At 74.5% G+C, this 115,343-nt stretch carries 110 protein-coding genes and 1 tRNA gene (1 of these 111 running past the window's edge); 29 read left to right on the forward strand and 82 right to left on the reverse strand.

Annotated features, from left to right (window positions below):
* Positions 1–591: 591 nt before the first annotated feature.
* Genes Q0840_RS10305 through Q0840_RS10315 form a run of 3 tightly spaced genes read right to left on the reverse strand, consistent with a single transcriptional unit; the run spans position 592 to position 3,984 of the window.
* Positions 592–1,539, reverse strand: coding sequence for a tetratricopeptide repeat protein (locus Q0840_RS10305; RefSeq protein ID WP_298459367.1), 948 nt, complete (start codon positions 1,537–1,539; stop codon positions 592–594).
* Positions 1,540–1,564: 25 nt separating this feature from the next.
* Entirely contained in the window at positions 1,565–2,581 is a 1,017-nt protein-coding gene (locus Q0840_RS10310) for a hypothetical protein (RefSeq protein WP_298459369.1), read from the reverse strand.
* Positions 2,581–3,984, reverse strand: coding sequence for a hypothetical protein (locus tag Q0840_RS10315; RefSeq protein WP_298459371.1), 1,404 nt, complete (start codon positions 3,982–3,984; stop codon positions 2,581–2,583). Before Q0840_RS10315 ends, Q0840_RS10310 begins: the two co-directional genes overlap by 1 nt.
* Before the next feature lie 231 nt (positions 3,985–4,215).
* Here Q0840_RS10315 and Q0840_RS10320 point away from each other — a divergent pair, with 231 nt between their 5' ends.
* Entirely contained in the window at positions 4,216–6,240 is a 2,025-nt protein-coding gene (locus tag Q0840_RS10320; RefSeq protein ID WP_298459372.1) for a hypothetical protein, read from the forward strand.
* Positions 6,237–6,689, forward strand: a complete 453-nt coding sequence (locus tag Q0840_RS10325; protein ID WP_298459373.1) for a hypothetical protein — start codon at positions 6,237–6,239, stop codon at positions 6,687–6,689. Before Q0840_RS10320 ends, Q0840_RS10325 begins: the two co-directional genes overlap by 4 nt.
* Before the next feature lie 10 nt (positions 6,690–6,699).
* Here the strand turns inward: Q0840_RS10325 and Q0840_RS10330 are convergent, their stop codons facing one another.
* The 30 genes from Q0840_RS10330 to Q0840_RS10475 form a co-directional block, all read right to left on the reverse strand.
* Positions 6,700–7,530, reverse strand: a complete 831-nt coding sequence (locus Q0840_RS10330; RefSeq protein ID WP_298459375.1) for an alpha/beta fold hydrolase — start codon at positions 7,528–7,530, stop codon at positions 6,700–6,702.
* Positions 7,531–7,579: 49 nt separating this feature from the next.
* On the reverse strand, positions 7,580–8,365 hold the full coding sequence (locus tag Q0840_RS10335; RefSeq protein WP_298459376.1) for an alpha/beta hydrolase: 786 nt from the start codon (positions 8,363–8,365) through the stop codon (positions 7,580–7,582).
* 28 nt (positions 8,366–8,393) lie between these two features.
* Positions 8,394–8,699, reverse strand: coding sequence for a hypothetical protein (locus tag Q0840_RS10340; RefSeq protein WP_298459378.1), 306 nt, complete (start codon positions 8,697–8,699; stop codon positions 8,394–8,396).
* A 94-nt stretch (positions 8,700–8,793) separates the two neighbouring features.
* Positions 8,794–10,227 carry a GH1 family beta-glucosidase gene (locus Q0840_RS10345; RefSeq protein ID WP_298459379.1) on the reverse strand — a complete coding sequence of 478 codons (1,434 nt, stop codon included), beginning with the start codon at positions 10,225–10,227 and terminating at the stop codon, positions 8,794–8,796.
* A gap of 154 nt (positions 10,228–10,381) precedes the next feature.
* Complete coding sequence (locus tag Q0840_RS10350; protein ID WP_298459381.1) at positions 10,382–11,632, reverse strand: N-acetylglucosamine-6-phosphate deacetylase; 1,251 nt, start codon at positions 11,630–11,632, stop codon at positions 10,382–10,384.
* A gap of 55 nt (positions 11,633–11,687) precedes the next feature.
* Entirely contained in the window at positions 11,688–12,383 is a 696-nt protein-coding gene (gene nucS, locus Q0840_RS10355) for an endonuclease NucS (RefSeq protein WP_298459383.1), read from the reverse strand.
* Between the two features lie 12 nt (positions 12,384–12,395).
* A complete protein-coding gene (locus Q0840_RS10360) occupies positions 12,396–12,809 on the reverse strand; it encodes a DUF2550 domain-containing protein (RefSeq protein WP_298459385.1) in 414 nt (137 codons plus the stop codon).
* A gap of 17 nt (positions 12,810–12,826) precedes the next feature.
* Entirely contained in the window at positions 12,827–13,126 is a 300-nt protein-coding gene (locus Q0840_RS10365) for a F0F1 ATP synthase subunit epsilon (RefSeq protein WP_298459387.1), read from the reverse strand.
* Positions 13,127–13,179: 53 nt separating this feature from the next.
* The gene (atpD, locus tag Q0840_RS10370; RefSeq protein ID WP_298459388.1) at positions 13,180–14,661 is read right to left on the reverse strand and encodes a F0F1 ATP synthase subunit beta; all 1,482 of its coding nucleotides are present in this window, start codon (positions 14,659–14,661) and stop codon (positions 13,180–13,182) included.
* 85 nt (positions 14,662–14,746) lie between these two features.
* Positions 14,747–15,637: a F0F1 ATP synthase subunit gamma gene (locus Q0840_RS10375; RefSeq protein WP_298459390.1), complete on the reverse strand. Its 891-nt coding sequence runs from the start codon at positions 15,635–15,637 to the stop codon at positions 14,747–14,749.
* Positions 15,638–15,640: 3 nt separating this feature from the next.
* Positions 15,641–17,269 carry a F0F1 ATP synthase subunit alpha gene (gene atpA / locus Q0840_RS10380; protein WP_298459391.1) on the reverse strand — a complete coding sequence of 543 codons (1,629 nt, stop codon included), beginning with the start codon at positions 17,267–17,269 and terminating at the stop codon, positions 15,641–15,643.
* A 78-nt stretch (positions 17,270–17,347) separates the two neighbouring features.
* Positions 17,348–18,160 (reverse strand): F0F1 ATP synthase subunit delta, encoded by an 813-nt coding sequence (locus Q0840_RS10385; RefSeq protein ID WP_298459393.1) that lies wholly within the window; start codon positions 18,158–18,160, stop codon positions 17,348–17,350.
* Positions 18,160–18,741, reverse strand: coding sequence for a F0F1 ATP synthase subunit B (locus tag Q0840_RS10390; RefSeq protein ID WP_298459560.1), 582 nt, complete (start codon positions 18,739–18,741; stop codon positions 18,160–18,162). The genes Q0840_RS10385 and Q0840_RS10390 overlap by 1 nt, the downstream gene beginning before the upstream one ends.
* Positions 18,741–18,971 carry an ATP synthase F0 subunit C gene (gene atpE, locus Q0840_RS10395; RefSeq protein ID WP_146905009.1) on the reverse strand — a complete coding sequence of 77 codons (231 nt, stop codon included), beginning with the start codon at positions 18,969–18,971 and terminating at the stop codon, positions 18,741–18,743. The genes Q0840_RS10390 and atpE overlap by 1 nt, the downstream gene beginning before the upstream one ends.
* A gap of 92 nt (positions 18,972–19,063) precedes the next feature.
* On the reverse strand, positions 19,064–19,876 hold the full coding sequence (gene atpB / locus Q0840_RS10400) for a F0F1 ATP synthase subunit A (protein ID WP_367183111.1): 813 nt from the start codon (positions 19,874–19,876) through the stop codon (positions 19,064–19,066).
* 127 nt (positions 19,877–20,003) lie between these two features.
* The gene (locus Q0840_RS10405; RefSeq protein ID WP_298459396.1) at positions 20,004–20,459 is read right to left on the reverse strand and encodes a hypothetical protein; all 456 of its coding nucleotides are present in this window, start codon (positions 20,457–20,459) and stop codon (positions 20,004–20,006) included.
* A complete protein-coding gene (locus Q0840_RS10410) occupies positions 20,456–21,700 on the reverse strand; it encodes an MraY family glycosyltransferase (RefSeq protein WP_298459398.1) in 1,245 nt (414 codons plus the stop codon). The genes Q0840_RS10405 and Q0840_RS10410 overlap by 4 nt, the downstream gene beginning before the upstream one ends.
* Positions 21,697–22,500: an L-threonylcarbamoyladenylate synthase gene (locus Q0840_RS10415; RefSeq protein ID WP_298459562.1), complete on the reverse strand. Its 804-nt coding sequence runs from the start codon at positions 22,498–22,500 to the stop codon at positions 21,697–21,699. Before Q0840_RS10415 ends, Q0840_RS10410 begins: the two co-directional genes overlap by 4 nt.
* Positions 22,501–22,514: 14 nt before the next feature.
* Positions 22,515–23,396: a peptide chain release factor N(5)-glutamine methyltransferase gene (prmC, locus tag Q0840_RS10420; protein ID WP_298459563.1), complete on the reverse strand. Its 882-nt coding sequence runs from the start codon at positions 23,394–23,396 to the stop codon at positions 22,515–22,517.
* Positions 23,397–23,458: 62 nt separating this feature from the next.
* On the reverse strand, positions 23,459–24,547 hold the full coding sequence (gene prfA / locus Q0840_RS10425; protein ID WP_298459399.1) for a peptide chain release factor 1: 1,089 nt from the start codon (positions 24,545–24,547) through the stop codon (positions 23,459–23,461).
* 123 nt (positions 24,548–24,670) lie between these two features.
* Positions 24,671–24,892, reverse strand: coding sequence for a 50S ribosomal protein L31 (rpmE, locus tag Q0840_RS10430; protein WP_298459401.1), 222 nt, complete (start codon positions 24,890–24,892; stop codon positions 24,671–24,673).
* A 149-nt stretch (positions 24,893–25,041) separates the two neighbouring features.
* Positions 25,042–27,126: a transcription termination factor Rho gene (rho, locus tag Q0840_RS10435; protein WP_298459564.1), complete on the reverse strand. Its 2,085-nt coding sequence runs from the start codon at positions 27,124–27,126 to the stop codon at positions 25,042–25,044.
* Between the two features lie 405 nt (positions 27,127–27,531).
* Positions 27,532–28,476: a homoserine kinase gene (gene thrB / locus Q0840_RS10440; protein WP_298459403.1), complete on the reverse strand. Its 945-nt coding sequence runs from the start codon at positions 28,474–28,476 to the stop codon at positions 27,532–27,534.
* Between the two features lie 20 nt (positions 28,477–28,496).
* Positions 28,497–29,567 (reverse strand): threonine synthase, encoded by a 1,071-nt coding sequence (thrC, locus tag Q0840_RS10445; protein WP_298459405.1) that lies wholly within the window; start codon positions 29,565–29,567, stop codon positions 28,497–28,499.
* On the reverse strand, positions 29,567–30,862 hold the full coding sequence (locus Q0840_RS10450) for a homoserine dehydrogenase (protein ID WP_298459407.1): 1,296 nt from the start codon (positions 30,860–30,862) through the stop codon (positions 29,567–29,569). The genes thrC and Q0840_RS10450 overlap by 1 nt, the downstream gene beginning before the upstream one ends.
* Before the next feature lie 270 nt (positions 30,863–31,132).
* Positions 31,133–31,690, reverse strand: coding sequence for an HNH endonuclease signature motif containing protein (locus Q0840_RS10455; RefSeq protein ID WP_298459409.1), 558 nt, complete (start codon positions 31,688–31,690; stop codon positions 31,133–31,135).
* A gap of 34 nt (positions 31,691–31,724) precedes the next feature.
* Entirely contained in the window at positions 31,725–32,036 is a 312-nt protein-coding gene (locus Q0840_RS10460) for a hypothetical protein (protein ID WP_298459411.1), read from the reverse strand.
* Positions 32,037–32,131: 95 nt separating this feature from the next.
* Positions 32,132–33,475, reverse strand: coding sequence for a diaminopimelate decarboxylase (lysA, locus tag Q0840_RS10465; RefSeq protein WP_298459565.1), 1,344 nt, complete (start codon positions 33,473–33,475; stop codon positions 32,132–32,134).
* 89 nt (positions 33,476–33,564) lie between these two features.
* A complete protein-coding gene (gene argS, locus Q0840_RS10470) occupies positions 33,565–35,244 on the reverse strand; it encodes an arginine--tRNA ligase (RefSeq protein WP_298459413.1) in 1,680 nt (559 codons plus the stop codon).
* A 10-nt stretch (positions 35,245–35,254) separates the two neighbouring features.
* Positions 35,255–36,529, reverse strand: coding sequence for a CynX/NimT family MFS transporter (locus Q0840_RS10475; protein WP_298459415.1), 1,275 nt, complete (start codon positions 36,527–36,529; stop codon positions 35,255–35,257).
* A gap of 143 nt (positions 36,530–36,672) precedes the next feature.
* Here Q0840_RS10475 and Q0840_RS10480 point away from each other — a divergent pair.
* Positions 36,673–36,745 (forward strand) — tRNA-Arg (locus tag Q0840_RS10480).
* A 44-nt stretch (positions 36,746–36,789) separates the two neighbouring features.
* On the opposite strand, the gene Q0840_RS10485 is transcribed toward Q0840_RS10480, so the two are convergent.
* Entirely contained in the window at positions 36,790–37,329 is a 540-nt protein-coding gene (locus tag Q0840_RS10485) for a hypothetical protein (RefSeq protein WP_298459416.1), read from the reverse strand.
* A 106-nt stretch (positions 37,330–37,435) separates the two neighbouring features.
* A complete protein-coding gene (locus Q0840_RS10490; RefSeq protein WP_298459417.1) occupies positions 37,436–38,056 on the reverse strand; it encodes a hypothetical protein in 621 nt (206 codons plus the stop codon).
* 446 nt (positions 38,057–38,502) lie between these two features.
* Here Q0840_RS10490 and Q0840_RS10495 point away from each other — a divergent pair, with 446 nt between their 5' ends.
* The 5 genes from Q0840_RS10495 to Q0840_RS10515 all read left to right on the forward strand — a co-directional run bounded on the left by Q0840_RS10495 (position 38,503) and on the right by Q0840_RS10515 (position 42,842).
* Positions 38,503–39,168: a TetR/AcrR family transcriptional regulator gene (locus Q0840_RS10495; protein ID WP_298459419.1), complete on the forward strand. Its 666-nt coding sequence runs from the start codon at positions 38,503–38,505 to the stop codon at positions 39,166–39,168.
* 60 nt (positions 39,169–39,228) lie between these two features.
* Entirely contained in the window at positions 39,229–41,751 is a 2,523-nt protein-coding gene (locus Q0840_RS10500) for an MMPL family transporter (protein ID WP_298459421.1), read from the forward strand.
* 159 nt (positions 41,752–41,910) lie between these two features.
* On the forward strand, positions 41,911–42,075 hold the full coding sequence (locus Q0840_RS10505) for a hypothetical protein (RefSeq protein WP_298459422.1): 165 nt from the start codon (positions 41,911–41,913) through the stop codon (positions 42,073–42,075).
* A 60-nt stretch (positions 42,076–42,135) separates the two neighbouring features.
* Positions 42,136–42,636: a hypothetical protein gene (locus Q0840_RS10510; protein WP_298459423.1), complete on the forward strand. Its 501-nt coding sequence runs from the start codon at positions 42,136–42,138 to the stop codon at positions 42,634–42,636.
* An 80-nt stretch (positions 42,637–42,716) separates the two neighbouring features.
* Entirely contained in the window at positions 42,717–42,842 is a 126-nt protein-coding gene (locus Q0840_RS10515) for a molybdopterin oxidoreductase (RefSeq protein ID WP_298459424.1), read from the forward strand.
* Positions 42,843–42,852: 10 nt separating this feature from the next.
* Here Q0840_RS10515 and Q0840_RS10520 read toward each other — a convergent pair whose 3' ends face one another.
* The gene (locus Q0840_RS10520) at positions 42,853–44,115 is read right to left on the reverse strand and encodes a multidrug effflux MFS transporter (RefSeq protein WP_298459425.1); all 1,263 of its coding nucleotides are present in this window, start codon (positions 44,113–44,115) and stop codon (positions 42,853–42,855) included.
* A gap of 102 nt (positions 44,116–44,217) precedes the next feature.
* On the opposite strand from Q0840_RS10520, the gene Q0840_RS10525 reads away from it, so the two are divergent.
* Positions 44,218–44,958: an SOS response-associated peptidase gene (locus tag Q0840_RS10525; RefSeq protein WP_298459426.1), complete on the forward strand. Its 741-nt coding sequence runs from the start codon at positions 44,218–44,220 to the stop codon at positions 44,956–44,958.
* Between the two features lie 27 nt (positions 44,959–44,985).
* Here Q0840_RS10525 and Q0840_RS10530 read toward each other — a convergent pair whose 3' ends face one another.
* Positions 44,986–46,077 carry an adenylate/guanylate cyclase domain-containing protein gene (locus Q0840_RS10530; RefSeq protein WP_298459427.1) on the reverse strand — a complete coding sequence of 364 codons (1,092 nt, stop codon included), beginning with the start codon at positions 46,075–46,077 and terminating at the stop codon, positions 44,986–44,988.
* A gap of 111 nt (positions 46,078–46,188) precedes the next feature.
* Positions 46,189–47,082 carry a biotin--[acetyl-CoA-carboxylase] ligase gene (locus Q0840_RS10535; RefSeq protein ID WP_298459428.1) on the reverse strand — a complete coding sequence of 298 codons (894 nt, stop codon included), beginning with the start codon at positions 47,080–47,082 and terminating at the stop codon, positions 46,189–46,191.
* 276 nt (positions 47,083–47,358) lie between these two features.
* Here Q0840_RS10535 and Q0840_RS10540 point away from each other — a divergent pair, with 276 nt between their 5' ends.
* From Q0840_RS10540 to Q0840_RS10555, 4 genes are all read left to right on the forward strand, one after another.
* The gene (locus Q0840_RS10540) at positions 47,359–48,906 is read left to right on the forward strand and encodes an acyl-CoA carboxylase subunit beta (RefSeq protein WP_298459566.1); all 1,548 of its coding nucleotides are present in this window, start codon (positions 47,359–47,361) and stop codon (positions 48,904–48,906) included.
* Positions 48,903–49,451, forward strand: a complete 549-nt coding sequence (locus tag Q0840_RS10545) for a hypothetical protein (protein WP_298459429.1) — start codon at positions 48,903–48,905, stop codon at positions 49,449–49,451. Before Q0840_RS10540 ends, Q0840_RS10545 begins: the two co-directional genes overlap by 4 nt.
* The gene (locus tag Q0840_RS10550) at positions 49,448–49,678 is read left to right on the forward strand and encodes an acyl-CoA carboxylase epsilon subunit (protein ID WP_298459430.1); all 231 of its coding nucleotides are present in this window, start codon (positions 49,448–49,450) and stop codon (positions 49,676–49,678) included. The genes Q0840_RS10545 and Q0840_RS10550 overlap by 4 nt, the downstream gene beginning before the upstream one ends.
* A gap of 173 nt (positions 49,679–49,851) precedes the next feature.
* On the forward strand, positions 49,852–49,983 hold the full coding sequence (locus Q0840_RS10555; RefSeq protein WP_298459431.1) for a hypothetical protein: 132 nt from the start codon (positions 49,852–49,854) through the stop codon (positions 49,981–49,983).
* Positions 49,984–50,087: 104 nt separating this feature from the next.
* Here the strand turns inward: Q0840_RS10555 and Q0840_RS10560 are convergent, their stop codons facing one another.
* Positions 50,088–50,789, reverse strand: coding sequence for a VOC family protein (locus Q0840_RS10560; RefSeq protein ID WP_298459432.1), 702 nt, complete (start codon positions 50,787–50,789; stop codon positions 50,088–50,090).
* Positions 50,790–50,948: 159 nt separating this feature from the next.
* Between Q0840_RS10560 and Q0840_RS10565 the strand changes: the two genes are divergently transcribed.
* The 5 genes from Q0840_RS10565 (at position 50,949) to Q0840_RS10585 (ending at position 56,402) form a co-directional block, all read left to right on the forward strand.
* Positions 50,949–52,691, forward strand: coding sequence for a DUF885 domain-containing protein (locus Q0840_RS10565; protein ID WP_298459433.1), 1,743 nt, complete (start codon positions 50,949–50,951; stop codon positions 52,689–52,691).
* Entirely contained in the window at positions 52,688–53,362 is a 675-nt protein-coding gene (locus Q0840_RS10570) for a nucleoside triphosphate pyrophosphatase (RefSeq protein ID WP_298459434.1), read from the forward strand. The genes Q0840_RS10565 and Q0840_RS10570 overlap by 4 nt, the downstream gene beginning before the upstream one ends.
* 162 nt (positions 53,363–53,524) lie before the next feature.
* A complete protein-coding gene (locus Q0840_RS10575) occupies positions 53,525–55,309 on the forward strand; it encodes a biotin carboxylase N-terminal domain-containing protein (protein ID WP_298459435.1) in 1,785 nt (594 codons plus the stop codon).
* Positions 55,306–55,908, forward strand: coding sequence for an NUDIX domain-containing protein (locus Q0840_RS10580; protein WP_298459436.1), 603 nt, complete (start codon positions 55,306–55,308; stop codon positions 55,906–55,908). The genes Q0840_RS10575 and Q0840_RS10580 overlap by 4 nt, the downstream gene beginning before the upstream one ends.
* Positions 55,899–56,402 carry a hypothetical protein gene (locus Q0840_RS10585; protein ID WP_298459437.1) on the forward strand — a complete coding sequence of 168 codons (504 nt, stop codon included), beginning with the start codon at positions 55,899–55,901 and terminating at the stop codon, positions 56,400–56,402. Before Q0840_RS10580 ends, Q0840_RS10585 begins: the two co-directional genes overlap by 10 nt.
* A 147-nt stretch (positions 56,403–56,549) precedes the next feature.
* Here the strand turns inward: Q0840_RS10585 and Q0840_RS10590 are convergent, their stop codons facing one another.
* The 3 genes from Q0840_RS10590 to Q0840_RS10600 all read right to left on the reverse strand — a co-directional run bounded on the left by Q0840_RS10590 (position 56,550) and on the right by Q0840_RS10600 (position 59,219).
* Positions 56,550–56,789, reverse strand: a complete 240-nt coding sequence (locus tag Q0840_RS10590; RefSeq protein WP_298459438.1) for a hypothetical protein — start codon at positions 56,787–56,789, stop codon at positions 56,550–56,552.
* Between the two features lie 254 nt (positions 56,790–57,043).
* Complete coding sequence (locus Q0840_RS10595) at positions 57,044–57,382, reverse strand: hypothetical protein (RefSeq protein WP_298459439.1); 339 nt, start codon at positions 57,380–57,382, stop codon at positions 57,044–57,046.
* 100 nt (positions 57,383–57,482) lie between these two features.
* The gene (locus Q0840_RS10600; RefSeq protein WP_367183104.1) at positions 57,483–59,219 is read right to left on the reverse strand and encodes an NAD(P)H-quinone dehydrogenase; all 1,737 of its coding nucleotides are present in this window, start codon (positions 59,217–59,219) and stop codon (positions 57,483–57,485) included.
* On the opposite strand from Q0840_RS10600, the gene Q0840_RS10605 reads away from it, so the two are divergent.
* Positions 59,103–59,948: a purine-nucleoside phosphorylase gene (locus Q0840_RS10605; RefSeq protein ID WP_298459441.1), complete on the forward strand. Its 846-nt coding sequence runs from the start codon at positions 59,103–59,105 to the stop codon at positions 59,946–59,948. The genes Q0840_RS10600 and Q0840_RS10605 overlap by 117 nt on opposite strands.
* Positions 59,949–59,950: 2 nt before the next feature.
* Positions 59,951–61,816 carry a phospho-sugar mutase gene (locus Q0840_RS10610; RefSeq protein ID WP_298459442.1) on the forward strand — a complete coding sequence of 622 codons (1,866 nt, stop codon included), beginning with the start codon at positions 59,951–59,953 and terminating at the stop codon, positions 61,814–61,816.
* 170 nt (positions 61,817–61,986) lie between these two features.
* Here Q0840_RS10610 and deoC read toward each other — a convergent pair whose 3' ends face one another.
* The 12 genes from deoC to Q0840_RS10670 form a co-directional block, all read right to left on the reverse strand.
* Positions 61,987–62,694 (reverse strand): deoxyribose-phosphate aldolase, encoded by a 708-nt coding sequence (deoC, locus tag Q0840_RS10615; RefSeq protein WP_298459443.1) that lies wholly within the window; start codon positions 62,692–62,694, stop codon positions 61,987–61,989.
* Positions 62,691–63,797, reverse strand: a complete 1,107-nt coding sequence (locus tag Q0840_RS10620) for an adenosine deaminase (protein ID WP_298459444.1) — start codon at positions 63,795–63,797, stop codon at positions 62,691–62,693. Before Q0840_RS10620 ends, deoC begins: the two co-directional genes overlap by 4 nt.
* 51 nt (positions 63,798–63,848) lie before the next feature.
* Positions 63,849–64,076: a hypothetical protein gene (locus Q0840_RS10625; protein ID WP_298459445.1), complete on the reverse strand. Its 228-nt coding sequence runs from the start codon at positions 64,074–64,076 to the stop codon at positions 63,849–63,851.
* Between the two features lie 167 nt (positions 64,077–64,243).
* Positions 64,244–65,143, reverse strand: a complete 900-nt coding sequence (locus Q0840_RS10630; RefSeq protein WP_298459446.1) for a hypothetical protein — start codon at positions 65,141–65,143, stop codon at positions 64,244–64,246.
* Positions 65,144–65,290: 147 nt separating this feature from the next.
* The gene (locus Q0840_RS10635; protein WP_298459447.1) at positions 65,291–66,601 is read right to left on the reverse strand and encodes a thymidine phosphorylase; all 1,311 of its coding nucleotides are present in this window, start codon (positions 66,599–66,601) and stop codon (positions 65,291–65,293) included.
* 2 nt (positions 66,602–66,603) lie between these two features.
* Positions 66,604–67,005 (reverse strand): cytidine deaminase, encoded by a 402-nt coding sequence (locus Q0840_RS10640; protein WP_298459567.1) that lies wholly within the window; start codon positions 67,003–67,005, stop codon positions 66,604–66,606.
* Positions 67,006–67,061: 56 nt separating this feature from the next.
* Positions 67,062–68,354 (reverse strand): ABC transporter permease, encoded by a 1,293-nt coding sequence (locus Q0840_RS10645; RefSeq protein WP_298459448.1) that lies wholly within the window; start codon positions 68,352–68,354, stop codon positions 67,062–67,064.
* Complete coding sequence (locus Q0840_RS10650; protein ID WP_298459449.1) at positions 68,351–69,724, reverse strand: ABC transporter permease; 1,374 nt, start codon at positions 69,722–69,724, stop codon at positions 68,351–68,353. The genes Q0840_RS10645 and Q0840_RS10650 overlap by 4 nt, the downstream gene beginning before the upstream one ends.
* Entirely contained in the window at positions 69,721–71,238 is a 1,518-nt protein-coding gene (locus Q0840_RS10655) for an ABC transporter ATP-binding protein (protein ID WP_298459450.1), read from the reverse strand. Before Q0840_RS10655 ends, Q0840_RS10650 begins: the two co-directional genes overlap by 4 nt.
* A gap of 144 nt (positions 71,239–71,382) precedes the next feature.
* Positions 71,383–72,480 carry a BMP family protein gene (locus Q0840_RS10660; protein ID WP_298459451.1) on the reverse strand — a complete coding sequence of 366 codons (1,098 nt, stop codon included), beginning with the start codon at positions 72,478–72,480 and terminating at the stop codon, positions 71,383–71,385.
* 160 nt (positions 72,481–72,640) lie between these two features.
* The gene (locus Q0840_RS10665; protein WP_298459452.1) at positions 72,641–73,882 is read right to left on the reverse strand and encodes an amidohydrolase; all 1,242 of its coding nucleotides are present in this window, start codon (positions 73,880–73,882) and stop codon (positions 72,641–72,643) included.
* A gap of 115 nt (positions 73,883–73,997) precedes the next feature.
* The gene (locus Q0840_RS10670) at positions 73,998–75,131 is read right to left on the reverse strand and encodes a mannose-1-phosphate guanylyltransferase (RefSeq protein ID WP_298459453.1); all 1,134 of its coding nucleotides are present in this window, start codon (positions 75,129–75,131) and stop codon (positions 73,998–74,000) included.
* A gap of 193 nt (positions 75,132–75,324) precedes the next feature.
* Here Q0840_RS10670 and sdhC point away from each other — a divergent pair, with 193 nt between their 5' ends.
* The 4 genes from sdhC to Q0840_RS10690 all read left to right on the forward strand — a co-directional run bounded on the left by sdhC (position 75,325) and on the right by Q0840_RS10690 (position 78,862).
* The gene (sdhC, locus tag Q0840_RS10675) at positions 75,325–75,705 is read left to right on the forward strand and encodes a succinate dehydrogenase, cytochrome b556 subunit (RefSeq protein WP_298459454.1); all 381 of its coding nucleotides are present in this window, start codon (positions 75,325–75,327) and stop codon (positions 75,703–75,705) included.
* Entirely contained in the window at positions 75,705–76,175 is a 471-nt protein-coding gene (locus Q0840_RS10680; RefSeq protein ID WP_298459455.1) for a succinate dehydrogenase hydrophobic membrane anchor subunit, read from the forward strand. The genes sdhC and Q0840_RS10680 overlap by 1 nt, the downstream gene beginning before the upstream one ends.
* A gap of 69 nt (positions 76,176–76,244) precedes the next feature.
* Complete coding sequence (gene sdhA / locus Q0840_RS10685) at positions 76,245–78,074, forward strand: succinate dehydrogenase flavoprotein subunit (protein WP_298459456.1); 1,830 nt, start codon at positions 76,245–76,247, stop codon at positions 78,072–78,074.
* Between the two features lie 11 nt (positions 78,075–78,085).
* Positions 78,086–78,862 carry a succinate dehydrogenase iron-sulfur subunit gene (locus Q0840_RS10690; RefSeq protein ID WP_298459568.1) on the forward strand — a complete coding sequence of 259 codons (777 nt, stop codon included), beginning with the start codon at positions 78,086–78,088 and terminating at the stop codon, positions 78,860–78,862.
* Between the two features lie 69 nt (positions 78,863–78,931).
* Here the strand turns inward: Q0840_RS10690 and Q0840_RS10695 are convergent, their stop codons facing one another.
* From Q0840_RS10695 to sigE, 7 genes are read right to left on the reverse strand one after another with little or no spacing between them, the layout of a single operon-like run.
* On the reverse strand, positions 78,932–79,981 hold the full coding sequence (locus tag Q0840_RS10695) for a YihY/virulence factor BrkB family protein (RefSeq protein WP_298459457.1): 1,050 nt from the start codon (positions 79,979–79,981) through the stop codon (positions 78,932–78,934).
* 9 nt (positions 79,982–79,990) lie between these two features.
* A complete protein-coding gene (locus tag Q0840_RS10700; protein WP_298459458.1) occupies positions 79,991–80,554 on the reverse strand; it encodes a 2'-5' RNA ligase family protein in 564 nt (187 codons plus the stop codon).
* Entirely contained in the window at positions 80,551–81,615 is a 1,065-nt protein-coding gene (gene trpS / locus Q0840_RS10705; protein ID WP_298459459.1) for a tryptophan--tRNA ligase, read from the reverse strand. The genes Q0840_RS10700 and trpS overlap by 4 nt, the downstream gene beginning before the upstream one ends.
* Before the next feature lie 46 nt (positions 81,616–81,661).
* Entirely contained in the window at positions 81,662–82,123 is a 462-nt protein-coding gene (locus Q0840_RS10710; RefSeq protein ID WP_298459460.1) for a Sec-independent protein translocase TatB, read from the reverse strand.
* Positions 82,124–82,144: 21 nt separating this feature from the next.
* Positions 82,145–83,590 (reverse strand): S1C family serine protease, encoded by a 1,446-nt coding sequence (locus tag Q0840_RS10715; RefSeq protein ID WP_298459461.1) that lies wholly within the window; start codon positions 83,588–83,590, stop codon positions 82,145–82,147.
* Positions 83,587–84,579, reverse strand: a complete 993-nt coding sequence (locus Q0840_RS10720; protein WP_298459462.1) for an anti-sigma factor — start codon at positions 84,577–84,579, stop codon at positions 83,587–83,589. Before Q0840_RS10720 ends, Q0840_RS10715 begins: the two co-directional genes overlap by 4 nt.
* Entirely contained in the window at positions 84,576–85,214 is a 639-nt protein-coding gene (gene sigE, locus Q0840_RS10725) for an RNA polymerase sigma factor SigE (protein WP_298459569.1), read from the reverse strand. Before sigE ends, Q0840_RS10720 begins: the two co-directional genes overlap by 4 nt.
* A gap of 297 nt (positions 85,215–85,511) precedes the next feature.
* Here sigE and Q0840_RS10730 point away from each other — a divergent pair, with 297 nt between their 5' ends.
* Positions 85,512–86,144 carry an O-methyltransferase gene (locus Q0840_RS10730; protein ID WP_298459570.1) on the forward strand — a complete coding sequence of 211 codons (633 nt, stop codon included), beginning with the start codon at positions 85,512–85,514 and terminating at the stop codon, positions 86,142–86,144.
* Between the two features lie 12 nt (positions 86,145–86,156).
* Here Q0840_RS10730 and Q0840_RS10735 read toward each other — a convergent pair whose 3' ends face one another.
* From Q0840_RS10735 to dapE, 6 genes are all read right to left on the reverse strand, one after another.
* A complete protein-coding gene (locus Q0840_RS10735) occupies positions 86,157–87,719 on the reverse strand; it encodes a M17 family metallopeptidase (protein ID WP_298459463.1) in 1,563 nt (520 codons plus the stop codon).
* Between the two features lie 36 nt (positions 87,720–87,755).
* Entirely contained in the window at positions 87,756–87,923 is a 168-nt protein-coding gene (locus Q0840_RS10740; protein WP_182113330.1) for a DUF3117 domain-containing protein, read from the reverse strand.
* 131 nt (positions 87,924–88,054) lie between these two features.
* A complete protein-coding gene (locus Q0840_RS10745) occupies positions 88,055–89,263 on the reverse strand; it encodes a hypothetical protein (RefSeq protein WP_298459464.1) in 1,209 nt (402 codons plus the stop codon).
* A gap of 17 nt (positions 89,264–89,280) precedes the next feature.
* Complete coding sequence (locus Q0840_RS10750; RefSeq protein WP_298459465.1) at positions 89,281–90,288, reverse strand: dihydropteroate synthase; 1,008 nt, start codon at positions 90,286–90,288, stop codon at positions 89,281–89,283.
* The gene (locus Q0840_RS10755; RefSeq protein ID WP_298459466.1) at positions 90,285–91,142 is read right to left on the reverse strand and encodes a TIGR00730 family Rossman fold protein; all 858 of its coding nucleotides are present in this window, start codon (positions 91,140–91,142) and stop codon (positions 90,285–90,287) included. Before Q0840_RS10755 ends, Q0840_RS10750 begins: the two co-directional genes overlap by 4 nt.
* A 9-nt stretch (positions 91,143–91,151) precedes the next feature.
* A complete protein-coding gene (gene dapE, locus Q0840_RS10760) occupies positions 91,152–92,249 on the reverse strand; it encodes a succinyl-diaminopimelate desuccinylase (protein WP_298459467.1) in 1,098 nt (365 codons plus the stop codon).
* Positions 92,250–92,409: 160 nt separating this feature from the next.
* Here dapE and dapD point away from each other — a divergent pair, with 160 nt between their 5' ends.
* A complete protein-coding gene (gene dapD / locus Q0840_RS10765) occupies positions 92,410–93,393 on the forward strand; it encodes a 2,3,4,5-tetrahydropyridine-2,6-dicarboxylate N-succinyltransferase (RefSeq protein WP_298459468.1) in 984 nt (327 codons plus the stop codon).
* A 10-nt stretch (positions 93,394–93,403) separates the two neighbouring features.
* The gene (locus Q0840_RS10770) at positions 93,404–94,273 is read left to right on the forward strand and encodes a hypothetical protein (RefSeq protein ID WP_298459469.1); all 870 of its coding nucleotides are present in this window, start codon (positions 93,404–93,406) and stop codon (positions 94,271–94,273) included.
* A gap of 95 nt (positions 94,274–94,368) precedes the next feature.
* On the opposite strand, the gene Q0840_RS10775 is transcribed toward Q0840_RS10770, so the two are convergent.
* The 3 genes from Q0840_RS10775 to fdxA all read right to left on the reverse strand — a co-directional run bounded on the left by Q0840_RS10775 (position 94,369) and on the right by fdxA (position 97,355).
* On the reverse strand, positions 94,369–95,655 hold the full coding sequence (locus tag Q0840_RS10775; protein ID WP_298459470.1) for a citrate synthase: 1,287 nt from the start codon (positions 95,653–95,655) through the stop codon (positions 94,369–94,371).
* Positions 95,656–95,830: 175 nt separating this feature from the next.
* Positions 95,831–96,985, reverse strand: coding sequence for a succinyldiaminopimelate transaminase (gene dapC, locus Q0840_RS10780; RefSeq protein ID WP_298459471.1), 1,155 nt, complete (start codon positions 96,983–96,985; stop codon positions 95,831–95,833).
* A gap of 43 nt (positions 96,986–97,028) precedes the next feature.
* The gene (fdxA, locus tag Q0840_RS10785; protein WP_298459472.1) at positions 97,029–97,355 is read right to left on the reverse strand and encodes a ferredoxin; all 327 of its coding nucleotides are present in this window, start codon (positions 97,353–97,355) and stop codon (positions 97,029–97,031) included.
* 96 nt (positions 97,356–97,451) lie between these two features.
* On the opposite strand from fdxA, the gene Q0840_RS10790 reads away from it, so the two are divergent.
* A complete protein-coding gene (locus Q0840_RS10790) occupies positions 97,452–97,730 on the forward strand; it encodes a hypothetical protein (protein ID WP_298459473.1) in 279 nt (92 codons plus the stop codon).
* 35 nt (positions 97,731–97,765) lie between these two features.
* On the opposite strand, the gene Q0840_RS10795 is transcribed toward Q0840_RS10790, so the two are convergent.
* The 6 genes from Q0840_RS10795 to Q0840_RS10820 all read right to left on the reverse strand — a co-directional run bounded on the left by Q0840_RS10795 (position 97,766) and on the right by Q0840_RS10820 (position 106,442).
* Entirely contained in the window at positions 97,766–99,589 is a 1,824-nt protein-coding gene (locus Q0840_RS10795; RefSeq protein WP_298459474.1) for a VanW family protein, read from the reverse strand.
* A gap of 99 nt (positions 99,590–99,688) precedes the next feature.
* Positions 99,689–100,201: a flavin reductase family protein gene (locus Q0840_RS10800; protein ID WP_298459475.1), complete on the reverse strand. Its 513-nt coding sequence runs from the start codon at positions 100,199–100,201 to the stop codon at positions 99,689–99,691.
* Positions 100,198–100,572 carry a hypothetical protein gene (locus Q0840_RS10805; RefSeq protein WP_298459476.1) on the reverse strand — a complete coding sequence of 125 codons (375 nt, stop codon included), beginning with the start codon at positions 100,570–100,572 and terminating at the stop codon, positions 100,198–100,200. Before Q0840_RS10805 ends, Q0840_RS10800 begins: the two co-directional genes overlap by 4 nt.
* A gap of 100 nt (positions 100,573–100,672) precedes the next feature.
* A complete protein-coding gene (locus Q0840_RS10810) occupies positions 100,673–102,445 on the reverse strand; it encodes a BCCT family transporter (RefSeq protein ID WP_298459477.1) in 1,773 nt (590 codons plus the stop codon).
* A 116-nt stretch (positions 102,446–102,561) separates the two neighbouring features.
* A complete protein-coding gene (gene typA / locus Q0840_RS10815) occupies positions 102,562–104,472 on the reverse strand; it encodes a translational GTPase TypA (RefSeq protein ID WP_298459478.1) in 1,911 nt (636 codons plus the stop codon).
* A gap of 182 nt (positions 104,473–104,654) precedes the next feature.
* Complete coding sequence (locus tag Q0840_RS10820; RefSeq protein WP_298459479.1) at positions 104,655–106,442, reverse strand: ABC transporter ATP-binding protein; 1,788 nt, start codon at positions 106,440–106,442, stop codon at positions 104,655–104,657.
* A gap of 83 nt (positions 106,443–106,525) precedes the next feature.
* Here Q0840_RS10820 and Q0840_RS10825 point away from each other — a divergent pair, with 83 nt between their 5' ends.
* A complete protein-coding gene (locus Q0840_RS10825; protein ID WP_298459480.1) occupies positions 106,526–107,119 on the forward strand; it encodes a hypothetical protein in 594 nt (197 codons plus the stop codon).
* A gap of 11 nt (positions 107,120–107,130) precedes the next feature.
* Here Q0840_RS10825 and Q0840_RS10830 read toward each other — a convergent pair whose 3' ends face one another.
* From Q0840_RS10830 to Q0840_RS10855, 6 genes are all read right to left on the reverse strand, one after another.
* Positions 107,131–108,255, reverse strand: coding sequence for an ABC transporter permease (locus Q0840_RS10830; protein ID WP_298459481.1), 1,125 nt, complete (start codon positions 108,253–108,255; stop codon positions 107,131–107,133).
* Entirely contained in the window at positions 108,252–109,772 is a 1,521-nt protein-coding gene (locus tag Q0840_RS10835) for an ABC transporter permease (protein ID WP_298459482.1), read from the reverse strand. Before Q0840_RS10835 ends, Q0840_RS10830 begins: the two co-directional genes overlap by 4 nt.
* A gap of 343 nt (positions 109,773–110,115) precedes the next feature.
* Positions 110,116–111,966, reverse strand: a complete 1,851-nt coding sequence (locus tag Q0840_RS10840; protein WP_298459483.1) for an ABC transporter family substrate-binding protein — start codon at positions 111,964–111,966, stop codon at positions 110,116–110,118.
* Between the two features lie 318 nt (positions 111,967–112,284).
* Positions 112,285–113,370 (reverse strand): redox-regulated ATPase YchF, encoded by a 1,086-nt coding sequence (gene ychF / locus Q0840_RS10845; protein ID WP_298459484.1) that lies wholly within the window; start codon positions 113,368–113,370, stop codon positions 112,285–112,287.
* Positions 113,371–113,392: 22 nt separating this feature from the next.
* On the reverse strand, positions 113,393–114,958 hold the full coding sequence (locus Q0840_RS10850; RefSeq protein ID WP_298459485.1) for a hypothetical protein: 1,566 nt from the start codon (positions 114,956–114,958) through the stop codon (positions 113,393–113,395).
* Positions 114,943–115,343, reverse strand: partial view of an ABC transporter ATP-binding protein gene (locus tag Q0840_RS10855; protein ID WP_298459486.1) — the 3' end only. 454 nt of this gene lie beyond the right edge of the window; only the last 401 of its 855 coding nucleotides appear in the window; its start codon lies beyond the right edge, outside the window; it ends in the stop codon at positions 114,943–114,945. Before Q0840_RS10855 ends, Q0840_RS10850 begins: the two co-directional genes overlap by 16 nt.

A 115,343-nucleotide genomic window follows, 5' to 3' on the forward strand; every position in this document is an offset into this window, starting at 1 on the left:
CAAGAGGCAACCGCTCAAACTTACCCGAACCAGCACCCCACCGTCAACCACCCAGCCAAGCCACCGATTCCACCCCCCGACACCGCGATCCACCCACAACCATCAGCTGCGAGAGACCACCACCAGGGGAGCCACCCCGGGACCAGCCACCCGCTCACGAAGAGCCTCGGTGTCCGTTCCTCCCTGCCGGGCGACGAGGCGAAACATTACGCACACCCCCCGCCACCGTCAAAACCACCGCCCCGTGACCGCCATCACCCCCGCTGACCAGCACTGATGCACGCCCGGGCGTGTCTGCGCCGCAGACACGCCCTCGATCCGCGTCGACGCCCGCGGCGGGCGCCTGCAGCGCCGGTCGTGCGCCCTCGGCGCCCGGCGTGCCGGGCGGCGCGCGGGTGGCGGCGAGCTGGGCGCGTGCTCACCCTCCGTCATGCCGTTCTCCGTGCAGCGGGGCGTCACAGCGCCCCAAGCCGTTGCCGGCGTCCCCGTCGCTGCCCGTGGCGTCACCACCCCTGGGCGCGTCTCCGCCCGAGTGCAGGCGGGGGCCGCCGTGCGTGACCGGTTGCCGGTCCCCGACGGGCCGGCCGCCGGTCAGTACAGCGCGCTCGCCAGCGCGCGCCGGGCGGGGCCGACACGGGGATCGTCGGAGCCCACCACCTCGAAGAGGTCGACCAGGCGCACCCGCGCCCGCTCGCGCTCCTCGCCGGACGTCCGCCGGACCACGTCGATGATGCGCGCGAACGCGTCCTCCACCTTGCCGCCCAGCACGTCCAGGTCGGCCACGAGGAGCTGGGCCTCGACGTCGGCCGGGTCCTGGGCGGCGGCGTCCCGGGCCGCCTGGAGGTCGGCGTCCTGCGTGCGACGGAGCAGCTCGACCTGCGCGAGCCCGGCCCGGGCCATCGCGTCGCGCGGGTTCTCCCGCAGGGCCTGGGTGTACGCCTCCACTGCTGCGTCCAGGTCACCACGCTCGATGGCGTCGTAGGCGTCCTGGTGCAGCGGCGCGAGCGGCGGCTCCTCCGGCTCGGGCACCTCGGCCGGCTCCTCACCGGCACCGTCGCCCCGCGGAGCCGCCCCGGTGACTCCGTTCGCCGCCGCCGCAGCGAGCAGCTGGTCGAGCACCGCGGCGATCTGCTCCGGCGGGTACACGCCCTCGAACAGCGGGACCGGCTGGCCGGCCAGGACCGCCACGACGGACGGCAGGGACTGGACCTGGAAGGCGGCGGCCACCTGGCGGTTGCTGTCCACGTCGACCCGCGCGAGCGCGAAGGCGCCCGCCGCACGTTCGGCCAGCGTGCCGAGGTCACGCGCCAGGTCGATGCTGGCCGGGCTGCGGGTGGACCACAGGAGCACCACGACCGGGTACTGCGTCGAGCTCTGGACGACGTCGCCGAACGTCGCCTCGGTGACATCGACGGTGTAGGGCCCCGGTGCCGGGGCGCCCTCGGCGGTGCCTGCGGGCGGCGCGGCGGGCCGTGCCAGGGCGGAGAGGTCGACGGCGCCGCGGACGTCGAGGCGCGGCTGCTGGCTGGGCTGGCTCATGGTGGCGATCTCCTCGGTGGACGGCTCAGGAGCCGGAGGCGGACGTGTAGGTGTGCTCGGCACCGAGCACCTCGATCGGGGCGTTCGCGCCGGCCGGCGGGACGTAGAAGACGACGACGTCGGTGTAGCCGAGCACCAGCGTGTTGCGCAGCACCGCCCCGGCCGGGATGGCGCCACCGGAGACGGCGGCGATCTCGGGTGTGGCCGTGAGCGACGCGTCACTCAGCGTGAAGGTCGACGTCGTCGTCATCCCGCCCACGACGATGGCCCCGCCGTCGGCGGTGCGCAGCGCGACCAGCTGGTCGGGCACGGCCGCGTAGGTCTCGGTGAAGGTCCCGGTGCCCTGGGCGATGCCCTCCGACGTGGTACGGCCGGTCGCGATCCGCTCCCGGTAGGGGTCGGGGTTCGCGAAGGACGCCGCGAACGCCGAGCCGTCGCCGCTCAGGAGCACGTCGGCGTACTGGGCGACGACGTCGGCCGGCGTCGCGACGAGCCCGGCGGCGTCGGGGGCGAGCACCTCCGCACCGGCGGTCGGTGCCGCGATGGCCGGCATCTCGGCGCCCGGCAGCAGGCGCGCCCAGCCCCACAGCGTGTACGGCTCGCGGGGCGACTGCTGCTGGAGCACGAGCAGACGCGGGCTGGTGAGGTCCTCGGGCTGCTCGGTGACCACGAGCTGGGTGCGCGGCCAGGGCGTCGCGTTCGGGACGACCAGCGTCTGGGGCTGCACGGGCAGGGGCGTGACCGGCTGCGCCCCTGCCGTCGCCGCGGCGACCGCGTACTCCGCGGCGCGCGACGTCAGGGCGGGCCCGCTGACCCGCGCGGACAGCTCCACGGTCGACAGCGCCGCGTCCCCGCTGGCGAGCACGTCACCGATGGCGGTGAGGATGCGGTCGGACTGCTCGAGCGTCGTGGCCGGTGGCGGCACGGCGAGGGGCGCCTGTGCCTGCGGCTGCGGCAGCTCGGCTGCGCACCCGGTGAGTGCGAGGCCGGCGGTGAGCGCGAGCGCGACCCGGCCGAGCCGCGTCCGCTGGGCGGTGCGCATCAGTGGTCCTCTCCGTCGGTGCGGCCGTCGGCACGGGGCTCGGGCTCGCGGGGTGGTGAGCCGGCGCCGGGGAAGCCCCACGCGCGTCGCCAGGCGTCGGCACGGGAGCCACCGGCGGCCGGCGCCGGCGTCAGCCCGGTGTCCCCGGTCTCCCCGGTCTCCCCGTCGAGGCCGGTCACCGTCCCGGCGCCCGGGTCGCCGTCGAACGCATCAGCGCCGCTGTCGGGATCGTGGGCTCCGTCACCGGTGGACGCCGCCGCGTCCGGATCGGTCGCCGGCACGTCGGCAGGCGATGCCGGCCCGGGCGCCGGGGCGGCGCCGTCACGGCGGTCCGCAGCGGTGCCGGACGCCGACGCGTCCGTCGCCGCCACCGGTCGGGCCGCGGCAGGTGTGGTGCCGGCGACCTCGGCCGTCGGGCCGGTGGGCGCGTCGGCGTCCGACCCTGCAGGGGGCACGTCCGGCGTCACGCCCGCGTGCGGGTCCATGGCTGTGGCCCCGCCGGCGTGCGGCCGAGGGTCCACGACCGCGGTCTCGCCCGTGCGCGGCGTCCACGGGCGCGGCGTCCGGGCGGCCTGACGCGCCGCGGCGGCGGCCGCTGCGGCAGCCGCTGCGGCTTCCCGTCGCTCGCGGCGGGTGCGCGACGCGCCGGGGTCCGCAGCGTCCCCTGCGCCGTCGGCGGCGACGACCGGGGTCGCTCCCGTGGTCACGGCCTGCCACTGCTCGGCGCGCGGCCCGCGGCTCGCGCGCACCGCGAGCAGCAGGGCGAGCAGCAGCAGCACGACGCCCCCCACGACGCCGGGGACCAGCCAGGGCGTCGTGACCGTCCGGGGCCAGGACAGCTCGACGGTCGGCGGGCCGGCGCCCTCCCCCGCCGTGGCGACGAGCAGCGTCCAGCGGCCCTGCTGCGGCTCCCACACCAGCTCCGCCGATCCCTCGCCGCTGGCCTGCTCGACCCACAGGTCGCTGCCGTCCGGGTCCGGCGCGGGGGTGGCGGGCGCCGCCTCACCGTCGGGTGCCGCCTCCTCGGCTGGAGCGGCCTCACCCTCGGCGACCTCGGGGGCCGGCGCGGTCGAGGCGACGTCGTCGGTGGTGAAGGTGTGCCAGTCCTGCAGCCCGGTCACGACGGTGTGCGCGTCCGTGCCCACCCACCCGTCGACGTCGGTGTCCCGACCGACCGCCAGGACGACCTTGGTGCCGTCGTCGGCGGTCGCCCGGACGCTGACCGGCGGGTCGCCCATCTCGAGCACGCCGGGCGCCGTCGTGAGCAGCGTGGTGCCGGCGGCGGCGGTGGCGGTCGCCGTGAGCGTGTCGTCGGCCCGCCAGGCGGTCGCAGAGGCGATGCCCAGGACGATCGCGGCCAGGCCGAGCACGCCCAGCACGGCGGCGATGAGTCGTTGCAGCACGAACGAGCCCTTCCGGAAGGTGACGCCCCAGGATAGGTGCGCAGCGACTCGGCGGCCGAACCGGGCGGGCCCCGGCGGCCCGCCCGTCGGCGGTCCGAGGGCGACCCTGCCGGCCGACGGACCGCCGGATACGCTGAGGACAGACGACCGGCCCGTCGGCCACGGCGCGCGCGGTGACCCCCGCCCGCGGTCCCTGGCGGGTCCGCAGCCGCACCGCCACCTGGAGGACCCGTGCCCGACGACCGACCGACCTTCCCCGTGGTGAGCTTCCGCGGTTACGACCGGGGGCCGGTCGACGCGCGGCTGGCTGAGCTCGAGCAGGCGCTCGCCGACGCCCGGGGCCAGGTCGAGGCGTTGGACGCCAAGGTCATGCAGGCCAGCGGCGAGCTCTCGGACGCCCAGCTGCGGCTGCGGGAGGCGGAGCGGCCGACGTACTCGGGCCTGGGGGCGCGGGTCGAGCAGCTCCTGCGGACCGCCGAGGAGCAGTCCGCCGACGTCGTCGCACGCGCCAACGAGCAGGCGCGCGACGCGGTGTCCCGGGCCGACGTCGCCGCAGCCCAGCTCCGTGAGCGCGCCGAGCGGGAGGCGGCCGAGACCATCGCCGCGGCCCGCCGCGAGGTCGAGGAGATCCGGTCGGCGGGGCACGCCGACGCCGAGGGTGCGCTGGGCGACGCCGCCCGCCGTGCGGAGGAGCTGGTCGGCTCCGCCGAGCGCGAGGCCGCGCGCATCCACAGCGCCACCACCACCGAGGACGCGGAGCGCCGGGCCGGCCTCGAGCGCGAGATCGGCAGCACCCGGGCGACCGTGCAGCGTGAGCTCACCGAGCTGCGGGTGGCGACCGAGCAGGCGGCGGCCGAGGTGCGCGCGGCGGCCCAGGAGGACGCGGCCCAGTGGCGGTCGGCCGCTGAGCAGGAGGCGGCGGAGCTGCGCCGGACCGTCGACGCGGACACCTCGGAGCTGCGCACCCGGACCGAGCGCGAGCTCGCCGCCCTGCGCCAGGAGACGGAGCGGTACGTCGCCGGCCTCCGGTCCACGACGGAGGCGGAGGTCGCCGAGCTGCGCCAGCGGGTCGAGACGGAGGTCGAGACGGCCCGGTCCCAGGGTCTCGCGCACGTCGAGGCGGTGCGGACCGCCGCCGAGCGGGAGGCGACCACCCTGCGGCAGCGTGCCGCGGCGGAGTCGGCGGCGGTGCGCACGGAGGCCGAGCAGTACGCCGCCGGGCTGCGCGCGGCGGCCGACCGGGACACCGCCGAGCAGCGGTCCGGCGTCGACCGCGAGCTGGCCCACGCGCGCGAGACGGCCGAGCGTGAGACCGCAGACCTGCGGGCCGTGGCCGCCCTGGAGACGGGCGAGCAGCGCGCGGCCGCCGAGCGGGAGACCGCGGAGCAGCGCGAGGCGACCCGGCTGGACGTCGAGCGGATCAGGGCAGAGGCACAGCGTGCGGCGGCCGACCTCGTGCAGGCCGCCCAGGTGGAGGCGGACGCCCTGCTCGACGGCGCCCGCCGCGCCGTCGCGCAGGCCGAGGTCGACATCGCCGGGCTGCGGGAGGCGGCCGAGCGGGCCGACGCCGAGCGGCACGACGCCGCCCGCGAGCAGACGGCGCGGCTGGTCGCGGAGGCGGAGGCGCACGCGGCCGAGGCCGAGCAGCGGGTGGTCCGGGCCCTGGAGCAGGCCGAGCGGGTCCGTCGTGACTCCGACGCCCAGGCCCGCGACGTCCTCGCCGCCGCGCGGCACGACGCCGACCGCATCGTCACCGAGGCGCGCCAGGCGGCCGACCGCACGATCGGCGAGGCGACCACGACCGCGCACACGGCACGGACCACGGCGCAGCGTCAGGTCGACGACCTCCACCGCCAGCGGGAGGCGATCGCCGCGTACCTCGACGAGCTGCGTTCGCTGCTCGGCGACGACCCGACGCCGAGCCGTGCGGTGCTGGACCGCGCGAGCCAGGCGCAGGAGCGCTTCGCCACGGCCACCGGTGACGACGTCTCGGTGCCCATGGACGCCGACGAGGTCGATCGCCCGGGCACCGGCGCGGAAGGGGCGCAGGTCGCCGGCGACGGCGACGCGGCCGGCGCGCGCGTGTCGTCGTCCGACGAGCACTCCGCCGAGGGCGCCGACGCGACCGAGGGCGCCGACTCGGCCGACTCGGCCGACACCGCCGAGGTGCCGGTCACCGACGACGAGCCGTCCCGGGCCGAGCCGTCCGGCGACGCCCGTGACGCCGGACCCGAGGACGCGGCGACCCCGCGATGAGCGACGCCGGTGCCGCCACGCCCGCACCCGGGGACGACCCGGCATCCTGGCGCGCGCAGCGTCACGAGGCCGCGGACGTGCACGCCGAGGCGCTCGAGCGACGCCGGCAGTCCGAGACGGCCCAGGCGCGCACCCTGCTGGACGAGTTCGTCGAGCAGGCCGCCGCCCGGGGCCTGAGGCCCACCGCGCTGGCCGCCCGCAGCTACGACGGGCGCTCGCGGTACCGCACGCCGCTGCGGGGCTGGTACCTGCGGCGCAACGAGAGCGTGGCCGTCGCGACCGACGGGCAGTTCTACGTGCTGACCGTCCCGGCAAGCCTGCGGGCGCGCTTCGCGGGCGTGTCCCCCGCGGCCAGCGACCCGCCTCTCGTCCTGGGCAAGGGCGCCCGCGACGGCGAGTCCATCGACCTCGCCGACGCGCTCGCGCGGGTCCTGTCGGGCGGCGCCTGACCGCCCGGGGTCAGGCCCGGTCGGCGTCCGCCACGCGCGCCAGCAGCCGGCCGAGCGCCGAGGCCACGGACGCCGGGTCCTCGAGGCTCGTCATGTGCCCGACGCCGGGCACGACGACGAGCTCGGCGTCGATCAGGGCGCCGGCCATGTGCCGGGCCGCGGGCACCGGCGTGACCTCGTCCTGGTCGCCGACGACGACCACGGCCGGGCCCGCGAACCCCGTCAGCACGGCGGTCCGGTCGGGCCGGGCGGCCATCGCCCGCTGGGCCCACGCGACGCCGTGGGGGTTCGCGTCGCCGATCCACCGGGCCATCCGCTCCAGCAGGTCCGGCCGCCCCACCCGGCTGTCGGCCCCGAGGAGCGCGCGCGGGGTCCCGGCGAGCTCGTCGAGCGTGCCGGCGGCCACGACGGCGTCGGCCACCCGGTGCCGGTTCGCCCGTGCGGCGTCGTCGTCAGGGGTCGACCGGGTGCTCAGCAGCCCGAGCCCGGCGACGAGGCCGGGGTGGCGCTCGAGCAGCGCCATCGCGACGTAGCCGCCCATCGACAGGCCCGCGACGACGGCCCGGTCGACGCCGGTGGCGCGCAGCGTCGCGGCGACCGCGTCGGCGACCGTCTCCAGCGACGGCTGCGGATCGGCGCCCAGGGCATCCGCCATCCTCTCGGGCGGGGGGGAGGCACCGAAGCCCGGCGGGTCGACGGCGAGCACGGTGCGCCCGCGCGGCAGCAGCGCGGCGACGTCGTCCCACATCCGCCGGTTCAGCGGGAAGCTGGGCAGCAGCACGAGCGGTGCGCCGCTGCCGTCCGCGTAGGTGTGGCGGGCGAGGGGCTCGCGGGTGGTCATGGCCGTCGGTCCTCCCGGGTCGGGGTGCGCGTCGGCGTCGGGCGGCGCGTCAGCGGGTCTGGTCGTCGTCGGTGGCCTGCTCGACCGGACCGTCCCAGGTCGTCGGCAGCGGCGTGGGATGCCCGGGCAGCACGTGGGCGACGACCTCGTCGAGCACCCGCCGCACCGAGGACTCCCCCACCCACAGGTGCTTGGCGCCGTCGACGCCGATCACCTCGGCCTGCCGCACCCGGGCGAAGCGCTCCCGCGCCGCCTCGGGCCGCAGGTAGTCGTCCAGCTCGGGGACGAGCACGACGAGCGGCTTGCCGAACGCATCCCACGCGTCGAGGTCCGCGTCGGTCGCGCGGTGCAGCGGCGGGGAGAGCAGGATCGCGCCGTCGACGGCGGGGTCGTGCCCGTGCATGAGTGCGAGCTCGGTGCCGAAGGACCACCCGACCAGCCAGCGCCGCGGCAGGTCACGGAACTCGGCCAGCTCGATGGCGGCCGCGACGTCGAACCGCTCGGCCCCGCCGCCGTCGAAGGCGCCCTCGCTCGTGCCGCGCGGCGAGCTCGTGCCGCGGGTGTTGAACCGCAGCACCGCCAGGTCGGCGAGCGCCGGCAGCCGCCAGGCCGCCTTGCGCAGCACGTGGGAGTCCATGTACCCGCCGTGGGTCGGCAGCGGGTGCAGCGTGATGAGGGTCGCGGCCGGTGGCCGGTCCGCCGGCAGCGCGAGCTCGCCGACCAGGGTGAGCCCGTCGGCGGTGTGCAGCTCGACGTCCTGGCGACGAGCGGGCAGCACCGTCAGGGACCGGATCTCCGACGTGGCCGGGGCTGTGCCGGCGTCGTGGGTGCTCATCGCACGGAGCCTACCGACGGGCCGTGATTCAGCGCGGGCGGCGTCGGGCACGCAGCTGCCAGCACGCGGTGTGCCAGTGCCGTCGGTCCGCGACCGCCTGGTCCTGCCCGAACAGCCCGTCCTGCGCCCAGGCCACGACGTGCGCCGTCCCCGGCGCGACCATCTGCTGGCAGCCCGGGCACCGGTAGGACTTGGTCGACCCGCGCACGTGCTGGACGGTCCAGGAGCCGTCGGGCGCGTCCTCGCTGCGGCGGCCCCCGGTCGCACGCTGGACGTCGAGCTCGGGGTGCGGCTCGGTCCACGGGCGTCGCTTGGACCTGCGGCTGCTGGGCATGGTGCCATCCTCCCCGGTCGGGCACGACGACGCCCGCGGCGCTCACCGTGCGCCGCGGGCGTCGTCGGCCGACCCGCTCGGCGGCGGCCGAGGGTCAGCCGAGCTGGGCGGCGGACTCCACCGACGGCAGCGTGCGGGTGCGCACCAGCTCGCGGTACCAGTGGGCCGAGTCCTTGGGGATCCGCTCGAGGGTGTCGTAGTCGATCCGGACGATCCCGAACCGCCGGTCGTACCCGTAGCCCCACTCGAAGTTGTCCATGAGCGACCACACGAAGTAGCCGCGCACGTCCGCGCCGGCGTCCATCGCCGCGCCCACCGCGTCGATGTGGTCGTGCAGGTAGGACACCCGACGCTCGTCGTGCACGCGTCCGTCGGCGCCGACCTCGTCCTCGAACGCCGCACCGTTCTCGGTGATCATCAGCGGCTGGTCGGGGTACGTCGCGTGCACCGACATGAGCAGCTCCGTCATACCGGACGGCTCGATGTTCCAGCCCATCGCCGTGTACGGACCGGGCTGCTGGACGAACGCGACGTCGGTCGCACCGATCCACGGGCTCGCGGCCGACGCGCCGTGCCCGTCGTTCTCCGGCCGCTCGCCGGTGCCGTCGAAGTGGCGCACGCGCACCGTGGAGTAGTAGTTGACGCCCAGCACGTCCAGCGGCGTGCGGATGATCTCCAGGTCGCCGTCCTGCACGAACGCCCAGTCGGTGACCGACGCGGTGTCGGAGACGAGGTCGCCCGGGTAGGCGCCGTCCAGGATGGGGCCGAGGAAGGCCCGATTGGCCAGCGCCTCGATCCGGCGCACCGCGTCGAGGTCGTCGGCCGACGACGGGTCGTCGGGGCGCACGACGTGCAGGTTGAGGGTGATCGACAGCTTGGCCCCGTCACCCAGCACGCCGCGGATCGCGCGGCCGGCCAGCCCGTGGGCGAGGTTGAGGTGGTGCACCGCGGCCAGCGCCGCCGCGCCGTCGGTGCGGCCCGGTGCGTGCACCCCCGATCCGTAGCCCAGGTACGCCGAGCACCAGGGCTCGTTGAGCGTCGTCCAGACGGTGATGCGGTCGCCGAGCTCGCGCGCCATCCGCTCGGCGTACTCGGCGAAGCGGTACGCCGTCTCGCGGTTGGCCCAGCCGCCCGCGTCCTCCAGGGGCTGGGGAAGGTCCCAGTGGTACAGCGTCACGACCGGCGCGACGCCGGCCTCGATCAGCGCGTCGACCAGGTCGGAGTAGAACGCGATGCCCTCGGGGTTGAAGTCCCCCGAGCCGCCCGGCTGCACCCGCGGCCACGAGATGGAGAACCGGTAGGCCTGCAGGCCGAGGTCCTTCATGAGGGCGACGTCCTCGCGGAACCGGTGGACGTGGTCGGCCGCGACGTCCCCGGTGTCGCCGTTCAGGGTCTTGCCCGGTGTGTGGCTGAACGTGTCCCAGATGGACGGACCCCGGCCACCCTCCGTGGCCGCGCCCTCGATCTGGTAGGCGGCCGTGGCCGAGCCCCACAGGAACTCGGGCGGGAACGTGCGTGCGCTGCTCATGCGGGCGTGACCCTTCGGTGCGATGTCGGTGGGGCGGGCCGGTACGTCGTGTGCACGCGCCGGTGCCAGCCTCACCGTAGAGGGTGCGGCACCGCTTCCACACGTCGGGGCGGGACCGCGACCAGCGGGCGCACGGCCGGGCACCGGCCCACGCTCAGCGGGAGTCTGCCCGGTCGCCGACGGGCACGACCCACCGCCCGGCCCGCAGCACGCCGAGCGGCATGAGCCCGCCGTCGACCACGACGACGTCCGCGCGTCGCCCGGGTGCGAGCGCACCGAGGTCCGCGCGGCCGAGCACCCCCGCCGGGGTGAGGCTGGCGGCGCGGACCGCGTGCTCGAGGCGGACGCCGGCCGCCACCGTGGCGCGGACCACGTCGAGCAGATGGGCGGTGCCGCCGGCGATCGCGCCGCCGTCCACGAGGCGTGCGACGCCGTCCACGACGCGCACATGCACCGGTCCGAGCCGGTAGCTGCCGTCGGCCATGCCGGCCGCCGCCATCGCGTCGGTGACCAGGGCGATCGCGTCCGGCCCGACGAGGTCGAACACCGCCCGGACGGTGCCGGGGGCCAGGTGGGTGCCGTCCGCGACGAGCTCGACGACGAGGTCGCCGCGGGACGCGGCGGCCAGGCACGCGGCCACCGGGCCGGGGTCGCGGTGGTGCAGCGGCCGCATGCCGTTGAACAGGTGGGTCGCGGTCGGCCGCGGCGAGCGCGTCCCCGGGCGGCCGAGCGCGGACCGCGCCTGGGCGACGGCGTCGTCGACGACCTCCGCGGAGGCGTCGGTGTGGCCGATCGACGGCACCGCCCCCACCTGGGCGAGCGTCGCGAGGACGCCCGCGCCCCCGCGCACGCCCTCGACCTCCGGAGCCACGGTCATCGTCACGAGGTGCCCGCGCGCCGCGGCGGCGAGCTCGCGCACCAGCCCCGGGTCGCCGTCGAGCATGTCGGCCGGGTTCTGCGCTCCGCACCGTGCCGGCGACAGGAACGGTCCCTCGGCGTGGATGCCGACCAGGTCACCGGAGTCGGCGAGGTCCGCGAGCAGCGCGGCGCGGGTGAGCAGCGTGCCGCGGTCGGCGGTGACCAGGGACGCGACGAGCGACGTCGTGCCGTGCGCCAGGTGCTCGCCCACCGCGCGCAGCGCCTCGTCGGCGGTGGTCGCGTCGGGGAACGAGACACCCCCTCCGCCGTGGTCGTGCAGGTCGACCAGACCGGGCAGCAGGGTGGTGCCGGCGCCGGGCGCGGGGGCGGCGCGCACCGCGGCGGCGAGGGCCGGCGGCACGGCCGGCACGGCCCCGACCCAGGCGATCTGCTCCCCGTCGACGACGACGGCGCCGTCGTCGAGCACGGCGTCGGGGGTCACGACACGGCCACGCAGGACGAGGGGCTGGGGGGCGGCACCGGTCACCGGCCCATCATCGCCCAGCGGCGCCACCGTCCGTGGTCGCCGGACCGCCGCACGCTCAGAACAGCCGCGAGCCGACGTCGTCGTGGCCGCGCATGGCGTCCAGATCCAGCACGAGGCAGCCGATCCCCCGGTCCACCGCGAGCACCCGGGCCTGCGGCTTGATCTCCTGGGCGGCGAACACACCCCGGACCGGGGCCAGGTGCGGGTCGCGGTTGAGCAGCTCCAGGTAGCGGGTGAGCTGCTCGACGCCGTCGATGTCGCCCCGCCGCTTGATCTCCACCGCCACGGTGGCCCCGGAGGGATCGCGGGCCAGGATGTCCACGGGCCCGATGGCGGTGGGGTACTCGCGCCGCACCAGGGTGTGGCCGGCGCCGAGCAGCTCGATCTGCGCGGCCAGCAGGACCTGCAGGTGCGCCTCGACGCCGTCCTTCACCAGCCCGGGGTCCACGCCGAGGTCGTGCGCGGAGTCGTGCAGCACCTCGTGCAGCTCGATCACGAGGCGGTCGTCGCTCTTGCGGTGCTGGACCGACCACACCTGCTCGACCCCGCGGGTGCGCGCCTCGTCGTCGGGTTCGGCGACGGCGAGCGCGCAGGGCGGGCTCATCCAGTTCAGCGGCTTGTACGAGCCGCCGTCGGAGTGCAGCAGCACGCTGCCGTCCGCCTTGACCAGGACGAGCCGGGTCGCGAGCGGCAGGTGGGCGTTGAGCCGGCCGGAGTAGTCGGCCGAGCAGCGGGCGATGACCAGACGCACGGACCCTCCAGATCAGATGACGCGGCGGGCGTCGGTGGGGGGCGCGGCCTCGAGCCACGCCGTCAGCCCGGCGAGGGCGTCGGCGGACATGCTGAGCTCGAGGTCGTCCCCGTGGTACCGGCAGAGCACCACGAGCGTGCCCGGGTCGGCCGGGTCGAGCGGGGCCCGTCCCAGCAGCTCCAGGTCGGCCCGCCACCAGGTCAGGGCCGGTCGCGGCGCGAGCGACCACGACCGCCACCACTCGATGCGGCCGGCCCCGTAGTGCGCGATGCCGGCGGTCCAGGCGGACCCGGCCGGACGGGTCCCGCACTCGAACGCGCCGATCCGCCCCGACAGCACGCGCAGGCGCGACGCGCCCAGCGCGGCCGTCACGACCAGGACGAGCAGCAGCACGCCGAGGACGGCGGCGATCAGCGTCCCGGTCACCGGCAGGCCTTCGCCGGTCAGCGTCCGGCGGAGCCGGTCGTGGACTCGGCCGTGCCGGAGGCGTCGTCGGCGAAGTCCACGACGACGGTCACCTTGTCGAAGTCCACCGAGATGAACCCTGCGTCGACCGGCGTGCGGATCACCTCACCCGAGAGCGGGGTGATCCGCACCGTCCCGGCCCGGAGCACCGCCAGCAGCGGCGTGTGCCCGGCCAGGATGCCGACCTCGCCGTCGGCGGCAGGTGCACTGACCATGCTCGCCTCCCCCGACCAGATCGTGCGGTCGGCGGCGACGAGGTCGACCTCCAGGTGTGCCACAGGTACTCCCCTTGCTCAGGTGCGGATGACGAGGACGGATGTCGGACCGTGGGTCAGAGCCCGTAGTCCTTCTGGATCCGCGCCCAGTTGCGCTCGAGGTCCTCGAGGCCACCGATGTTGAAGAACGCCTGCTCGGAGATGTGGTCGAACTCGCCGTCCGCGATCTTCGAGAACGCCTCGACCGTCTCCGACATGGGGACCGTCGACCCGGGGACCGACGTGAACTGCTCGGCCATGTAGGTGTTCTGGGACAGGAACTGCTGGATGCGCCGCGCACGGCCGACGACGGTCTTGTCCTCCTCGGACAGCTCGTCGACACCGAGGATCGCGATGATGTCCTGCAGCTCCTTGTTGCGCTGGAGGATCGACTTCACGCGAGTCGCCGTGTCGTAGTGCTCCTGCCCGACGTAGCGCGGGTCGAGGATGCGCGACGTGGACGCCAGCGGGTCGACGGCCGGGTACAGACCGCGCGAGGCGATCTCGCGGGACAGCTCCGTCGTCGCATCCAGGTGCGCGAACGTCGTGGCCGGCGCCGGGTCGGTGTAGTCGTCCGCGGGCACGTAGATGGCCTGCAGCGACGTGATCGAGTGGCCGCGCGTCGAGGTGATGCGCTCCTGCAGCTGGCCCATCTCGTCCGCGAGGTTCGGCTGGTAGCCGACCGCGGACGGCATGCGACCGAGCAGCGTGGAGACCTCGGACCCCGCCTGGGTGAAGCGGAAGATGTTGTCGATGAACAGCAGCACGTCCTGCTTCTGGACGTCGCGGAAGTACTCCGCCATCGTCAGCGCGGACAGCGCCACCCGCAGGCGCGTGCCCGGCGGCTCGTCCATCTGGCCGAACACCAGCGCGGTCTGCTTGATGACGCCCGAGTCGGTCATCTCCTCGATGAGGTCGTTGCCCTCACGGGTCCGCTCGCCGACACCCGCGAACACCGACACACCGTTGTGGTTGTTGGCGACGCGGTAGATCATCTCCTGGATCAGGACCGTCTTGCCGACGCCGGCGCCGCCGAACAGGCCGATCTTCCCGCCCTGGACGTAGGGCGTGAGCAGGTCGATGACCTTGATGCCGGTCTCGAACATCTGGGTCTTGGACTCGAGCTGGTCGAAGTTCGGGGCCTTGCGGTGGATCGGCCAGCGCTCGGTGACCTCGATGCGCTCGCCCTCCTTGGCGTTGAGCACCTCACCGGTCACGTCGAAGACGTGCCCCTTGGTGACGTCCCCGACCGGCACGCTGATCGGCTGGCCGGTGTCGGTCACGATCGCGCCGCGGACGAGGCCGTCGGTCGGCTTGAGCGCGATGGCGCGCACCAGCGCGTCACCCAGGTGCAGGGCGACCTCGAGCGTCATGGTCAGCGTGCCCTCGCCCTCGCCACGGGAGGCGAGGTCGATGTCGACCGTGAGGGCGTTGTAGATCTCCGGGATCGCGTCGGCCGGGAACTCGATGTCCACGACGGGACCGATCACCCGGGCGACCCGGCCGATGGTCGGCTGACCGGATCGCGAGGAGCCGGTCTCGGTAACGGTGGCAGTCATTGATCTCTCGCTTCGCTGGGCCGAGGACGGCCCCGGTCGGTCTGTACCTGCATGCTCGGTCGGTGCTGCGCCGGTGCGCAGCGGTCTAGGAGGCCAGCGCGTCGGCGCCGGAGACGATCTCGCTGATCTCCTGGGTGATCTCGGACTGGCGGGCCTGGTTCGCCAGCCGGGTGTACATCCGGATGAGGTCCTCGGCGTTGTCCGTCGCCGTGTGCATCGCGCGCTGGCGGGCGGCCAGCTCGGACGCGGCCGCCTGGAGCAGGCAGCTGTAGATCCGGCTCCGGACGTACCGGGGCAGCAGCGCGTCGAGGACGGCCTCGGGCGACGGCTCGAAGTCGTACAGCGGCAGGGTGCGGTGCTCCTCGACCGACGCGACGCCCTCGACCACCTCGAGCGGCAGCATCCGGATGACCCGGGGGGTCTGGGTCACCATGCTGACGAACTGCGTGAACACGACGTGGAGCTCGCCGACGCCCTCGTCGCCCGGGGTGAGGAACGCCTCGAGCAGGGTGTCGGCGATCTCGGTCGCCACCTCGTACGTCGGCGCGTCCGACCCGCCGGTCCAGCTGCGGGCGATGTCCCGCTCGCGGAACGTGTAGTACGACACGGCCCGGCGGCCGACGACGTACAGCACGACCTCCTTGCCGTCTGCCTGCAGGTCCGCGACCAGCCGCTCGGCCTCGCGGATGACGCTGGCCGAGTAGGCCCCCGCCATGCCGCGGTCGGACGTCGCGACGAGCACCGCGACCCGGTTCGTGTCGGTCCGCTCGGTGGTGAGCGGGTGCGACACGTCCGAGTGGGTCGCGACCGCGGACACCGCGCGGGTGAGCGCGCGGGCGTACGGCGTGGAGGCGGTGACCCGACCGCGCGCCTTGGCGATGCGCGAGGCGGCGATGAGCTCCATCGCACGGAAGATCTTCTTCAAGGACTGGGTCGACCGGATCCGCTGCCGGTAGACGCGCTGCTGACCTGCCACGCGTCAGCCCCGCTTCTGCCGGACGATCTGCTCCTGCTCGACCTCGACGCCCTCGTCGTCCTCGTCGCCGCCCATGAGCGGCGACCCGTCGCCCTTGAGGAAGCCGCGACGGAACTCGTCGACGCCGGACTCGAGAGCCTGCTCGGTCTCGTCCTCGAGCTTGCCCGTGGTCGCGATCGTCGTCAGCACCTCGGTGTGGCGGCGCAGGTGGTCGATGAGCTCGGTCTCGAAGCGGCCGACGTCCTCGACCGGGACGTCGTCGAGCTTGCCCTTGGTGCCGGCCCAGATCGAGGCGACCTGGTCCTCCACCGGGTACGGGGAGTACTGGGGCTGCTTGAGCAGCTCCATGAGGCGCGCACCCCGGGTGAGCTGCGCCCGCGAGGCGGCGTCCAGGTCGGAGGCGAACATCGCGAAGGCCTCGAGCGACCGGTACTGCGCCAGGTCGAGCTTGAGCGTGCCGGACACCTTCTTCATGGCCTTGACCTGGGCCGAGCCACCCACGCGGGACACCGAGATGCCGACGTCGACCGCGGGGCGCTGGTTGGCGTTGAACAGGTCCGACTGCAGGAAGATCTGGCCGTCGGTGATGGAGATGACATTGGTCGGGATGTAGGCCGAGACGTCGTTCGCCTTGGTCTCGATCATCGGCAGACCGGTCATCGAGCCGCCGCCGAGCTCGTCGGAGAGCTTCGCGCAGCGCTCGAGCAGACGGGAGTGCAGGTAGAACACGTCACCCGGGTAGGCCTCGCGGCCCGGCGGGCGGCGCAGCAGCAGGGAGACGGCACGGTAGGCCTCGGCCTGCTTGGACAGGTCGTCGAAGATGATGAGGACGTGCTTGCCCTCGTACATCCACTGCTGGCCGATGGCCGAGCCGGTGTAGGGCGCGAGGTACTTGAAGCCGGCCGGGTCGGACGCGGGGGCGGCCACGATGGTCGTGTACTCCAGCGCCCCGGCGGACTCCAGCGCCCCGCGCACGGAGGCGATGGTCGAGCCCTTCTGGCCGATGGCGACGTAGATGCAGCGGACCTGCTTCTTGGGGTCGCCCGACTCCCAGTTGGCCTTCTGGTTGATGATCGTGTCGATCGCGATCGCGGTCTTGCCGGTCTGGCGGTCGCCGATGAGCAGCTGGCGCTGGCCACGCCCGATCGGGATCATCGCGTCGATGGCCTTCAGGCCGGTCTGTAGCGGCTCGTGGACGCTCTTGCGCATCATGACGCCGGGCGCCTGCAGCTCCAGCGCACGGCGGCCGGTGGTGGCCACCTCACCGAGGCCGTCGATGGGCTCGCCCAGCGGGTCGACCACGCGGCCGAGGTAGCCGTCGCCGACCGGCACGGACAGCACCTCGCCGGTCCGGCGGACCTCCTGGCCCTCCTCGATGCCGGTGAACTCGCCCAGCACCACGACACCGATGGTGCGCACGTCCAGGTTCAGCGCGAGGCCCAGCGTGCCGTCCTCGAACCGCAGGAGCTCGTTGGCCATGGCCCCCGGCAGACCCTCGACCTGGGCGATGCCGTCGCCCGCGAGGACCACCCGGCCGACCTCCTCGGCCACCGCGCCCTTGGGCTCGTAGGACTTCACGAAGCTGTCGAGGGCAGCCCTGATGTCCTCGGAGCGGATCGTCAGCTCAGCCATTGCTCTTCTCCTGTCGTGACTGCACGTGTGGGGTGCTGTCGTTCACGTCGATGATGCGGTATCGGGTACCGGGACCCGTCAGCCGGCAAGTTGCCGTCGTGCCTCGTCGAGCCGGGACAGCACGGTGGCGTCCACGACCTCAGCGCCGACCTGGACACGCAGCCCGCCCAGCACCGCGGGGTCCACGGTGACGTTCACCTGGATGTCGGAGCCGTAGGCGCCGCTCAGGATCGAGACCAGCCGGTCCCGCTGGGCCGGGGTCAGGTCCGTGCGGGACGTGACCGCGGCGACGACCCGGCGGCGGCGCGCGGCTGCGAGGTCGCCGACGTGGCCCAGGGTCGCCACGAACTGCCGTCCGCGCGGGGACACCGCGGCCCGCCGCGCGATCCGTCGGGTCGCGTCGGCGGCCCCCCGCGCCAGGATCGCGTCGACCAGGGCGGCCCGCCGCTCGGCGGGCACCGTGGTGTCCGCCAGCGCCTGGCGCGCGGCACGCTGGCCGACGAGGGCCCGGGTCAGCTGGAACAGCTCGTCCTCGACGCGCGCCAGCTCGCCGGCGGCGTCGGCCGACGCGAGCAGGGCCCAGAAGCCGAGCTCCTCGACGGCCTCGCTGAGGTCGTCCTCGGCTGACCAGCGCTGGGCGGCCAGGTCCGCGACGACGTCGGCGGCACCCGGTCGGGCGTCCGCCATCAGCCGACGCGCCAGCGCGCTCTTCGCCTCACCGTCGATCGACGGGTCGGTGAGCGTGCGGCGCAACGAGCCGGAGCTGTCGAGCGCGTCGACCAGGGCGAACATCTGCTCGCCCACCTCGGCCGCCTCGACGCCGGCAGCGACCAGCACCGGCTCGAACCGGTCCGCGACCCCCTGCAGGGAGCCCCGGCTCGTCCCGCGCATCACGTGCCGGCGTCCGCGGTGGAGGCCGCGAGCTCGTCGAGGAAGCGGTCGACGACGCGCGACTGACGCGCCTCGTCCTCCAGCGCCTCACCGACGATCCGCGACGCGAGCTGGGTGGCCAGCGTGCCGACCTCGGCGCGCAGCGAGACCTCGGCCTGCTGGCGCTCGGCCTCGATCTGACGCTGCGCCGTGGCCAGGATGCGCTCGGCCTCGGCCGAAGCACGCTCGCGGTGCTCCGCGACGATCGCGGCGCCCTCGGTGCGGGCCTCCTCGCGGATGTGCGCCGCCTCGGCCCGCGCGGCGGCGAGCTCGGCGTTGTTGCGCTCCAGCGCAGCCTGGGCCTCCGCCTGCGCCGACTCGGCCTTGGCGATGCCGCCCTGGATCTTGTCCGCGCGCTCGTCCAGCACCGCACGGAACTTCGGCAGCACGAACTTGTAGAACGCGAACGCGATGATCGCGAGCACGATCGCCGACCACACGATGTCGTAGATCGCGGGGATCAGCAGGGAGATGCCCTCCACCGGCTCGCTGTGGTCCTCCTCGACAGCCGCTCGCACGACGGCCGGGACTGCCGCGGTGATCACGAGAAGAGGAAGCCGGTGATCAGGCCGAGAAGACCGAGGACCTCGACGAACCCGATGCCGATGAACATGGTGGTGCGGAGCTGGCCCGCCACCTCGGGCTGGCGCGCGATGCCCTCGATCGTCTTGCCGATGAGGATGCCCAGGCCGATACCGGGGCCGATCACGGCGAGGCCGTACCCGATGGTCGCGACGTTGCCGTTGACCTCGGCCAGAATGGTGGTGTCCACGATCTCTCGTTCCTTCCGTAGGGCGCCCCACCGGATCGGCGGGGCGTCTCGTGCCGCGGGGCCGGCGACGGCGCCCGCTGCGATGTGCTGGGTCAGTGCTCCGCTTCGACGGAGAGGTTCAGGTACACCGCGGTCAGGACCACGAAGATGTACGCCTGCAGCGCCGCCACGAAGACCTCGAACAGGGTGAGCGCGATGGCGCTGACGAACGTCAGCGCGCCGAACGCCTTCATGGCGGGCGCCGCCTCGAGCACGAAGTAGTGGGTGGCCGAGAAGGTCAGCACGAGCATCAGGTGCCCGGCGACCATGTTGGCCATGAGTCGGATGGCGAGGGTCGCGGGCCGCAGCACGAACACCGTGAGGAACTCGATGGGCGTCAGCAGCACATACATGAACGCCGGCACCCCGGGGGGGAACAGGTTGTTCTTGAGGAAGCCGCCGACGCCGTGCGCGCGGACCCCCGCCCCGAGGTACATGACGTAGACCCACAGCGCCAGCATGATCGGCAGGCCGATCAGCGACGTCCCGGCGATGTTGAGGAACGGGATGATGCCGGTGAGGTTGAACGCCAGGATCGCGAAGAACAGGGTCGTGAGCAGCGGCACGTACTTGCGCGCGCGCTCGGCCCCGAGGATCTCCTGGGCGACGTTGATCCGCACGAAGTCGAGCAGGAGCTCCACGACGCTCTGGCTGCGGCCCGGCACCAGGCGGGCCCGGCGCGCCAGGAGGACCATGACGATCACCAGCGTCAGCGCGGCGATCAGCCGGACGAGCTGGAGTCGGTTGACCTCGAGGAAGGACCCCTCGAAGAGGATGGGAGCCGGGAAGAAGTCGGCGATCGTGGGGGTGTGGAAACCCTCGCCCTCACCCGCGGCGGCGGGCAGGATCGTCGCAAGGCTGGACAGGGGTGCTCCCGGGGTTCATGGCTCCGTCGGACGGTCGCATGCACGCGCGCCGTCGGGCCTTGCCGTCATGGATCGGGGACAGCGTAACGCATGCGATACGCCTCTCCGCGCCGCTCCGACGGCCTGGTCAGGCGGGCCCGGAACCGTCCGACGCCGGGGTCACGTAGGGCACGCGTCCGACCCGGACGGCGCGCAGATCCAGCAGCGCCGAGCCGATGACACCCGCGAACAGCACCGCCGCCAGCACGCCCCGGTGGTAGAAGTCCTCACCCCGGATGAGCGCCAGCACCGCGATCAGCACGACCACCTTGGCGAGCCAGCTGCCCATCACCACGGCCGCCATCGTGGTGGCCGGGGCGCGGGACGTCACGAGCATCGACACCACCGTGGTCCCCGAGAACAGCAGGGCCAGGCCGACGCCGATCAGGGCACCCCAGACACCAGCGGTGCCGGCGATCGCGTAGCCGATGCCGACCCCGAGGACGGTGAGCAGCGCGAGCAGCACCAGCATGTCGCGCAGGGCGGTCCGGAAGACCGCGTGCACCGGGTCGGGCGCCGGGGCGGTGGCGTCGGGCGGGGTCATGGGTGGATCCCTTCGTGGTGGTCGGCGCGCGCCCCGGTGTCACGGCGGGCGCGGTCGACGGGGGCAGCGGGGGTGTCCCCCGTCCCCGCGTCGGTCGGGACGGGCAGCCCGGCGTCCGAGTCGGCGGCGGGGTCCGCGGCGCGGACCCGGCCGCGCAACGGTCCCAGCGTGAGCAGGGCCGCCACGAGCGCGGCGGCCCCGAGCACGACGAGGACCGTCGTCGTGGACAGCAGGACGAGGGCGGCCGCACCGAACGCGAACACCGCCGTCCACAGGTACATGATGACGACCGCTCGGCGGTGGGAGTGCCCCAGCTCGAGCAGCCGGTGGTGCAGGTGCAGGCGGTCGGGGTGGAACGGGGACCGTCCCGCGCCCACCCGGCGGATCACCGCCAGGCCCATGTCCAGCAGCGGCAGCATCAGGACCGCGATCGGCAGCAGGATCGGCAGGAAGGCCGGCACCGTCTGCCGGGGCGTGACGAGCTCGAGGTTCTGCAGGTCGATCTGGCCCGTGACGACGATCGCGGCGGACGCGATCACGAGCCCGATGAGCATCGAGCCGGAGTCCCCCATGAAGATGCGTGCGGGGAAGAAGTTGTGCGGCAGGAACCCCAGGCACGCGCCGACGAGCGCCGCGATCACGACGGTCGCGAGGTTGGAGACGTCGGTCGGGGTGGACTCGCGCGACAGCAGGTAGGTGTAGACGAAGAAGCCGGTGCCGCCGATCGCGATCACGCCGGCCGCCAGGCCGTCCAGGCCGTCGACGAAGTTGACCGCGTTCATCGCGACCACGACGGACACCACCGTGACGAACAGCGACAGCCGTGGCGACCCGATGAACAGGCCGTCCCCGACCGGCAGCTGGTACAGCTGCACGCCCTGCAGCGCGAGGAAGCCGCCCGCGAGCGACTGGCCCGCGAGCTTCGTCATCCAGTCCAGGTCCCAGATGTCGTCGGCCACGCCGAGCAGGCACACCATCGCCGCCGCGCCGACGATGCCCCAGGCACGCCCGGTGTCCTCGAACACCCCGCGCAGGAAGGGGATCTGGCTGGCCACCGCCATCGCGATCGCCAGGCCGCCGAGCATCGCCAGGCCACCGAGCCGGGGGGTCGGCACGGCGTGCACGTCGCGGTCGCGCAGCGCGGTGATGGCGCCGGTGCGCAGCGCGACCCATCGGGCCACCGGCGTCAGCAGGTAGGTGACCGCCGCGGCCACGAGCAGGACGAACAGGTAGACCCTCACCCGGCGTCGTCCCGGGTGCCGGGCGGCGCCGCACGCGTGGGGTCCACGTCGTCCGGGCGGGTCGGGTCGATCGCGTCGGCCTCGGTGGCGGTGGCGGCGTCGGTGGCGGTGGCCTCCGTGGCGGCGGCGGCGGGCGCGTGGGCGTCGGCTGCCGGCGGGGCGTCCTCGCCGGGGTCCACCACAGGCGCGACGGCGCGCAGCGCGGTCAGCGGGACCGCGCCGACGCGGACCAGGCGCAGGAGGTCTCCTGTCGCGTCGACGATGGTCGAGGCGATCCCGCCCGGCACCTGCCCGGCGTCGAGGTACACCTGGACGCTGGCGCCCAGGTCCTCCCACGCGGCGGCCGCCGTGAGCGCCGCGGGCCGGCCGGTGAGGTTGGCGCTGGAGACCGCGAGGGGGCCGGTGCGCCGCAGCACCGCGAGCGCGGCGGGGTGGTCCGGCATCCGCAGGGCGACGGTGCCGTGCGTCTCGCCCAGGTCCCACGCGAGCGACGGCTGTGCGCGCAGGATGACGGTCAGCCCGCCCGGCCAGAACGCCTCCACCAGCGACCGGACGGCGTCGGGCACGTCCGTGGCCAGCCCGTCCAGGGTCCGCAGGTCGGGCACCAGCACCGGTGGGGGTGCCTGCCGGCCGCGGCCCTTGGCGGCGAGCAGCGCGGTCACGGCGGGTGGGGTGAACGCGTCGGCGCCGATCCCGTAGACGGTGTCGGTCGGCAGCACCACGAGGCCGCCGCGCGCGACGACGTGCACGGCCTCGTCGATGGCGGGGCCCCAGGCGGCGGGGTCACGGACGTCGCGCAGACGGTCGGGCACGGTCACGACGGCGAGTGTTTCATGTCGTCGTGCGCAGCAGGGGACGCCGCGTGCGGCGCGCGCCGGGCCACCACCATCCGGGGGCGCCCGGTCAGGTCGTCCTCGGTCCGGGCCGGTCCGAACGCCCCCGTGGCGTCGACGATCGCCCGGGCACCGGCGGCCTGCACCTCGGCGTGCTCCATGACCAGCAGACCACCCGGACGCAGCAGGCGGGCCGCGGCGCCCACGATGCCACGCGGGACCTCCAGGCCGTCCGGCCCGAGCCCGTACAGCGCGACGGCCGGGTCGTGCCGGGCGACCTCGGGGTCCACCGGGACCGCACCCGGGGGAACGTAGGGCGGGTTGGACACGACGACGTCCACGGTGCCGTCGAGCGCGGTGAGCGCGGTTCGGGCGTCCCCCCGGTGCAGGGTGACCCGGTGCCCGTCGAGGTTGCGGGCGGCCCACCCGTGCGCGGCGGCGTCCAGCTCGACGGCGTGCACCCGTGCGCCGGGGACCTCGGTGGCGACGGCGAGCGCGATCGCCCCGGACCCCGTGCACAGGTCCACCACGAGCGCGCCACCGGTGCGGGCGGACGCCTCGGCGGCCGCCGCGATCGCGATGCCGGCGACGGCCTCGGTCTCCGGGCGGGGGACGAAGACGCCGGGGCCGACCGCGACCTCGATCCCGCGGAACGGCGCGCTGCCGACCAGGTGCTGCAGCGGCACCCGCTGCGCCCGGCGGGCGACCAGCGCCGCCAGGCCCGCCGGCGCCGGACGACCCAGCGCGACCGCGACGCCGAGCTCGCCCCGGCCCACCCCGAGCAGGTGCGCCGCGAGGATCTCGGCGTCGACCCGGGGGGAGCTGACGCCGGCCGCGGCGAGCACGGACTCGGCCTCGCGCAGCGCGGCGCCCAGCGCCGTCGACCGCACCGACGAGGCCGGCCGGGTCGGTGGCTGCGGCTCGCTCACGCGCCCGCGACGGCGAGGCGGGCCGCCTCGTCGGCGTCGATGGCGGACCGCACCACCGCGTCGAGGTCGCCGTCGAGCACCGTGTCCAGGTTGTAGGCCTTGTAGCCGGTGCGGTGGTCGGCGATCCGGTTCTCGGGGTAGTTGTAGGTGCGGATCCGCTCGGAGCGGTCCACCGTGCGCACCTGGGACCGCCGGGCCTCGGACGCCGCGGTGGCGACCTCCTCCGCACGCGCGGCCAGCAGCCGCGCGCGCAGCACGCGCATCGCCTGCTCGCGGTTCTGCAGCTGCGACTTCTCGTTCTGCATGGACACGACGATGCCGGTCGGCAGGTGCGTGATGCGCACCGCCGAGTCGGTGGTGTTCACCGACTGCCCACCCGGGCCGGACGACCGGTACACGTCGATGCGCAGGTCCCCCGGGTCGATCTCGACCTCACCGGGGTCGTCGACCTCGGGCAGGACCAGCACGCCCGCCGCGGAGGTGTGGATCCGGCCCTGCGACTCGGTGACCGGCACCCGCTGCACGCGGTGCACCCCGCCCTCGTACTTCAGGCTCGCCCAGACGCCGTCGCCGGCGTCGGCCAGCTGGCCGCGGGCCTTGATCGCGACCTGCACGTCCTTGTACCCGCCGAGGTCCGACTCGGTGGCCTCGATGAGCTCGGTGCGCCAGCCGCGCCGCTCGGCGTACCGCAGGTACATCCGCAGCAGGTCGCCGGCGAAGAGCGCGGACTCCTCCCCGCCCTCACCGGCCTTGATCTCCAGGATGACGTCGCGGGCGTCGTCCGGGTCGCGCGGGATCAGCACCCGGCGCAGACGCTCGGCCGCTGCCTCCACGCCGTCGCGCAGCGCGGGCAGCTCCGCGGTGTAGGCGTCGTCGAGCTCGGCGATCTCGGTCGCGTCGGCCAGGTCGGTGGTGGCCTGCTCCCACGCGCGGTACGCCGCCACGACCTGGCCGAGCTCGGCGTACCGGCGCCCGAGGACGCGCGCCCGGCCCGCGTCGGCGTGCACCGACGGGTCGGCGAGCTGCTGCTCGATGTCGGCGTGCTCGGCGAGCAGCGGCTCGACCGTGGCGAAGGCCTCGCTCATGGGTGGTCCTCAGGGTCGGGGGGGACGGCGACATGCCGGGCGGTGACGCCCGGGTACGACAAACGCCGGTGGCCCCCGCGCCGCCATGGAGGGCGACTACGGGGACCACCGGCGTCGGGGGCCTTACTGCTGCGCTGCGGGCTTCTTGCCGTAGCGGGCCTCGAAGCGGGCCACGCGGCCACCGGTGTCGAGGATCTTCTGCTTGCCCGTGTAGAACGGGTGGCAGGCGCTGCACACGTCGGCGCGGATCTCGCCGGACGGCTCGGTCGAGCGCGTGGTGAACGTGTTCCCGCAGGTGCAGGTCACGGTCGTGTCCACGTAGGTCGGGTGGATGTCCTTCTTCACGGTGCTTCTCCTTGGGTTTCGTCCCCGGGTCGCAGGCACGGCGTGCTCCGCGTGAACCGGTGACCAGCCGAACACGATGCCAGAACGCGGCCGTCCGGCGAAATCATCCGTCGCCCACCGGTGCCGCACGTGACGTGCGGCACGCGGCGTCAGTCGTGGCCGTGGGTGCCGTGGCTCCCGTGGCTGGGCGCGCTGGGGGTCGTCTTCTGGACCTGGAGCAGGAACTCGACGTTGGAGTGCGTCTCGCGCAGCTTGGTCAGCAGCAGCTCGATCGCCTGCTGCTGGTCCAGTGCGCTCATCACCCGTCGCAGCTTCCAGCTGATCTTGAGCTCGTCGGCGGGGATGAGGATCTCCTCGCGACGCGTGCCCGACGCGTCCACGTCCACGGCCGGGAAGATCCGCTTGTCGGCGAGCTGCCGGGAGAGCTTGAGCTCCATGTTCCCGGTGCCCTTGAACTCCTCGAAGATGACCTCGTCCGCCTTCGAGCCCGTCTCGACGAGCGCGGTCGCCAGGATGGTCAGCGAGCCGCCGTTCTCGATGTTGCGGGCGGCACCGAAGAAGCGCTTGGGCGGGTAGAGGGCGCTGGAGTCGACACCACCGGACAGGATCCGGCCGGACGCGGGCGCCGCGATGTTGTAGGCGCGGCCCAGGCGGGTGATCGAGTCGAGCAGCACCACGACGTCCTGGCCGAGCTCCACCAGTCGCTTGGCGCGCTCGATGGCGAGCTCGGCGACCGTGGTGTGGTCGTCCGCCGGCCGGTCGAAGGTCGACGCGATGACCTCACCCTTGACCGTGCGCTGCATGTCGGTGACCTCCTCGGGGCGCTCGTCGACGAGCACGACCATGAGGTGGACCTCGGGGTTGTTCGTGGTGATCGCGTTGGCGATCGCCTGCAGCACGAGCGTCTTGCCGGCCTTGGGCGGGGACACGATCAGCCCGCGCTGGCCCTTGCCGATCGGCGCGACCAGGTCGATCACGCGCGTGGTGAGGATGTTGGCCTCGGTCTCCAGACGCAGGCGGTCCTGCGGGTACAGCGGCGTCAGCTTGCCGAAGTCGGCCCGCTGGCGCGCCTGCTCCGGGTTCATGCCGTTGACCGTGTCGAGCCGGACCAGCGCGTTGAACTTGCTGTGCCGGCCCTGGCTCTGGTTGGGCTGGTCGCCCTCGCGCGGCTGGCGGACGGCGCCGGTGACGGCGTCGCCCTTGCGCAGGCCGGCCTTCTTCACCTGGCCCATCGTCACGTAGACGTCGCTCTCGCCGGGCAGGTACCCCGTGGTGCGGACGAACGCGTAGTTGTCCTTGATGTCCAGGATGCCGGCGACGGGCAGCAGGACGTCGTCGTCGCTGACCTCGACCTCGTCGTAGCCGGCGAGGTCGCCGGTGGGTCGGCCGCCGCGGCCGCGCTTGGGGCGCTCGCGGTCGCGGTAGCGGTCCCGGTTGCGCCGCCGACGGCCGCCGCGCTCCTCGTCGTCGCCGTCGGGGTAGGACGCCTGGCCCGGCTGCTGACGGCCGCGCTGCCCGGCGCCGTTCGGGTCGATGCCGTTCTGGCCGGCGCCGTTCTGGCTGACACCGTTCTGGCCGGCACCGTTCTCGCCGGCGCCCTGCTGCTGTCCTTCGGGCTGGCCGCCCTGGTTGGACGAGCCGTCGACGGGACGCGTGTCGCCCTCACCACGGGCCGCCCCGCGGTCCCGGCCGGAGCGCCGCGATCCGCGCTCGGCGCGCTCGCCCGTGACGGCGCCCACAGCCTCCGCCGCGCGCGCGGCGCGGTCGTCCCGGCCGGTGTCGCGACGCTCGCTTGCGGGCAGCGGGAGCTCGATGTCGATGCGCGGCAGTCGCTCGTCCGCGACGTCACGACGGGGGCGCTGCCGCTCCGTGGTCTCGGCGGCGGGTCGCTCCGGCGTCGTGGTGGCGGGTGCGGGCTGGGTGGTCGTCGTGGCGGCCGGACGGTCGGCCGTCTCGGACGCCGTGGTCGCGGGCGCCGGCTGGGTGGTCGGTGCGGCCTGCGGCTGGGTGGCGCGGCGGCTGCGGGTGGCGGGCCGCTGGACGGGCTCACCCGACCCCGAGGTCGTCGTCGACGTCGTCGCCGGGGCGTCGTCGCCCGCCGGACGCGCGGTGCGCGTGCCGGCGCCGCCGCCACGCTTGGTCCTGATGGCGTCCACGAGGTCGCTCTTGCGCATCTTGGACGTACCCGTCACGCCGAGCTGCGAGGCGAGCGCCTGCAGCTCGGGCAGGCGCATCGCGGAGATCGCGGCGCCCCGGGTGGAGCCACCGGCAGCCGCTGCGTCCTGCGCAGCGCCGCTCACGGTGGCGTCGATGGTGTCAGTCACGAAGGATCCTTCCCCCTCGTCGGCGGCCGGCTCGTTCAGGTCGGCGGGCCGCGTGTCGACGTCCGACACCAGACGGCCGGACGTTGCCTCAGCCTCGCCCTGGCGGCGTACGACGACGTCGGGCGTTGCGGGGCTGATGAGCCTCCGGTCCGGCAGGCTGCGAGGCACGCAGCGCACGAGAGCCGAGATCCTGGGGGCCTGGTCACTCTAGCACCGCGGGCTCGGCGCCCATGCCCGCCGTGCACATTCACCCGTCCGGGCGCGGCGGTCACCTGTGCACTCGCCGGCGCCCTCGTGGGACGACGAGCCGCCTGCTCAGCGCACCATGCGCTCGACCGTCGCACCGTCCCGGTCGACGCCGGGGACCAGCACGTGCCACCCGCCCATGGTCGGGCCGAGCACCTCCCGGACCGCGTCGTCCGCGTCGGTCGCGGCGTCCCCCGTGCCTCCCGTCGTCCGGGCCAGGGCGAGCACCGTGGGACCCGCGCCGGAGACCACCGCGGCGACCCCGCGCCCGCGCAAGGCGTCGACCAGGGCGACGCTCTCGCGCATTGCCGGTGCCCGGTAGGACTGGTGCAGCCGGTCCTCGGTGGCCGCGAGCAGCAGGTCGGGCCGGCGCCCGAGCGCGTGCACCAGCAGCGCGGCACGGCCGACCGCGAAGGCGGCGTCGCGGTGCGGCACGGTCGCCGGCAGCAGCCCGCGCGCGGTCGACGTGGCCAGGCGCACGCCCGGCACCAGGATGACGGGCGCGACGTCGGCGTGCGTGTCCACCTGCACGGCCCGGGCGCCACCCGGTTCGCACCACGCGACGGTCGCGCCGCCGAGCAGCGCGGGCGCGGCGTTGTCCGGGTGGCCCTCCACGTCGGTGGCCAGCCGCAGGACCGTGTCGTCGTCGAGCGCGTCGGGGTCGGCGATGAGGCCGCGTGCCGCGAGCAGTCCGGCGACGACCGCCGCGGCGGAGGAGCCCAGCCCGCGCCCGTGCGGGATGCGGTTCGTGCAGACCAGGTGCAGGCCGGTCTGGGGTGCACCGACGTGGTCGAGCGCGAGGCGCAGCGCACGCACGACCAGGTGCGAGTCGTCGTCGGGCACCTCGCCCGCCCCTTCGCCGCGGACGTCGACGACCACACCCGGGGTGCCGAGCGCGCGCACCTCGACCTCGTCGTGCACCGCGAGCGCCAGTCCGAGGGCGTCGAAACCGGGTCCGAGGTTCGCGCTCGTCGCCGGCACCCGGACCCGGACGTGGTCGGTCCCGAGCCTCACCGCAGCCGTCCCGTCACGGGTCAGGACAGGTCGAGGGCGTCGGCGATCGACACCACGTCCGGGCTCACCCGCACGGGGACGATCTCGCCGCCGTCGGCCGTGCGCAGGGCCCACTGCGGGTCCTTCAGACCGTGCCCGGTCACCGTGACGACGATCCGCGCACCGGCCGGCACCCGGCCCTGCTCGGCCAGCATGAGGATGCCGGCGACGCCCGCGGCGGACGCGGGCTCGACGAACACGCCGCACTCGTTGGACAGCACCCGGTGCGCGGCGAGGATCTGGTCGTCGGTGACCGCCTCGATGAGCCCGCCGGAGGTGTCGCGCGCCGTCTCGGCCTGCTTCCACGACGCGGGGTTGCCGATCCGGATGGCCGTCGCGATCGTCTCGGGGTGGGTCACCGGGTGCCCGGCCACGATCGGCGCGGCGCCGGCGGCCTGGAAGCCCCACATGGTGGGGGCCCGGGTGGCCGGACCGTCGGCCGCGTACTCGGTGTAGCCCTTCCAGTACGCGGTGATGTTGCCCGCGTTGCCGACCGGCAGCACGTGCACGTCCGGGGCGTCACCGAGGGCGTCGACCACCTCGAACGCACCGGTCTTCTGGCCCTCGATGCGGTCGGGGTTGACCGAGTTGACGAGCTCGACGCCGTACGCGTCGGCGAGCTTGCGGGCAGCCACGAGGCAGTCGTCGAAGTTGCCGTCCACCTGGAGCAGGCGGGCACCGTGCGCGACGGCCTGGCTGAGCTTGCCCATCGCGATCTTGCCGTCCGGGACCAGGACGGCGCACAGCATGCCGGCCGCGGTCGCGTAGGCCGCCGCGGACGCCGAGGTGTTCCCGGTCGACGCGCACACCACCACCCGGGCGCCGCGGCCCGCCGCGGCGGAGATCGCGGTGGTCATGCCGCGGTCCTTGAACGACCCGGTCGGGTTCATGCCCTCGACCTTGAGATGGACGTCGGCGCCGGTCCGCTCGGACAGCGCGCGCGCCGGGACGAGCGGCGTGCCGCCCTCCCCCAGCGTGATGACCGTGTCGGTCAGGTGCGCAGGCAGTCGGTCGGCGTACTCGGCGATGACGCCGCGCCACTGGTGGGCCATCAGCTTCCCTCGACTCGTAGGACGGAGCGCACGGCCAGGACCGCGTCGAGCTCGGCGACGGCCTGCACCGTGGCGGCGAGCGCGGCGTCGGTCGCCGAGTGCGTGGTGATGATCAGGTGGGCGACGCCGCTCGTGGTCGCGCCGCCCGCGGCCTGCGACTGCCGGACGGCCTCGATCGACACCCCGTGGTCGGCCAGCGCGGCCGCCACCTGGGCGAGCACGCCCGGCCGGTCGACGACGTCGATCCGCACGCTGTAGCGGGTCAGGGCCGCTGAGGCAGGCAGCACGGGCAGGTCCGCGTAGCTCGACTCCACCGGTCCCCGGCCACCCAGCACGCGGTTGCGGGCGGCCGACACGACGTCGCCGAGCACCGCGGAGGCCGTGGGCGTCCCACCCGCACCGCGGCCGTAGAACATGAGCTCACCGGCGGACTCGGCCTGGACGAACACCGCGTTGAACGCCCCGCGCACCCCGGCCAGCGGGTGCTCGACGGGCACCAGCGCGGGGTGCACGCGCACCGAGACGCCGTCGTCGGTGCGCTCGGCGATCGCGAGCAGCTTGACGACGTGGCCGGTGCTGGCCGCCCAGGCGACGTCGTCGGCGGTGACGGCCGTGATGCCCTCGCGGTGCACGTCCTCGAGCGGGACGCGGATGTGGAAGGCGAGCGAGGCGAGGATCGCGGCCTTGGCGGCGGCGTCGAAGCCCTCGACGTCGGCCGTCGGGTCCGCCTCGGCGTAGCCCAGCTCCTGCGCCTGCCGCACCGCGGCGGCGAGGTCGAGCCCGCCCGTGGCCATCTGGTCGAGCACGTAGTTGGTGGTGCCGTTGACGATCCCGACGATGCGCTGCACGCGGTCGCCGGCGAGGGACTCCCGCACCGGCCGGACGATCGGGATGGCGCCGGCCACGGCCGCCTCGAAGTACACGTCCACGCCGGCCGCGTCCGCCGCGGCGTACAGGGTGGGACCGTCCGCGGCGAGCAGCGCCTTGTTCGCGGTCACCACCGAGGCCCCGGCGGCGATCGCCCGCAGCAGCAGGGTGCGCGCCGGCTCAAGGCCGCCGATGACCTCCACGACGATGTCCGCCTGCTCGACGAGCGAGTCGGCGTCCGTGGTGAGCAGCGCCGGGTCGACGCCGTCGCGCGGTGCCGTGACGTCGCGGACCGCGATGCCGGTCAGCTCCAGCGGGGCGCCTACGCGGGCGGCGAGGTCCTCGGCCTGCTCCCGCAGGAGCCGCGCGACCTGGGTACCCACCACGCCACAGCCCAGCAGGGCGATGCGCAGAGCCGGGGCTGGCACGGTGAAGCACCTCCAGGGTCGTGGTCGGTCGTTGTCGAATTCGTCCGGCGGGCACGCCCGCGGGGACGTCCGGCGCCGAGGCGATCCTCCCGGCTTGGCCGACTCCCCGACCCGGCGTCTCACCATACGGGTGGTCCGCCATCGGTTCGGCGCGGCGGACGGGCGTTGCCGCGCGCGGACGGGCGTTGCCGACTGCGCTCGGCGGGCGGGCGGTGCCCCTCGCGCCCCGCCGAGCGCAGGCGGGCGGTGCCCCTCGCGCCCCGTGCCCGCTCACGGGGCACGAGCCGGCACGGGCTGCACTCCCGGGAGAACGGGCCCCGACCGATCGAGCACGCGCCTCGACCGTTCACGGAAGGTGCAGGTCACCGACGTGAGGCCGCGACCACGGGCTCCGGACGCCGGGCCGCGTGCGGGTGCACGGGTCCCAAGCCGCGGGCGACCGGTCCGCGGCTCGTCACCGCGCGGCGGCGAGGCCGAGCGGGTGATCGCGAGGTCGCGGCGGTGGCCCTCGTGGTGGTGGAAGCTGCACAGCAGGACGCCGTTGTCGACGCTCGTCGACCCGGTGTCGCGTTCCCACCAGTCGATGTGGTGGATCTGGTACCACGGAGCGCGCGTGTGGCACTCCGGCCAGGCGCACTCGCGGTCACGCGCGATGACCGCCCGCCGCTGCTCCCCCGAGAAGAGACGCTGCGTACGCCCGACGTCCAGCGGGACACCGGTCGCGTCGACGGCGATCCGGGTGATCGTGCAGTCACCCATGACGGCCGCGACCTCGCTCGCCGGGACGGGGGTCCCGTCCGCCAGCGTCGCGAGCGGGTACCCCTGCACCGCGGCAGACCGCGGGCAGTCGGACTCGGGGGCGTCAGCCAGGCCGGACGCAGCCAGACCGCCCGCACTCTCGCTCGGCGACGAGGACCGTGGCACGGGCAGCCGCCAGCCGGTCCAGCGCCCGATCCAGCCGGCCCAGCACGGTCCGTCGATCGGCCTCGGACCAGCTGCGAGCCTCGGTGACCAGTGCGGCCAGCCGCACGGTCGCGGCACCGAGAGCATCGGCCTGGGCGAGTGCGGCGTCCGCGGACGACGACGCCTGCAACGGCCCCTCGACGGGCCGCGCGTCGGCGACGTGAAGCGGCTCGGTGCCCGCCACCCGGACCACTCCAGCCGTTTCGAACATCTGTTCGAAGTCCAGCGACGAGCGCCGGCACGCGTATCGCCCGGCCCCAACCTGTGGACGAGCCACGAGCCACGAGCCCGAGCCACGACCCCGCGTCACCCCTGGTCGAGGGCCAGCAGGTCCTCCTCGGTCTCGCGCCGCACGAGCACCCGCACGACGCCGTCGCGCACCGCGAGGACCGGCGGACGCGGCAGGTGGTTGTAGTTGGACGCCATGGACCGGCCGTACGCGCCGGTGACCGGCACCGCCAGGAGGTCGCCCGGGGCGACGTCCGCGGGCAGGGCGACGTCGTGCACGACGATGTCGCCGCTCTCGCAGTGCTTGCCGACGACGCGCGAGCACGCCGTCTGCGCGGACGCGACCCGCGAGGCGACCGTGGCGGTGTACTGCGCGCCGTACAGCGCGGGCCGCAGGTTGTCGCTCATGCCGCCGTCGACCGAGACGTACGTGCGCGTGAACGGTCCGTCGTCGCCGTCGACGGTCACCGGCTTGACGGTGCCCGCCGTGTAGAGCGTGAAGGTCGTGGGTCCCACGATCGCGCGGCCGGGCTCGATCGAGATGCGCGGGACCGGGGTGCCGAGCTCGGCGCACACCGCACCGACGGTCGCGGCCAGCCGGCCGGCCACCGTCGCGGGGTCCAGCGCCGTCTCCCCCGGCAGGTAGGCGACGCCGTACCCGCCGCCGAGGTCGACCTCGTCGGCGAGGTAGCCGCTGGCCGCGTGCAGGTCGGCCCGCAGCCGCAGCAGCGTGCGGGCGGCCTCCTCGAAGCCGGCGGGGTCCAGGATCTGCGACCCGATGTGGGAGTGGATGCCGAGCAGGGTGAGCTCGGGACGGTCCAGCACCGCGCGCAGCGCGGCCATCGCCTGGCCGCCGGCCACCGACAGCCCGAACTTCTGGTCCTCGTGCGCGGTCGAGATGTACTCGTGCCCGCCGGCGTGCACGCCGGTGGTGACCCGGACCATGACCGGTGCCCGCAGGCCGGTCCGCGCGGCGACGTCGGCGATCCGGTCCACCTCGGTGAGGGAGTCCACGATCAGCCGTCCCACGCCGGCCGCGAGCGCCCGCTCGATCTCCGCGTCGGACTTGTTGTTGCCGTGCAGGCCGATGTCCGCCCCGGGGACACCGGCCCGCAGGGCGACCGCGAGCTCCCCGCCGGTCGCGGTGTCGACCCGCAGGCCCTCCTCGTGCGCCCATCGCGCCACGGCGACCGACAGGAACGCCTTGCCGGCGTAGTACACGTCCACGCCGACGTCGAGCGGCTCGAACGCCGCGGTGAACGCATCGCGGTAGGCGCGGGCGCGGGTGCGGAAGTCCGCCTCGTCCAGCACGTAGGCGGGCGTCCCGTGCTCGCGCGCGAGGTCCCGGACGTCGACGCCGGCCACGGTCAGCGCGCCGTCGTCCCCGCGGCGCACACCGGACGCCCACACCTGCGGGTCCAGGTCCACCCCCTGGCCGGGGGCGACGCCCGTCGGCACGCTGACCGCGACGCCGCCGGACACGTCCTGGCGGCCGACGTCGGCGGCGGGCGTCACATGCGCTCCGGGGCGCTGACGCCCAGGAGGTCCAGCCCGTTGGCCAGGACCTGGCGCGTGGCGTCGTTGAGCCACAGCCGGGTGCGGTGGACGTCCGAGACGTCCTCGTCGCCGAACGGGGTGACGCGGCGCTGGTCGTACCACTTGTGGTAGCTGGAGGCGAGCTCCTCGAGGTACCGGGCGACCCGGTGCGGCTCACGCAGGTCCGCCGCCTGCGCCACGACGCGGGGGAACTCGGCGAGGGACCCGAGGAGCACGGTCTCGCTGGGGTGGTCGAGCAGCGCGGGGTCGAACCCGTCACCGCGGTGGACACCGGAGTCGGCGGCGTTGCGCGCGACGTTGACCGTCCGGGCGTGCGCGTACTGGACGTAGAACACCGGGTTCTCGTTGGTCGCCGTCGTCAGCAGGTCCAGGTCGATGTCGAGGGTGGAGTTCGCCGCCGAGCGGGCCAGGGCGTACCGGGCGGCGTCCACCCCGACGGCGTCGACCAGGTCGTCGATGGTGACGATCGTGCCGGCGCGCTTGGACATGCGGACCGGCTCGCCGTCCTTGACCAGGTTGACCATCTGCCCGATGAGGATCTCGAGGTTCACGCCGGGCGTGTCCCCGAACGCGGCGCACATGGCCATCATCCGGCCGATGTACCCGTGGTGGTCGGCGCCGAGCATGATGATCACGCGGTCGAAGCCGCGCTCGCGCTTGTCGAGGTAGTAGGCCAGGTCGCCGGAGATGTAGGCCGCCTGCCCGTCGGACTTGATGATGACCCGGTCCTTGTCGTCCCCGAAGTCCGTGGTCCGCAGCCAGGTGGCGCCGTCGGCCTCGAAGATGTGGCCCAGGTCCCGCAGGCGGGCGACCGCGCGGTCGACGGCCCCCGACTCGTGCAGGTGGTCCTCGTGGAAGTAGACGTCGAAGTCGACCCGGAAGTCGTGCAGCTTCGCCTTGATCTCGGTGAACATGAGGTCGACGCCGACCGCGCGGAAGACCTCCTGGGCGTCGTCGTCGGGCAGCGTCAGGGGGTCGGGCTCCCCCGCCGCGCGGCGGCTCGCGAGCACGGCGTCGGCGATGTCGGAGATGTACTGGCCGCCGTACCCGTCCTCGGGAGCCGGCTCGCCCTTGGCCCGGGCGAGCAGCGACCGCGCGAACCGGTCGATCTGGGAGCCGTGGTCGTTGAAGTAGTACTCCCGGGTGACCTCCGCCCCGGCCGCACCGAGCACCCGGGCGAGGGAGTCGCCGACGGCGGCCCAGCGCACCCCGCCGATGTGGATGGGTCCGGTCGGGTTCGCCGAGACGAACTCAAGGTTGATCCGCAGGCCGGCGAGCGTCTGCGAGCGGCCGAAGGCGGCCCCGGCCTCGACGACGGAGCGGGCCAGCCCACCGGCGGCGGCGGTGTCCAGGGTGATGTTGAGGAAGCCGGGGCCGGCGACGTCGACCGCACCGACGCCCGCGACGCCGGACAGGCGACGCGCGAGCTCCTCGGCGAACGCGCGCGGGGTGGTGCCGGCCCGCTTGCCGAGCTGCATCGCGATGTTGGTGGCCCAGTCGCCGTGCTCGCGCTGCCGCGGACGCTCCACGTGCACGACGGCGGGGATCGCCGACGCGTCCAGGGCGAAGGTGCCGTCGTCGACGGCGGCGGTCAGGGCAGCGCGGAGAGCCTCGGAGAGCTCGGCAGGGGTCACGGCCTCAAGGTTACCGACCGGGTCGGGGGTCGACGTCGGGCACGGCGCCCCACCGGTCCTCGAGCATCGACGGCCGGCAGGCGGCGGCCGCGACCACCGCCATGAGCAGGACCGTCCCGATGAGGATGCCGAAGACCGGCGTCCAGGAGCCGGTGCGCTCGTGCAGCACGCCGGCGAGGACCGGCCCCGGGACGGACAGCGTGTACCCGATGCCCTGCACGAAGCCCGACAGCGACGTCGCCCCGGCAGACGTGCGCGTGCGCAGGTTGATCAGCGCGAGCAGCATCGGGAACGTGCCCGGCGCCAGGCCCAGCATGAGCATCCAGGCGGCCGTGCCGTGCGCCGGCGCGAGCAGCAGGCCGGCGTACCCGGCCACGAACAGCCCGGCGAGCACCAGGACGACCGGGTACGGGTTGCGCATCCGCGCGGCGAGCATCGGGCCGGCGAACGACAGCGGCAGCCCGAGGATCGCGAACAGGCCGAGCCAGCGTCCGCCGACCGACGGGTCCAGCCCGGCGTCGGCCAGCATCTGCGGCAGCCAGGCGAAGATCACGTAGGTGTTGAGCGAGTTCAGCCCGAACGTCACCGCCATGGCCCAGGCGAGCGACGTCCGCCACACCCGCCCGCCGGAGCGGTGCCGCGACGCCGGGCCGGCACCCCTCGCCGGGGACCGGGCCAGGATGCCGCGCAGGCTCGCCCGGGCCGCGCTGGACCGCGCGATGACCACGCACCACGGGACCACGGCGAGGAAGCCGATGACCGCCCAGGTCGCGATGGACACCCGCCACCCCGCCTGCCGGGCGATGGGCGCCGCGAGCACCGCGGGCACCGACGTGCTCACCGCCATGGCCATCGAGTAGACGGCGGTCACCGGGCCGATCCGGTCCGGGAAGTAGCGCTTGACCAGCGGCGGGAGCAGCACGTTGCCCATCCCCATGCCCGCGAGCGCGATCACCGACCAGCCCAGGAACGGCGTCGGCGTGCTCACCAGCGAGCGGGCGACCTCACCCACCCCGGACATCGCCATGGCCGCCACGAGGGTGGGCTCCAGCCCGGCCCGCCGGGCGACGATCGGCGCCACCGAGCCGAACAGCGCGAAGGAGGCCAGCGGCACGGCGCCGAGCACACCGGCGAGCGTCTCGGTCAGGTCGACGTCGGCGCGCACCGCGTCGAGGATCGGCGACACGGCGGCGACGGCGATGCGCAGGTTGAGCGCGACGAGCACGATCCCGGCGAGCACCACCCAGCGTCCGCGCCAGGGCGCGGGAGGGGTGGGCGTGGACACGAGGGACCATTCTGCGCTGGTCGCGGGCTCGCCGTGCACCGCGGCCACGCCGGGCGGGCCCGCTCGGGACGTGGTCGTGCCGCCTCGCACCGGGCGGCGCCCGGGTGCGGTAGTGTCTGGGGCCGTGCCGCGATGCGGTGCCCGCCCGCGTAGCTCAGTGGATAGAGCGTCTGCCTCCGGAGCAGAAGGTCGAAGGTTCGAGTCCTTTCGCGGGCACCCAGGTCCACTCACGTCCCCCGCCGCGATCGCGGCACGTCGCGTCATGCGGCGACATCCGGCCGGACGCCGTGCTCGCGCAGGACGGCGTCGAACAGGGCGCCCGGGATCCGGCTCCACCGGGGACCGACCGGACCGACGAACCGATCCGCGCCCCCGGTGGTCACCACGACGACGTCGTCGAACACGTGCTCGACGGGACGACTGAAGGCTCCCGGTGCGCCGGACCTACCGGGGGTGAAGGCCGTCGCCGGCAGCCCGCGGGCCACCAGGACCCGGATGGGCTCCGGACGTGTGCCCCACCCGCACAGCCACTCGCGTGCCCGCTCACCGTCCGGGCCGGGGACCGGGCACAGCGCACCGCCGGCACCGTGCACCGACCATCCCGCCGGCACCGGATCGAGCGCCGGCGGCTCGACGGTCGTGTAGCCGTCGTGGGAGTAGAGCGCCCGGACCGAGGACGGATCGCCCCCGAGGCTGCGGACGTGCTCGGCGACCTCGTCCAGCCAGGTGACGTAGGCGTCCTCCGCCACGCCGTAGGCGGCGATCACCGCACGGTCGGTGCACATCAGATGCTGCGACATGGGTGACCTCCGTGGCCGACCTGGGACTCTTCCGTCGGTCAGACCATGCCCCCGGCCACCCACACGCGACGCGACGCGAGCACCATCGCCGCAGGGGCGGCGCTCGCTACCCCACCAGGGTCGCCGTGCGGCGGGCCGCCTTGCGGATGCCCGCGCGCTCGTCGAGCCAGCCGCCGGCGATCCCGACCACCGGGAGCTTGCCGATGGCACGCGTGAGCAGGTTGCCCCGTGGCCGCTCGTCGAAGAGGTCGGACAGCCCGAACAGCGTGCGCGCGAGGCGCCACACCGTGCGGGCCGCCCGACGGGCGCCGCCCGCGAGCGTGGCACGGTCGCCCCCGTCGGGCTCCCCCTCGTCCGCCCCGCCCCCGTCGGGCTCCCCCTCGTCCGCCCCGCCCTCGCCCGGCCCACCCTCGCGCGGGTCGTCCTCGCCGTCGTCCGTGGTCAGCTCGCGCTCGGTGGCGTCGGAGGCCGGGACCGCGGCGTCGTCCGCGTCCAGGTCGCGACCGAACAGCACCTGGGCCAGCAACGGCACCCAGTCCCCGGGCGTGGTGCGCCCGTACTCCCGCGCCGTGGCGCACACGGCGAGCCCAGCGGCGGAGGCACCGAGCGCAGCCTGCAGCGGGACCCGGTCGGACAGCGCCCCGGCGAGGCGGGGAGCAGCGGCGGCGAGGCCGGCACTGACGCCGATCCGGGTCACCCACCAGTCGACGCGCCGCTGGACGGGCACCTCGCCCCACCGGAGGGAGGCGGGCGTGACGTCGCCCAGGGCGCGATCGCGCAGCGCATCCAGCGCCCGGGCCCGGGAAGCCCGCGGTGGGCGGCGGGTCGTCGTCCAGACCGAGCCAGCGCTCCGGGTCGGTCAGGACGTGCTGGACCATTCCGGCGTAGACGCCGAGCGCACGGGCGATCTGGGCGTCGGTGACGGCGGGACTCGGGGACACTGCCGCTCCTCGGGCTGGGGACGGGGCCGCACGGTGGTCGGCCGGCGCACACGAGCCGGGCACGCGTCGGCGCCGCGCCGCGCCGGGGCGGCGACCAGTCGACCACGCGACTCCCCCAGCCGCCCCTCGAGCGCCCGTCGGCCCGCGAGCGCCGTCGGCCACCCGGGCGACCACGACGTGAGCCGCGCCACCATCCGTGCACGCAGTGCACCGATGCACTTAGTGTAAGTACATGACCTTCGCGCCCCGGGCCGGCGACCGGCGCTCCGCCGTGCGCGAGCGCCACCACACGGCGATCCTCGCCGCCGCGGCCGAGCTCATGGACCAGACCGGCGGGGCCGGGTTCACGGTCGACGAGCTCGCGGCCCGCGCCGACGTGTCCCGGCGGACCGTCTTCAACCACTTCCCCTCGATGGACGACATCGTCACCGCCGTGTGCAGCGACGTGCTCGGGGCGATCGTCGTCAGCCTCGAGCAGCGCGCAGCGTCCATGCCCGTCGGCGACGCGCCCGCCACCACCCTCGTCGACGAGCTGTCCACGGCACTGGTGAGCACGGACCTGGTGGCCACCATGCGGTACCTCAGCCGCGTGCTCGGCGGGGACGACGGCCCCTCGCCGCGGGTTGCGGCCATGCTCCTGCGCGCGTCGACGGAGGTCGGCGAGGCGCTCACCGGCGTGGTGATGCGCCGGCACCCCGACGCCGACCCGTTGCAGGTCCACCTCCTGGTCGGCTCCGTGATGAGTGGCCTGGTGGTGATCCACCGGCACTGGCAGGAGGCGACCGGGGCGGCCGACGACGAGCGCTCGCGCCGGGTCTGGTCGGCCCTCCTCGACCGCCTGCTGGCGACCATCCGAGCCGGGTACGGCGCCGACCCCTCGTTGCGCGCCGTCCACTGACCCGCCGGTCCACCGGCACACCGACGCACCACCATCCCGCCTCACCCTCGAAGGACCACCATGGCTGAGCTCCTCCACCGCCTCGGACGCGCGTCCGCGCGCCACGCACGGACCGTGATCGCCGTCTGGATCGCCGTCCTCGTCCTGGCCGGGGGCGCCTACGCCGTCGGCGCCGGCACGCTGACCAGCGGTTTCGCCATCCCGGGGACGCCGACGACGCAGGTCACCGACCAGCTCCGGTCCGCGCTGCCCGAGGCGTCCGGCGGCACCGGGACGGTCGTGCTCAGCACCGAGGACGGCACCGCGTTCACGGCCGAGCAGCAGGCCGAGATCAGCGCGCTGATCGCCGACGTCACCGACGTGGACGGTGTCGAGGGCGGCGTGGACCCCTTCGCGACCGAGGCGGACCGCGCCGCGCAGCAGGAGGAGGTCGAGTCCGGCCGCGAGCAGCTCCAGGCGGCCCGGGCCGAGCTGTCCGCGGGCCAGGCCCAGCTCGACGCGGCGCGCGCACAGGCGGAGGAGGCGGGGGCCCTGGCCCAGGTGCAGGCCCAGCTCGACGCGCAGCAGGCCACCATCGACGAGGGCACGGCGCAGCTCCAGGCGCAGGCCGACCAGCTCGAGCGCGGCGCCGCCCTGCTGCGGATGGCGTCCGAGATCCGCCTGGTCTCCGCCGACGGGAGCACCGCGGTGGTGACCATCTCGTTCACCGCGCCGCAGATGGAGATCGAGCAGGAGACCAAGGACGCCGTCGTGGCCGCGTTCAGCAGCCAGACGATCCCCGGGGTCCAGGTCGACTTCTCTGCCGACCTGGTCACCGACGTCTCCGGGCTGCTCGGCGCCGGCGAGTTGATCGGGCTGGCCGTGGCGGCCGTCGTCCTGGTCGTCATGCTCGGCACCCTGCTCGGCGCGGGCCTGCCCATCCTGACCGCCGTCATCGGCGTCGGCATCGGGGCGCTGGGTGCGCTGGCGCTGTCCGGCGTCGTCGAGATGGCGTCCGTGACGCCGATCCTGGGGGTCATGCTCGGCCTGGCCGTGGGCATCGACTACTCGCTGTTCATCGTCAACCGGCACCGCCGCCAGCTCAAGGCCGGCCTGGAGGTCGAGGAGTCGATCGCCCTGGCCAACGGCACGTCCGGCAACGCCGTCGTCTTCGCCGGCGCGACCGTGCTGATCGCGCTGCTCGCGCTGAACATCACCGGCATCCCGTTCCTCGGCCTGATGGGCACGGTCGGTGCCCTGTGCGTCGCGATCGCCGTGCTCATCGCCGTGACCTTCACCCCCGCGCTGCTGCGCCTGGTCGGCCCCCGCATCCTCAGCCGCCGCGAGCGGGCCGCGATCGGCGGCCCGGCCGCGGCCGGGACCTCGGCGCACGGCGCCCATGTCGCGCGGGCGAGCACCACCCCGCGCCCGATGTCCACGGGCAGCGCGGTCGTGCGGGTGCTGGTCGGCATCGGGGCGCTGCTGGTGATCGCCGTGCCGGCCCTGGACCTGCGCCTGGGGCTGCCGGACGGCTCGTCGGAGCCGCACTCCTCGACCCAGTACCGCGCGTACTCGACCATCGCCGAGAAGTTCGGCGAGGGCCAGAACGGCACCCTGCTCGTCGTGGCGGACCTGCCGGGCAACCCCACCCAGGACGAGGCGCTCGACCTGCAGGTGCAGGTCGCCGAGGCGCTGTTCGCACAGGACGACGTCGTCGCCGTCGCGCCGATCGGCACGTCCCCGGACCGCACGCTCGCCGCGTTCCAGGTGCTGCCGGCGCAGGGCCCGACCACCGAGTCGACCGAGCAGCTCGTCCACCGGCTGCGCGACCTGTCGCCGCTCGAGGGCGAGTACCCGATCGGCGTCGCCGGGCAGGCCAGCGGAAACATCGACATCTCCGACAAGCTGGCCGCGGCACTGCCGGTCTACCTGGCCGTCGTGGTCGGCCTGTCGCTGATCATCCTCGTCCTGGTGTTCCGGTCCGTCTTCGTGCCGGTGGTCGCCACCCTCGGGTTCATCCTGTCCTTCTTCGCCGCGCTCGGCGGCGTGGTGGCGATCTACCAGTGGGGCTGGTTCGGCGGCGTGTTCGGCGTCGAGAGCCCCGGCCCGGTGCTGAACTTCCTGCCGACCATCCTCGTCGGCATCCTGTTCGGCCTCGCGATGGACTACATGCTCTTCCTCGGCTCGGGCATGCGTGAGGCGTACGCGCACGGCGCGCCGTCGCGGCTCGCCGTCGCGCAGGGCGTGCGGGCCGGACGCGCGGTCGTCACCGCGGCCGCGACGATCATGATCGCCGTCTTCGGCGGCTTCGTCTTCTCGCACCTGGCGATGATCCGGCCGATCGGGTTCGCGCTCGCCTTCGGCGTCCTCGTCGACGCGTTCGTGGTCCGGATGTTCCTCATCCCGGCGCTCATGCACCTGGTGGGCGACGGCGCGTGGTGGCTGCCGCGCTGGCTGGACCGCCTCCTGCCGGACGTCGACGTCGAGGGCGCGGCCCTGGAGCGGCGGCACCCGCACGTCGACGGTGCCACGGGCGGCGACGCCGTGACGGGGTCGACGGGTGGGCGTCCGACGGCCGACGGGGTCGACTCCGTCCGCGTGTAGGCGGCGTAGGCCCGGGCGGGCGGGCACGGACCGGCACGGGCGAGCACGGGCGGGCACGGGCGCGCGCAGGCGGGGACCCAGCGGCCGGGTGGAGAGCTTTCACCCGGCCGCGCACGCCCGTTCACCGGGCGTTCGCCCCGGCTCGGTACACCTGTCGGCATGGAGTCCATCTCGCTCGCGGACGTGTTCTGGACCGTGCTCGTGCTCGCCGGCCTGGTCGCGGAGGTGCTGGAGCGCCGCGCCCGTCGCGGCCACGCCCGGACCCCCGTCGCCGGCGTCCGCCTGGAGGATGCGCCCGCGCCGCCGCTGGCGCACCGGATCTAACCCGGCCGCTCCCGGCATCGAGGGGGGATGATGGTGGTCCGACCGAGACGGGAGGACCCCATGCGCACCCACCGCACGACGCCCACCATCGCCGCCGCAGGACTCGCCGCCCTGACGGTGCTGGCCGGCTGCTCCGTCGACACCCCCGACGTGGACGGCGTCCGCCAGTCCGTCGGGTCCGCGGTCGACGACGCCCGCGCGGCCGCCGACCAGGCCCGCGCCGCCGCGGAGGAGGCCCGGTCGGCGCTCGACGGCGCCGCGGACTGGCTCGACGACGTCGCCCCCGAGGCCCGGAGCGCCGTGCAGGACGCCGTCGACTCCTCGTCCCAGGCGCTCGAGGACGCGACCCGCGCCCTCGACGAGGCGACCCCGGCCGATGCGGAGGCCGCACGCGCCGAGGCGGAGCAGGCCCTCGCCGACGCCCGCACCCGGCTGGACGACGCGCGCGCCCGCCTGGACGAGGCCGCGGGCTCGGTCGACGGCGCGGCCGCGTCCGGCCTCGAGGAGCTCGCCCGGGCCGTCGACGACCTCGCCGCGCGGCTGCGTCAGAGCGGCGGCTGACCGCGGTTTCACCCGTCTGCCCGCACGTCTCACCCGCTGCGGGTCTCCACGGCGGCGGCCCGACGGCCGATGGTGGAGTCATGACGCACCACCCGGGGTCGCAGCGGCGCCCGCACCAGACCCCCTCGTGGTGGGTGGTCGGCGCGTGGGCGTCCCTCGTGCTGCTCGCGGCCGGCGGGCTGGCCGGCGCCGCCGGCCTCGGCTGACGCCGTCCGACTACCCGCGCGCGAGCGCCGGCTCGCCCGAGCGCCGGCCGCTGTGGTGCCATCCCCCGCGCCGGTAGGCGGGGGTGGCCACCGCGAGGACCGCGACCGCGACGGCAGCGGCACCGGCCATCACGACCGACATGCCGCGGGCGTCACCGCCGAACACGCCGACCAGCGGGCTGACCCCGCCGGCGACACCGGCCTGGAGGCAGCCGATGAACGCGGCGGCGGTGCCGGCCATCTCCCCGTGCCGGCTCAGCGCGAGCGCCGAGGCGTTCGGCGCGATCAGGTTGATCAGCGACAGCAGCGCGAACAGGACCACCAGCACCCCGGCGAGGCCGCCGAGCCCGGTCGCGACGACGGCGACCAGCACCAGGGCGAGGACCAGCACCGCCGGCAGCGCGACCCGCAGGATCCGGATGGGCGCCACGCGCTGGACCAGGGCCGCGTTCACCTGGGCGCCGGCGACCAGTCCGATGCCGTTGACGGCGAACAGCAGCGCGAACTGGTGGGCGGTGAGCCCGTACTCCTGGCGCAGCACGAACGGGGACCCCACCACGTAGGCGAACAGCACCGCCATCCCGAGCCCCGGCAGCACCGCGAGGGCGACGAAGTGGCCGTCGCGCAGCAGCGACCGGTAGCCGCCCAGTGCCGACCGCAGCCCGCCGGTGCGCCGGCGCTCGGGCGGCAGCGTCTCGGGCAGACGCAGGAACACCACCACCCACAGCACGGCGCCGTACACCGCGAGCGCCACGAAGACCGCCCGCCAGCCGAACTGCCCGGCGATCAGCCCACCGACCGACGGTGCGAACAGCGGCGCGACGCCGATCACGAGCATGAGCCGGGAGATCAGGCGGGAGGCGTCCGCGCCGACGAAACGGTCACGGATGACCGCCATGGCGACCACGGTCGCGGACGCGTTGAAGAAGCCCTGCAGCGCCCGCAGCGCGATGAGCGACCCGATCCCGGGCGCGACCGCGCACAGCAGCGACGTGACGATGTGCAGGGTCACGCCGATCAGCACCGGTGCGCGTCGGCCGAGCTTGTCCGACAGGGGGCCGACGACGAGCTGACCGAAGGCGCCGCCGATCAGGGTCGCGGTCATGGTCAGCTGCACCGCGGTCGCGGTGGTGCCCAGGTCGCGGGCCACCTCCGGCAGGGACGGCAGGTAGATGTCCGTCGCGACGGCGGGCAGGGCCGTCATCGTCCCGAGCAGCAGGATGTAGCGGGCGTCGGGGCGGAACTCGGTGCGGGGGGCGACGGCGGTACTCATCGGCTCCATCGTCCCACCGGTCCGGCATCGGGTCGAATCGATACGACCGTGAGGCTGGCCACTCCGGTGCCGGCCGGGGGCCTCCGGTGGCACGCTGGGCGCATGTGCGGTCGCTACGCCTCCTTCCGGGACGCCCAGGACCTCGCCGACCACTTCGCCCTGGAGTCGGTGGCCGACGACGTCCGCGAGCTCCCCCCGTCGTGGAACGTCGCCCCGACCGACGGCGTGCGGATGGTCGTCGAACGGCCCGAGCGGCTCGAGGACGGCTCCGCCGGGGCGATCGAGCGCACCCTGCGGCTCGCGCGCTGGGGTCTGGTCCCGTCCTGGGCGAAGGACCCGTCCATCGGCTCACGGATGATCAACGCGCGCGCCGAGACGGTGACCAGCAAGCCCGCCTTCGCCCGCGCGATGGCGGTGCGGCGCGCGCTGATCCCCGCGGACGGCTACTACGAGTGGCAGCCGGCCCCCGAGGGCGCGGCGCGCACGACCAAGCAGCCGTACTACCTGCACGCGGTCGACGGGTCACCGCTGGCCATGGCGGGGCTCTACGAGTTCTGGAAGGACCCCACCAAGGCCGACGACGACCCCGACCGGTGGCTGGTCACCACGACGGTGATCACCACCACCGCGGTCGACGCGATGGGACACATCCACGACCGGCAGCCGATCATGCTGCTCCCCGACGCGTGGGACGCCTGGCTGGACCCGGCCGTGGACGCCGACGGCGCGGCGCGGCTGCTGTCGACCCCCGTCCCGGAGCTCGCGGCGACGCCCGTCTCCACCCAGGTGAACGCGGTCCGCAACGACGGGCCCCAGCTCATCGAGCCCGTCGACCTCGCCTGAGCCGACCTCCGGCCGGTGGGCTCCGCGTCAGGCGTGCCGGACCAGCACCGGCGCGATGGTCCCCAGGCCCGCCAGCTCGCGCGCGGGCTGCGGCTCCAGCACGAACCGCCCGTCGCCGGCCAGCAGGCCCGCAGTCACCTCGTCGGTGAGGACCGTGCTGGGCTGGGCGATGTCCGTCAGCCGCGCGGCCACGTTGACCGAGGCCCCGAAGACGTCCCCGAACCGGGACAGCACCCGGCCCTGGACGAAGCCCACCCGCACCGGCGTGACGCCGCGGGCACCCTCGGCCAGGCCGGCCTGCTCGCGGACCGCGTCCACACCGAGGTCACCACCGAGCTCACGGGCCAGCCCGAGCGCGACCCGGGCGCCGCTGACGACGTCGTCGGCCACGAAGAGCACGGCGTCGCCGATCGTCTTGACCACCCGGCCCCCCTCGGCGGCGACGATGTCCCGCGCCGCGGTCTCGAAGCGCTGGACGAAGGCGGACAGGTCCGTGGAGCCCAGGCCGGCGGTCCGGCGGGTGAACGAGACCATGTCCGCGAAGCCCACTGCGCGGGCCAGCGGCAGCGCCGACGGGTCGGTCGCGCCGGTGCTGCGGGCCTCCCCGAACTCGGCCGCGAACCGCCCGGCGATCGCAGCCAGGTGCCGCCGCCAGGAGTGCACGAGCTGCTCCTCGAGCACCGGCGCGAGGTCCGCGAGCCGGTCCAGGACGACGAGGCGGGCGCTGGTGTCGTCGAGCTCGCGGCGCTGCGCGATGTCCTCGACGAGCGCCTCGACCTGCCACAGCACGAGCCGCTCGCACTGGTGACCGAGCGCCCGGGTCAGGGTCACCGACGTGCGCCGCTCGATCTCGCCGGACCGCTCGAGGTCGGCGATCCGCCGGACCGCGGCGGCGTCGTCCTCGGTGAACAGCGGGGCGTCGGTGTCGGCGTGCGGCAGCCCGAGCGTGCGCCAGAACAGCTGGACGTCCTCGGGCCGGACACCCGGTCCCGCCCGGTCGACCAGGTCGCGCAGGGTCAGCGTGCGGTCGCCACCGAGCAGCGACGCCTCGAGCCCCTGCACGGTCGACGGACCCGTGGGGCGCGGCTGTGCGGTGTCCTGGGCGGCGTCGTCTGGCACCCGGTCAGGCTAGTTCACGAGTCAGCGGCGGCACCGCCCGGCCGGGTCGGCACCGGGCGCCACCGGGTCGACGCCGGGTGGGCGCAGGGTGAGCGCCGGGCGGACCGGAGGTCACCGAGCCTCCCGCACGTGCCGGACGTCGCCCGCACGCACGGCGTGGGTCGCGCCGCCGGCGTCCCGCAGCAGGAGCGCCCCGTCCTGCCCCAGGCCCGTGGCCGTCCCGGCGAGCACCCCGCCCCCGGGCAGCTCGACCCGGACCGGACGGCCCAGGGTGCTGCACGCCGCGGCGACCTCCTCGGCGAGCCCGGCCCGGCCGGCGTCGCCGGCCGCGTCCTGCCAGCGCCGGCACACCGCCCCCAACGACTCCAGGAGCGTGACCAGCAGTGCCTCGCGGTCCAGGTCCCGGGCCCCGGCGCCCCGCAGCGACCGGGCGGTGGGCACGGGCAGCTCGGCGGCGGTCTGGGAGACGTTGATCCCGACACCCGCCACGGCGACCGGCCCCGCCGCGCCGCGCGCGAGCTCGACCAGGATCCCGCCGAGCTTGCGCTGCGTGCCCCACCCGTCGAGGTCCGGGGCGCCGGGGACGTCCACCATGAGGTCGTTCGGCCACTTGAGGGTCGCCGGCACGCCCGACGTCGACCGCAGGGCGGTGACCGCCGCGAGGCCGACCAGCAACGGCAGCCAGCCCCAGGTCGCGGTCGGCGCGGTGGGTCGTAGGGCGACCGAGAAGGTCAGCGCGGCAGCCGCGGGCGTCTGCCAGGCGCGCCCGGACCGGCCGCGGCCGTCGACCTGGTGCTCGGTGACCAGGACCGTGACCCCGTCCCACCCCTCGCCCCCGGCGCGCACCGCGTCGGCCAGGTCGGTATTGGTCGAGCCGGTGCGGTCGGTGACCTCCAGCCGGTCCACGGGGCCGGTCGGCACGAGCAGGCGGCGGCGCAGGACGTCGACCCGCAGCGGCCGGCGCGGGTCGGGGACGTCGTCGGTGGCGGGCGCGTCGGTGGTCATGGCGCCATCATGACGCCCGGGCCCAGGCCCGGGTGGGGCCGGGGGCGGACCGGGTGCGGACCGCCGCACCCCCCGCGGTGTTGTCGGGTCCCCACGAGCGGCGGCGGGCAACTCGGTCCGCGCCCTCCAGCCACCGTCCGGCGTGCGCGGAACTAGTCTCGACCGGTGACCCACGCAGCCTCAGCCCCCGCCGGCGCCTCCCCGGGACCGACGCCGGACGTCGCCCCGCACCCGGCGACGGCGCCGGCCACCACGACCGCGGACAAGGTCGCCGACCTGCGGTCCCGGATCGACGCGGCCACGGTCGCCCCGGAGTCGGTGGCCGCCGAGAAGCAGCACGCCCGCGGCAAGAAGACGGCCCGCGAGCGCATCGACGCCCTGCTGGACGAGGGCTCGTTCGTCGAGCTCGACGCCTTCGCCCGGCACCGGTCGGTGAACTTCGGCCTGGAGAAGAAGCGCATCGACGGCGACGGCGTCGTCGTCGGGCACGGGACGGTCGACGGCCGCCCGGTCGCGGTGTACTCCCAGGACTTCACGGTGTTCGGCGGGTCGCTGGGCGAGGTGCACGGGCAGAAGATCACCAAGGTCATGGACCTGGCGCTGCGCACGGGCGTCCCGCTGGTGGGGATCTCCGACGGCGGCGGTGCCCGGATCCAGGAGGGCGTCGCCGGACTCACCCAGTTCGCCGAGATCTTCCGCCGCAACGTGGCGGCGTCCGGCGTGATCCCGCAGGTCTCGCTCATCCTCGGCCCGAGCGCGGGCGGTGCGGTGTACTCCCCCGCGCTCACCGACTTCATCGTCATGGCGGACAAGACGTCCAACATGTTCATCACCGGTCCGGACGTCATCCGCGCGGTCACCGGCGAGGAGGTCGGCTTCGAGGAGCTCGGCGGGGCGCAGACGCACAACGAGCGGTCCGGCGTCGCGCACTACCTCGCCGCTGACGAGGACGACGCGATCGACTACGTCCGCCAGCTGCTGTCCTACCTGCCGGCCAACAACCTCACCGACCCCCCGGCGTACCACCACGGCGACCCGCTGCCGCTGGAGCTGACCGACGCGGACGGGGCGCTGGACTCCCTCGTCCCGGACTCCGACAACCAGCCCTACGACATGCGCACCGTCGTCGAGCACGTGCTGGACGACGGCGTCCTGCTCGAGGTGCAGCCGCTGTACGCCCGCAACGTGCTGATCGGGTTCGGGCACGTCGAGGGGCACCCGGTCGGGGTGGTCGCGAACCAGCCGCTGCAGATGGCCGGCACGCTGGACATCAACGCCGCCGAGAAGGCCGCCCGCTTCGTGCGGACCTGCGACGCGTTCAACATCCCGGTGCTGACGTTCGTCGACGTGCCGGGCTTCCTGCCCGGCACCGACCAGGAGTGGAACGGCATCATCCGCCGCGGCGCCAAGCTCATCTACGCCTACGCCGAGGCGACCGTCCCGCTGGTCACGGTGATCACCCGCAAGGCCTACGGCGGCGCGTACATCGTCATGGGCTCCAAGCAGCTCGGCGCGGACGTCAACCTCGCCTGGCCGACGGCGCAGATCGCCGTCATGGGCGCCGGCGGCGCCGTCAACATCCTCCAGCGGGGCGCGTTGAAGAAGGTCGCCGACGCGGGTGGGGACGTCGACGCCGAGCGCGCCCGGCTGACGCGCGAGTACGAGGAGGCGATCGTCAACCCCTGGGACGCCGCCGAGCGGGGGTACGTCGATGCGGTGATCGAGCCGTCGCAGACCCGCCTGCAGATCTCCAAGGCCCTGCGCCTGCTGCGCACCAAGCGCGCGAGCCTGCCGCCCAAGAAGCACGGGAACATCCCGCTGTGAGCGACTCCTCCCACCCGCCGCACTCCGACCGCCCGCTCGGGCCGGTGGACGCGACGGCCCTGCACGACGCCGTCGACCGCCTCGCCGCGGCGCTGCACGAGTACGTCGACACGGCCGTGGGGGTCCGCTCGGAGTTCGGCGCCCACGAGGCGGACGAGGACCCCCGGGTGCTGGCCCTCGAGGGGCGGCTGGGCACGCTGAACGCCGAGCTGTACGACCGCGTGCACGACACCCTCGGCATGCACGCGGACCTGACCACGCTCGCGTGGGACGGCACGGGCGCCCACGACGAGGACCCGACCGACGCCGACGACGACGTGCCGACCGCGGCCGAGGCGTTCCACCTGGGCTTCGTGGTGGGACCGCCCACGGGTCCCAGCGACCACTCGATGGACTCGGTGCTCGACCTGATCGACAGCGGCGGGGAGGAGCTGGTCGCGCGGCTCGTCGAGGCGGGGTTCGACGTCGTGGAGTGGGCGACCTCGCGCGGTGAGCCCGCGGACTTCGAGGGCTTCGGCGACGACGACGAGGAGGAGGACGAGTGACCTTCGAGCCGCAGGGCGAGGCTGCGCACGTCCACGTGGTGCGCGGGACGCCGGACGACGTCGAGCTCGCGGCCCTGGTCGCCGGCCTGGCCGCGGTCGCCGCACCGGACGACGCCGAGCCCGAGCCGGCGCGGGGCGCATGGTCGGACCGGTCCCGCGTGATGCGCGGGCGGCCGGCGACCCCGGCGGCCGGTCCCGACGCGTGGCGATGGAGCCTGCGGGGCTGAGCACCGCGCACTGCCGCTCAGCGGCCGGCCGTGCGTGTCGGTCCATGTCCGCAGGCCGCGCTGATGGGCGGCAGCCATCGGGGCGTCCGGCACGCGGGGACCGGCATCCGGCCATGCCGCAGGCGGCGCGCCGACCACTTCCGTCGCCACCGCGCCCGGCCTACGGTGCTCACGTGAGCAGCGACGTCCGGCGTTCCATCCGTGGCCGTGTCGCCGCGGTGGTGCGCTCGGAAGCCTTCGTCTGGGCCGTGGTGCTGGGACTGCTGTCAGCGCTGGCTGCCGCGTCCGGGGCTGTCAGCGACTGACCGCCCGGTGCCGGCATCGCGCGCTGACGCTGATCGGGCCGTCACCCTCGGTGCGGCGGACGAGCAGGACGAGGAGCCGCCCGGCGAGGAGCAGCAGTCCCCGCTCAGGCGCGGAGACGGACGTCGTTGCCGTCCGGGTCGGCGAGGCTGACGTGTGTACCCCCGCCGTCCGCCAGCCGGGTCGCGCCGAGCCGCACCAGGCGCTCGACCTCGGAGTCGAGGTCACCGCCGTCGACGACGAGGTCGAGGCGCTGGCGATGGTCGGGCAGACGGGCGGGAGGGCGCTCGCCACCCCACGACACCTTCGTGCCACCGTGAGGCGACTGGACCGCGGTCTCCTGATCCTGGTCCCACACGAGCGGCCAGCCGAGCGCCTCGCTCCAGAACCGGCCGACCTCCCGCGTGCCGTCGCACGCCACCTCGCCGAGGACGCCGCACCCGGCCAGGAACGCGTTGCCCGGCTCGATGACGCAGAACTCGTTGCCGTCGGGATCGGCCAGCACCACGTGCGTCTCCTCCGGGCGCTGGCCGACGTCGACCGGACGGGCGCCGAGCTCGATCGCGGCCGCGACGGTCCGGCTCTGCTCGTCGAGGTCGGTGCTCGTCAGGTGCAGGTGGACCCGGTTCTTGGCGACCTTCATGGCCCGACCCCGGACGAACTGCAGGGTGATCTGGGTCCCTGCCCCCGGCACGAGCAGCTCGTCACGGTCCCCGACGACCTCCCGCCCCAGCAGCCGAGCCCAGAAGGACGCCGCAGAACCAGGGTCGTGCGCGTCGAACGTGACAGCCAGGAGATGGACGCCCATGGACGGACGATGGCACAGCACGCCCCCGCGGGCGCAGGAAGACGTGGCGGGCCGAGCTCCGACACGCATCGCGCGCCGCCGACTCGACGACGCCGGGTGGACCGGGTGGGAGGCCGCGCGGCCCGGCCCGGCCGCCGTCCGACAGTAAAGTTCTGCGCCATGAGCACCCCGCCCGCGTCGACCACGCAGCAGCCCGACCGCACCCCCACCGCCATCGACGCGATCGCCGATCGGTACGTCGACACGCTCGCCGAGCTCGACCCGATCGCGGCGACGGCGATGGGACTGCCCGGCTACGACGACCGGATGACCGACTTCTCCCCCGCCGGGCACGACGCACGTGCCGCCGCGGCGCGTGCCGTGCTGGACGAGCTGGCCGCGCAGGAGCCCGTCGACGACGTCGACCGGGTCACGCTGGCCGCGATGCGCGAGCGGATCGGCCTGGAGCTCGAGCTGCACGAGGCAGGCGAGCTGCTCGCCTCCCTCAACGTGATCGCGTCACCGCTGCAGGCGATGCGCGAGGTGTTCGACTCGATGCCGACCGACTCGCCCGAGGCGTGGGAGAACATCGCCGCACGGCTGCACGCGATCCCGCAGGCGGCGGCCGGCTACGCCGAGTCGCTGCGGCTGGCGGCCGGCCGCGGGCTGGTCCCCGCGGCACGGCAGGTCACGGAGAACGTCGCGCAGGCCGCGGAGCTCGCCGACCCCGCCCGTTCGTTCTTCTCGCGGCTGGTCAGCGGACCGGCCGTCGACGCGGTGCTCGACGACTCGACCGCGTGCTCGCTGGTGCGCCGCGAGCTCGAGACCGGCGCGGCCGCCGCCCGGGACGCGTACGCCGAGCTCGCGCGCTTCCTCCGCGAGGAGCTCGCCCCGCAGGCGCCCGAGCAGGACGCCGTCGGTCGCGAGCGGTACGCGCTGTGGTCGCGGTACTTCCTGGGCGCCGAGGTCGACCTGGACGAGACCTACGCCTGGGGCGTGCAGGAGCTGGCCCGCGTGGTGGCCGAGCAGGAGGCGGTCGCGCGCGAGATCCTCGGCGACGCCGTCGTCGAGGGCGAGGACCTCGTCCGGCAGGCGGTCGCCGCGCTCGACCGCGACCCCGAGCGGACGCTGCACGGCACGCAGGCCCTGCGCGAGTGGATGCAGGCGACGTCCGACGCCGCCGTCGACGCCCTGGCCGGGGTCCACTTCGAGGTCCCCGAGCCCATGCTCCGCCTGGAGTGCTGCATCGCCCCGACGCAGTCCGGCGGCATCTACTACACCGCGCCGAGCGACGACTTCTCCCGCCCGGGCCGGATGTGGTGGTCGGTGCCGCCGTCGGTCACCGAGTTCAACACCTGGCGCGAGAAGACGACCGTCTACCACGAGGGCGTCCCGGGGCATCACCTGCAGATCGGGCAGGCGGTGTACAACCGCGCGACCCTCAACCGCTGGCGCCGGCTCGCCTGCTGGGTCTCCGGTCACGGTGAGGGCTGGGCGCTGTACGCCGAGCGGCTGATGGCGGACCTGGGCTTCCTCGACGACCCGGGCGACCGGCTGGGCATGCTCGACGGCCAGCGGATGCGCGCGGCCCGCGTGGTCGTCGACCTGGGCGTGCACCTGGGCCTGACCGCCCCGCAGGAGTGGGGCGGGGAAACCTGGGACGCCGACACGGCGTGGCGGTTCCTGCTCGCGAACGTCAACATGCCCGAGGCGTTCCTGCGGTTCGAGCTCAACCGCTACCTCGGCTGGCCGGGGCAGGCGCCGTCGTACAAGGTCGGCCAGCGGCTGTGGGAGGAGACCCGCGACAGCCTCGCCGCCTCCGCGCGCGACGCCGGTGAGGAGCTCGACCTGCGGGCGTTCCACTCGCGCGCGCTCGGGCTCGGGTCGGTGGGGCTCGACGTGCTGCGCGAGGCCCTGCTGTGATCCGGCTGCTGCTCGCCTCGGCCTCCCCGGCCCGCCGGGCGACCCTCCGCTCCCTCGGCGTGGACCCTCTCGTGCGGGTCTCGGGCGTCGACGAGGACGCCGCCCTCGCCGCGGCCCGCGAGCGCTTCGGCACCCTGGAGCCCGCCGACGCGGTGCTCGTGCTGGCGCAGGCGAAGGCGCAGGCCGTCGCCGAGTCGCTCGACGGCGACGACCTCGACGAGACGTCCGACGCGGCCGGCAACCTGCTCGTGCTCGGGTGCGACTCGATGCTCGAGCTCGACGGCGAGATCCACGGCAAGCCCGCCGACGCCGCACAGGCCACCGCCCGGTGGCGCGCCATGCGGGGGCGGTCCGGCGTCCTGCACACCGGGCACTGGCTGGTCGACGAGCGGGACCCCGAGCGCGGCGGCACCGGCGGCACCCTCGGGGCGACGTCGTCGACCGTGGTGCACTTCGCCGATCTCACCGACGCCGAGATCGACGCCTACGTGGCGACCGGCGAACCGCTGCAGGTCGCCGGCGCGTTCACCGTGGACGGGCGCGGCGGCGCGTTCGTGACCGGGATCGAGGGCGACCACCACGGTGTGGTCGGCGTCAGCCTCCCGCTGGTCCGCGAGCTGCTCGCCCAGGTGGGGCTGACCGTCCCCGACCTGTGGCCTGTTGTGGACTGAGCACAACGGGCCCCGGGGCGCGCGCCGAGCGGTCCCTCGGTCGTCGGTGGTCATCGGCGACAGGCCACAAAACCGCCGCGCCGCCCTTGGTGGCATCCGGCAAAACTGGCCGGTGGCTGCGTGCCGGGTGAGCGCGTCGGACGGTGAGCGTTACGGTGAGCCGTGCCCGCCATCACCAAGGTCCTGGTCGCCAACCGTGGCGAGATCGCCGTCCGCATCGTCCGGGCCTGCCGGGACGCCTCGATCGCCTCCGTCGCCGTCTACGCCGACACCGACCGGGAGGCCCTGCACGTCACCCTCGCCGACGAGGCGTTCGCGCTCGGTGGGGCCCGTGCGGCCGAGACGTACCTCGACGCGGGCAAGATCATCGACGTCGCCCGCCGGTCCGGTGCCGACGCCGTGCACCCCGGGTACGGCTTCCTCGCCGAGAACGCCGACTTCGCGCGCGCGGTGATCGAGGCCGGCCTGACCTGGGTGGGCCCGCCGCCGTCGGCCATCGACGCGCTCGGGGACAAGGTCAGCGCGCGGCACATCGCCCAGCGCGCCGGGGCGCCGCTGGTAGCCGGTACCCCGGACCCGGTGGCCGGCTCCGCCGAGGTGCACGCCTTCGCCGCGGAGCACGGGCTGCCGGTGGCCATCAAGGCCGCTTTCGGCGGCGGCGGGCGCGGGCTGAAGGTCGCCCGGACCGTGGACGAGATCGACGAGATGTTCGACTCCGCGGTGCGGGAGGCGGTCGCCGCCTTCGGCCGCGGGGAGTGCTTCGTGGAGCGCTACCTCGACGACCCGCGGCACGTCGAGACGCAGTGCCTGGCGGACTCCCACGGCACCGTGGTCGTGGTGAGCACCCGGGACTGCTCGCTCCAGCGCCGCCACCAGAAGCTGGTGGAGGAGGCGCCCGCGCCGTTCCTCTCCGACGCGCAGAACGCCCAGCTGGTCAGCGCCTCGCAGGCCATCCTGCGCGAGGCCGGCTACGTCGGGGCGGGCACCTGCGAGTTTCTCGTCGGCCTCGACGGCACCATCTCCTTCCTGGAGGTCAACACGCGGCTGCAGGTGGAGCACCCGGTCACCGAGGAGGTCACCGGGATCGACCTGGTCCGCGAGCAGCTGCGGGTGGCCGCCGGCGAGCCGCTGGGCTACACCGAGGTCGCCACGCGCGGGCACTCGCTGGAGTTCCGGATCAACGGCGAGGACCCGGCCGCCGGCTTCCTGCCCGCCCCGGGCCGCATCGCGACCCTGCGCCTGCCCGGTGGCCCGGGCGTCCGCGTGGACTCCGGCGTCGTCGCCGGCGACACCGTCTCCGGTGCGTTCGACTCCATGCTCGCCAAGCTCATCGTGACCGGCGCGACCCGGACCCAGGCGGTCGAGCGCGCCCGCCGCGCGCTCGCCGAGCTGGAGATCACCGGCATCCCCACGGTCGTGCCGTTCCACCGCGCGGTCCTGGAGGACCCGGCCTTCGTCCCGGCCGACCCCGCCGAGCCGTTCACCGTGCACACCCGCTGGATCGAGACGTCCTTCGCCGGCCGGCTCACGTCGCTGGGCTCACCCACGCCGCCGCCGGCGACCGAGGAGCCGGCCGAGCCGTCCCCGGCCGAGCGGGTCGTGGTGGAGGTCGGCGGCAAGCGGCTCGAGGTGGTGCTGCCGGCCGGCTTCACGCTCGCGGGTGGCCGCTCGCGCAGCGGCGCGCGCCGGCCGGCGCGGCGCATGCCGGCTCGCACCGCCACGTCGACGTCCGGCACGACCCTGGCCTCCCCCATGCAGGGCACGATCGTCAAGGTCGCCGTGGCCGACGGCGCCGAGGTCGCCGAGGGCGACCTCGTCGTCGTCCTCGAGGCCATGAAGATGGAGCAGCCCCTGGTCGCCCACCGCGCCGGCCGGATCACCGGCCTCGCGGCCGACGTGGGCGCGAGCGTGAGCGCCGGGACCGCCATCTGCGAGATCGTCGGGTGACGTCCGGCCCCGCCGCCCCCGGCACGCCCTCCTCGTCAGCGCACGGCCCCGCGGCCGGCGCGCGCGCCTCCCGGCCCGGCCCCGGCCCGCACCGGCACCCCGGCGACGGGTGGGTCGACTGCGCGTGCGGCACTCGGCACTGGGGGCTGAACGGCGCCGCGGGGCTGCTGCTGGCCCGTCGCACGCCGGATGGCGCCGTCGACGCTGTCGTCCTGCAGCACCGGGCGCTGTGGAGCGACCAGGGCGGCACCTGGGGCGTCCCGGGCGGCGCCCTGGCCCCCGAGGAGTCGGCCGCGCTGGGCGCGCTGCGCGAGTCCGCCGAGGAGGCCGGCATCCCCGGTGAGGCGGTGCGCGTGCTCGAGGAGGTGGTGCTCGACCACGGGACCTGGAGCTACACCACCGTGCTGGCCGAGGTGCTGCACCCGTTCGAGCCGGCCGCGACGGACGCCGAGAGCATCGAGGTCCGCTGGGTGGCCGCCGACGACGTCACCGACCTGCCCCTGCTCACGGCGTTCGGCGAGGCGTGGCCGCGGCTGCGGGCCCGCCTGGAGTCCGCACCGACCCGCCCGACCACACCCGGGGAGAGCCCGTGCACCTGACCCTGCCGTTCACCGAGATGCTCGACGTCGCGCTGCGTGGCAAGCCGTTGCCGCTCATGGTCCGCGACGTGGGGTGCACGGGCTCCACCGTGCACGCCGCCCTCGACCTGCGCGAGCTGGCCGCCGCCGCGGTCCCGGCGAACGCGCCGAAGGCGCTCGCGATGGTGGCACGCGCCGTGCCCGTGGTCCGCCTCGGTGGCACGCTCGTCGGCTTCGCGCACGGCAAGGTCACCGCCGACCTCACGGTGCAGGCCGGCCCGGTGCCGGTGCACCGCGTGCTGGGGCTGCTGACCGGGCTGGCGAACTCCGCGCTGCGTGCGCGCGGCCTGCCCACCGGCCTGCTCGACGTCGAGCGCGGACCGGGCGGGGAGCCCCGGCTGGTCGTGGACGTGCAGCGGGTCCTCGACAAGCGCGTGCCGGGGCTCGTGCTCACCGGCGTCGCACTGGTCGACGGCGTCCTGCAGGTCGACGCGGCGGCCCGCAAGGTGCTCTGACCGGCTCAGGTCACGGCCACGCGCACGCACGTGGTGCAGGGCTGCGGACGTCGCCCGCGACCGCGCCGACAGCACGGCTCCGGCGCTGCGCTGTGACGCGGTGGCGTACAGGCTGATGATCCGACGCCGAGCCGGCCGCGTCGGCGATCAGCCGTGGGAGACGGAGAACGAGGCGGCCCGCGCCCCGAGCGGCCCGGGGTCCGGTACAGCGGTGCACGTCAACGTCCGAGTCGTGTCGCCACCGCCGGTGGTCGCGTTCACCGCCCACCAGCCCTTGTCGTCGACCTCGACGCTGACGTCCACCCGTGACCCGCCCTCGACCGGGAAGTCGAGCTGCTCCTCAGCGGCGGTGAGGCAGACGCCGATCGCGCCGGCAGCCGGACTCATGTCCACCTCCGGGGCACCCGACGAGCACCCGGCGAGCACCGGCACCAGGAGGCTGCCGACGGCCACAGCCATCCGCGTGGGTGGGAGCTCGCGCGATCGACCTCCGCCGCCGGTGCCCATGGACGGACGCTATCGCGGCCGGCCGGCCGCGCGGGTGTGCCGCGAGGACATGAGGACGCGCTCCGCGCACCTGCCGAGGGCCGGCGAGCACCGGGGACACCACCGGGGCGCCACCACGTGCCCCCCGGCGACGGTCAGGTCCAGGCGCGCTCGACCGTGCTGCTGTACAGCAGCGGGCCGCCGCCGTCGGCCGGGATGAACCGCTCCTCGTCGGCCCGCCCGGTCAGCATCAGCCCGAGGACCTCGAGCTCGAACGACGCGATCAGCCGCATGAGGTCGTCGCGCTCGTGCCACACGTTGGGGTCGTGGAACACGTGGTCCCAGACCGCCGGGCCCAGCGGGGCGTACAGGATCGGCTGCCCCGCGCCGTAGAGGATCATCTCGCCGCGGTGCCGCTGGTTCTGGGCGTCCAGCATCACGCTGAAGTGCGCGCGGTCGACGTCGCGCAGGTCCTTGCTCTCGCTCTCACGCATGAGCCCAGCCTGCCCGTCCTGGGCGCGCTCGGCCACACGCCGCGCAGCGCTGCCGCGCGCCGGCTGCCGCCCACCGCAGACACGTCGCCCGACGGACGCGTCAGCTGCGGTGCTGGTGCAGCAGCCGGGCGACCTCGGCCATCGAGCCGGACATCGACGGGTACACCGTCGAGGTCTCGGCGATCTGGTCGACGGTGAGCCGGTTGGAGATGGCCAGCGTGATCGGGAAGATCAGCTCGCTGGCCCGCGGAGCGACGACCACGCCGCCCAGCACGATGCCCGTGACCGAGTGCGCGTAGAGCTTGATGAACCCCTCCCGCAGACCGGTCATCTTGGCCCGGGGGTTGCGGCGCAACGGCAGCGTGCTGACGACGTACGCCGTCCCGATCTCCTTGAGCCGGGCCTCGTCGTAGCCGACGGTGGCGATCTCCGGCGCGGTGAAGATGTTGGCCGAGACGTGGTCCAGGTCGAGCGGCGCGACGGCGTCCCCGAGCGCGTGCGCCATCGCGATCCGTCCCTGGGTGGCCGCCACCGACGCGAGCGCGAGCACCCCGGTGCAGTCCCCCGCGGCGTACACCCCGCGCGCGGACGTCCGCGACACCCGGTCCACGACGACGTGGCCGCCGGGGCCGAGCCGGACGCCGGCCTCCTCGAGCCCGAGCCCCGCGGTCCGCGGGACGGCCCCCACCGCGAGCAGCACGTGCGACCCCTCGACCGTGCGGCCGTCGGCGAGGGTCACCAGCACGCCGTCGGCGGTCCGGACGGCCGACTGCGCGCGCGAGCGGGACATCACCGTCATGCCGCGGCCCTTGAACACCTGCTCGATGACCTCGGCGGCGTCCGGGTCCTCGCCGGGCAGCACCCGGTCTCGGCTGGAGACCAGCACCACCTCGCCGCCGAGGGCGTTGTAGGCCCCGGCGAACTCGGCCCCGGTCACCCCGGAGCCGACGACGATGAGCCGCTCGGGCATCGCGTGCAGCCCGTACAGCTGGGTCCAGGTGAGGATGCGCTCGCCGTCGGCCTTGGCCTCGGGCAGCTCGCGCGGGGTGGCGCCGGTCGCGACCAGCACGACGTCGGCGTCCAGGACCTCGGGCGGGGCGTCGTCGTCCGCGCCCGCGGTGCGCACCAGCACCCGCTGCGGCCCGTCCAGGCGGCCGGAGCCGATGACGACCCGGGCGCCCTCCTTCTCCACCCGCGCCCGGATGTCGGCGGACTGGGCAGCCGCGAGCGCCCGGACCCGGGTGTTCACCGCCTCCAGGTCCACGTAGTACGGCGCGGCGTCGTCGGCGGTGTCGACGTCCCGCAACGTCTGGCCGTGCGCGCGGATGCCGAGCTCGTCCGCGGCGTCCATCCGGGTCATCCAGTCCGCGGTCGCGATCAGCGTCTTGGAGGGGACGACGTCGGTCAGCACGGCGGATCCGCCGAGCCCCTGCTGCTCCACCACGGTGACCTCGGCACCGAACCGCTTGGCGACCAGCGCCGCCTCGTAGCCGCCCGGGCCACCCCCGATGATGACGACGCGGGTGCTCTGCAGGTCCTGGGACTGGGTGCTCACGGCCTCCATGGTGCCAGGGTGCGCGCGAGCCGTCGCACCGCCACGTGACCGCACGTGACCGCACGTGACCGCCCGGTCCTCCCCGCCCCCCCGCCCCCGACGGGCCGGTGGCCGCCGTGGGCCGCCTGCCCGGCGGCGCGGCCGCCGGCCGATAGCCTCGGGCGCATGAGTACGACGACCGACCAGCCCGCCGGCGACCTCGACGACCCGGCCACCGACCCCTTCGACGTGGCCCGCGCGGCTGCCCGGTACCTGGCGGAGGTGACCGGCATCGAGCGCCACGACGTCGCGCTCGTGCTGGGCTCCGGCTGGGGTGGCGCCGCCGACCTGCTCGGCGAGACGGTCGCCGAGGTCCCCAGCCACGAGATCCCCGGCTTCTCCGCCCCGGCCGTGGCCGGTCACGTGGGCACCACCCGCTCGGTGCGGGTGAGCGGGACCGACGCCCACGCGCTCGTGCTCGGCTCGCGCACCCACCTGTACGAGGGCAAGGGCGTGCGCCGCGTCGTGCACGGCGTGCGCACCGCGGCGGCCGCCGGCGCGCGCAGCGTGGTGCTGACCAACGGGTGCGGGGGCCTGGACCCCGCCTGGGGCCCCGGCACCCCGGTCCTGATCAGCGACCACCTGAACCTCACCGCGACCTCGCCGCTCGAGGGGGCGACCTTCGTCGACCTGACCGACCTGTACTCCCCGCGGCTGCGTGCCGTGGCCCGCGAGGTCGACGCCGGCCTCGACGAGGGCGTGTACGTCCAGTTCCGCGGCCCGCACTACGAGACGCCCGCGGAGGTGCGGATGGCGGCCCGCCTCGGTGGCGACCTCGTCGGCATGTCGACCACGCTCGAGGCGATCGCGGCGCGGCACGCAGGCCTGGAGGTCCTCGGGATCTCGCTGGTCACCAACCTGGCCGCGGGCATCAGCCCGACGCCGCTGTCCCACGAGGAGGTGCTGGAGGCCGGCCGGGCCGCCGGTCCCCGGATCAGCGCCCTGCTCGCCGAGATCACGCGGAGGATCTGACCATGGTCGCCCACCACGTCTCCGAGCAGGCGCTCACGGACCAGGCCCGTAGCTGGATCGCCGACGACCCCGACCCGGCGACCGCCCAGGAGCTGCGGACGCTGCTCGCCGCCGCGGAGCGGAGCGCACCGGAGGGTGACGACCTGCCGTCGCGGGTCGAGCGGATGGACGTCCTCGAGGCCCGGCGCGACCTCGCCGACCGCTTCGACGGGACGCTGCAGTTCGGCACCGCCGGCCTGCGTGGCGCACTCGGCGCCGGACCGAACCGGATGAACCGCGCCGTCGTGATCCGCGCCGCGGCCGGCCTGGCCCGGTACCTGCAGGACACCGTCGGCAGCACCGGCGCCGGCACGGGCACCGGCGCCCGCACGGGTACGGTGCCGCGAGTGGTCGTCGGCCACGATGCCCGGCACAACTCGGCGGCGTTCGCGCGGGACACCGCGGCGGTGATGGTCGCCGCCGGCGTGGAGGCGCTGCTGCTGCCCGGCCCGCTGCCGACGCCGGTGCTGGCCTTCGCGGTGCGCCACCTGGACGCCGACGCGGGCGTCATGGTGACCGCCAGCCACAACCCCGCGCGCGACAACGGCTACAAGGTCTACCTCGGCGGCCGGGCCGCCACCGGCTCCGGGCAGGGCGTCCAGATCGTCCCGCCCGCCGACGCCGAGATCGCCGCCCGCATCGCCGCGGTGCCGTCCGTCGCGTCGGTGCCGCGGGCCGACGCCGGCTGGACGGTGCTGCCGACCACGGTCGTCGACGAGTACGTCGCGGGCGTCACGGCCCTCGCCACGCCCGGCGGTCCGCGGGACCTGCGGATCGTGCTGACGTCCCTGCACGGCGTGGGTGGCCGGCTCGCCGAGCGCATCCTGCGCGGCGCAGGCTTCACCGACCTGCACGTCGTCGCCGAGCAGGCCGACCCGGACCCGGACTTCCCGACGGTCTCGTTCCCCAACCCCGAGGAGCCGGGGGCGCTGGACCTGGCCCTGGGCCTGGCCCAGACCGTCCGGGCCGACCTCGTGATCGCCAACGACCCGGACGCCGACCGTTGCGCGGTCGCGGTCCGCGACCCGCGCGCCCGGACCCACCACGGCCCGGACACGGCCGCCGCGGAGGGCTGGCGCCCGCTGCACGGCGACGAGGTGGGCGCGCTGCTCGGCGCGTACCTCGCCGACCGGCACCGGGGCAGCACGACCGGTGCCGGCACGGCCGCTCCGGCGACGCTCGCCAGCTCGATCGTGTCCTCCCGGCTGCTGGGGCGGATCGCGCAGGCGCACGGCATGCGGCACGCGGCCACGCTGACCGGGTTCAAGTGGATCGCCCGGACGGACGGCCTGGTCTACGGCTACGAGGAGGCGCTGGGCTACTGCGTGGACCCGGGGCGGGTGCGGGACAAGGACGGGCTCAGCGCCGCCCTGCTCGTGGCCGAGCTGGCGGCGGGGCTGCACGGCGCCGGACGCACCCTGCTGGGCGCGCTGGACGACCTGGCCCGTGAGCACGGCCTGCACCTGACCGACCAGCTCTCGGCGCGGTTCACCGACCTCGCCCAGATCGGCGCGACCATGGCGCGGCTGCGGCAGTCCCCGCCGTCGACGCTGGGCGGCTCGCCGGTCACCGAGGTGGTCGACCTGGCGGACGGCGTGGACGGCCTGCCGCCGACCGACGGGCTGAGGCTGCTCGCGGCGGACGACACCCGCGTGGTGGTCCGGCCGAGCGGGACCGAGCCGAAGGTCAAGTGCTACCTCGAGGTGGTCGTCCCCGTCTCGTCGACGGCCGACGACGCCGCGGTGGGCGCGGCGCGTGACGCCGCCCGGCAGCGGCTGGGCGCGGTGCGCGCGGACCTGCGCGCCGCGCTGGGGCTGGACGGCGCCTGACGCGTCACCCGGGTCGGCACCGGCCCACCCGGGCCTGCCTCAGGGGCCACGACGGGCCCTGCGCCACGAGGGGCGGCTGACGACCGGACTCCGGTCGGCAGCCGCCCCTCGTCACGCCGGACGGCGCAGTGCGTGGTGCTGGTGCGTGGTGCTGGTGGGTGGTGCGGCGGTCAGTACCCGTCGCCGGCCGCAGGCGCCGCCGGGGCCCCGTCGGCGTCGTCCAGCCCGGCGAGCACCCCCGCGGTGCCGGACAGCCCCAGACGGGTCGCGCCTGCCCGGACCATGGCCAGCGCGTCGTCGGTCGTGCGGATGCCGCCGGAGGCCTTGACGCCGAGGCGGCCGCCCACGGTGCGGGCCATGAGCTCGACGGCGTGCACGGTGGCGCCGCCGGCGGGGTGGAAGCCGGTGGACGTCTTGACGAAGTCCGCGCCGGCCCGCTCGGCCGCCTGGCACACGGCGACGATCTGGGCGTCGTCGAGGGCGGCCGACTCGATGATCACCTTGAGCACCCGCGGGGCCGGCACCGCCGCCCGCACCGCCGCGATGTCGGACTCCACGTCGGCGATCCGGCCGGCCCGGGCCGCACCCACGTCGATGACCATGTCGACCTCGTCGGCGCCGTCGGCCACCGCACGGGCCGCCTCGGCCGCCTTGATGTCGCTGTGGTGCTTGCCGGACGGGAACCCGCAGACGGTGGCGACGGCGAGCCCGTGCGCGTCCAAGGGGAGCATCGACGGCGACACGCACACCGAGAACACCCCGAGCCGGGCGCCCTCGGCGACCAGCGCGGCGACGTCGTCGGGCGTGGCCTCGGGCTTGAGCAGCGTGTGGTCGACGAGGCGGGCCAGCCCCGCCCGGTCGAGGTCGACGTCGCTCATGCCCGGTGCCGTCCGTTGCCACGGCCGGCGAACCCCGGCGCGATGAGCTCCTCGACGAGCGCCTCCCGCTCGTCGTGGTGGATGAACGCGTTCCACGCGGCGGTCAGCGTGACGTCGCGCAGGTCCTCCAGCGTCCAGCCGGCCTCCTGCACCAGGAGCGTCATCTCGCGGGTCAGCGTGGTGCCGGACTGCAGCCGGTTGTCGGTGTTGACGGTCACCGCGAAGCCCAGCTCCTTGAGCAGCGTGATCGGGTGCTCGGCGATGGACGCGGCGGCGCCGGTCTGCACGTTGGAGCTGGGGCACAGCTCGAGCGGGACCTGCTGGTCGCGCACCCAGTGGGCCAGCTCGCCGAGCCGGGCCCGGGGGCCGTCGCCGTCGCCGGGAAGGATCTCGATGTCGTCCGCGATGCGGACGCCGTGGCCCAGCCGGGTCGCCCCCGCGACGTGCAGCGCCTCGGCGATGGAGTCCAGCCCCGCCGCCTCGCCGGCGTGCACCGTGGCGGGGAAGCTCGCGGTGCGCAGCGTGCGGAACGCCGACGCCTGGCGGGAGGGCGGGAAGCCCGCCTCGGCGCCGGCGATGTCGAACCCGACCACCCCGTCGCCCCGGTTGGCGAGCGCGAGGGCGGCGATCTCGTCACCGCGGTCGGCGTGCCGCATCGCGGTGATCAGCGTGCCGATGCGGATGGACCGGCCTTGCGTGGCCGCCTCGGCGACGCCCTCGGCGAAGCCGGCCTGCACGGCGTCGACGACCTCCTGCAGGCTCAGGCCGCGCTGCAGGTGCTGCTCGGGGGCGTAGCGCTGCTCGGCGTACACGACGCCGTCGGCGGCCAGGTCCAGGGCGGACTCGCGGGCGACCCGGCGCAGCCCCTCCGCGGTCTGCATCACCGCGATCGTGTGGTCGAACGTCTCGAGGTAGAGCTCGAGCGTGCCCGAGCTCGCCGCCTGCAGGAACCAGGCGGCGAGCTCGGTGGGGTCGGTGGTGGGCAGCGGGTGGTCGACCTCAGCGGCCAGCTCCACGATGGTCGCCGCGCGCAGGCCGCCGTCGAGGTGGTCGTGCAGCACCACCTTGGGCAGGGCCCGGATCGCGGACTCGTCGATCGTCATGGGCCCAACCTATCCGCCGCTCCCCCGGCGGACCGAACCCGCCGGCCTCCGTCAGGGGTACTCCTCGCGCTCGTCCGGCGGCACCGCCTGCGCCTGCTCCTCGACGTCCGCCGGGTTCGCCTCGACGACGTCGTCGGGTGCCGGGACGTCCGGCGCGTACTCGCCGGGCTCGGCGGCGGGCGGCGCCGACGGGTCCGGCGCGATCTCGACGTCGCCGCCGGGATCGACCTGGTCCAGGCCGGCGTCGCGCCAGGTCTCGGATCCGGGAAGGGTGCTCATCGCTCCTCCTGGTGCTGCTCGCGGGTCTGCTCGGGCCCGTCCATCGTGCTGCGGGTCGCCGGGTCCCGCCAGGCAGGCAGGGGCCCGGCAGGCCGTCAGGCCGGCAGGCCGGGCCGGCCGGGGCAGGCCCGGGTGCGTCGAGGTCGCACGGGACGCCGCGCACCCGCTCAGGCGGGCAGCAGCACCCAGCACACGTGGGACCAGCCGCCCAGGGCCGGGTGCGGGCCGCCGGGCGCCGCGAGCCGGTCCCGGCCGACCCGGTGCACGCGGCCCTGCCCGGGCTCGAGCACGGCGTAGCCGGGGTGCGTGCCGTCGTCGGTCGGCCGGACGCCGGGGACGAGCAGCACGACGTGGCGCGGGACGGCGGTCGTCAGGCCCGTGCCGAGGTCGCCGCCGGTGAACAGCGGGACCGGGACACCGGCGGCCAGGGCGGCGTCCGCCCGGTCGAGCGCGGCATCCAGGTGCGGTCCGTCGGTGTCGTCCAGCAGGTGGGCGCGGAACCGCACGCCGGGCCAGCGGGCCACCCGCGCCGCTCCCCACGGCGGCGTCCCCAGCGCCCGCGGCCAGCCCACCGGCCCCAGGGCCCGCCGGGTGGACGCTCCCTGGAGCGCCCGCTGCAGCGTGGCGAACCGGGCTGCGGCGTCGCCGGACGCGAGGGCGGCGGGGGGCGCATGGCGCAGCTCGGGTGGCCGGTGGCCGCCGGCCAGGTCGCCGGTGACCAGCCACAGCGCGAGCAGCGGGTTGCCGGCGGCGGCCAGGGCGCCGAGCACGGCCGAGCCGCACGTGGTGGCGTCGGTCTGCCGGACCGGGGCCCCGGCGAGGTGCAGCGGGCCCGGCCGCCCCCCGCCCAGCGGGGCACCGACCTGGGCGCGGTCGCGCGGGCTCAGGGACGGCCACCGGGCGGCGAGCGCCTCGATGGCACGCAGCGGCGCCCCGGCGGCCAGCGCGCGGACCGGGACACCGGCGACCGCGGGGCCGCCCTGCGCGGCGAGCGCGCACAGCGCGTCGTAGCGGCCGCGGTCGGCGGGGCCGAGCCCGTCCCGTGCCCGTGCCGCCGCGGCCGCCACGGGGGGTGACGGCGTGCCATGGACCGTCCCGGGACGCTGCCGGGTGCCGGGTCGCGCCGTCGGGTCGGCCCCCCGGGGGACGACCCGGTGCGCGACCGTGGTGGCCTGGAGCCCTCGCCAGCCGCCCCGCGCCGCCCCGGCCACGGGTCAGCCCGCGGCGATGCGGTCGATCAGCAGCGGCGCCCGCTCCCCGGCACCGTCGGCCGAGACGACCACGGCACCGGTCAGCGCCTCGGTGGCCCGCCCGAACCGCTCCGGGGTGTCGGTGTGCAGGGTCAGCAGCGGCTGCCCCGCCCGCACGGTGTCCCCCGGCTTGGCGTGCAGGACGACGCCCGCCCCGGCCTGGACCGAGTCCTCCCTGCGGGCCCGGCCGGCGCCCAGCCGCCACGCCGCCACGCCCACCGCGAGCGCGTCCACGGCGGTCACCACGCCGTCGGTCGGCGCCACGACGTCCTGGGTCTCGCGGGCCACGGGGAGCTCCGCGTGGGGGTCGCCGCCCTGGGCGGCGATCATCCGGTTCCACACGTCCATCGCGCGCCCGTCGGCCAGCGCATCGGCCGGGTCGACGCCGGTGACGCCCGCCGCGGCGAGCATCTCCCGGGCGAGGGCGACCGTGAGCTCGACGACGTCGGCCGGCCCGCCGCCGGCGAGCACGTCGACGGACTCGCGGACCTCGAGCGCGTTGCCGGCGGTCAGGCCGAGCGGCGTGGACATGTCGGTGAGCAGCGCGACCGTCCGCACCCCGGCGTCGGTGCCCAGGTCCACCATCGTGCGGGCGAGCTCGCGCGCCTGGTCGACGTCCTTCATGAACGCCCCGGACCCCACCTTGACGTCCAGCACGAGCGAGCCGGTGCCCTCGGCGATCTTCTTGCTCATGATCGACGACGCGATCAGCGGGATCGCCTCGACCGTCCCGGTGACGTCGCGCAGGGCGTACAGCTTGCGGTCGGCCGGCGCGAGGCCGGAGCCCGCCTGGCAGATGACGGCGCCGACGTCCTCGAGCTGGGCGAGCATCTCGTCGTTGCTCAGCGCCGCGCGCCAGCCCGGGATGGACTCGAGCTTGTCCAGGGTGCCGCCGGTGTGGCCCAGCCCGCGCCCGGACAGCTGCGGCACCGCGACGCCGAACACCGCGACGAGCGGGGCGAGCGGCAGGGTGATCTTGTCCCCGACGCCGCCGGTGGAGTGCTTGTCCGACGTCGGCCGGGACAGCCCGGAGAAGTCCATCCGCTCGCCGGACGCGATCATCGCGGCCGTCCAGCGCGAGATCTCGGCGCGGTCCATGCCGTTGAGCAGGATGGCCATGTTCAGCGCCGCCATCTGCTCCTCGGCGACGGCGCCGCGGGTGTAGGCGTCGATCACCCAGTCGATCTGGGCGTCGCCGAGCCGGTGCCGGTCGCGCTTGGCGCGGATGACGTCCACGGCGTCGAACGCCTCGGGGGTGTGCGGGGTGGAGCTCACGGTCACGCCTTCCGCTCGATCAGGTCGTCGGGGCCGAACGCGTCCGGCAGCACCTCGCGCATCGGCCGGATCCCGCTGACCGTGTCCACCAGCAGGTCCGCGCCGCCGTGCTCCCACAGCAGCTGGCGGCAGCGGCCGCAGGGCATCAGTGCGTTCCCCTGGGCGTCCACGCACGCGAACGCGACCAGCCGGCCGCCGCCGGACACGTGCAGGCCGGACACCAGCGCGCACTCGGCGCACAGGGTCAGCCCGTACGAGGCGTTCTCCACGTTGCAGCCGGTCACGACCCGGCCGTCGTCGACCAGCGCGGCGACGCCGACCGGGAACCCCGAGTACGGGACGTAGGCGCGGTGCATGACCTCGGTGGCGGCGGCGCGCAGCGCGTCCCAGTCGATCGTCGGCAGGGCGGAGCCGCCGTCGGGCAGCCCGGCGGGCGGGTCGAGCAGGTGATCGGCCACGGTCACTCCTTGGTGTACGGCTCGCCGGACGCCGCCGGCGGCCGCGAGCGCCCCACGAGGCCGGCGACCGCGAGGATCGTCACCACGTACGGCAGCATGAGCATGAACTGGCTGGGCACCGGGGCCCCGACGACGCTCAGGGCGCCCTCGAGGTTCGAGGCGAAGCCGAAGAGCAGCGCCGCGAGCGCGGCCCGGACCGGGTCCCACTTGCCGAAGATCACCGCGGCGAGCGCGATGAAGCCGGCGCCGGCCGTCATCTCCTCACCGAACGAGGAGACGGACACGACCGTGTAGAAGGCGCCGCCGATCCCGACGATGCCGCCGGCGATCAGCAGCGTGCGGTACCGCGTGCGCGGCACCTTGATCCCGACGGTGTCCGCGGCCTTGGGGTGCTCGCCGACGGCGCGCAGTCGCAGCCCCCACCGGGTGCGGAACATCGCGAACCACACCGCCGGCACCGCGAGGTACATGAGGTAGACCAGGACCGACTGCTCGAACAGCGCCGGCCCCAGCACGGGGACGGCCGACAGCACCGGGATCGCCACCGGACCGAAGCGCTCGGTCTGGTTCAGCTCCGCCGCGCCCGGCACGAGCACCTGGGTGTACAGGAAGCTCGTCAGGCCGATCACCAGGACGTTGAGCACCACACCCACGATGACCTGGTTGACCCGGTAGGTGATGGTGAACAGGCCGAGCACCAGCGCGACCAGCGCCCCGGCCAGGACCGCCGCGACGACCCCGACCACCGGGCTGTTCGTCAGCGAGCTGGCCACGGCGGCGCAGAAGGCGCCCGCGAGGAGCTGGCCCTCGATGGCGATGTTCACCACGCCCACGCGCTCGCCGATCACGCCACCGAGGGCGCCGAAGACGATCGGGACGGCGAGCAGGATCGACCCGCCCACGAGCCGGGCCACCGAGAAGTCGCGGCTGCTGCCCGCGCCGGCCCAGGCGAGGAATCCGACCAGCAGCGCCAGCGCCAGCGCCAGCGTGAGCACCAGCGGGACCCGCCGACCGGCGGCCAGCAGCGTGAACGCCGCGGCGGTGACGGCCGCGGCGATCGCCGTGCACACCCACGCCGTGACCATGCCGGGCACGGCGGCGTCCGGCAGGGACAGCACCTCGGTGCCGGAGGAGAACCGGAACAGCGTGTCGCCCTCGCGCGGGGCGAGCAGCAGCAGCAGCGCGAACAGGCCGGTCACGACGGCGAACGCGACAGGCGCCTTGCGGCTGACCACCCGCACGTGGCGGGCGGCGTCCGCGGGTGCGCCGGCGGGGACGGTGGCGACCGTGCTCATGCCGACACCTCCTTCCGGGTGCGGCGCGCTCGGCCCCCGGCACCGCGGCCCGACTGACGCGGCCCGGGCTGCGGCAGGCGGAACACGGCGCGCACGAGGGGCGGCGCGGCGATGAAGAGGACGATGAGCGACTGCACGACCAGCACGATCTCGATCGGGACACCCTCCGAGGCCTGCATCACCGAGCCGCCGGCCTTGAAGGCGCCGAACAGGATCGCCGCCGCGAGCACGCCGAGCGGCGCGGAGCGGCCGAGCAGGGCCACGGTGATCGCGTCGAACCCGATGCCGGCGTCGATGTCCGACCCGAACCCGGTGGTCACCTGGCCCAGCACCTGGGTGGTGCCCGCCAGACCGAGCAGCCCGCCGGCGACGAGCATCACCGAGACCGTGGCCCGCGGGACGTCCATGCCGGCGACCCGGGCGGCGGCGGGGTTCTCCCCCACCGCACGGAAGGTGAATCCGAGCGTCGAGCGGTTGAGCAGCCACCACACGAAGGCCACCGCGATCAGCACGAACACGAAGCCCAGGTGCAGGTTGTACCGCGGGCCGAGCAGGTCCGGCATGATCGCGGAGTCCTGCATGGCGGGGGTCCGCGGGTTCGCCGACCCCGGCGCCTGCAGCAGACCGGGCGTCGCGAGCAGGTAGGACAGCCCGTAGAACGCGATGTAGTTGAGCATGATCGTGACGATCACCTCGTGCGCCCCGGTGGTGGCCTTGAGCAGACCGGCGATCCCGGCCCACAGCGCCCCGGCCGCGATCCCGGCGACCATCGCCAGCAGCATGTGCAGCGGCCACGGGGCGTCCACCCCGAACCCGACCCAGCCCGCGGCGGCGGCGGCGACCAGGATCTGCCCTTGCCCGCCGATGTTGAACAGCCCCGCCCGGAACGCCAGGGCGACGCCCAGGCCGGCCGCGATCAGCGGGGTGGCGTAGGTCAGCGAGTTCATCAGCGGCCGGATCGCGGTGGCGGCGTCGTCGGCGCGGACGTCCCACACCGCGCCGCGGAACAGTGCGGCGTACGCGCCGCCGACGGCGCTGCCGATCGCCCCGAGCGTGTCACCGGGACGGGAGAAGAAGTAGGCGGACGCCTCACGCACGGCCTCGTCGGTGAGCGCGATCATGATCGACCCGCCCAGGACGGCGAGCACGACGGCGCCGATGGACACCGCCCAGCTGCCCGAGACCATCCGGGCGAACGCGTCGGGCCAGCGCGGGTCGGCCGGACCCTGCGAGGCACGCTCGAGGCCGCGCGCGCGCTCGGTCCCCGGGGTGGCGGCGTCGACCTCGACCTCACCGGCCGCGTCCTGCGGCGGCTGCGGCGGGTCGGCCGGTCGGCCGGTGCGTCGGTCGTCGGGGCCGGTGGTGCTCATGCCGCTCCAGTCGTCGTGGGCGCGATGCCGGCCATCATCAGGCCGAGGACGTCCCGCGGCGTGGTCGCCGGCACGATGCCGACCGCGCGTCCGCGGTACATCACCAGGATCCGGTCGCCGAGCGAGACGGCCTCGTCCAGCTCGGTGGACAGCACGACGACGGGGACGCCGGCCGTGCGCGTCTCGACGATGCGCTTGTGGATGAACTCGATGGACCCGACGTCCACCCCGCGGGTCGGCTGGGCGGCGACGAGCAGCCGCAGGTCACGCGACAGCTCGCGGGCCAGCACGACCTTCTGCTGGTTGCCGCCGGACAGCCGCCCCACCGGCGAGTCGATGCCCTGCGTGCGGATGTCGAACTCGTCGACCTTGGCCCGCGCGAAGTCGTCGCGGGCCCCGAGCTGCAGCACGCCGGCGCGCGCGAACGGCGGCCCGTCGGTGCGGTTCAGGACGAGGTTCTCGGCGACCGTGAAGTCGCCGACAAGACCGTCGACGTTGCGGTCCTCCGGGACGAATCCGACGCCGGCGTCCAGGATGCGTCGCACGGACCGGCCGAGCAGCTCGCGACCGTCCAGCCGGATGCTCCCGGACTGCGCCCGCTGCAGCCCGACGAGCGCCTCCGCGAGCTCGGTCTGGCCGTTGCCCTGCACGCCCGCGATGACGAGCACCTCGCCGCCGTCGACCGTGAAGCTCACGTCGTCGACGACGACCGTCCCGCGCGGGTCGGTGATGGTCAGCCCGGACACCTCCAGGCCCGCGCCGGTGGGGACCGGGGCGTCCTTGTGCACGGTGAGCTCGACCGGGCGGCCGACCATCAGGGCGGCGAGCTCGGCGTCGGTCGCGCCCGGGTCGGCCTCCCCCACCACGGCCCCGCGCCGCACGACGGTGATCCGGTCGGCGACCTCACGCACCTCGCGCAGCTTGTGCGTGATGAACACGATCGCCGCGCCGGACTCGCGCAGCTGGCGCATGATCGCCATCAGCTCGTCGGTCTCCTGCGGCGTGAGGACCGCGGTGGGCTCGTCGAACACGAGCACCTTCGCGTCCCGCGAGAGCGCCTTGATGATCTCCACCCGCTGCTGGACGCCCACCGGCAGGTCCTCGACGACGGCGTCGGGGTCGACGTGGAACCCGAAGCGGGCCGCGATGTCGCGCACCGTCTCCCGGGCGGCCTCGAGGTCCAGCCGGCCGCCCGACCGGGTCTGCTCGTGGCCCAGCATGACGTTCTCGGCGACCGTGAACACGGGGATGAGCATGAAGTGCTGGTGCACCATGCCGATGCCGGCCGCCATGGCGTCGCCCGGCCCGGAGAACCGCTGCACCTCGCCGTCGATGAGCACCTCGCCCTCGTCGGCCGTGTACAGGCCGTACAGGACGTTCATCAGCGTCGACTTGCCGGCGCCGTTCTCGCCGAGCAGGCAGTGGATCTCCCCCGCCCGGACGGTGAGGTCGATGTGGTCGTTGGCCACCAGCGCGCCGAAGCGCTTGGTGATGCCGCGAAGCTCGAGCGTCACTGCGCGCTCCTTGCGGGTCCGGGGGATGAGGGTCCGCGCGTGCTGCCACGGGCGGGGACGTGCCGGCGCGTGCCGTGGTGTGCCGGCGGGGTGACGGCACGCTGCCGGGGAGGCCGCGGTGCGACCTCCCCGGCAGAGTCGGTGTCAGCCGAGGTACGACTCGACCTGGACCTCACCGTCGATGATGGCCTGCTGCAGCTCCTCGACCTCGGCCATCAGGGCCGGGTCGACGTCGTCCTCGAAGTTGTGCAGCGGGGCCAGCCCGACGCCGCCGTTCTCGAGCGTGCCGACGTACGCCTCGGGGTCGAACTCCCCCTCGCCGGCGGCCATGACGGCCTCGTACGTGGAGACGTCCATGCCCTTGAGGATGGAGGTCAGCACGAGGTCCTGCGTGCTCGGGTCGCTCTCGTAGAAGTCGGCGTCCACCCCGACGAGGGCGATCTCGCGGCCGGAGTCGGCGATCGCGTCCATGGCCGACTGGTAGATCGGCCCGCCGACCGGCAGCAGCACGTCGACACCCTGGTCGATGATGCCCGCGGCGACGCCCTTGGCGGTGTCGTTGGCCTCGAAGCCACCGGTGAAGGAGCCCTGCTCGCCGCCCTGGTAGCCGACCACCTCGACCGAGGTGCCCTTGACCTCGTTGTAGTACTCGACGCCCTGCTTGAAGCCGTCCATGAAGATGGTCACGGTCGGGAACGGCTGGCCGCCGAAGGTGCCGACCTTGCCGGCCTCGGAGTAGCCCGCGGCGAGGTAGCCGGCGAGGAACGCGGCCTCGGCGGTGTTGTAGAGCAGCGGCTTGACGTTCTCGGCGTCCTTCTCGCCGTCGAAGTCGTTGTCCGCGGCGTCGTCGACCAGGATGTAGTCGATGTCGGGGTTGGCGGTGGCCGACTCGACCGTGGCGGCGGACAGCGCGAACCCGACGGCGACGATGGAGTTGCAGCCCTCGGAGACCAGCGACTCGATGTTGCCCTGGTAGTCCGAGGCGGAGTCGGACTGGACGTCGCGGAAGTCCGCGCCCAGCTCCTCGGCGGCGCGCTGCGCCCCCTCGAAGCTCAGCTGGTTGAAGCTGCGGTCGTCGAAGCCGCCGGCGTCCGAGACGATGCAGGCGGTGAAGTCCGTGGCGGCGTCGGCGGTCGAGCCGCCGCCGGCGGTCTCCTCGGTCTCCTCCGGCGCGGCCGCACATGCGGTCAGCACCAGGGCGGTCGCGGCGGCCAGGCCACCGACTCGCATCACAGTGTTCACGTCTACTCCTGGGGTCTGGACGCCGCGGGCGTCCGATGGGCTGCGACCACCACGTCAGGCGTCGCCTCCCGCTCGGCGGGGCCGGTCGGCTGGGTGTGCAGCGCACCCTACCCATGCCGTGCGCACGCCCTGGTTACCGGTGGGTACGCCGGGGGGTTCGTTACGGATTCGCGACCTTGCCGACGCCGTCCGTCGCGGCCCCGCCGTGCTCGCTGCCTGCGAGGACGGCCGCGCGGGCGAGCAACCGGGCCCCGACGCCGACCGCGCGCTCGTCGACCCGGAAATCACCCTGATGGATGTCGTAGGTCCGCCCCCCGGGGGTGCGGGTGCCCAGCCGCGCCATCGCGCCGGGGACCTTCGTCAGGTACCACGCGAAGTCCTCCCCGCCGAGGGACTGCTCGGTCAGGGTCACCGCCCCCTCGGCCAGGACGTCCCGGGCGGCCCGCTCCAGGACGCCGGTCGACCAGGCGTCGTTCTCGACCGGCGGGACGCCGCGCGCGTGCCGGATGTCCACGTCCACCCCGAACGGCGCGAGCACCTGCTCCACCGCCTGGTGGAACACCTGCGACGTCCGCTCCCACGCGCGCACGTCGAGGCACCGCAGCGTGCCGCGGACCGAGCCCGAGGACGGGATCGCGTTGTGCGCCGACCCAGCCTGGACCGCGCCCCAGGTCAGGTTCACCCCCGAGCGGGGGTCGAGCCGTCGTCCGAGGACCGCGGGCACCTGGGTGATCACCTGGCCGAGCGCGAAGACGACGTCGCCGGTCAGGTGCGGGCGCGAGGTGTGCCCGCCGCCACCGCTGACCACGACCGTCACCTCGTCCGACGCGGACGTGATGGGCCCGATGCGGGTGCCGATGCGTCCCACGTCCAGGTGCGGGTCGCAGTGCACGGCGAACAGGTGCGAGACCCCGTCGAGCACGCCCGCGGCCATCGCGTCGAGCGCGCCGCCGGGCTGGACCTCCTCCGCGGCCTGGAACACCAGCCGCACGCCGGTCGGCAGTCCCCCTGCCTGCGCGACCTGCGCGAGAGCCAGCCCCGCGCCGAGGACGACGGCGGTGTGCACGTCGTGCCCGCACGCGTGCGCGACGCCGCTGACCTGCGAGTGCCAGGGCTCCTCGCACGTGTCGGCCAGCGGCAGCGCGTCGAGGTCGGCCCGCAGCACGACCCGGCGCCGCCCGGTCACCGCAGGGCCGGGACCGATGTCGCACACCAGGCCGCTGCCGGGGAGCAGCCGCGGCTCGAGGCCCGCGGCGCGCAGCCGGTCCGCCACGACCGACGTGCTCCGCTGCTCGGTCCGGCCCAGCTCGGGGTGCGCGTGCAGGTCGCGCCGGATCTCGATGAGCTCGGGGACGAGCGACTCGACCAGGCTGTCCACGGAGGTGGCGACGTCGATGGGCACGGCCCGAGCCTAACGACGCGATCGGCCGGCGGGCGCACCGGCCCCCCCGGGACCCCACCCCGCAGCGACCGGCACGCACCCGCACCGACCCGGGGGTGCACGGTGGGAACGCAGCTCAGAGCAGGCGGTCGACCCCCCGGGCGCGGACCGCCTCGACGACGTCCTTGACCTGCTGGGCGCGCGCCCGGGTGGTCACCAGCAGGGCGTCGGGGGTGTCGACGACCACGACGTCGTCGATGCCGAGCACCGCCACCAGCCGGTCGGACCCGGCCACCACGAGCGAGCCGAGCGAGTCCAGCCGCACCACGGCGTCGTCGTCCCCCAGGACGCGGGCGCCGTCCGCGCCGTCACCCACCGGCGGCAGCAGCGTGGACAGCGAGGCGAAGTCGCCGACGTCGTCCCAGCCGAAGTCACCCGGGACCACGGCCACGCCCCCCGCGGCGGCGACCGGCTCGGCGATCGCGTGGTCGATCGCGATGCGCTCCAGCCCGGGCCACACGTCCGCGAGCACGCGGGCGCGGTCGGGGGTGTCCCACGCCGCGGCCAGCGTGCGCAGGCCCGCGTGCAGCGCGGGGCGCTGCTCGGCGAGGTGGTCGAGCAGCACGGTCGTGCGGACCAGGAACATGCCGGCGTTCCACCGGTACTCGCCCGTGGCGAGGTAGGCGGTCGCGGTGGCGACGTCCGGCTTCTCGGTGAACCCCACCGCGTGCAGCGCGGTGGGCGCCGCCGGCAGGCCGAGGCCCGCCCCGGACCGGACGTACCCGAAGGCGGTCGACGCGTGCGACGCCGCGATCCCGACGGTCACCACGTACCCCGCGCGGGCGGCCTCGACCCCCTCCCGGACGGCCTGCTCGAACGCGCGGGTCCCCTGGATCACCTGGTCGGCGGCGAACGAGCCGAGCACGACGTCGCCGTGCCGCTGCGCGAGCACCGCGGCGGCCAGCCCGATCGCGGCCATGGAGTCCCGCGGCGACGGCTCGGCGAGCACCTGGTCGGCCGCCAGCGCGGGCAGCTGGCCGCGGACGGCGTCGACGTGGCGCTCGCCGGTGACCACCAGCACGCAGCCCGCACCGGTGAGCGGCTCGAGCCGGTCCACCGTCGCCTGCAGCAGGCTGCGCCCGCTGCCGGTCAGGTCGTGCAGGAACTTCGGCGCCCCGGACCGCGACAGCGGCCACAGCCGGGTGCCCGCGCCCCCGGCCGGGATCACCGCGTGGAAGCCGGGCAGAGGTCCGTCGGGTGTGGTCGTCATGCGGTCACGGTAGTGACCGCGCCGGGGCCGCCCGCCTGTGCACTTGGTCACAAAGGGCTGTGACGGGCCCCTGACGGCCCCTGGCGCGACGCGCGTGCCGACGCGGTGTCATTACAGTGGTCCGGTCACCGGACGGCGTCGTCCCTCACGTCATCCGCACTCGTCATCCGCACACGTCAGCCTGGAGGCCGAAGTGCCCAGCGCCCCCGCAGGCACGCTCTACCGCGGCCGTGAAGGCATGTGGTCCTGGGTCGCGCACCGCGTGACCGGCGTCGCCATCTTCTTCTTCCTGCTCGTCCACGTGCTCGACACGTCCCTCGTCCGGGTGTCCCCCGAGGCGTACGACGCCGTGATCGGCACCTACAAGAACCCCGTCATGGGGCTGGGCGAGGCCGGGCTGGTCGCCGCCGTCGTGTTCCACGCCTTCAACGGCATCCGGATCATGCTGGTCGACTTCTGGTCCAAGGGCACCCGGTACCAGCGCGTGATGCTCTGGGTCGTGATGGGCCTGTTCGTGGTGACCATGGCCGGCTTCCTGCCGCGGCACCTCATGCACGTCTTCGGAGGCGAGTGATGACGACGACGACGCAGGCAGCCGCCCGGCTGCCGATCGAGAACCCCGGTCAGGCGTACCAGCGGCGCAAGACCACCCGCGGCAACTTCGAGCTGTACGGCTGGGTGTTCATGCGGGCGTCCGGCGTGGTGCTGCTGGTGCTGATCTTCGCGCACCTGTTCGTCAACCTCGTGGCGGGCGAGGGGATCAGCGCGATCGACTTCGGCTTCGTCGCCGGCAAGTGGGCGTCCCCGTTCTGGCAGGTGTGGGACCTGGTCATGCTGTGGCTCGCGATGCTGCACGGCACCAACGGCGTGCGGACGATCATCAACGACTACGCCGAGCGCGACGGGCTGCGCATGTGGCTGAAGATCGCGCTCTACACGGCGTTCGTCGTGGTGGTCACCCTCGGCACGCTGGTCATCTTCACCTTCGACCCGTGCCCCCCGGGCGCGGCGGCCGACCTGCTGCCGTCCTTCTGCACCACCTGACGCGCGGTCCGCGTCGTCGCCCCGGGCGCTGTGCGCCACCGTTCGTCCCATCGAAAGGCACTGCACCCGATGCAGACCCATCAGTACGACGTCGTCATCGTCGGTGCCGGCGGCGCCGGGATGCGCGCGGCGCTCGAGTCCTCCAAGCGCACCCGCACGGCCGTGATCTCCAAGCTCTACCCGACGCGCTCGCACACGGGCGCCGCGCAGGGCGGCATGTGCGCCGCCCTGGCGAACGTCGAGGAGGACAACTGGGAGTGGCACACCTTCGACACGGTCAAGGGCGGTGACTACCTCGTCGACCAGGACGCCGCCGAGGTGATGGCCAAGGAGGCCATCGACGCCGTCCTCGACCTGGAGAAGATGGGCCTGCCGTTCAACCGCACGCCCGAGGGCAAGATCGACCAGCGCCGCTTCGGTGGGCACACCCGCAACCACGGCGAGGCCGCCGTGCGCCGGTCGTGCTACGCCGCCGACCGCACCGGCCACATGATCCTGCAGACCCTCTACCAGCAGTGCGTGAAGAACGACGTCGAGTTCTTCAACGAGTTCTACGTCCTGGACGTGCTGCTGAGCCACGACCTCACCACCGGCGAGGTCGCGGACGGCGAGGAGGTCGCGGTCTCCGGCGTCGTCGCCTACGAGCTCGCGACCGGCGAGATCCACCTGTTCAAGGCCAAGTCGGTCGTCTTCGCGACCGGTGGGGCCGGCAAGATCTACAAGACGACGTCCAACGCCCAGACGCTCACCGGTGACGGCATGGCGCTGGCGTTCCGCCGCGGGATCCCGCTGGAGGACATGGAGTTCTTCCAGTTCCACCCGACCGGTCTGGCGGGCCTGGGCATCCTGCTGTCGGAGGCCGCGCGCGGTGAGGGCGGCATCCTGCGCAACAGCGACGGCGAGCGGTTCATGGAGCGCTACGCGCCCACCATCAAGGACCTCGCCCCGCGTGACATCGTCGCCCGGTCGATGGCGAACGAGGTCCGCGAGGGCCGCGGCGCCGGGCCCAACAAGGACTACGTCCTGCTGGACCTGACCCACCTGGAGCCGGCGCACATCGACGCCAAGCTGCCGGACATCACCGAGTTCGCCCGCACGTACCTGGGCATCGAGCCGTACACCGAGCCGGTGCCGGTCTACCCGACCGCGCACTACGCGATGGGCGGGGTCCCGACGAACATCCTCGGCGAGGTGCTGCGCAACAACTCCGACACCGTCCGCGGGCTGTACGCGGCCGGTGAGGTCGCCTGTGTGTCCGTGCACGGCTCCAACCGGCTGGGCACCAACTCGCTGCTGGACATCAACGTCTTCGGCAAGCGGGCCGGGATCGCGGCGGCCGAGTACGCGGTGGGCGCGGACTGGGTCGAGACGCCGCAGGACCCCGAGGGCGGCGTCGTCGCCGAGCTCGAGCGGATGCGGACGCTGCCGTCGGGCGAGCGGGTCGCGCACGTGCGCCGCGACCTGCAGAACACCATGGACGCCAACGCCCAGGTGTTCCGCACCGAGGAGTCGCTGCGCCAGGCGCTGGCCGACATCGCGGCCCTGCAGGAGCGGTACCGGCACGTGAGCGTGCAGGACAAGGGCAAGGTCTTCAACACCGACCTGCTCGAGGCCCTCGAGCTGGGCTTCCTGCTCGACATCGCCGAGGTCGTCGTCGTCGGGGCCCTCAACCGGCAGGAGTCGCGCGGCGGGCACTTCCGGGAGGACTTCCCCCAGCGCGACGACGCCGGCTACATGAAGCACACGATGGCCTACCGGCGTCCCGCGGCGTCCGGCGACCGACCCCATTCCGAGGCCCCGTCGGGCCCCGGCACGTCCGCACCCGGGACCTTCGACATCGTCCTGGACTACAAGCCCGTCATCATGACGCGGTACGAGCCGATGGAGCGTAAGTACTGATGTCCACCACCATGCAGTCCCCGGCCGCCACCGAGAGCACGCAGAGCTCGGCGGGCGGCGAGGTCGGGGCGGTCCCCAGCTTCGACGTCACCCTGCGCATCCGCCGGTACAACGTCGAGACGCACGGCGACGAGGCGTACTGGGAGGAGTTCACGGTCACCGCCTACGGCACCGACCGCCTCCTGGACGCCCTGCACAAGGTCAAGTGGGACGTCGACGGCTCGCTGTCGTTCCGCCGCTCGTGCGCGCACGGCGTGTGCGGCTCGGACGCGATGCGGATCAACGGTCGCAACCGGCTCGCGTGCAAGGTCCTGCTCAAGGACCTCAACCCGGACAAGCCCATCACCGTCGAGCCGCTCAAGGGCCTGCCGGTGATGAAGGACCTCATCGTCGACATGGAGCCGTTCTTCGCCTCCTACCGCGAGATCATGCCGTTCCTGGTCACCGGCGGGAACGAGCCGACCCGCGAGCGGCTGCAGTCGGCGGAGCAGCGGGAACGCTTCGACGACACCACCAAGTGCATCCTGTGCGCGGCCTGCACGTCCTCGTGCCCGGTGTTCTGGACCGACGGGCAGTACTTCGGCCCGGCCGCGATCGTCAACGCGCACCGGTTCATCTTCGACAGCCGGGACGACGGCGCCGCGCAGCGCCTGGAGATCCTCAACGACAAGGAGGGCGTGTGGCGCTGCCGCACGATCTTCAACTGCACCGAGGCGTGCCCGCGCGGCATCCAGATCACCAAGGCCATCCAGGAGGTCAAGCGGGCGATGATCACCCGCGCCTTCTAGAGGTCGGCCCGCTCCACGCCGCCCGACGACGGCCCGGTCCCCCACCGCGGGGGCCGGGCCGTCGGTGCGTCAGTCGGTGGTGCGCACCGGGACGGGCGTGGCCTGCGCGACCGCGTCGTCGTCGTCCTCGGGTCGCGGCGGGTCGGCGGTCCACGCCGCGGCGAGCAGGACGATGCGAGCGAGCAGGTTGATCCACACCAGCAGCGTCAGCAGCACGGTGAAGGACGCCACCAGCGCGCTGCGGTCCGCGCTGCCGGCGACGATGCTGGTGCCCAGCAGCCGCACCGCGCCGATGCCGGTCGCCGCGATGAGCGCCCCGCCGACCAGGTCGCGGCGCGGCGGGCGGACGTTCGCCAGCGCCCGGACGACGAGCACGAAGACCACCGCGTCCATGACGAAGGCGACCACCACGCCGAGCACCCGCGCGACGACCCGGACCGCCTCGTCCAGGGTGAGCAGCGTCAGCAGCCAGCCGGCGAGCCAGGTCACCGCGAGGGTCAGCACCGTGGAGACGAGGATCGCGACCGCGACGGCGAAGACCGCACCGACCTCGCGCAGCTTGCCGAGCAGCAGGTTCTGGGCCGCGGTGGGGACGCCGAGCACGGCGCGGACGGCCGTCCGCAGGGCCGCCATGGACAGCGACGCGCTGAACAGCAGGACGGCGACGGCGGCGACGCCCGCCAGGTTCAGACCGGCGCTGAGCACCAGGTCGTCGGGCTGCAGCAGTCCGCCGTCGCCGAGGTCGACCAGCCCGGGCAGGGTCGCGTCGACCGTGGTCAGCACGTCCTCGCGCAGCGCGGCGTTGTCGCCCAGGACCGCCATGAAGATCGTGTACCCCAGCGCGAGGGCCGCGGACACCGAGAACAGCGCGCTGTAGGCGATCCCGCCGGTCAGCACGCCGCCACCGGCGGCGCCGAACCGGGCCACGGCGCGTGCGGGACGGGTCTGCAGCCACCACGTCCACAGTGCGGCGAGCCGTGCCGTCAGCCGCCCGACCGGGCCGGGCCCGCCGGCGCCGGCGCCGGGCGACAGTTCGGCACGCACGGCGCCGGTGCGGCGTCGTCGGCCGCCGTCGGGCGCCGGCGTGCCCGCTGTCGCCCTCGTGCCGGCCGTCACCATGCCGCGACCCTACGAGCGCGGCTCCGGGCGGGCATCCCGGGCCAGCGGGTAGTCGCGCACCGGCCGCCAGACCCCGTCGTCGCCGTGCTCGTAGACCGAGATGGCGTCCACCGCGAACCGTGCCTCGAACGGCGCGAGCTCGGCGAAGGCGCGGTCCAGGGCGTCGTCGGGCACCTCGTGGGCGACGGTGACGTGCGGGTGGTAGTGGAAGCGCAGGTCCTGGGCGAGGGGTCCGGACCGCACCGCGCGCTCCAGGCGCTCGCACTGGGCGATGCCCTGGACCACCTGGACGAACACGACCGGCGACACCGGGCGGAACGACCCGGTGCCCCTCAGGTGCACGGTGAACGTCTGCGCGCTCCGGGCCACGTCCTCCAGGTGCGCCGAGACGACCCCGAGCTCGTCCGGCTCGACCACGGTGGGGCCGAGCAGGGTGATGTGCGGCGGGATCGCCTGCGCGAGCGGGTCGCCGAACCGGGCGCGGGCGTCCTGCAGCACCGGTCCGATCGGGGCCGGCACGCCGATCGCGACCCCGATCCGCACCTGGTCGCCCGAGCGCTCGGGCAGCCTCACGCGCGCCCGCCCCGGCGGCCGCGCGCACCCAGCAGCCCGACCCGGTCGTACACGCGGTCCAGGGTGACCCCGGCGATCGCCCGGGCCCGCTCGGCCCCCTCGGCGAGCACGTCGTCCAGCGCCGCGGGGTCTGCGACGTACTGCGCGAACCGCTCGCCGAACGGCCGCAGGGCCTCGACCACGATGTCGGCCACGTCGACCTTGAGGTCGCCGTAGCCCTTGCCGGCGTAGTCGTCCTCGAGCTGCTGGACCGACCGTCCGCTGAAGGCGGAGTGGATCGTGAGCAGGTTGGACACCCCCGGCTTGTCGACCGGGTCGAAGCGGATCTCCCGACCGGTGTCGGTCACCGCGGACCGGATCCGCTTGGCGACGACCTTGGGGTCGTCGAGCAGCTCGACGATCCCGGCCGGGGCCGACGACGACTTGCTCATCTTCGCCGTCGGGTCCTGCAGGTCGTAGATCTTGGCGGTCGCCTTGACGATGTGCGGCTCGGGGACCACGACGGTGCCCGCGCCGAACCGCGCGTTGAGCCGCTGGGCGAGGTTGCGGGACAGCTCCAGGTGCTGGCGCTGGTCCTCCCCCACGGGCACCACCTGCGTGTCGTACAGCAGGATGTCCGCGGCCATCAGCACCGGGTAGGTGAACAGGCCGACCGTCGTGCCGTCGGCGCCCTGCCTGGAGGACTTGTCCTTGAACTGGGTCATCCGGCCGGCCTCGCCGAAGCCCGTCTGGCAGGACAGCACCCACGCCAGCTCGGCGTGCTCGGGCACGTGCGACTGCACGAAGAGCAGCGCCCGCGCCGGGTCGACGCCCGCCGCCAGGTACTGCGCCGCGGTCCGGCGGGTCCGCTCGCGCAGCAGGGCCGGGTCGGGGTTGACCGTCATCGCGTGCAGGTCGACGACGCAGTAGATCGCGTCGTGGTCGTCCTGCAGGGCGACCCACTGGGTGAGCGCGCCCAGCAGGTTGCCCAGGTGCAGCGAGTCCGAGGTGGGCTGCATCCCGGAGAAGATCCGGGGGCGTACGGGCAGGGCCTGGTCGGTCACGGTCACCGGGGAGGACATCGCACCATTCTCGCAGGTCCGGCCGCTGGCCGACGACGTGCGGCGGTCAGGTCGCCTCGTCGTCGAACGGGGCGACCGGCGACGTCGCACCGGCGGCCGCGGAGCCGCTGACCGCGCCGTCCGCGGCACCGGCCCCACCGGCCGCAGCGGCGGCCCCCATCGCCGTCGAGCCGCGGGCGACCGGCCCGGTCGGTGCGCCCGGTGCGCCCGGCATCCGGGGACCCGCTGGACGGCCCGCCCGGGACGGCCCCGGCAGGTCGTCGAGCAGGGCCTCGCGCACGATCCGCCGCGGGTCGTAGCGCCGAGGGTCCAGCGCCGCCCAGTCGACGTCGCCCACGTCGTCACCGAGCTCCTCGCTGACCCGGTCCTTGGCGCTGAGCGCGTACCGCCGTGCGGTGCGCACCCACACGGCCAGCTGCTCGGCATAGCGCGGCAGCCGCTCGGGTCCCACGACCACGACGGCGACGACGATCAGCAGGAGGAACTCCCCGCCGTTGATGCCCAGCACGGGGCAACCCTAACGAGCGGATCAGTCGCTGGTGGCCGTGTCGAGGACCACACGGACGTCGCGCTCGTCCGACCCGGTCCGCACCCGCAGCACCACCGGGTCCCCCGGGGCCCTCGCCCGGATGGACACGATGAGCTCGTCCGGCTCGGTCACCGGACGACCGTCGATGGCCACGATGACGTCACCCGGCCGGATGCCGGCGTCCGCGGCCGGTCCGCCGGCGCTGACCGGCGGCTGGCCACCCTGCTGGCTCGTCGCCACCTGGACGCCCTCGCCCGAGTAGGTCTCGTCGAGCAGCACGCCGATGATCGGGTAGGTCGCGATGCCGCTCTCGATGAGCTCCTCGGCGGTGCGCCGCGCCTGGTTGGCCGGGATCGCGAACCCGAGCCCGATGCTGCCCGACGCCACCTGGCCGCCGGGCGGCTGGGCGATCGCGGAGTTGATGCCGACGACGTGGCCGGCGCTGTCCACGAGCGGCCCGCCGGAGTTCCCGGGGTTGATCGCGGCGTCGGTCTGGATCGCGTTGATGAAGGCGCGCTCGCCGGAGCCGCCGGCCTCGACCGGTCGGTTCAGGGCGCTGACGATGCCCGTGGTGACCGTGCCCTCCAGGCCGAGCGGTGCGCCGATGGCGATCACCGGGTCGCCGACCACGACGGCGTCGGAGTCCGCGAGCAGCAGCGGCTCGAGGCCGTCGCGCTCGACCTTGAGCACGGCGAGGTCGTAGTCGCTCGTGCGTCCGACGATGGTCGCGGGCTCCTCGGTGCCGTCGGAGAACAGCACCTGGATCTGCGAGCCGTCCTCGGCGCCGCCGGCCACGACGTGGTTGTTGGTCAGCAGGTAGCCGTCCTGGCGCAGCACGAACCCGGAGCCGGTCGCCCGGCCCTGGCCCGTGGTCACCTCGATCGAGACGACGCTGGGCAGCACCGCACCGGCGATCCCGGCCACGCTGGACGCCGGTCGGGCCTCGTCGGCGGGGCCGACCTCGACCGGCAGCCCGGCGTCGGCCAGGCGCCCGTCGTCGGCTGCCTGGGTGGCGAGCACGCCGCCGGCCGCCCCGGCCAGCAGCGAGACCAGGAGCATCGGCACGAGCCACAGCAGACCCACCGACCGCCGCCGCCGCTCGGGCGGCCGGGCCGTGGGGTCGGCCGGGTCACCGGGTCCGCCTGCGCTCCACGCGGGCACGTCGTGCGCCGCCTGGCCCCAGGGCGCGGTGCCGAGGGAGGACGGCTGCCCGAGGCCGGTCCGGGCGGGCTGCTCGGGTGCGGGCCACCCACCGTGCGCCGGGGCCGGGTGGCCGGTGGGCTGCGGCGGGGCGTAGCCGCCGTCTCGGGGCGGGGCGTAGCCGCCGGCGTCCGACGGCGCGGAGCGGTGCTCCGGCGCCGGGGCGCCGGCGCGCGTGGGGGACGGCGGGGCGAACGGGTCGGGGCGCGGCCAGGCGCCGGGCTCCTGCGGCTCGTGGACTGTCATCGGTCGGCCAAGGCTCCTGTCACCGTGTCCCAGCCCCGGCCCAGCCGGCCGGGGACGGAGTCGTCGTACCCCGTTGCGGGGAAGTGATGCACGATCTGGGTCGCCTCCTCGGCCGGGGCCTCGGAGACGACGGACACCACCGTGTCGTCGGACTGCCACACGGCGTGCCACGGGTGGTGGGACAGGACGTACAGGGTCCGACCGCCGATTGTGCGCTGTTCCACCGGTCCGAGCGAGGCGACGTCCAGCCGGCCGCGCTGCTCGGTCAGCACGACCCGCCCCTGCGGACCGGCCAGGTCCACCTCGAGCACCTCGCGGTCCGGCCCGCTCAGGCGGACCGCCGTGACGTCGTACCCGGCGGGCAGCGCGTCCGGGCAGGTCCAGCCCTGCTCGTCCATCCACGCCAGCACCGTGGCCGGGGTGGGGCGGGCCGCGGCCGTGCCGGCGTCCCCGCCCGACGTCGTGGCGATGGTGGCCATGAGCTGGCGCTCCGCGACGCCCTGGTGCACCGGTGCCCCCTGGGGTGCCTGACCGAGCGCGGTCAGCGCGGCGGCCGGGTGGGTCGCGGGCACCACCGGCGGACGCTCCCCGACCACCAGCAGCCCGCCGACGACGACGCCCGCGCCCACGATCGCCCCGGTCAGGACCCGTGCGGGGGTCCGGCGCCGACCCAGCTCACCGCTGAGCGCCCGGGCCGGGACCGCGTACGCCGACTCCCCCAGCGGCACGACGGGACGGTGCGGGTCGCGGCGCACGGGGTGCCCGGACGCGGGCGGCAGATCCCCGGCGAGGGCCAGCAGGCGCGCGGTCAGCTCGGGGTCGGGTGCCACGTCGCCGGTGACCGACAGCGCGCGGCGCGCCTGGCGCGCCGCTGCCACCTCGTCGGCGCACGCCGGGCACGCCGCGACGTGCGCGAGGGCACGCTCGGCGGCTGCCGGGGACAGCTGCCCGTCGACCAGCGCGCTCACCCAGGTCCCGAGGTGGCTCACGGGTGGACCACCCGCAGCTCGGCGAGGGGGTCGGCGACCGGGGCCGCCGCGAGCAGCGCGGCCGGCGCCCGGTGCGCGAGCGCGCGGCGCAGCTGGGCGCGTGCCCGGTGGATGCGCGAGCGGACGGTGCCGAGCTTGATCCCCAGCGTGACCGCGATCTCCTCGTAGGACAGGCCCTCGATGTCGCACAGGACGACCGCGGCGCGGTACTCGGGCGACAGGTCACCGAGCGCGCGCTGCACGTCCAGGTCGAGGTTCGCGTGCTCGAAGCCGCGCACCGGGTCCTGCAGCTCCCCGGTCGCGGGGTGGCGCTCGGCGTCGTCGCCGATCGCGTCGATCCGGATCCGCTGCCGGCGGCGCACGCCGTCCAGGAACAGGTTGGTGGTGATGCGGTGCAGCCAGCCCTCGAAGGTGCCGGGCGTGTACGTCGACAGGGACCGGAACACCCGGACGAACACCTCCTGGGTGAGGTCCTCGGCGTCGTGCTTGTTGCCGGTCAGGCGGTAGGCGAGCCGGTACACGCGGGCGGAGTGGTCCTGGACGATCTGCTCCCACGACGGCGCCGTCCACGGCTCCGCGGGCACCACCCGGCCGGCCGCCCGTGCGGCGGCCCCGTCCGTGCCGTGCGTCCCCATGGCCATCCGCGCCTGTCCCCTCTGTCGACGGCGAGCGCCGTCGGTCCTCCCAGTGTCCCAGGCGGGCACCGGCCCCACGACCGTCCTAACACCGCGGGCCGTCCGCACCTTCCCGGCGGCCGCCGGGGCGTCGACCCGGAGCATCCACCCGGCGTCCTCCCGGCGCGTCGACCCGGGCGCGGCGTGCCCACCCCCCCCACGGCCCGTCACCGCCGGCAGTAGCATCGGCGCGGGACGCCGGGCACCGCTCGTGCCCACCGGGCGTCCGCCCCACCCACGAGCCGCCGGGAGGCCGCCATCTCCACCGACAAGACGCAGAGCTGGGTCTACGCCGAGGAGTTCCGGGCCGAGGACGACGTGCTGCTGCGGGCCCGCGAGCGCGCCGGCCAGCTGGGCTGCACCCCGGTGCTGCCCGGCAGCGGGGCCGTCCTGTCCGTGCTGACGGCGAGCCTGCGGGCGCGCGCGGTGGTCGAGGTGGGCACCGGCGCGGGGGTCGGCTCGCTGTACCTGCTGCGCGGGATGCCCGTGGACGGCGTGCTGACCACCATCGACGTCGAGGTTGAGCACCAGCGGGCGGCCAAGCAGGCGTTCGCGGAGGCCGGCCTGCGCCCCACGCGCACCCGCGCCATCTCCGGCCGGGCGGCCGACGTGCTGCCCCGGCTGACCGACGGCGCCTACGACATGGTCTTCGTCGACGCCGACAAGGAGGGCTACCCGGGGTACGTCGAGCAGGCGCTGCGGCTGCTGCGGCCCGGGGGTGTGCTCGCCGTCGACAACGCGCTGTGGCACGACCGGGTCGCCGACCCCGCCCGGCGCGACGAGACCACGACGGTCATCCGCGAGGTCGGGCGGAGCCTGCGGGACGACGAGCGGGTGCTGAGCGCGATGCTGCCCACCGGCGACGGCCTGCTGGTGGCCGTCCGCCGCTGACCGGGCCGGCGCTCACGCCAGCGTCTGCAGGTACTCCAGCAGCAGCCGGGCACCGAAGCCGGTGGCGCCCTCGGTGACCTCGTGCCGGTCCTTGCCGGACCGCGCCGGCCCGGCGATGTCCAGGTGCGCCCACGTGCGTGAGCCGGTGAACTCGCGCAGGAACAGCGCGGCGGTGATCGAGCCGCCGCCGGGCGACTGCGCGGGGACGTGCCGCAGGTCGGCGATGGGCGACCGGACGGCCGGCAGGTACTCCTCGACGAGCGGCATGTGCCACACCCGCTCGCCCGTCGTGGTGCCCGCGGCCTCCAGAGCGCCGAGCAGGGCGGGGTCGGCGCAGTACAGCGCGGCGTGCCCCTGGCCCAGGCCCAGCGTGGCGGCCCCGGTGAGGGTCGCCACGTCGATCAGCACGTCGGGGTCGAGCACCTCGTCGGCGTAGGCGAGCGCGTCGGCCAGCACCAGGCGGCCCTCCGCGTCGGTGTTGGCCACCTCGACGGTCCGGCCGCCGCGCACGGTGAGCACGTCACCGGGCCGGTAGGACGACGCGCCCACGTGGTTCTCGGCGAGCGGCAGGACCGCGGTCACCCGGTGCCCGACGCCGGCCTCGGCGGCGGCGAGCACGGTGGCCAGCGCCACCGCCGCGCCGGCCATGTCGGTCTTCATCGCGACCATCGGCTCGCGCGGCTTGATGGACAGCCCGCCGGTGTCGAAGGTGATGCCCTTGCCCACCACGACGACGTGCCGCCCGGTGCGCCCGTCGGTGGGCGTGTAGGACACGGTGACCAGGCGCGGGGTGCGCGCCGAGCCGGCGCCGACGGCCAGGATGCCGCCGAAGCCCTCCGCCTCGAGCGCCTCCGGGTCGAACACCTGCGTCACCAGGCCGGCCTCGGCGGCCAGCTCACCGGCGCGCTCGGCCATCCAGGCGGGGTCCTTGGTGCTCGACGGCGTGTTCGCCAGGTCCCGGACCAGCCAGGTCGCCCGCGCGGCGACCTGCGCGTCCCGGACCGCCGCGGCCGAGCGGTCGGTGTGCCGACCGAGGAGCACGAGCGTCCCGGCCGGGTCCTTGCCCGCGCCACCCGTCGCGAACGTCGGGATGCGGTAGGACCCGAGCAGGTAGCCCTCGACGAGCGCACGGGCCCCCTCGTGACCGTGCGGACCGCCCGGGGAGCCGAGCGTGGTCACCACGCGGCCGACGCCGCGGGTCGCGCGCGCCAGCGCCGCACCGGCGCGGCGCAGGTCGCCCGGCGACCCGTCGCCCACCCCGACGAGCACGAGCCGCTCCGGCAGCGACTCCCACGGGAACGCGGACGCCGTCGCGACCAGGCGGCGCGGCAGGTGCAGCGTCCAGGTGTCGCCGGCGACCCCCGTCGCCCCGGCACGCTCGGCGACCTCCGCGAGGTCCACCCCGTACAGGGCGGCGGCGTCAGCGGTTCCGGAGCGGGGCTGGAGCTCGGTCTCGCCCTCCACGGGCGGTGCGACCGGCACCGCGAGCGCCGTCGTGCCCTCGAGGGCGGTCGGCGTCAGGGTGCCGCGCTCGACGACGACCTCGGGGAGAGCACGCGTCGACGCCGGGACCACGCCCGGCGTCCTGGGACCACGGCCGGCCATGAGCGGTCAGCTGACGACGGAGCTGAGCGCCTCGCCGAGCTCACGCGCCTCGGTGGCGTTGAGCTCGACCACGAGCCGGCCTCCGCCCTCGAGCGGAACCCGCATGACGATGCCGCGGCCCTCCTTGGTGACCTCGAGCGGACCGTCACCGGTGCGCGGCTTCATGGCAGCCATGGGCGGCTCTCCTTCGTTCGTGCCTGGCCCGGGCCCCGGCGCGCCTGGACGAACCTGCTCGCGGGGCTGGGTCTGGTCGGAATGTCCGTTGTGCAGTCTAGTGGCTGCGGTGGGCCGGACCGCGACGCACGTCACGGCGGCCACCCGGACGGGGGGATCAACCGCCACAGGGACCACGTCCAGGCGACCTGCAGGGCGGCGCAGGTGATGAGCACCAGGACGAGCCAGATCCGGCGGGCACGGGCCGGGCCACGTACCGCTCCCACCACCACCGCGGCGACGGGGAAGGCGAGCAGTCCGAACCGCACCAGGCTCGTGCCAGGCTCGACGACGCCGACCAGGTAGACGCCGTACCCGGCGCACCAGGCCCACAGCTCGGGGCCCAGGCGGCGGGCCGGTGGGCTCAGCGCGAGCGCGACGGCGACCGCGAGCAGCCCGAGCAGAAGCACCGGGCCGAGGGCGTCGCCCCACAGCCACCGGGCCACGTCGAGCCACGGCAGCACCGGGACGACGTCGGGCCGCCCGCGCCAGGCGGCCTGCGTGAGCAGGTACGCATCCGGCACCCCGGTGGCCGCGGCCGTGACCAGCGGCCACGCCACCCCGGAGGCGCCGGCCGCCACGAGCAGCGCGGCCAGACCCAGCACGTCGCGGCGGCCGAGGTGGTCCGCACCGCGGCGCGCGGCCCGCAGCCGCACGAGACCGTGCACCACGACGACCAGCGCCATGGGCAGCGCGACGGCGCGGGTCAGTCCCAGCGCCAGCACCGTGACCGCCGCGAGCCCGTACTGCCGGCGCAGCAGCCCGACCAGCGTGGCCGCCACGAGCAGCAGTGCGAGGGACTCGGTGTAGGCGCTCTGCAGGACCGGCGCGGCCGGCGCCGAAGCGACCACCGCGGCGGTCGCGAGCGGCAGCCCGGGCCGGGCGGCCACGGCCCGGGGTGCGCCCTCCCGGACCGCGACGTGCACCAGCAGCACCGCCGCCGCACCGAGGACCAGCGCGAGGGTCGGCGCGACGAGCGCCCACGGTGCTCCGGTGACCGCGATCAGTCCGCGCGCGAGCAGCGGGAACAGCGGGAAGAACGCCCACGGGTTCTGCTGCACCACGCCGTCGGGGCCGGTGGGCAGGGTCGGCGGGTAGCCGTGCTCGGCGATGTCGCGGTACCAGCCCGAGTCCCACATCAGGCCCGTGTACTGCACGTACGACGGCGAGGCGGGCACCCACAGGGTCTGGACCTGGTGGCGGGCGACGGCGAGGAGCACCAGCGCGCTCCAGGCGCGGGCGAGCGCGTACACCGCGAGGGTCTGCCCCCACCACGGCCACCGCCGGGGGTCGGCGCTCACCGGCGCCCGCGCACGGCTCACGCCAGGCCGCGGACGGCCCGGGCGGGCGCGGCGTCGCCGCGCACCGCGGCCACCATGTCCAGCGTCCGCCGGGTGGCCCGCACGTCGTGCGTGCGGAAAACCCGTGCCCCCAGCCAGGCCGCGACGGCGGTCGCCGCGAGCGTGCCCTCGAGCCGATCGTCGACCGGCAGCCCGAGCGTCTCCCCGACGAAGTCCTTGCGGGACAGCGCGAGCAGCACCGGGTACCCCAGCGCGACGAGCGCCTCGGTGCGCCGCAGCAGGTGCAGGGAGTGCCAGGTGTTCTTGCCGAAGTCGTGCGTCGGGTCGACCAGCACCGAGGCGGGGTCCACGCCGAGGTCGACGGCGCGGGCCGCAGCGACGCCGAGGGTCGCCAGGACGTCGGTCAGCACCCCGTCGCGGGGATCGGGGCGGGCGGCCGTGCCGGCGCGGGACGCGTCGGTGCCGAAGGCGTCGGTGCCGGAGGCGTCGAGGGCGGGCCGACGGCCGGGGTCCGCCGACGCGTAGGCGACCCGGAACGGGTCGGTCCGCGGGATGGCGCCGCCGGTGTGCGAGCAGACGACGCCGACGCCGCCGGCGGCGGCCACCCCGACCAGGTCCGGGTCGTGGCCGGCCCAGGTGTCGTTGAGCAGGTCCGCGCCGGCGGCGACCGCCGCCCGCGCGACCGGGGCGCGCCAGGTGTCGACGCTGACCAGCAGCTCGGGGTGGCGGCTGCGCACCCGCTCGACCAGCGGCACCACCCGGCGCACCTCCTCGGCGACGTCGACGGGCTCGCCGCGGCCGGCTCGGACGCCGCCGATGTCCACGATGTCGGCGCCCTCGTCGACCGCGCGCGCGACGGCGTCGAGGGCCCCGGCGTCGTCGTCGTGCCGGGCGCCGGGGTAGAAGGAGTCCGTGGTGCGGTTGACGATCGCCATCACCACCGGGCGGCCCGGACCGAACGTGCGTCCACGCAGCCGCAGCGGCGCCCCGCCGGCCGGGACGCCGGGCGGCACCGGCGGCGTCACGCGGGGGTGGGGGGCGCGTCCGGCCGGGTCCGGCCGGACCCGGCGTCCGCGGCGGCCGTCTCGGCCTCGGCCTCCTCGCGGACGGCCTCCTGCTCGGCCCGCAGCGCCGCGCTGCGCTCCACGACGTGCGCGACGGCGTCCCGTGGGTCGTCGACGAGGGTGATGAGCTCGAGGTCGATCTCGCCGATCATGCCGCGGCCCAGGACCGCGCTGCGCAGCCAGTCGAGCAGCCCGGTCCAGTAGTCCCGGCCGACCAGCACCAGCGGGAACCCGGTGACCTTGTGCGTCTGCACGAGCGTGAGGGCCTCGAACAGCTCGTCGAAGGTGCCGAACCCGCCCGGCAGCACCACGAAGCCCTCGGCGTACTTGACGAACATGGTCTTGCGGGCGAAGAAGTAGCGGAAGTTCACGCCGAGGTCGACGTAGGGGTTCATGCCCTGCTCGAACGGCAGCTCGATGCCGAGGCCCACGGACAGCCCCCCGGCCTCGCTCGCGCCCTTGTTGGCGGCCTCCATGATCCCCGGCCCGCCGCCGGTGATCACGGCGTAGCCGGCCTCCACGAGCCCGCGGCCCACCTCGACGGCCATGGCGTAGTCGGGGTGGTCCGGCTTGGTGCGCGCGGACCCGAACACGCTGACCGCGGGGCCGACCTCGGCGAGCGCGCCGAAGCCCTCCACGAACTCGCTCTGGATCCGCATGACCCGCCACGGGTCGCCGTGGAGCCAGTCGGTGTTCCCGGGGCCGGCCAGCAGGTGCTGGTCGGTCGTGGTGGCGGGCACCTGACCGCGCCGGAGCAGGACCGGGCCCTTGCGGTATCCGTGCCCGGGGGCGGGCACGCCGTCGTCGCTCGTCATGGCCCGACTCTAGGAGGTCAGCCAGGCACGGAGCGCGTCGTGGCACAGCGTGAGCTGGGCGACCGGGCAGTGCTCGTCGTCCTTGTGGGCGAGCACCGGGTCCCCGGGGCCGAAGTTGACCGCCGGGACGCCGAGCTCGGCGAACCGGGCGACGTCGGTCCAGCCGAGCTTGGCCGCGGGTGCCCCGCCGGTGACGGCGAGGGTCGCCGCGGCGAAGTCGGCCGCTGCCGGCGCGTCGAGCCCGGGCCGCGCACCACCGGCCGCGTCGGTGACCGTCACGGCGTACCCGTCGAACACCTCGCGCACGTGCGCCTCGGCCTGCTCGACCGACCGCGCCGGGGCGAACCGGTAGTTCACGGTCACGACGCACTCGTCGGGCACGACGTTGCCGGCGACCCCGCCGCGGATCCCGACGGCGTTCAGCCCCTCGCGGTACACCAGCCCGTCCACCTCGACGTCGGCGGCCACGTAGTCCTGGAGCCGTCGCAGCACCTCGCCGGCGCCGTGGATCGCGTTGGTGCCCATCCAGGAGCGGGCCGAGTGCGCCGCCACGCCCGGCACCCGCACCTCGGCGCGCAGCGTCCCGTTGCACCCGCCCTCGAGCCCGGCCGAGGTGGGCTCGCCCAGGACGGCGAAGTCGCACGCGAGCCAGTCGGGGTGCGCCCGGGCCACCCGGCCCAGGCCGTTCAGCGACGACTCGACCTCCTCGTGGTCGTAGAAGACCCACGTGACGTCGCGCGTGGGCGCGGTCAGCGAGGCGGCGAGCGCGAGCTGGATCGCGACCCCGCCCTTCATGTCGACCGTGCCGCGGCCCCACAGCTGGGCGTCCTCGCCGGTGCCCTCGACCCGGCTGGGCATGTTGCCGGCGATCGGGACGGTGTCGATGTGCCCGGCGACCACGACCCGCGACGCGCGCCCGGTGCGGGTGCGCGCGACCACCGCGTCGCCGTCGCGCAGCACCTCCAGGTGGTCGCAGCGGCGCAGGGCGGCCTCGATGGCGTCCGCGAGCGCGGTCTCGTCCCCGCTGACCGAGGGGATGTCGCAGACCGCGCGGGTCAGGGTCAGCAGGTCGGCGGTGGGGTCCAGGGCCGGCGTCCAGGTGGTCACCGGGCGACCCTACCGACCGGCGCGCCCCGCGCCCGCGGCCGGACCGCCCCCAGCCGGCGGCGTGGCGGCGGCGTGGACGCCGCCGCCACGGCACCTCGGCGCCCGGCGCCCCGGCGCCCCGGCGCCCGGTCCCGTGCCGGTCGCCCTCTACCCTGGTGGCATGAGCACGCGCAGCGCCTGGGGCGTCGGCCTGGCCACGATCGCCGCCGACGGCACCACCCTCGACGCCTGGTACCCGTCCCCCGCGCTGGGCCAGGCCCCGCCGGCGCACACCCCCGGCGACGCCGACGCCGCCCTCGCGGGCCAGCTGGCCGCGCTCGCCGGCGAGGACCCGGTGCGCGGCGTGCGCACCGTCGTCGTGCTCACCGTGGCCGACCTCGACGCGCCCCCGTCGGACGCCCCCGACGCCTACCTGCGCCTGCACCTGCTGTCCCACCGGCTCGTCGCCCCGCACGGCGCCAACCTCGACGGCGTCTTCGGCGTGCTGGCGAACGTGGTGTGGACCGACCGGGGACCGTGCCCGGTGGAGGACTTCGAGGCGACCCGGCTGCGGATGCGCGCGGCGACCGGCGCGCCGGTGACGGTGCACGGCGTCGACAAGTTCCCGCGGATGGTCGACTACGTGCTGCCCTCCGGGGTCCGGGTCGCCGACGCCGACCGGGTCCGGCTCGGCGCGCACCTGGCCCCGGGCACGACCGTCATGCACGAGGGCTTCGTCAACTACAACGCCGGCACGCTCGGCGCCTCGATGGTCGAGGGCCGCATCTCGGCCGGGGTCGTCGTCGGGGACGGCAGCGACGTCGGCGGTGGCGCGTCGATCATGGGCACCCTGTCCGGCGGGGGCCGGGAGGTCGTCTCCGTCGGCCGGCGGTCGCTGCTCGGCGCGAACGCCGGCCTGGGCGTCACGCTCGGGGACGACTGCGTCGTCGAGGCCGGCCTGTACCTGACGGCGGGCACCAAGGTCACGCTCGTCGGCGCGACCGGGCCCGACGGCGCCGCCGCGGACGGCCGGGTGGTCAAGGCGCGCGAGCTGTCCGGCGTCGACGGCGTGCTGTTCCGCCGCAATTCGCAGACCGGCGCGGTCGAGGCGGTGGCCCGGTCCGGCGCGGGCGTCCGGCTGAACTCCGCGCTGCACACCAACTGACGCGCGAGCCGTGACCCGACGACGTCGTCGTGCCTGGACGGCCCCGCTCGCGCTGCTCGGCGCGCTGGGGGTCGCGGTCGCTGGCGTCGTCGTCGCGCTCGACGCGCTCGACGGCGGGACGGTGGTCGGCGAGCGCTGCACCGCGGAGCTGGACGGCACGACCTACGCCCTGAGCCCGACCCAGAGCGACAACGCCGCGCTGGTGGTCGGCGCCACCGTCCGGCGCGGGCTGCCCGCACGGGCCGCGACGATCGGCATCGCGACCGCCCTGCAGGAGTCCAAGCTGGTCAACATCGACTACGGCGACCGTGACTCGGTCGGCCTGTTCCAGCAGCGGCCGTCCCAGGGCTGGGGCACCGTCGACCAGATCATGGACCCGCTGTACTCGACCGACGCCTTCCTCGACGTGCTGGTCGAGGTGGAGGGCTACGAGGCGCTGGAGATCACCGACGCCGCCCAGCGCGTGCAGCGCTCGGGGTTCCCCGATGCGTACGCCCAGCACGAGACCCGGGCCCGGGCGTGGGCGTCGTCGCTGTCCGGCTACTCCCCCGCGACGCTGACCTGCGAGCTGCGTGAGCCCGAGGGTCCCGGCTCCGCCGACGAGCTGCTGGCCCGCGCCGCCCGGGACCTGGGGACGGTGCCGAGCAGCGTCGCCGAGGACGGGGCGGTCGTGCTGGACGCCACCGCGCTGCCCGGTGGCTCCGACGCCGGCCGGCTCGGCTGGGCGGTGGCCCAGTGGGCCGTCGCCGTCGCGTCACCGCAGCGGGTGACCGGCGTGGCGGTCGCCGACCGGACCTGGGAGCGCGACGGCGGCGGCTGGGAGCCGTCCGGCACGCCGGCGCTGCCGGCGGGTCAGGTCCGCGTCACGCTCGCCGGCTGACCGCCGGCCCTCCCCACCCCGCCGAGTGCGACGTCCTGGACCGTTCAGGTCGCGTCAAGGGTCCACGGCGTCGCACTCGGCTGTGGGGCACAGGGTCAGCGCGCGTCGACCTCGACGTAGTCGCGCTCGACCGCACCGGTGTAGACCTGGCGCGGCCGGCCGATCTTGGTCGCGGGGTCGCTCATCATCTCGCGCCACTGGGCGATCCAGCCGGGCATGCGGCCGAGGGCGAAGATGGGCGTGAACATGGCCTCGTCGAAGCCCATGGCCTTGTAGATCAGGCCCGTGTAGAAGTCGACGTTCGGGTACAGCTTGCGCTCGATGAAGTAGTCGTCGTTGAGCGCGATGTCCTCGAGGTTCCGCGCGATGTCCAGCAGCTCGTCGCTCTTGCCCAGCTGCTGCAGGACGGCGTCGGCGTCCTTCTTCACGATGGCCGCACGCGGGTCGTAGTTCTTGTAGACCCGGTGCCCGAAGCCCATCAGCCGGACACCCTGCTCCTTGTTCTTGACCTTCGTCATGAACTCGGTCGCGTCGCCGCCGCTGGCCTGGATCTCGGTGAGCATCTTCAGCACGGACTCGTTGGCGCCGCCGTGCAGCGGGCCGGACAGCGCGTTGATGCCGGCCGCGACGGACGCGTACAGGTTCGCGTGGCTCGAGCCGACGATCCGCACCGTGGAGGTGGAGCAGTTCTGCTCGTGGTCGGCGTGCAGGATGAGCAGCCGGTCCAGGGCCTCGACGATCGTGGGGTCGGCCTCGTACTGGGAGTACGGCGCGGCGAACGTCATCCGCAGGAAGTCGTCGACGTAACCGCGGGAGTAGTCCGGGTACAGCAGCGGCTCGCCGACGCGACGCCGGTGCAGGTAGGACGTGATGGTGCGGGTCTTGGCCAGGATCAGCACCGTCGCCAGCTCGACCGTCTCGGGGTCGAACGGGTCCAGCGACTCGGGGTAGAAGGTCGCCAGCGCGTTCACCGCCGAGGACATCACGGCCATCGGGTGGGCGTTGCGCGGGAACGTCCCCATGAAGGTGCGGAAGTCCTCGTGCACGAGGGTGTGCCGGTTGACCCGCTCGACGAAGGCGTCCAGCTCGGACGGCGACGGCAGCTCGCCGTGGATGAGGAGGTAGGCCACCTCGAGGAAGCTCGACTTCTCGGCGAGCTGCTCGATGGGGTACCCGCGGTAGCGCAGGATCCCCGCGTCGCCGTCGATGTAGGTGATCTCGGACTCGCAGGCCGCGGTGTTCATGAAGCCAGGGTCGACCGTGACCAGCCCGGTCTCCTTGAGCAGCGAGGAGACGACGATCCCGTCGTTGCCCTGCGTGGCGCCCATGACGGGCAGGTCGAGGGTCTGTCCTGCGACGGTGAGCGTGACGGGGTCGGTCATGTGGTTCCCTCCTGGCGAGGCACGCGCACCCTCGTGTCGCGGCCGAGGCTCGGCGCGGCGCCTGCGGTGACCGTGGAGGTCGGCCCGGGCGGTCGTCGTCGGCCCGCGCTCACGGTACCCGCGGCTCCGGGCCCGTGACGAATCGGACGGTCGCTCGGGTCAACCGGCCGGCGGATCAGCCGGTCGACGGGCCGGGCGACCGGCCCGGCGATCCGGTCAGGCGACGGGCCGCCTCGGCGACCCGCTCGTCGGTCGCGGTGAGGGCGACCCGGACGTGGCCGGCCGCGGCCGCACCGTAGAACGCACCCGGCGCGACGAGCACGCCGTGGTCGGCCAGCCGGCCGACGGTCGCCCAGCAGTCGGCGGGGTCCTCGGCGGGGCGCGCCCACAGGTACAGGCCCGCGGCCGAGCCGTCGACGGTCAGGCCGGCTGCCTCGAGCGCGGGCCGCAGCAGGGCCCGCCGGGCCCGGTAGCGCTCGCGCTGCACGGCGACGTGGGCGTCGTCACCGAGCGCGACGGTCATCGCCGCCTGCACCGGCGCCGGCACGATCATCCCCGCGTGCTTGCGGACCTCGAGCAGGTCGGCGACCAGGCGCGGGTCACCGGCGACGAAGGCGGCCCGGTAGCCGGCGAGGTTGGACTGCTTGGACAGCGAGTAGACCGCGAGCAGGCCGGTGGGGTCGCCGCCGCTGACCCGCGGGTCCAGGATGCTGGGCACCCCACTGCCGGACCACGGCTCGTCCCACGCCAGCTCGGCGTAGCACTCGTCGGACGCGACCACCGCGCCCACCGCCCGGGCGGCGTCGACCACCGCCCGCAGCTGCTCGACCGACCGCACGGTTCCGTCCGGGTTGCCCGGCGAGTTGACCCACACCAGGCGCACCGGGCCCGCACCCCAGTCGGCGACGTCGTCGGCGGGCACGGGCGTCGCCCCCGCCAGCCGTGCGCCCACGTCGTAGGTCGGGTAGGCGGTCGCCGGGTGCACGACGACGTCCCCGGCGCCCAGACCCAGCAGCGAGGGCAGCAGCGCGACGAGCTCCTTGGAGCCCACGGTCGGCAGGACGGCGTCGGGATCGAGGTCCGGGACGCCGCGCCGCCGGGCGAACCAGTCGACGACGGCCCGGCGCAGCGCCGGGGTGCCGTGGGTCAGCGGGTAGCCGTGCGCGTCGGACGCGGCGGCGAGGGCGTCGCGGACGAGGTCGGGCGTCGGGTCGACCGGGGTCCCGACGGACAGGTCGACGATGCCGTCGGCGTGGGCACGGGCACGCGCGGCGAACGGTGCGAGCGTGTCCCAGGGGAAGTCCGGCAGGGTGCGGGTCAGCAGGCCCATGGGGCGGCGAGGTCCGGTCTCGGCCGGTCGGCTGCCGGCGGCGTCAGTCGGTGACGACCTGCAGCGGCAGCGTGGCGATGATCGGGTGGTCCTTGGGGATCTCCCCCATCTTGGCCGCACCGCCCGGCGAGCCGAGGTCGTCGAAGAACTCGACGTTGGCCTTGTAGTACTCGCTCCACTGCTCGGGGACGTCGTCCTCGTAGTAGATGGCCTCGACGGGGCAGACCGGCTCGCAGGCACCGCAGTCGACGCACTCGTCGGGGTGGATGTACAGCGACCGCTTGCCCTCGTAGATGCAGTCGACGGGGCACTCCTCGATGCACGCCTTGTCCTTGACGTCCACACAAGGCTGGGCGATCACATAGGTCACGGTCAGTCCTCCAGGGCCCGTACGACGGTCTCCGGCGCCGCTGACGACGCCCGCTCTAGTATCCACCTCGTGGGCGATGACCCGAGCAGCACCAGCGTGACCCACGACACGGCCGAGGGCATCCCGGCGTGGCGACGGTGGGCCGTCGGGACGCGCGTGGTGGTCCGCCACCGGCTGCCGGACGGTCGGCTGACCGACGCCCTCGGCGAGCTGGCCGAGGTGGACGACGCCGGCCTGATGATCGCCACCCGCCGCGGTCCGGTGCGCGTGGCCGGCGCCGACGTGGTGCTCGGCAAGCCGGTGCCGCCACCGCCGCCGCGGCGCGGTCCTCGCGCGGTCGGTGACCGAGGCGTGGCGGGCGACGCGCAGCCCTGACCGCCCGGTCCGCTCACCGCGCCGGTCGGCGGAGATCAGCCCTCGGGCTCGCAGACCACCGCGTTCTGCGGCTTGTACCGCCAGGTGTCCGACGTCGTCTCCTGCTCCTCGCCGTCCAGCAGCAGCCGACGCGTGACCGTCACGGTGAAGCCGGGGTTGCCGGCCCGCTGCGGCGTGCAGGTGTCGGACGACGAGGTGACCGTGGTCGGCCGCACGATGTTCGAGCGCGGGCTGGTGGACGACTCCACGGTCCAGTACCTCGTCCCCCACATCCGCACGTGGACGCGGCCGTCGGCCACCCAGGCCTGCACGAGCGCGCCGTAGGGAGTGGTGTTCTTGAACTTCATGTCGATGACGCCGGTGTAGAGCGTCGACTCGCGGCCCTCGGGGTAGCGCGCGAACCACTCCGAGTGCGGCTGGTGCTCGACGTCCTCGAAGCCGGCCAGGAACGCCGCGTTGTAGGTGGTCGTGGAGATCTGCGACAGCCCGCCGCCCATCCCGGGGACGTGCTCGCCGTCGACGATGACGGTCGCGTCGCGGAAGCCGGCGGCCGCGGTGATCGGCCCCAGCGCCTCGGTGAGGCTGAAGGTCTCCCCCGGCCGCACCAGCGTGCCGTCGATCTTGGCGGCACCCACGCGCAGGTTCTCGGTGCGCACCGGCTCGTTCGTCAGGGGCGTGGAGAACTCCGAGACGACCTCGGTCACGCCCAGGGCCTGCAGGCTCTCGGTCGTCAGCTCGGGGTCGCTCGCGACGAGGTCGACCCGGGCGGTGCGGTCCTCCCCCGTGCCCGCCGCGGCGACGGCGTCGGCGAGCACCTGGGGCTCCAGCGTGGTCCCCGGGGTCCCGGGCACCACGACCGGCGCGCCGTCGACGAACTCGAAGTGCGCGTCCGCGGCCGGGGTGAGCAGCCCGTCCGTGCGCGCCAGCACCTCCTCGACCAGGCGCGGTCCGTCGAGCGTCAGCTCCAGGTCGGAGTCCACCGCGGTGAACGACGCCAGGGACGTCAGCACGTCGGCGGGCAGCTCGACGGAGCGGTCGGCGACCGCCACCACGACCGGGGCGGCCGCGAACGGCTCGGCGACGGTGCGCAGCGCGGTCTGCGCCTCGGCCTGGGTGATCTCCGGCTCGGCGGCCTCGGTCGGCAGCTCCACCGGCTCCGCGGTGGTCAGCCACCGGCTGCGCAGCAGCTCGGCGGCGCGGTCGGCGTCGACCCGGGAGCCGGGCGCCGCGTCGGTCACGTGGGCGGCGCCGTCGGCGAAGACGACGCCGGCGTCGACCGGTTCGGTGGTCAGGGAGTCCGCGACGCCGTCGAGCGCCTCGGTGAGCGCCGCCTCGTCGACGTCGCTGACAGGCGGCTGGGCGCCACCGCCGACGACGTGGTGCCACAGCCGGGCCGGCTGCAGGCTGAACCCGGTCAGCCGGGCGACGGTGGCCTCGCTGTCCAGCGCGAGCCCCGCCTCGGCGGGGTCGAGGGACGCGGCGCGGCCGTCCGCGGTCACCCGGACCGGCTCGGCGACGACGTCGGCCAGGCCGGTGTCCACGGCGGCGACCGCCCGGTCGGCGGTGAGGCCGCCGATCTCGACGTCGGCCACCGTCGTCCCACGCGGCACGCGGTCGGCCAGCAGCCACGCCGCGGCGACGTACCCGCCGGCGAGCACGATCAGGACGCCCACGACGGTGAGCAGCACCCGCGGCCACCGGCGTGGCCGGGGGTCGGTGGGGAAGCCGAGCAGCGAGTCGTCGCGCCGGTCGTCACGCGACGCGTCCGGGCCGGCCACGGGGGCGGCCTCCGGGGCGCCGTCCACCCGCTCGGCACGAGCCGCCGCATGGACGTCGTCGTGCCGGGTCGTGTCGGCCATGCAGAAGTCCCCTCGTCGCCGGCGGCACCACCGCCGGACCGATTCTACGGCGTGGGGCCCACACGGCCCCTCCGCCGGCCCCGCCGCAGGTCGGCGCCCTCAGCGCACCGGACGCGTGCGGCCGCGCAGGTGGACCAGGCCGCCCGCGGTCGAGCGGCCCTGGACCGCGCTGAGCACCTCACCCACGACGATGTCGTGGTCGCCCGCGCGGTGGACCGCCGCCGTCCGGCACTCGAACCAGGCCGCCGCGTCGGCCACCAGCGGGGCACCGGTCCGGGTCCCGGTGGTGTGCGGCACCCGGGCGAGCTGCCCGACGGCGGGCCGGCCCGGCGACGCGAGCCAGTCCGCGACCGGGCCGGCCGAGTCCGCCAGCACGCTCAGCCCCCAGGTCTCGACGGCGTCGAGCGCCTCCCGGAAGCGGGCGTCCTCGTGCACGCAGAACAGCAGCATCGGCGGGTCGAGCGACACCGACGCGACGGCGCTCGCGGTCATCGCGTGGTCGACGTCGCGCCAGCGCAGGGCCACCACCGCGACCCCCGCGGGCAGCCGGCCGATCGCGGCCCGGAAGGTGTCCGGATCGGCGAGCGGACCGGGCCCGTCCGGGGTCGTCACGGACGCACCGGGACGTCGCTGAACCAGCGGCCGGGCAGGAAGCAGCCGATCCCGATCGCCACCATCCCGCCGATCCCCCACACGTACCCCAGGGCGTCGCCGGCGGGGACCAGCACGTCCCCGCCGGGGCCGGAGAGCGACAGCACCTGCACCACGGCGAGCCAGCCGACGGCGTAGCCGACGACCGGCAGCAGCCCGGCCCAGGCACGCGTCACCACGGTCGCGCTCAGGACCAGCGCGAGGCACACCGCCATGCCCCACGGCGGCACGGCCCGGTGCAGCACCGTGCCCCCGACACCGACGACGACACCGAGAGCCACCACGGCCGCCCAGCGTCCGAGGCCGGAGGACCTCCGCGCCGCTGCGCTCACTGTGCTGCTCCTCGACTGCTCGTCGGCGGTCCGTCGCCTGCCCGTCGCCTGTCCATGGTCTGCCTGTCGTCCCCGGGTCCGGTCCGCGTCGCGCCGGACGCTACCGGCGGTCGGACGGGCGGCGCGGGAGGTCCGGGGACCGCGGGCCGTCCTGCCCGGGGAGCGACGGCAGCCCGTCGTCCGTCCCGGCGCGGTCACCGGGGACGGTGCGCTGGGAGACGAGCTGGCCGACCTGCTCGGGGAGCTGCTGGTTGACCTGGGACGTCACGTGCGCGGTCAGCCGGTCGCGCATGAGGCTGCGCTCGGCCTGCAGGAACGCCCGGTGCTCGCTGCTCAACGCCCGCCAGGTGGAGGCGCACATCGCGATCATCACCACGCTGAACGGCAGCGCGATGAGGATCGCCGCCGTCTGCAGGGCGGCCAGACCACCCGCCACGAGCAGCGCCGCGGCGAGCAGGCCGCTCGCGACCGCCCACGTCATCCGCGACCACACCGGCGGGTCCAGCTCGCCGCCACCGGTGAGCATGGCCACCACGAGCGAGCCGGAGTCGGCACTGGTGATGAAGAACAGCGCGATCAGCACGATGGCCCCGGCGGCCAGCGCGGACCCGGCCGGCAGCGCCTCGAGCAGGTCGAACAGCGCGTTGACGGTCGTGACCGAGCCGTCGTCGGCCACCAGGCCGCCGGCGCCGAACAGCTCGCGGTACAGCGCGGTGCCGCCGAGCACGGAGAACCACAGGAAGGTGACCAGCACGGGGACGCCGAGCACACCCAGCACGAACTCACGCACGGTGCGGCCGCGCGAGATGCGCGCGATGAAGACGCCGACGAAGGGCGCCCACGAGATCCACCAGCCCCAGTAGAACGTGGTCCACGCCGACTGCCAGATCTCGCCCTCCGAGCCGGCGAACGCGCTGACGTTGAAGGTCATCGGCACGACGTTGGCGAGGTACACCCCGATGGACTGGACGAACTCGCGCAGCAGGAACAGCGTCGGGCCGAGCACCAGCACGGACAGCATCAGCAGGCCTGCCAGGACGACGTTCGCGTTCGACAGCCACTTCACACCGCGATCCAGTCCCGACAGGACCGAGAGGGTCGCGACCGCGGTGATCCCGAGGATCAGCACGACCTGCACCGTGACGGAGTTCTCCAGCAGCCCCAGGTGCTCCAGCCCCGAGGAGATCTGCAGCACGCCGAAGCCGAGCGAGGTGGCCACCCCGAACACGGTGCCGACGACGGCGGCCACGTCGACCACGTCACCGATCGGTCCGCCGGCGCGCCGGGCACCCAGCAGCGGCTCGAGCGCCCAGCGCACCGAGACGGGCCGTCCCTTGCGGTGGATCGCGTAGGCGAGCGCCAGGCCGACCACCACGTAGATCGCCCAGGCGTGCACGCCCCAGTGGACGTACGTCTGCGCCATCGCCTGCTCGGCGACCCGCTCCGGTGCACCGACGACGCCGGGCTTGGGCTGCGCGAAGTGCGTCAGCGGCTCGGCGACCCCCCAGAAGACCAGGCCGATCCCCATCCCGGCCGAGAACAGCATGGCGAACCAGCTCCCGGTGGAGTAGCGCGGCGCCTCGTCGTCCGGGCCGAGGGTGATGTCACCGAACCGGCTCAGACCCACGTAGAGCGAGAAGAGCACGAAGCCCGCGACGATCAGCACGTAGTACCAGCCGAACGCCCCGATGGCGTTGGTCTGCAGCGCGCCGATCAGGTCCGAGGCACGGGTGGGGAACACCACCGCCAGCAGGGCGAGGACGCCCACGATGGCAACGGAGGGCCAGAACACGCGCGGCGCGATGCCGCGGCGCTGGCCGCGCGCGGGTGCGGGCGGGCGGTCGGTCAGGGGTGCGGGTGTCGAGTGACTCATCGATTCCTTGGGGACGGGTCCGGGCGGACCGTGGTCAGGGCTGGACATGGCGATGGCAGCCGGTCGGGGGACCGACTGCCATCGCAGTCTGCCGGTGGCGGACCACCGGCGCAGGGTCAGGCGCGCTTGGCCCGGGCGAACACCCGGGCGCGCTCGGACTGGTCGAGGATGACCTTGCGGATGCGCACGACCTCGGGGGTGACCTCGACGCACTCGTCCTCGCGGGCGAACTCGAGGGACTCCTCCAGGGTCAGGTGCCGCGGCGGGACGAGGTTCTCGAACGTGTCGCTGGAGGCAGCGCGCATGTTCGTGAGCTTCTTCTCCTTGGTGATGTTGACGTCCATGTCCTCGTTGCGGGAGTTCTCGCCGACGATCATCCCCTCGTAGACCTCCTGGGTGGGGTCGACGAAGAACGAGCCGCGCTCCTGCAGGTTGATCATGGCGAACGGCGTCACGACGCCGGCCCGGTCGGCCACCAGCGACCCGTTGACCCGGGTCTCGATCGCGCCGGCCCACGGCTCGTAGCCCTCGGCGATCGAGGACGCGATGCCGGTGCCGCGGGTGTCGGTCAGGAACCGGGTGCGGAAGCCGATCAGGCCGCGCGCCGGGACCATGAACTCCATCCGGACCCAGCCGGTGCCGTGGTTGGACATGGTCTCCATGCGGCCCTTGCGCTGCGCGAGCAGCTGCGTCACGGCGCCGAGGTACTCCTCGGGCACGTCGATGGTCATCCGCTCCATCGGCTCGTGCGTCTTGCCGTCGATCGTCCGGGTGACGACCTGCGGCTTGCCGACGGTCAGCTCGAAGCCCTCGCGGCGCATCTGCTCCACGAGGATGGCCAGAGCCAGCTCGCCACGCCCCTGGACCTCCCAGGCGTCGGGACGCTCGGTCGGCAGGACGCGCAGCGACACGTTGCCGATGAGCTCCTTGTCGAGGCGGTCCTTGACCTGGCGGGCGGTGACCTTGTGGCCCTTGCCGCCCTTGCCGGCCAGCGGGGAGGTGTTGATCCCGATCGTCATGGAGATCGCCGGGTCGTCGACGGTGATCAGCGGCAGCGGGCGGGGGTCGTCCGGGTCGGTCAGGGTCTCGCCGATCGTGATGTCGGCGAAGCCGGCGACCGCGACGATGTCGCCCGGGCCGGCGGACTCGGTGGGGACGCGGTCGAGCGCCTTGGTCTCCAGGAGCTCGGTGACCTTGACGGTCGAGAGCGTGCCGTCGGCGCGGGCCCACGCCACCATCTGCCCCTTGCGGATCGTGCCGTTGAACACGCGCAGCAGCGCCAGCCGGCCCAGGAACGGCGAGGCGTCGAGGTTGGTGACGTGCGCCTGCAGCGGCGCACCCTCCTCGTAGGTCGGCGCGGGGATCTTCTCCAGGATCGTGGCGAACAGCGGCTCGAGGTTGTCGCTGTCCGGCAGCCCGCCGTCGGCCGGCTGGTTGACCGAGGCGCGTCCGGCCTTCGCGGCGGCGTACACGACGGGGACGTCGAGGATCGCGTCGAGGTCGAGGTCCGGGACGTCCTCGTGCAGGTCGCTCGCCAGACCCAGCAGCAGGTCGGTCGACTCGGCGACGACCTCCTCGATCCGCGAGTCGGGGCGGTCCACCTTGTTCACCACGAGGATGACGGGCAGCTTGGCGACGAGCGCCTTGCGCAGCACGAAGCGGGTCTGCGGCAGCGGGCCCTCGCTCGCGTCGACCAGCAGCACGACGCCGTCGACCATGGACAGCCCGCGCTCGACCTCACCGCCGAAGTCGGCGTGGCCGGGGGTGTCGATCACGTTGATCGTGATCCCCTCGGGGTGCCCGGCCGCGGCGGCCGCTGGGCCGGCGTAGTGCACCGCGGTGTTCTTCGCGAGGATGGTGATGCCCTTCTCGCGCTCGAGGTCACCGGAGTCCATCGCCCGCTCGTCGACGTGCGAGTGGGCGCCGAAGGCACCGGACTGGTGCAGCATCGCGTCGACCAGGGTGGTCTTGCCGTGGTCGACGTGGGCGACGATCGCCACGTTGCGCAGGTCGGAGCGCAGGGGCATGGAAGGGCTCATTTCGTGTGAGGGAGGCAGGCCGCGCCGCGTCAGGTGAGGGCGCACTGCCATCGATCGTACCCGGCGCCCCTGCGCGGCCGCGATGACGTGGGTCACGCCGGGGCAGCACGACGCCGCCCCGGCCGGGTGGTGCGCACGGCGGGGGCGGCGGGCGTCGGACGTCGGCGCCGTCAGGACGCGCGGGCGGCCTCCTCGGCGAGCAGCCGGTCGCGCGTCTCGCGGCGCAGGCGCTGCTCGTCGGGGTCCGGCACGGGGACCGCGGCGAGCAGCCGGCGCGTGTAGTCGTGCTGCGGGTCGCGCAGGATCTGGTCCCGCTCCCCCTGCTCCACGAGCTTGCCCTTGTGCATGACGGCGATCCGGCTGGACACGATCTCCACCACGGCCAGGTCGTGGCTGATGAACAGGCACGCGAAGCCGTACTCCTGCTGCAGCTCCTGGAACAGGTCCAGCACCTTGGCCTGCACGGAGACGTCCAGCGCTGAGGTCGGCTCGTCCGCGACGAGCAGCTTGGGCGACAGCGCGAGGGCGCGGGCGATCCCGACGCGCTGGCGCTGGCCGCCGGAGAGCTCGTGCGGGTAGCGGTTGCGCATCGCCCGGTCCAGGTGGACCTGATCGAGCAGCTTCTCGACCTGGCGGCTGAGCTCGGCCCCCTTGATGCCCTGGTGCAGCATCATCGGCTCGGCGATGGACTCACCGATCGGCAGCCGCGGGTTGAGCGACGAGCCCGGGTCCTGGAAGACGATGCCGACCTGGCTGCGCAGCGGCTGCAGGTCCTTGCGGGACGCCCCGACCATGTTCGTGCCGACGATGGACAGCTCACCGCCGGTCACCTCGAGCAGCCCGACGACGGCGCGGCCGATGGTGGTCTTGCCCGACCCGGACTCGCCCACCAGGCCGACGACCTCGCCCTGGTGGATGGTCAGGTCGACGCCGTCCACGGCCCGGAAGGCAGGCGTGCGGCCCCGCCCGGGGTACTCCACGACCATGTCCCGGGCCCGCAGCACCACGTCCCGACCGTCCGGGGTCGAGGCACCGGCACCCAGGGCGGTCGCCCCGGTCGCGGTCGTGGCGGCGGGCGCGGTCACCGGGGCCGTCGCCCCGGTGACGCCGGACGTCGTCGGCTCCGTGCGGCCGGTGGCGGTGCGCCCGAGGTGCGGGACCGACGCCAGGAGCGTCTTGGTGTAGTCGTGCTGCGGCGAGGCGAAGATGTCGTGCGCCGAGCCCTCCTCGACGATCCGGCCGTCCTTCATCACGATGATCCGGTCGGCCATGTCGGCGACGACGCCCATGTCGTGGGTGATCAGGACGATCCCGGAGTTGATCCGGGTGCGCAGGTCGTGCAGCAGCTTGAGGATCTCCGCCTGGACCGTCACGTCCAGAGCCGTGGTCGGCTCGTCCGCGATCAGCAGGCGCGGTTCGCACGCGATGGCCTGGGCGATCATGGCGCGCTGCCGCTGGCCGCCGGACAGCTGGTGCGGGTAGGAGTCGAACCGGCGCTCGGGCTCGGGGATCTCCACCAGGCTGAGCAGCTCGATCGCGCGGGCCTTGGCGTCCGCCGGGCCCATCTCGAAGTGGGTCCGCAGCGTCTCCACGATCTGGAAGCCGACCGTGTAGACGGGGTTCAGGGCGGTCATCGGCTCCTGGAAGATGACCGCGACCTCCTTGCCGCGGATGCGGCGCAGACGGCCCGCGGACATCCCGATGAGCTCGCGGTCGCCCAGCTTCGCGCTGCCGGTGGCGCGGCCGTTGGGCGGCAGCAGCCCGAGCAGGGACATCGACGACTGGGTCTTGCCCGACCCGGACTCGCCCACGATCGCCAGGACCTCACCCGGGTGCACGTCGTACGTCATGCCGACGGCCGCGGGGAACCACTGGCCGTCGACGAAGAAGTCGACCGCCAGGTCGCGGACCGTCAGGACGGGCTCGGCGCCCGCGGTGTGGGAGGTGTCGGGGGTCACGATGATCAGGATCCTCTCGGGACGCGCACCGCTGCCAGCGGGGTCGGTACGGCGGGCGTGGTGGGTTCTGCGAGCATGAGGCGGTGGCCCCGACGGACGTGTACGGATCGACACCCGGCCGCGTGCTGACGGCCGCCACGGCGGTCGCCGCGGTGGCGCTGGTCGCCGCGCTGGCGCCCGACGTCGGGCCCCGCGACCTGGTGCTCGCCGCCAGCCTGGCCGCCCTGGCCGTGCTCGGGGTCTGGGCGACGCTGGGCCGGCCGTGCGTGGAGGTGTCCGACGGCACGGTGGTCCTGCGCAACGTGACGCGCACCGTGACGCTGCCGTGGCCGACCGTGGTCGGCGTGGAGGTCGGCTGGTCCCTCGTGGTGCGGTCGACGCACGGCCGGTGGACGGCGTGGGCCGCACCGCGCGGCAGCACCGCGGTCCGGGGCCCGCGGCGTGGCGTGCGCGACGACGAACGGTCCGGCGCCGGCCGACGCCGCCCCGCGACCGCGCAGGTCGTCGCCGCGGAGATCGACGAGCGGCTGGCGAGCCTGCGTGCGGCCGGCCACCTCGACGACGCGCAGCGCCTGGCCGCCGCGCACGGCATCACGCCCGGCGTGCGGTGGCACACCGGCACGCTGGCGTCCGCCGCGGCGCTGGTCGCCGTGGCGGTGGCCACGCGCGTGATCTGACCGGCGCACGCTCAGCGCCCGCTCCGCGGCCCGCCGGCGCCGCCGAGGTCCCCGTCGCGCGCATCCGGCGCCGCGGCGCGGCCCGAGCTCGCGTCGAGCACGCCGGGCGTCTCGGCCCGGTCCAGGCGCTGCGCGCGCTCCATCTTGCGTCGCGACGGGATGCGCTTCTGCCGCGGGTCGAAGGCGTCCCGCAGGCCGTCGCCGATGAAGTTGACGCTCAGCGCGATGAGCACGATGAACAGACCGGGCCACCAGAACAGCCAGGGCCGCGTGGAGAACGCGCTCTGGTACTCGCTGATCAGACGACCCAGCGAGACGTCCGGCGGCTGGATGCCGAACTGCAGGAAGGACAGCGCCGTCTCCAGCAGGATCGCGGTGCTCATGAGCAGGGTCGTGCTCACGATGATGACGCCGACCGCGTTGGGCAGGATGTGCTTGAAGATGATGCGCGAGCTGCTCGCCCCCGCGACACGGGCGGCGTCGACGAACTCCCGCTCGCGCAGCGTGAGGAACTCCCCGCGCACGAGGCGAGCGAGGCTCGGCCACAGGATGACGCCCAGGAAGATCGCGAACAGGGTCGGGCTGATGCCGGCGAAGATCCGGCCGATGACGGCGCCGATGACGATCGTCGGGATGGTGATGACCAGGTCCGTGCCGCGCATGAGCAGCGTGTCCAGGCGACCGCGGAAGAAGCCCGACAGCGAGCCGACCGCCACGCCGATGACGCATGCGACGATGCTGATGATCGCCATGATGCGCAGCGAGGTCTGCGTCCCGAGCATCACCAGGGCGAAGATGTCGCGCCCGATCTCGTCCTGGCCGAACGGGTGCTCGCCCCACGCGAAGCCGTCCCCGCCGAGCCACGTGGGCAGGCTCGCGGTGGGCCCGCCCTGCGGGTTCACGACCGGACCCGGGGCTCCGGTCTGCGTCCACCAGCCGGGGATCGGACCGACGCCCATGGAGCTGAAGGCGAGCACGATGATCGCCAGCAGGGTGGCCAGGCCGACGAGCGCACCCTTGTGACGGAAGAAGCGCCGTCGGACGATCTGGCCCTGCGACAGGCCGGCGACGTCCCGCAGCTCGATCGCGTTCTCGAGCTTGTCGTCCGGCGGGGTGGCGTTCATGGAGGTGCTCATGCGTCCAACCTGATTCGGGGGTCGACGACCGCGTAGACGATGTCCGCGACGATGTTGGCGATGATGGCCAGGGCGGCCGTGATCATGAGGTAGGCCATCACGGGCTCGATCTCCGCGTTGCGGAGGGACTCGACGAACAGCAGGCCCATCCCCGGTCGGGCGAAGACCGTCTCGGTGATCACCGCGCCGCCGATGAGGGTGATGACGTCGATGGGGACGATCGTCGCGAGCGGGATGAGGGTGTTGCGGAACCCGTGCCGCACGACCACGACCCGCTCCGGGAGCCCCTTCGCGCGTGCGGTGCGGATGTAGTCCTGGTTCATCACCTCGAGCATGCTCGAGCGCGAGTACCGCGTGTACGCGGCGAAGGCGATGAGGATGAGGGTCAGGGTGGGCAGCAGCAGGTGGGTCAGCGAGTCGAGGATGCCCACCCAGAAGTTGCCGCCGAGGTTGGGGGTCCGGTCACCGAAGGTGGGGATCGGACGGCTGCGCAGTGCGTCGTAGTACGGCGGCCACACCTGCATGACCTGGTCGGCCACGATGAGGACGCCCACGACGAAGGCCGTCAGCGCCGCCGCGCGGGCCGAGACCCCGCGGTCCGGCCCGCCGAACAGGTAGCCGATCAGGAGGCCGACCGCGATCGTGACCAGGCCCAGACCGGCGAGCAGCCAGTTGGACAGCGGCAGAGCGTCGAAGACCTGCTGCATGGGGAAGAAGAGCACGACCCCGAGCGCGACCGTCGTGAGCGAGGCGTAGAGCGCGCGCCGGTTCTGCAGGCCCGCGATGATCGCCACGATCGCCAGCGCTGCGGCGACCCCGAGCACGGCCAGCAGGACGGGTCCCACTCGTGGCTGCAGCCACCAGTTGGTGAGCTGGAGGAACGCGAACATCGCGAACGTGGCCGCCGCGGCCACCACCAGCGTCTGCACCCGGCGCCGACCGCCGCCGCCGACGGCGAGCATCCACAGCAGCCCGCTGAGCAGGGCGATCGCCGCGATGACCACCCAGGAGATCACCGGGTCGCCGAGGAAGTCGTTGAAGCCGATGGCGCCCCACTGCTTGAGCAGGACGGCGACCCAGAAGGACGGCAGGGAGTACAGCAGGAACGACACGAAGATGATGATGTAGTCGAAGGCCGCGTACTGACGCAGCGCGCTGACGATGCCGACCGCGACACCGAGCACCAGCGACAGCAGCGTCGCGGCAGTGACCAGCTCGAGGGTCGATCCGATCGCGCGGGAGATCAGCACGGTGACGGCCTGGCCGGTACGCCAGGCCACACCGAAGTCACCGGTGACCGCGTTGCCCAGCCAGCCGAAAAAGCGCACCACCGGGTTGACGTCGAGCTGGAGCTGCTCGATGCGCTGGTCGATCAGCTGCGCCTTGTTGGGCGCCGTGCTCTGGCGCAGGTCCGCGAGCGGGTCCATGGCGGCGTCGACGAGCAGGTACATCAGGAAGAGCGCCACGAAGAGCGTGACGAGGCCCGCCAGCACGCGGCGGGTCAGAAAGGTCAGCACCGGGGATTCCTTGCGGTCGGCGAAAGGACTGGCGGTCAGCGGGTGATCCTAGCCCCGCCGGGAAGGGCGCAACGTCGCCGCGACGCTCGCGGCGGCGACGACGCCACCGCCCGTCACGCGGGAGGTCCGGGCCGGGCGACGCCGTCCGGGGACCGTGCACGGCGGCTGGTGGCCGCGGCTGGTGGCGGCCGGCGGGGGCGACTCCGGCGGCGACGTCGGACGGCGGCACGCGAAGGGCGCCGGGACGACTCGTCCCGGCGCCCTTGCCAAGCGGGCGGTCAGCCGGCCGGTGGACGGTGCTCAGGCACCGTCCACCGGCCCGGACCGGTGTGTCGACCCTGGGTCACTCGGTCGCGTCGGTGCCCGGCTCCCAGTCCCAGTAGCCGTAGAAGATCGTCGGGTTGATCGGGATCTTCGAGACGTTGGTGATGGCCGACGGGTTCCACGCCGTCACGCCGGGGAACTGGAAGATGGTGACGCCGAAGGCGTCCTCGACCAGGTGGGCCTCGACGTCGGCCAGGATCTCCTCCTGGCGAGCCTCGTCCGTGGTGACCTGGAGCTCGTCGAAGAGCGCGTCGACCTCCGGGTTGCTGTACCCGTAGAAGTTGTTCGTCGCGCCCGTGCGGTAGTTGGCGTCCGACTCCGTCACCGCGGTCGACTCCGACTGCCAGCCGAACAGCGCCGCGTCGTAGAAGCTGGTGGCGCTGCCGAGGTCGGTGCCCCAGTCCGTCTGCACCTGGTACGGGACGACCTCGAAGCCGGCCTCACGTGCCGACGCCGCGATCAGCTCGTACTCGTTCTGACGACGCGGGTTGTTCGGGTCGAACAGCAGGCGGACGTTGACCGGGCCGGCGACGCCGGCCTCGGCCAGCAGGGCCGCGGCGGCCGCGGTGTCGGGCTGGCCGTACTGCTCCGTCATGCCGTTCTCGGCCGAGATGGCGTCGTACATCGGCGACCCCGGCACGACCGTGTAGGAGTTGCGCAGCTCGGCGTTCGGGTTGAGCGGCGTGATCAGACGGTCGACGATCTGCTGGCGCGGGATCGTCTTGAGGAACGCCTGGCGCACGGCCTTGGCCTTCTCCGCGTCGCCGCCGTAGGTGGCGGGGTCGAACGGCCCACCGTTGGCGAACTGCAGGTCGACGTGCTCGTAGGTGCCCTCGTCGGCGCTGAGCACCTCGATGCCGTCCATGCCCTCGAGCGCGGTGAGCACGTCGGCGGTCGCCTGCGGGCTGATGAGGTCGACCTCACCGTTCTGCAGCGCCTGGACCTGACCCATGGGGTCGCCGTTCCAGCGGACCGTGACCTCCTCGATCGACGCCGGGCGGTCGCCCTCGTAGTCGGGGTTGGCCTTGAGGGTGACGAACTGGTCGGCCACCATCTCGGTCATCACGTACGCGCCGTTGGACAGGTACAGACCCTCGTCCTCGGGGAGCTCGGTGTAGTTGAAGTCCTCGCTCCACACCTTCGAGATCGCGGCGAGCGCCTCGGTGTCCTCGTCGTTGATCGCGTCCACGAGGGCCTGGGTGGCCTCCTCGGGGTCCTCGATGTCGAGGGCGCGCTGGGCGACGACGTGCGCCGGCAGGTTGACGTCGAACGCCACCTCCCAGTCGGCGAAGGGCTTGGAGTAGGTCACCGACAGGGAGTCGCCGTCGATCTCCGGCGTCTCCTCGATGAGCGCGACCGACGGGCTGGCGGCGTCGAAGTAGATGCCGGCGTCGATGGCGTCCTGGTTGGTGACGTTGCCCTCCTCGTCGAACTCGGGCTCCACGTTGTTGAACGTGCCGCTCTGGGCGGCCCACTCCAGCAGGAGGTCGGCCGGGGTGACCGGGACGCCGTCGGACCACATGGCGGTGTCCGCGAGCGTGTACTCGATCTGCAGCGGGTCCTCGGAGACGACCTCGTACGTGCCGAACGACTCGTCCTGGACGAGGTTGAGATCCTCGTCGTAGTAGTTGAACCCGCTCTTCATCAGGTACGTGATGACGCTGTTCGCCGTCGCGTTACCCGTGATGCTCTCGGTGTTGTACGAGTAGAACGGCTGGTTCCAGGCGATGTTGACGGCGGACTCGGTGTTGATCCCGGCGTTGTCGTCCTCCGGGGTGTCACCCTCCCCGGTTTCACCCGAGCACGCGGTGAGCACCAGGGCGCTCGCTGCGAGGGTCGCGACGAGCGCGGACCTGCGTGTAGACCTCAATGTTCCTCCTACAAGGATTCGGTGGACTGCACCGCACGGCCGACCGCTGGTCGGCGACGCCGAGCGCAGGCGGCATCCACCTATGGATGGCTGGGAGCGTACAGGCGCCGAATCGGACATCTCGGACACGCAACAGAGCGTGACCCGTTTTGTTACCCATTCGAAACAGCTCGGCGAGCGGGCCGCGGGGCGCCCGCGCGTCGACCCGGTGGCGGGCGCGGCCGACCGGGCTGGCGGGCTGGCGGGGGCGGCTGCCCGGCGGCGCCGGACCGGGTGCGGCCGCCGGGGCCGACCCCGGCCGTCGTCCGGACGGCGGGGCTACACGTTGAACCGGAACTCGACGACGTCGCCGTCGGCCATCACGTAGTCCTTGCCCTCCACCCGGGCCTTGCCCGCTGCGCGCGCCGCGGCGACCGATCCGGCCGCGACGAGGTCCTCGAAGCCGATCACCTCGGCCTTGATGAACCCGCGCTGGAAGTCGGTGTGGATGACGCCGGCGGCCTGCGGCGCCGTCCAGCCCTGCCCGATGGTCCAGGCCCGGGCCTCCTTGGGGCCGGCCGTCAGGTAGGTCTGCAGGCCCAGGGTGTGGAACCCCACGCGCGCGAGCTGGTCGAGACCGGCCTCGGGCTGCCCGGACTCGGCGAGCATCTCCGCGGCCTCGTCGGGCTCGAGCTCGACGAGCTCGGACTCGAACTTGGCGTCGAGGAAGATCGCGTCCGCCGGTGCGACGAAGGCGCGCAGCTCCTCCTGCATCGCGGTGTCGGCCAGGCCGGCGTCGTCGGTGTTGAAGACGTAGATGAACGGCTTGGACGTCATGAGCTGCAGCTCGGCGACGCGCTCGGGGTCCAGGCCAGCCGCGGCGGCCCCCTGGAACAGGGTCGTGCCGGTCTCGAGGACCCGCTGCGCGCCGACGGCGGCGTCGAGCAGCGCCTGGTCCGCCTTCTTGCCGCGGACCTCCTTCTCCAGCCGCGGGACCGCCTTCTCCAACGTCTGCAGGTCGGCCAGGACCAGCTCGGTGTTGATCGTCTCGATGTCGTCCTTGGGCGAGACGCGGCCGTCGACGTGCACGACATCGGGATCGGCGAAGGCGCGGGTCACCTGGCAGATCGCGTCTGCCTCGCGGATGTTCGCCAGGAACTTGTTGCCCAGCCCCTCGCCCTCGCTCGCGCCCCGGACGATGCCCGCGATGTCGACGAACGACACCGTCGCCGGCACCACCCGCTCGCTGCCGAACACCTCCGCGAGGCGCCCGAGCCGGGGGTCCGGCAGCGGGACCACGCCCACGTTCGGCTCGATGGTCGCGAACGGGTAGTTCGCGGCCAGCACCTGCGCACGGGTCAGGGCGTTGAAGAGGGTGGACTTGCCGACGTTGGGCAGGCCGACGATGCCGATGGTGAGTGCCACGGGCGCCGAGTCTACGGGCCGGTCACGCCATGGCGACGACCTGCTGCATGAGCTCGGGACCGCGACGGTCGAACAGCCGAGCACCGAGCAGGACGCCCGCCACGAGCAGCACCGCCCCCAGCACCAGACCGACGGCGAGCGTGGCCAGTCCGAGCCCGGCGTCGCCGCGCACGATCGCCAGCACCCCCACCACCAGCTCGGGCAGCACGAGGAGCGTGAGCACCGTCCACCCGACCAGCTGCGTGAGGAGGTTCACCCCGCTGCCCCCGGTCGACGACGAGAACGGGCTCTGCCCCGACTGCGGGACCGGGTACAGGAACCGCGCGCTGACCACGCTCGACAGGCCGAGCGCCGTGAGCAGGATGCCGATCGACATGCCGAGCACGGCGAGCAGCGCATCCCACCGGTCGGTCCACCACACCGATCCGACAGCCAGGGCGAGGGTGAGCGGCACGGAGATCACCGCCGCGGCCACCACCCGCCCGGCGCGGTCGGCGCGCCCCGAGACGGCGCTGGAGACCTGCAGCCAGAACGCCGTGCCGTCGTAGGCGACGTCGGCGGAGATGGACCAGCCCATCAGGAAGGCGCTGAGCGGCGCGACGGCGAGCATGACCGCACCCCCGGGCGACCCGACGAAGTGGAGCAGGACCGGCAGCAACGGAACGATCACCAGTGAGGCCGCGTACCGCGGGTCGCGGACCCAGTACACGAGGCACCGGGCCGCCACGGCTCCGGTCGGCGTCCCCGGCAGCCGACCGATGAGCCCCAGGCCGCGGGTCCGTGCGGCGGCGCCCCGGGTCGCCGGCGGGGACTCGAGGGACCGCGTCAGCGCGAACGACCACACCACCGCGAGCCCACCGACCGTGGCGGCGGCCAGCAGCGTCCGGACCAGCGCGGACCCCCAGGCGCCGGTCGCCACGTCGCCGGGGATGGCCCACGGTGCGCCCAGGGGGGTCCAGGCCAGCGTCCGGGCGATGCCGGGCAGCGCCTGCGCGCCGTCGGCGACGACCGCTGCGATGCCGCTGAGCAGCGGTCCGAGCAGCATCAACGGGATCACGAGCAGGACGCCGGCGCCCTCCCGGAAGCGCCGCGAGCCGACCAGCCCGGCCAGCAGCGTGGTCCACGCACGCGCACCCACCACGCAGGTGGCCACCCCGAGCAGCGCCCCGACCAGCGCCGCAAGCACCGTCGCGGGCCCCCGGAACCAGCTCACCACGGTGCCCAGGGCGAGCAGCGTGGTCACCGCGCCGGGGACGCCCACCACGCCGGCGAGCCCGAGTCCGAGGAGCAGCTGGCGGCGCGGGACGGCGAAGGTCACGAAGCGCCGGGGGTCCAGGGTGGCGTCCACCCCGGACGCGACCAGCGGCACCACCCACCAGCCCACGACGGCGGCCGCACCGGCGAGCGTCAGCGCGACCGTGACCTCCGCGACCGGGACGAACGCCAGCGCGATCAGCCCCGCGCAGGCGATCACCACGATCCCCAGGCCGTACAGCGCGGCGAACGCCAGACCGACGACCTGCCAGGGACTGCGCCGCAGCCCGTTGCGCAGCAGGGCCAGCTTGAGCCGGATCAGGTGCGCAACCACGCCAGCCCCTCCCCCGTACCGCGACCGCCGACCAGCTCGACGAAGCGGTCCTCGAGCGAGAGGCCGCCGCGGACGTCCGCCACCGTGCCCGCCGCGAGGACACGCCCCTGCGCGACCACGGCGACGTGGTCGCACATCCGCTCGACGAGGTCCATGACGTGCGAGGAGACGATGACCGTGCCGCCCGTCGCGACGTAGGAGTGCAGGATGCTGCGGATGTTGGTCGCCGACACGGGGTCGACCGCCTCGAACGGCTCGTCCAGCACGAGCAGGCGCGGCGCGTGGATCAGCGCGGAGGCCAGCGCGACCTTCTTGGTCATGCCGGCCGAGTAGTCCACGACGAGCTTGTCGGCGTCGGCGGCGAGGTCCAGGGCACGCAGGAGGT

Source organism: uncultured Cellulomonas sp. (assembly GCF_947494015.1).
GTDB lineage: Bacteria > Actinomycetota > Actinomycetes > Actinomycetales > Cellulomonadaceae > Pengzhenrongella.

Coding starts and splice junctions, on each gene's coding strand:
- Q0840_RS10305 (WP_298459367.1), bottom strand. CDS start 1,539: ATGAGCCAGCCCAGCCAGCAGCCGCGCCTCGACGTCCGCGGCGCCGTC.
- Q0840_RS10310 (WP_298459369.1), bottom strand. CDS start 2,581: ATGCGCACCGCCCAGCGGACGCGGCTCGGCCGGGTCGCGCTCGCGCTC.
- Q0840_RS10325 (WP_298459373.1), top strand. CDS start 6,237: ATGAGCGACGCCGGTGCCGCCACGCCCGCACCCGGGGACGACCCGGCA.
- Q0840_RS10330 (WP_298459375.1), bottom strand. CDS start 7,530: ATGACCACCCGCGAGCCCCTCGCCCGCCACACCTACGCGGACGGCAGC.
- Q0840_RS10335 (WP_298459376.1), bottom strand. CDS start 8,365: ATGAGCACCCACGACGCCGGCACAGCCCCGGCCACGTCGGAGATCCGG.
- Q0840_RS10340 (WP_298459378.1), bottom strand. CDS start 8,699: ATGCCCAGCAGCCGCAGGTCCAAGCGACGCCCGTGGACCGAGCCGCAC.
- Q0840_RS10345 (WP_298459379.1), bottom strand. CDS start 10,227: ATGAGCAGCGCACGCACGTTCCCGCCCGAGTTCCTGTGGGGCTCGGCC.
- atpD (WP_298459388.1), bottom strand. CDS start 14,661: ATGACTGCCACCGTTACCGAGACCGGCTCCTCGCGATCCGGTCAGCCG.
- atpA (WP_298459391.1), bottom strand. CDS start 17,269: ATGGCTGAGCTGACGATCCGCTCCGAGGACATCAGGGCTGCCCTCGAC.
- Q0840_RS10385 (WP_298459393.1), bottom strand. CDS start 18,160: ATGCGCGGGACGAGCCGGGGCTCCCTGCAGGGGGTCGCGGACCGGTTC.
- Q0840_RS10405 (WP_298459396.1), bottom strand. CDS start 20,459: ATGACCCCGCCCGACGCCACCGCCCCGGCGCCCGACCCGGTGCACGCG.
- prfA (WP_298459399.1), bottom strand. CDS start 24,547: ATGAGCGAGGCCTTCGCCACGGTCGAGCCGCTGCTCGCCGAGCACGCC.
- rho (WP_298459564.1), bottom strand. CDS start 27,126: ATGCGCCTGCCCGAGCTGCAGGCGCTCGCCTCGCAGCTCGGCGTGACG.
- thrC (WP_298459405.1), bottom strand. CDS start 29,567: ATGGCCCACCAGTGGCGCGGCGTCATCGCCGAGTACGCCGACCGACTG.
- Q0840_RS10460 (WP_298459411.1), bottom strand. CDS start 32,036: ATGTTCGAAACGGCTGGAGTGGTCCGGGTGGCGGGCACCGAGCCGCTT.
- Q0840_RS10485 (WP_298459416.1), bottom strand. CDS start 37,329: ATGTCGCAGCATCTGATGTGCACCGACCGTGCGGTGATCGCCGCCTAC.
- Q0840_RS10495 (WP_298459419.1), top strand. CDS start 38,503: ATGACCTTCGCGCCCCGGGCCGGCGACCGGCGCTCCGCCGTGCGCGAG.
- Q0840_RS10500 (WP_298459421.1), top strand. CDS start 39,229: ATGGCTGAGCTCCTCCACCGCCTCGGACGCGCGTCCGCGCGCCACGCA.
- Q0840_RS10505 (WP_298459422.1), top strand. CDS start 41,911: ATGGAGTCCATCTCGCTCGCGGACGTGTTCTGGACCGTGCTCGTGCTC.
- Q0840_RS10510 (WP_298459423.1), top strand. CDS start 42,136: ATGCGCACCCACCGCACGACGCCCACCATCGCCGCCGCAGGACTCGCC.
- Q0840_RS10515 (WP_298459424.1), top strand. CDS start 42,717: ATGACGCACCACCCGGGGTCGCAGCGGCGCCCGCACCAGACCCCCTCG.
- Q0840_RS10520 (WP_298459425.1), bottom strand. CDS start 44,115: ATGAGTACCGCCGTCGCCCCCCGCACCGAGTTCCGCCCCGACGCCCGC.
- Q0840_RS10525 (WP_298459426.1), top strand. CDS start 44,218: ATGTGCGGTCGCTACGCCTCCTTCCGGGACGCCCAGGACCTCGCCGAC.
- Q0840_RS10535 (WP_298459428.1), bottom strand. CDS start 47,082: ATGACCACCGACGCGCCCGCCACCGACGACGTCCCCGACCCGCGCCGG.
- Q0840_RS10560 (WP_298459432.1), bottom strand. CDS start 50,789: ATGGGCGTCCATCTCCTGGCTGTCACGTTCGACGCGCACGACCCTGGT.
- Q0840_RS10565 (WP_298459433.1), top strand. CDS start 50,949: ATGAGCACCCCGCCCGCGTCGACCACGCAGCAGCCCGACCGCACCCCC.
- Q0840_RS10590 (WP_298459438.1), bottom strand. CDS start 56,789: ATGAGTCCGGCTGCCGGCGCGATCGGCGTCTGCCTCACCGCCGCTGAG.
- Q0840_RS10595 (WP_298459439.1), bottom strand. CDS start 57,382: ATGCGTGAGAGCGAGAGCAAGGACCTGCGCGACGTCGACCGCGCGCAC.
- Q0840_RS10605 (WP_298459441.1), top strand. CDS start 59,103: ATGAGTACGACGACCGACCAGCCCGCCGGCGACCTCGACGACCCGGCC.
- Q0840_RS10610 (WP_298459442.1), top strand. CDS start 59,951: ATGGTCGCCCACCACGTCTCCGAGCAGGCGCTCACGGACCAGGCCCGT.
- deoC (WP_298459443.1), bottom strand. CDS start 62,694: ATGAGCGACGTCGACCTCGACCGGGCGGGGCTGGCCCGCCTCGTCGAC.
- Q0840_RS10620 (WP_298459444.1), bottom strand. CDS start 63,797: ATGACGATCGACGAGTCCGCGATCCGGGCCCTGCCCAAGGTGGTGCTG.
- Q0840_RS10625 (WP_298459445.1), bottom strand. CDS start 64,076: ATGAGCACCCTTCCCGGATCCGAGACCTGGCGCGACGCCGGCCTGGAC.
- Q0840_RS10645 (WP_298459448.1), bottom strand. CDS start 68,354: ATGAGCACGGTCGCCACCGTCCCCGCCGGCGCACCCGCGGACGCCGCC.
- Q0840_RS10650 (WP_298459449.1), bottom strand. CDS start 69,724: ATGAGCACCACCGGCCCCGACGACCGACGCACCGGCCGACCGGCCGAC.
- Q0840_RS10670 (WP_298459453.1), bottom strand. CDS start 75,131: ATGACGACCACACCCGACGGACCTCTGCCCGGCTTCCACGCGGTGATC.
- Q0840_RS10680 (WP_298459455.1), top strand. CDS start 75,705: ATGACGACGACGACGCAGGCAGCCGCCCGGCTGCCGATCGAGAACCCC.
- sdhA (WP_298459456.1), top strand. CDS start 76,245: ATGCAGACCCATCAGTACGACGTCGTCATCGTCGGTGCCGGCGGCGCC.
- Q0840_RS10690 (WP_298459568.1), top strand. CDS start 78,086: ATGCAGTCCCCGGCCGCCACCGAGAGCACGCAGAGCTCGGCGGGCGGC.
- Q0840_RS10695 (WP_298459457.1), bottom strand. CDS start 79,981: ATGGTGACGGCCGGCACGAGGGCGACAGCGGGCACGCCGGCGCCCGAC.
- trpS (WP_298459459.1), bottom strand. CDS start 81,615: ATGTCCTCCCCGGTGACCGTGACCGACCAGGCCCTGCCCGTACGCCCC.
- Q0840_RS10715 (WP_298459461.1), bottom strand. CDS start 83,590: ATGACAGTCCACGAGCCGCAGGAGCCCGGCGCCTGGCCGCGCCCCGAC.
- sigE (WP_298459569.1), bottom strand. CDS start 85,214: ATGGGGACGCACGGCACGGACGGGGCCGCCGCACGGGCGGCCGGCCGG.
- Q0840_RS10740 (WP_182113330.1), bottom strand. CDS start 87,923: ATGGCTGCCATGAAGCCGCGCACCGGTGACGGTCCGCTCGAGGTCACC.
- Q0840_RS10755 (WP_298459466.1), bottom strand. CDS start 91,142: ATGACGAGCGACGACGGCGTGCCCGCCCCCGGGCACGGATACCGCAAG.
- dapD (WP_298459468.1), top strand. CDS start 92,410: ATGAGCACGCGCAGCGCCTGGGGCGTCGGCCTGGCCACGATCGCCGCC.
- Q0840_RS10775 (WP_298459470.1), bottom strand. CDS start 95,655: ATGACCGACCCCGTCACGCTCACCGTCGCAGGACAGACCCTCGACCTG.
- dapC (WP_298459471.1), bottom strand. CDS start 96,985: ATGGGCCTGCTGACCCGCACCCTGCCGGACTTCCCCTGGGACACGCTC.
- Q0840_RS10795 (WP_298459474.1), bottom strand. CDS start 99,589: ATGGCCGACACGACCCGGCACGACGACGTCCATGCGGCGGCTCGTGCC.
- Q0840_RS10810 (WP_298459477.1), bottom strand. CDS start 102,445: ATGAGTCACTCGACACCCGCACCCCTGACCGACCGCCCGCCCGCACCC.
- typA (WP_298459478.1), bottom strand. CDS start 104,472: ATGCCCCTGCGCTCCGACCTGCGCAACGTGGCGATCGTCGCCCACGTC.
- Q0840_RS10830 (WP_298459481.1), bottom strand. CDS start 108,255: ATGAGCACCTCCATGAACGCCACCCCGCCGGACGACAAGCTCGAGAAC.